Source organism: Rhodopseudomonas palustris (assembly GCF_007005445.1).
In the GTDB taxonomy this organism is placed as follows: Bacteria; Pseudomonadota; Alphaproteobacteria; order Rhizobiales; family Xanthobacteraceae; genus Rhodopseudomonas; species Rhodopseudomonas palustris_G.
In genome coordinates this window covers 2,396,383-2,509,550 of the sequence record NZ_CP041387.1, presented here as the reverse complement: position 1 = coordinate 2,509,550, position 113,168 = coordinate 2,396,383, and the positions used below count along the sequence as shown (strand labels likewise).

Annotated in this window: 106 protein-coding genes and 2 tRNA genes (2 of these 108 only partly in view); 66 read left to right on the top strand and 42 right to left on the bottom strand. The window is 66.2% G+C overall.

The genetic code is table 11. From position 1 onward, the window contains the following. The 7 genes from FLL57_RS11435 to FLL57_RS11405 all read left to right on the top strand — a co-directional run. Positions 1-811, top strand: the 3' portion of a protein-coding gene (locus tag FLL57_RS11435; protein ID WP_013501952.1) for an acyl-CoA carboxylase subunit beta. The gene continues 722 nt to the left of window position 1, outside the view; only the last 811 of its 1,533 coding nucleotides appear in the window; its start codon lies beyond the left edge, outside the window; the stop codon is at positions 809-811. Between the two features lie 197 nt (positions 812-1,008). Further along, positions 1,009-1,866, top strand: a complete 858-nt coding sequence (locus FLL57_RS11430) for an SDR family oxidoreductase (RefSeq protein ID WP_047308686.1) — start codon at positions 1,009-1,011, stop codon at positions 1,864-1,866. Positions 1,867-2,299: 433 nt separating this feature from the next. Next, positions 2,300-3,358: a lipase gene (locus FLL57_RS11425; protein WP_047309205.1), complete on the top strand. Its 1,059-nt coding sequence runs from the start codon at positions 2,300-2,302 to the stop codon at positions 3,356-3,358. Positions 3,359-3,748: 390 nt separating this feature from the next. Continuing rightward, a complete protein-coding gene (locus tag FLL57_RS11420) occupies positions 3,749-4,588 on the top strand; it encodes a formate/nitrite transporter family protein (RefSeq protein ID WP_013501955.1) in 840 nt (279 codons plus the stop codon). Positions 4,589-4,655: 67 nt separating this feature from the next. Further along, on the top strand, positions 4,656-6,389 hold the full coding sequence (locus FLL57_RS11415; protein WP_142882944.1) for a bifunctional protein-serine/threonine kinase/phosphatase: 1,734 nt from the start codon (positions 4,656-4,658) through the stop codon (positions 6,387-6,389). A gap of 89 nt (positions 6,390-6,478) precedes the next feature. Continuing rightward, on the top strand, positions 6,479-7,027 hold the full coding sequence (locus tag FLL57_RS11410) for a hypothetical protein (RefSeq protein ID WP_142882943.1): 549 nt from the start codon (positions 6,479-6,481) through the stop codon (positions 7,025-7,027). A 103-nt stretch (positions 7,028-7,130) separates the two neighbouring features. Continuing rightward, a complete protein-coding gene (locus FLL57_RS11405; RefSeq protein ID WP_142882942.1) occupies positions 7,131-7,940 on the top strand; it encodes a DUF1295 domain-containing protein in 810 nt (269 codons plus the stop codon). Positions 7,941-8,003: 63 nt separating this feature from the next. Here FLL57_RS11405 and FLL57_RS11400 read toward each other — a convergent pair whose 3' ends face one another. Both FLL57_RS11400 and FLL57_RS11395 read right to left on the bottom strand, forming a co-directional pair. Next, complete coding sequence (locus tag FLL57_RS11400) at positions 8,004-8,294, bottom strand: GCG_CRPN prefix-to-repeats domain-containing protein (RefSeq protein WP_013501959.1); 291 nt, start codon at positions 8,292-8,294, stop codon at positions 8,004-8,006. 224 nt (positions 8,295-8,518) lie between these two features. Further along, on the bottom strand, positions 8,519-8,920 hold the full coding sequence (locus tag FLL57_RS11395; RefSeq protein ID WP_013501960.1) for a hypothetical protein: 402 nt from the start codon (positions 8,918-8,920) through the stop codon (positions 8,519-8,521). A gap of 330 nt (positions 8,921-9,250) precedes the next feature. Here FLL57_RS11395 and FLL57_RS11390 point away from each other — a divergent pair, with 330 nt between their 5' ends. From FLL57_RS11390 to FLL57_RS11350, 8 genes are all read left to right on the top strand, one after another. After that, positions 9,251-12,736, top strand: coding sequence for an indolepyruvate ferredoxin oxidoreductase family protein (locus tag FLL57_RS11390; RefSeq protein WP_142882941.1), 3,486 nt, complete (start codon positions 9,251-9,253; stop codon positions 12,734-12,736). Positions 12,737-12,988: 252 nt separating this feature from the next. Beyond that, positions 12,989-14,137 carry a thiolase domain-containing protein gene (locus tag FLL57_RS11380; protein WP_142882940.1) on the top strand — a complete coding sequence of 383 codons (1,149 nt, stop codon included), beginning with the start codon at positions 12,989-12,991 and terminating at the stop codon, positions 14,135-14,137. Next, positions 14,137-14,529 carry a Zn-ribbon domain-containing OB-fold protein gene (locus tag FLL57_RS11375; protein WP_013501963.1) on the top strand — a complete coding sequence of 131 codons (393 nt, stop codon included), beginning with the start codon at positions 14,137-14,139 and terminating at the stop codon, positions 14,527-14,529. The genes FLL57_RS11380 and FLL57_RS11375 overlap by 1 nt, the downstream gene beginning before the upstream one ends. A gap of 148 nt (positions 14,530-14,677) precedes the next feature. Continuing rightward, positions 14,678-15,538 carry a MaoC family dehydratase gene (locus FLL57_RS11370; protein WP_142882939.1) on the top strand — a complete coding sequence of 287 codons (861 nt, stop codon included), beginning with the start codon at positions 14,678-14,680 and terminating at the stop codon, positions 15,536-15,538. A gap of 84 nt (positions 15,539-15,622) precedes the next feature. Further along, on the top strand, positions 15,623-16,576 hold the full coding sequence (locus FLL57_RS11365; RefSeq protein ID WP_142882938.1) for a dihydrodipicolinate synthase family protein: 954 nt from the start codon (positions 15,623-15,625) through the stop codon (positions 16,574-16,576). A 4-nt stretch (positions 16,577-16,580) separates the two neighbouring features. After that, positions 16,581-17,372 carry an NUDIX hydrolase gene (locus FLL57_RS11360; RefSeq protein ID WP_142882937.1) on the top strand — a complete coding sequence of 264 codons (792 nt, stop codon included), beginning with the start codon at positions 16,581-16,583 and terminating at the stop codon, positions 17,370-17,372. 151 nt (positions 17,373-17,523) lie between these two features. After that, positions 17,524-19,698, top strand: a complete 2,175-nt coding sequence (locus tag FLL57_RS11355; protein WP_142882936.1) for a PQQ-dependent dehydrogenase, methanol/ethanol family — start codon at positions 17,524-17,526, stop codon at positions 19,696-19,698. A gap of 183 nt (positions 19,699-19,881) precedes the next feature. After that, on the top strand, positions 19,882-22,584 hold the full coding sequence (locus FLL57_RS11350; RefSeq protein ID WP_142882935.1) for a PAS domain S-box protein: 2,703 nt from the start codon (positions 19,882-19,884) through the stop codon (positions 22,582-22,584). A gap of 116 nt (positions 22,585-22,700) precedes the next feature. Here the strand turns inward: FLL57_RS11350 and FLL57_RS11345 are convergent, their stop codons facing one another. The 3 genes from FLL57_RS11345 to FLL57_RS11335 all read right to left on the bottom strand — a co-directional run bounded on the left by FLL57_RS11345 (position 22,701) and on the right by FLL57_RS11335 (position 25,849). Further along, positions 22,701-23,051 carry a GrlR family regulatory protein gene (locus FLL57_RS11345; protein WP_047309194.1) on the bottom strand — a complete coding sequence of 117 codons (351 nt, stop codon included), beginning with the start codon at positions 23,049-23,051 and terminating at the stop codon, positions 22,701-22,703. Between the two features lie 194 nt (positions 23,052-23,245). Then, on the bottom strand, positions 23,246-25,264 hold the full coding sequence (locus tag FLL57_RS11340) for a methyl-accepting chemotaxis protein (RefSeq protein ID WP_142882934.1): 2,019 nt from the start codon (positions 25,262-25,264) through the stop codon (positions 23,246-23,248). A 508-nt stretch (positions 25,265-25,772) separates the two neighbouring features. Next, a tRNA-Arg gene (locus FLL57_RS11335) sits at positions 25,773-25,849 on the bottom strand. A 192-nt stretch (positions 25,850-26,041) separates the two neighbouring features. Between FLL57_RS11335 and FLL57_RS11330 the strand changes: the two genes are divergently transcribed. Next, on the top strand, positions 26,042-26,485 hold the full coding sequence (locus FLL57_RS11330; protein WP_013501971.1) for a hypothetical protein: 444 nt from the start codon (positions 26,042-26,044) through the stop codon (positions 26,483-26,485). Positions 26,486-26,716: 231 nt separating this feature from the next. After that, complete coding sequence (locus FLL57_RS11325; protein ID WP_013501972.1) at positions 26,717-27,592, top strand: DMT family transporter; 876 nt, start codon at positions 26,717-26,719, stop codon at positions 27,590-27,592. A gap of 96 nt (positions 27,593-27,688) precedes the next feature. Here the strand turns inward: FLL57_RS11325 and FLL57_RS11320 are convergent, their stop codons facing one another. Both FLL57_RS11320 and FLL57_RS11315 read right to left on the bottom strand, forming a co-directional pair. After that, positions 27,689-28,039, bottom strand: coding sequence for a hypothetical protein (locus FLL57_RS11320; protein ID WP_047309192.1), 351 nt, complete (start codon positions 28,037-28,039; stop codon positions 27,689-27,691). Between the two features lie 79 nt (positions 28,040-28,118). Next, on the bottom strand, positions 28,119-29,570 hold the full coding sequence (locus FLL57_RS11315; protein ID WP_142882933.1) for a cryptochrome/photolyase family protein: 1,452 nt from the start codon (positions 29,568-29,570) through the stop codon (positions 28,119-28,121). Positions 29,571-29,688: 118 nt separating this feature from the next. Here FLL57_RS11315 and FLL57_RS11310 point away from each other — a divergent pair, with 118 nt between their 5' ends. The 5 genes from FLL57_RS11310 (at position 29,689) to FLL57_RS11290 (ending at position 34,505) form a co-directional block, all read left to right on the top strand. Beyond that, entirely contained in the window at positions 29,689-30,087 is a 399-nt protein-coding gene (locus FLL57_RS11310) for a DUF2177 family protein (RefSeq protein ID WP_013501975.1), read from the top strand. A 291-nt stretch (positions 30,088-30,378) separates the two neighbouring features. Further along, positions 30,379-30,954 (top strand): hypothetical protein, encoded by a 576-nt coding sequence (locus FLL57_RS11305; RefSeq protein WP_013501976.1) that lies wholly within the window; start codon positions 30,379-30,381, stop codon positions 30,952-30,954. 365 nt (positions 30,955-31,319) lie between these two features. Continuing rightward, complete coding sequence (locus tag FLL57_RS11300) at positions 31,320-33,335, top strand: acetyl-CoA carboxylase biotin carboxylase subunit (protein WP_142882932.1); 2,016 nt, start codon at positions 31,320-31,322, stop codon at positions 33,333-33,335. A 4-nt stretch (positions 33,336-33,339) separates the two neighbouring features. After that, on the top strand, positions 33,340-34,206 hold the full coding sequence (locus tag FLL57_RS11295) for an isocitrate lyase/PEP mutase family protein (protein ID WP_142882931.1): 867 nt from the start codon (positions 33,340-33,342) through the stop codon (positions 34,204-34,206). Next, entirely contained in the window at positions 34,206-34,505 is a 300-nt protein-coding gene (locus FLL57_RS11290) for an acylphosphatase (RefSeq protein ID WP_047309188.1), read from the top strand. Before FLL57_RS11295 ends, FLL57_RS11290 begins: the two co-directional genes overlap by 1 nt. A gap of 92 nt (positions 34,506-34,597) precedes the next feature. Here FLL57_RS11290 and FLL57_RS11285 read toward each other — a convergent pair whose 3' ends face one another. After that, the gene (locus tag FLL57_RS11285; RefSeq protein WP_433962620.1) at positions 34,598-37,138 is read right to left on the bottom strand and encodes an EAL domain-containing protein; all 2,541 of its coding nucleotides are present in this window, start codon (positions 37,136-37,138) and stop codon (positions 34,598-34,600) included. Between FLL57_RS11285 and FLL57_RS23700 the strand changes: the two genes are divergently transcribed. Next, positions 37,049-37,282 (top strand): hypothetical protein, encoded by a 234-nt coding sequence (locus FLL57_RS23700; protein ID WP_433962626.1) that lies wholly within the window; start codon positions 37,049-37,051, stop codon positions 37,280-37,282. The two genes, FLL57_RS11285 and FLL57_RS23700, sit on opposite strands and share 90 nt — an antisense overlap. A gap of 206 nt (positions 37,283-37,488) precedes the next feature. Here the strand turns inward: FLL57_RS23700 and lipB are convergent, their stop codons facing one another. Next, positions 37,489-38,226, bottom strand: coding sequence for a lipoyl(octanoyl) transferase LipB (lipB, locus tag FLL57_RS11280; protein ID WP_142882929.1), 738 nt, complete (start codon positions 38,224-38,226; stop codon positions 37,489-37,491). 66 nt (positions 38,227-38,292) lie between these two features. Here lipB and FLL57_RS11275 point away from each other — a divergent pair, with 66 nt between their 5' ends. Beyond that, positions 38,293-38,535, top strand: coding sequence for a FliM/FliN family flagellar motor switch protein (locus tag FLL57_RS11275; RefSeq protein ID WP_011158713.1), 243 nt, complete (start codon positions 38,293-38,295; stop codon positions 38,533-38,535). 78 nt (positions 38,536-38,613) lie between these two features. Continuing rightward, a tRNA-Leu gene (locus tag FLL57_RS11270) sits at positions 38,614-38,698 on the top strand. A gap of 111 nt (positions 38,699-38,809) precedes the next feature. Here the strand turns inward: FLL57_RS11270 and FLL57_RS11265 are convergent. The 4 genes from FLL57_RS11265 to FLL57_RS11250 form a co-directional block, all read right to left on the bottom strand. Next, on the bottom strand, positions 38,810-39,271 hold the full coding sequence (locus FLL57_RS11265) for an RES family NAD+ phosphorylase (protein WP_142882928.1): 462 nt from the start codon (positions 39,269-39,271) through the stop codon (positions 38,810-38,812). Then, positions 39,271-39,699 carry an antitoxin Xre-like helix-turn-helix domain-containing protein gene (locus FLL57_RS11260; protein ID WP_142882927.1) on the bottom strand — a complete coding sequence of 143 codons (429 nt, stop codon included), beginning with the start codon at positions 39,697-39,699 and terminating at the stop codon, positions 39,271-39,273. Before FLL57_RS11260 ends, FLL57_RS11265 begins: the two co-directional genes overlap by 1 nt. A 76-nt stretch (positions 39,700-39,775) precedes the next feature. Further along, positions 39,776-41,095, bottom strand: a complete 1,320-nt coding sequence (locus FLL57_RS11255; RefSeq protein ID WP_142882926.1) for a polysaccharide deacetylase family protein — start codon at positions 41,093-41,095, stop codon at positions 39,776-39,778. A 136-nt stretch (positions 41,096-41,231) separates the two neighbouring features. Then, positions 41,232-42,035, bottom strand: a complete 804-nt coding sequence (locus FLL57_RS11250; RefSeq protein ID WP_013501985.1) for a polysaccharide deacetylase family protein — start codon at positions 42,033-42,035, stop codon at positions 41,232-41,234. A gap of 161 nt (positions 42,036-42,196) precedes the next feature. Here FLL57_RS11250 and mgtE point away from each other — a divergent pair, with 161 nt between their 5' ends. The 3 genes from mgtE (at position 42,197) to FLL57_RS11235 (ending at position 45,552) form a co-directional block, all read left to right on the top strand. Continuing rightward, complete coding sequence (mgtE, locus tag FLL57_RS11245) at positions 42,197-43,618, top strand: magnesium transporter (protein WP_013501986.1); 1,422 nt, start codon at positions 42,197-42,199, stop codon at positions 43,616-43,618. A gap of 229 nt (positions 43,619-43,847) precedes the next feature. Then, positions 43,848-44,681, top strand: a complete 834-nt coding sequence (locus FLL57_RS11240) for an aldo/keto reductase (protein WP_013501987.1) — start codon at positions 43,848-43,850, stop codon at positions 44,679-44,681. A gap of 76 nt (positions 44,682-44,757) precedes the next feature. After that, the gene (locus tag FLL57_RS11235; protein ID WP_142882925.1) at positions 44,758-45,552 is read left to right on the top strand and encodes a YdcF family protein; all 795 of its coding nucleotides are present in this window, start codon (positions 44,758-44,760) and stop codon (positions 45,550-45,552) included. 8 nt (positions 45,553-45,560) lie between these two features. On the opposite strand, the gene FLL57_RS11230 is transcribed toward FLL57_RS11235, so the two are convergent. Further along, a complete protein-coding gene (locus tag FLL57_RS11230; RefSeq protein ID WP_013501989.1) occupies positions 45,561-45,851 on the bottom strand; it encodes a DUF3253 domain-containing protein in 291 nt (96 codons plus the stop codon). A 119-nt stretch (positions 45,852-45,970) separates the two neighbouring features. Between FLL57_RS11230 and FLL57_RS11225 the strand changes: the two genes are divergently transcribed. From FLL57_RS11225 to FLL57_RS11210, 4 genes are all read left to right on the top strand, one after another. After that, entirely contained in the window at positions 45,971-46,627 is a 657-nt protein-coding gene (locus FLL57_RS11225; protein ID WP_013501990.1) for a glutathione S-transferase family protein, read from the top strand. A 209-nt stretch (positions 46,628-46,836) separates the two neighbouring features. Beyond that, entirely contained in the window at positions 46,837-47,028 is a 192-nt protein-coding gene (locus FLL57_RS11220; protein WP_013501991.1) for a hypothetical protein, read from the top strand. Positions 47,029-47,338: 310 nt separating this feature from the next. Then, positions 47,339-48,409: a hypothetical protein gene (locus tag FLL57_RS11215; protein WP_047309182.1), complete on the top strand. Its 1,071-nt coding sequence runs from the start codon at positions 47,339-47,341 to the stop codon at positions 48,407-48,409. A gap of 36 nt (positions 48,410-48,445) precedes the next feature. Next, complete coding sequence (locus FLL57_RS11210; RefSeq protein WP_013501993.1) at positions 48,446-48,865, top strand: DUF1489 family protein; 420 nt, start codon at positions 48,446-48,448, stop codon at positions 48,863-48,865. Between the two features lie 39 nt (positions 48,866-48,904). Here the strand turns inward: FLL57_RS11210 and panC are convergent, their stop codons facing one another. Beyond that, entirely contained in the window at positions 48,905-49,756 is an 852-nt protein-coding gene (panC, locus tag FLL57_RS11205; RefSeq protein WP_047309209.1) for a pantoate--beta-alanine ligase, read from the bottom strand. 254 nt (positions 49,757-50,010) lie between these two features. Here panC and FLL57_RS11200 point away from each other — a divergent pair, with 254 nt between their 5' ends. From FLL57_RS11200 to FLL57_RS11185, 4 genes are all read left to right on the top strand, one after another. Beyond that, entirely contained in the window at positions 50,011-50,934 is a 924-nt protein-coding gene (locus FLL57_RS11200; protein ID WP_047309181.1) for a division plane positioning ATPase MipZ, read from the top strand. Positions 50,935-51,202: 268 nt separating this feature from the next. Further along, positions 51,203-52,030 carry an alpha/beta fold hydrolase gene (locus tag FLL57_RS11195; protein ID WP_013501996.1) on the top strand — a complete coding sequence of 276 codons (828 nt, stop codon included), beginning with the start codon at positions 51,203-51,205 and terminating at the stop codon, positions 52,028-52,030. A gap of 74 nt (positions 52,031-52,104) precedes the next feature. Next, positions 52,105-52,839 carry a hypothetical protein gene (locus tag FLL57_RS11190; RefSeq protein ID WP_047309180.1) on the top strand — a complete coding sequence of 245 codons (735 nt, stop codon included), beginning with the start codon at positions 52,105-52,107 and terminating at the stop codon, positions 52,837-52,839. 55 nt (positions 52,840-52,894) lie between these two features. Continuing rightward, on the top strand, positions 52,895-53,620 hold the full coding sequence (locus tag FLL57_RS11185; protein WP_013501998.1) for a DnaJ domain-containing protein: 726 nt from the start codon (positions 52,895-52,897) through the stop codon (positions 53,618-53,620). Positions 53,621-53,870: 250 nt separating this feature from the next. Here the strand turns inward: FLL57_RS11185 and FLL57_RS11180 are convergent, their stop codons facing one another. Next, a complete protein-coding gene (locus FLL57_RS11180) occupies positions 53,871-55,601 on the bottom strand; it encodes a serine hydrolase (protein ID WP_013501999.1) in 1,731 nt (576 codons plus the stop codon). A gap of 384 nt (positions 55,602-55,985) precedes the next feature. After that, positions 55,986-57,437 carry a pilus assembly protein gene (locus FLL57_RS11175; protein ID WP_142882924.1) on the bottom strand — a complete coding sequence of 484 codons (1,452 nt, stop codon included), beginning with the start codon at positions 57,435-57,437 and terminating at the stop codon, positions 55,986-55,988. A 472-nt stretch (positions 57,438-57,909) separates the two neighbouring features. Here FLL57_RS11175 and clpS point away from each other — a divergent pair, with 472 nt between their 5' ends. Both clpS and clpA read left to right on the top strand, forming a co-directional pair. Then, the gene (gene clpS, locus FLL57_RS11170; RefSeq protein WP_041807799.1) at positions 57,910-58,239 is read left to right on the top strand and encodes an ATP-dependent Clp protease adapter ClpS; all 330 of its coding nucleotides are present in this window, start codon (positions 57,910-57,912) and stop codon (positions 58,237-58,239) included. A gap of 191 nt (positions 58,240-58,430) precedes the next feature. Next, positions 58,431-60,818, top strand: a complete 2,388-nt coding sequence (gene clpA / locus FLL57_RS11165; protein WP_013502002.1) for an ATP-dependent Clp protease ATP-binding subunit ClpA — start codon at positions 58,431-58,433, stop codon at positions 60,816-60,818. 94 nt (positions 60,819-60,912) lie between these two features. Here the strand turns inward: clpA and FLL57_RS23610 are convergent, their stop codons facing one another. After that, positions 60,913-62,685 (bottom strand): ArnT family glycosyltransferase, encoded by a 1,773-nt coding sequence (locus FLL57_RS23610; protein WP_142882923.1) that lies wholly within the window; start codon positions 62,683-62,685, stop codon positions 60,913-60,915. Between the two features lie 525 nt (positions 62,686-63,210). After that, the gene (locus tag FLL57_RS11155; protein WP_142882922.1) at positions 63,211-64,140 is read right to left on the bottom strand and encodes a glycine reductase; all 930 of its coding nucleotides are present in this window, start codon (positions 64,138-64,140) and stop codon (positions 63,211-63,213) included. Positions 64,141-64,226: 86 nt separating this feature from the next. On the opposite strand from FLL57_RS11155, the gene FLL57_RS11150 reads away from it, so the two are divergent. The 4 genes from FLL57_RS11150 to FLL57_RS11135 all read left to right on the top strand — a co-directional run bounded on the left by FLL57_RS11150 (position 64,227) and on the right by FLL57_RS11135 (position 66,957). Continuing rightward, the gene (locus tag FLL57_RS11150; RefSeq protein WP_142882921.1) at positions 64,227-65,267 is read left to right on the top strand and encodes a lytic transglycosylase domain-containing protein; all 1,041 of its coding nucleotides are present in this window, start codon (positions 64,227-64,229) and stop codon (positions 65,265-65,267) included. 94 nt (positions 65,268-65,361) lie between these two features. Continuing rightward, positions 65,362-66,102, top strand: a complete 741-nt coding sequence (locus FLL57_RS11145; RefSeq protein WP_047309176.1) for an AzlC family ABC transporter permease — start codon at positions 65,362-65,364, stop codon at positions 66,100-66,102. Continuing rightward, on the top strand, positions 66,099-66,443 hold the full coding sequence (locus FLL57_RS11140; protein ID WP_142882920.1) for an AzlD domain-containing protein: 345 nt from the start codon (positions 66,099-66,101) through the stop codon (positions 66,441-66,443). The genes FLL57_RS11145 and FLL57_RS11140 overlap by 4 nt, the downstream gene beginning before the upstream one ends. A gap of 52 nt (positions 66,444-66,495) precedes the next feature. After that, positions 66,496-66,957, top strand: a complete 462-nt coding sequence (locus FLL57_RS11135; RefSeq protein ID WP_142882919.1) for an SAM-dependent methyltransferase — start codon at positions 66,496-66,498, stop codon at positions 66,955-66,957. Between the two features lie 50 nt (positions 66,958-67,007). Here the strand turns inward: FLL57_RS11135 and FLL57_RS11130 are convergent, their stop codons facing one another. The 5 genes from FLL57_RS11130 to FLL57_RS11110 all read right to left on the bottom strand — a co-directional run bounded on the left by FLL57_RS11130 (position 67,008) and on the right by FLL57_RS11110 (position 71,255). After that, positions 67,008-68,090, bottom strand: coding sequence for a calcium/sodium antiporter (locus FLL57_RS11130; protein WP_047309174.1), 1,083 nt, complete (start codon positions 68,088-68,090; stop codon positions 67,008-67,010). 129 nt (positions 68,091-68,219) lie between these two features. Next, entirely contained in the window at positions 68,220-68,648 is a 429-nt protein-coding gene (locus FLL57_RS11125) for an HIT family protein (RefSeq protein ID WP_013502010.1), read from the bottom strand. Between the two features lie 50 nt (positions 68,649-68,698). After that, a complete protein-coding gene (locus FLL57_RS11120; protein WP_142882918.1) occupies positions 68,699-69,937 on the bottom strand; it encodes a GNAT family N-acetyltransferase in 1,239 nt (412 codons plus the stop codon). Between the two features lie 82 nt (positions 69,938-70,019). Continuing rightward, a complete protein-coding gene (locus tag FLL57_RS11115; protein WP_142882917.1) occupies positions 70,020-70,772 on the bottom strand; it encodes a glycerophosphodiester phosphodiesterase in 753 nt (250 codons plus the stop codon). 15 nt (positions 70,773-70,787) lie between these two features. Next, entirely contained in the window at positions 70,788-71,255 is a 468-nt protein-coding gene (locus FLL57_RS11110) for a RidA family protein (protein ID WP_013502013.1), read from the bottom strand. Positions 71,256-71,520: 265 nt separating this feature from the next. Between FLL57_RS11110 and FLL57_RS11105 the strand changes: the two genes are divergently transcribed. Then, positions 71,521-72,387, top strand: coding sequence for a cell envelope integrity EipB family protein (locus FLL57_RS11105; protein WP_013502014.1), 867 nt, complete (start codon positions 71,521-71,523; stop codon positions 72,385-72,387). A gap of 158 nt (positions 72,388-72,545) precedes the next feature. Here FLL57_RS11105 and FLL57_RS11100 read toward each other — a convergent pair whose 3' ends face one another. Next, positions 72,546-73,841, bottom strand: a complete 1,296-nt coding sequence (locus tag FLL57_RS11100; RefSeq protein ID WP_142882916.1) for a DNA polymerase IV — start codon at positions 73,839-73,841, stop codon at positions 72,546-72,548. Then, a complete protein-coding gene (locus FLL57_RS11095) occupies positions 73,838-74,137 on the bottom strand; it encodes a DUF3572 domain-containing protein (RefSeq protein ID WP_142882915.1) in 300 nt (99 codons plus the stop codon). The genes FLL57_RS11100 and FLL57_RS11095 overlap by 4 nt, the downstream gene beginning before the upstream one ends. A gap of 125 nt (positions 74,138-74,262) precedes the next feature. On the opposite strand from FLL57_RS11095, the gene FLL57_RS11090 reads away from it, so the two are divergent. From FLL57_RS11090 to FLL57_RS11075, 4 genes are all read left to right on the top strand, one after another. Next, on the top strand, positions 74,263-74,628 hold the full coding sequence (locus tag FLL57_RS11090; RefSeq protein WP_011158678.1) for a response regulator: 366 nt from the start codon (positions 74,263-74,265) through the stop codon (positions 74,626-74,628). A 10-nt stretch (positions 74,629-74,638) separates the two neighbouring features. After that, positions 74,639-76,012 carry a PleD family two-component system response regulator gene (locus FLL57_RS11085; RefSeq protein WP_013502017.1) on the top strand — a complete coding sequence of 458 codons (1,374 nt, stop codon included), beginning with the start codon at positions 74,639-74,641 and terminating at the stop codon, positions 76,010-76,012. A gap of 126 nt (positions 76,013-76,138) precedes the next feature. Beyond that, entirely contained in the window at positions 76,139-76,258 is a 120-nt protein-coding gene (locus FLL57_RS23545) for a type II toxin-antitoxin system HigB family toxin (protein ID WP_235677274.1), read from the top strand. A 186-nt stretch (positions 76,259-76,444) separates the two neighbouring features. After that, positions 76,445-76,714, top strand: coding sequence for a helix-turn-helix domain-containing protein (locus tag FLL57_RS11075; protein ID WP_349627480.1), 270 nt, complete (start codon positions 76,445-76,447; stop codon positions 76,712-76,714). Positions 76,715-76,979: 265 nt separating this feature from the next. Here the strand turns inward: FLL57_RS11075 and rpmG are convergent, their stop codons facing one another. Next, positions 76,980-77,147 carry a 50S ribosomal protein L33 gene (gene rpmG, locus FLL57_RS11070; protein WP_011158674.1) on the bottom strand — a complete coding sequence of 56 codons (168 nt, stop codon included), beginning with the start codon at positions 77,145-77,147 and terminating at the stop codon, positions 76,980-76,982. A gap of 398 nt (positions 77,148-77,545) precedes the next feature. On the opposite strand from rpmG, the gene FLL57_RS11065 reads away from it, so the two are divergent. Continuing rightward, positions 77,546-78,694, top strand: a complete 1,149-nt coding sequence (locus FLL57_RS11065) for an MFS transporter (RefSeq protein WP_142884202.1) — start codon at positions 77,546-77,548, stop codon at positions 78,692-78,694. A gap of 33 nt (positions 78,695-78,727) precedes the next feature. Here the strand turns inward: FLL57_RS11065 and FLL57_RS11060 are convergent, their stop codons facing one another. The 4 genes from FLL57_RS11060 to topA form a co-directional block, all read right to left on the bottom strand. Further along, positions 78,728-79,483 (bottom strand): NUDIX hydrolase, encoded by a 756-nt coding sequence (locus FLL57_RS11060; RefSeq protein WP_142882913.1) that lies wholly within the window; start codon positions 79,481-79,483, stop codon positions 78,728-78,730. Positions 79,484-79,552: 69 nt separating this feature from the next. Then, the gene (locus FLL57_RS11055) at positions 79,553-79,981 is read right to left on the bottom strand and encodes a DUF983 domain-containing protein (RefSeq protein WP_047309163.1); all 429 of its coding nucleotides are present in this window, start codon (positions 79,979-79,981) and stop codon (positions 79,553-79,555) included. Beyond that, the gene (rnr, locus tag FLL57_RS11050; protein WP_142882912.1) at positions 79,981-82,326 is read right to left on the bottom strand and encodes a ribonuclease R; all 2,346 of its coding nucleotides are present in this window, start codon (positions 82,324-82,326) and stop codon (positions 79,981-79,983) included. Before rnr ends, FLL57_RS11055 begins: the two co-directional genes overlap by 1 nt. 2 nt (positions 82,327-82,328) lie before the next feature. Beyond that, on the bottom strand, positions 82,329-85,061 hold the full coding sequence (gene topA / locus FLL57_RS11045) for a type I DNA topoisomerase (protein ID WP_047309161.1): 2,733 nt from the start codon (positions 85,059-85,061) through the stop codon (positions 82,329-82,331). 245 nt (positions 85,062-85,306) lie between these two features. On the opposite strand from topA, the gene FLL57_RS11040 reads away from it, so the two are divergent. Further along, entirely contained in the window at positions 85,307-85,522 is a 216-nt protein-coding gene (locus FLL57_RS11040) for a hypothetical protein (RefSeq protein ID WP_047309160.1), read from the top strand. Positions 85,523-85,778: 256 nt separating this feature from the next. Here FLL57_RS11040 and dprA read toward each other — a convergent pair whose 3' ends face one another. The 4 genes from dprA to FLL57_RS11020 all read right to left on the bottom strand — a co-directional run bounded on the left by dprA (position 85,779) and on the right by FLL57_RS11020 (position 90,105). Then, the gene (gene dprA, locus FLL57_RS11035; RefSeq protein WP_142882911.1) at positions 85,779-86,915 is read right to left on the bottom strand and encodes a DNA-processing protein DprA; all 1,137 of its coding nucleotides are present in this window, start codon (positions 86,913-86,915) and stop codon (positions 85,779-85,781) included. 129 nt (positions 86,916-87,044) lie between these two features. Further along, a complete protein-coding gene (gene plsY / locus FLL57_RS11030; protein ID WP_041807236.1) occupies positions 87,045-87,656 on the bottom strand; it encodes a glycerol-3-phosphate 1-O-acyltransferase PlsY in 612 nt (203 codons plus the stop codon). A 174-nt stretch (positions 87,657-87,830) separates the two neighbouring features. Continuing rightward, positions 87,831-89,132 carry a dihydroorotase gene (locus FLL57_RS11025; RefSeq protein WP_047309158.1) on the bottom strand — a complete coding sequence of 434 codons (1,302 nt, stop codon included), beginning with the start codon at positions 89,130-89,132 and terminating at the stop codon, positions 87,831-87,833. 19 nt (positions 89,133-89,151) lie between these two features. Then, positions 89,152-90,105, bottom strand: coding sequence for an aspartate carbamoyltransferase catalytic subunit (locus FLL57_RS11020; RefSeq protein WP_013502029.1), 954 nt, complete (start codon positions 90,103-90,105; stop codon positions 89,152-89,154). A gap of 192 nt (positions 90,106-90,297) precedes the next feature. Here FLL57_RS11020 and ipdC point away from each other — a divergent pair, with 192 nt between their 5' ends. Together ipdC and FLL57_RS11010 are read left to right on the top strand one after the other, a co-directional pair. Beyond that, positions 90,298-91,929, top strand: a complete 1,632-nt coding sequence (ipdC, locus tag FLL57_RS11015; RefSeq protein ID WP_142882910.1) for an indolepyruvate/phenylpyruvate decarboxylase — start codon at positions 90,298-90,300, stop codon at positions 91,927-91,929. A 79-nt stretch (positions 91,930-92,008) separates the two neighbouring features. Beyond that, complete coding sequence (locus tag FLL57_RS11010) at positions 92,009-93,658, top strand: acyl-CoA dehydrogenase family protein (RefSeq protein ID WP_013502031.1); 1,650 nt, start codon at positions 92,009-92,011, stop codon at positions 93,656-93,658. A gap of 121 nt (positions 93,659-93,779) precedes the next feature. Here the strand turns inward: FLL57_RS11010 and FLL57_RS11005 are convergent, their stop codons facing one another. From FLL57_RS11005 to FLL57_RS10995, 3 genes are all read right to left on the bottom strand, one after another. After that, on the bottom strand, positions 93,780-94,166 hold the full coding sequence (locus FLL57_RS11005) for a YchJ family protein (protein WP_142882909.1): 387 nt from the start codon (positions 94,164-94,166) through the stop codon (positions 93,780-93,782). 20 nt (positions 94,167-94,186) lie between these two features. Beyond that, positions 94,187-94,669 carry a Holliday junction resolvase RuvX gene (gene ruvX, locus FLL57_RS11000; protein ID WP_142882908.1) on the bottom strand — a complete coding sequence of 161 codons (483 nt, stop codon included), beginning with the start codon at positions 94,667-94,669 and terminating at the stop codon, positions 94,187-94,189. An 85-nt stretch (positions 94,670-94,754) separates the two neighbouring features. After that, on the bottom strand, positions 94,755-95,690 hold the full coding sequence (locus FLL57_RS10995; protein ID WP_013502034.1) for a cyclase family protein: 936 nt from the start codon (positions 95,688-95,690) through the stop codon (positions 94,755-94,757). A gap of 315 nt (positions 95,691-96,005) precedes the next feature. On the opposite strand from FLL57_RS10995, the gene FLL57_RS10990 reads away from it, so the two are divergent. The 3 genes from FLL57_RS10990 to FLL57_RS10980 all read left to right on the top strand — a co-directional run bounded on the left by FLL57_RS10990 (position 96,006) and on the right by FLL57_RS10980 (position 97,675). After that, complete coding sequence (locus FLL57_RS10990) at positions 96,006-97,082, top strand: NAD(P)H-dependent flavin oxidoreductase (RefSeq protein ID WP_013502035.1); 1,077 nt, start codon at positions 96,006-96,008, stop codon at positions 97,080-97,082. An 87-nt stretch (positions 97,083-97,169) separates the two neighbouring features. Further along, positions 97,170-97,457, top strand: coding sequence for an Asp-tRNA(Asn)/Glu-tRNA(Gln) amidotransferase subunit GatC (gatC, locus tag FLL57_RS10985; RefSeq protein ID WP_013502036.1), 288 nt, complete (start codon positions 97,170-97,172; stop codon positions 97,455-97,457). Between the two features lie 11 nt (positions 97,458-97,468). Continuing rightward, positions 97,469-97,675 carry a hypothetical protein gene (locus FLL57_RS10980; RefSeq protein WP_013502037.1) on the top strand — a complete coding sequence of 69 codons (207 nt, stop codon included), beginning with the start codon at positions 97,469-97,471 and terminating at the stop codon, positions 97,673-97,675. Between the two features lie 3 nt (positions 97,676-97,678). On the opposite strand, the gene FLL57_RS10975 is transcribed toward FLL57_RS10980, so the two are convergent. Continuing rightward, positions 97,679-97,966: a BrnA antitoxin family protein gene (locus tag FLL57_RS10975; protein ID WP_013502038.1), complete on the bottom strand. Its 288-nt coding sequence runs from the start codon at positions 97,964-97,966 to the stop codon at positions 97,679-97,681. Next, a complete protein-coding gene (locus FLL57_RS10970; protein ID WP_349627481.1) occupies positions 97,920-98,120 on the bottom strand; it encodes a BrnT family toxin in 201 nt (66 codons plus the stop codon). Before FLL57_RS10970 ends, FLL57_RS10975 begins: the two co-directional genes overlap by 47 nt. 261 nt (positions 98,121-98,381) lie before the next feature. Between FLL57_RS10970 and gatA the strand changes: the two genes are divergently transcribed. The 6 genes from gatA to FLL57_RS10940 all read left to right on the top strand — a co-directional run bounded on the left by gatA (position 98,382) and on the right by FLL57_RS10940 (position 105,762). Further along, positions 98,382-99,860, top strand: a complete 1,479-nt coding sequence (gene gatA / locus FLL57_RS10965) for an Asp-tRNA(Asn)/Glu-tRNA(Gln) amidotransferase subunit GatA (protein ID WP_013502039.1) — start codon at positions 98,382-98,384, stop codon at positions 99,858-99,860. A 77-nt stretch (positions 99,861-99,937) separates the two neighbouring features. Further along, on the top strand, positions 99,938-101,044 hold the full coding sequence (locus FLL57_RS10960; protein WP_013502040.1) for a sensor histidine kinase: 1,107 nt from the start codon (positions 99,938-99,940) through the stop codon (positions 101,042-101,044). A 141-nt stretch (positions 101,045-101,185) separates the two neighbouring features. Beyond that, entirely contained in the window at positions 101,186-102,568 is a 1,383-nt protein-coding gene (locus FLL57_RS10955; RefSeq protein ID WP_142882907.1) for a patatin-like phospholipase family protein, read from the top strand. Between the two features lie 92 nt (positions 102,569-102,660). Then, complete coding sequence (gene gatB, locus FLL57_RS10950; RefSeq protein WP_047309150.1) at positions 102,661-104,145, top strand: Asp-tRNA(Asn)/Glu-tRNA(Gln) amidotransferase subunit GatB; 1,485 nt, start codon at positions 102,661-102,663, stop codon at positions 104,143-104,145. Positions 104,146-104,668: 523 nt separating this feature from the next. After that, a complete protein-coding gene (locus FLL57_RS10945; RefSeq protein ID WP_013502043.1) occupies positions 104,669-104,806 on the top strand; it encodes a hypothetical protein in 138 nt (45 codons plus the stop codon). A gap of 689 nt (positions 104,807-105,495) precedes the next feature. Then, positions 105,496-105,762: a sel1 repeat family protein gene (locus tag FLL57_RS10940; RefSeq protein ID WP_142882906.1), complete on the top strand. Its 267-nt coding sequence runs from the start codon at positions 105,496-105,498 to the stop codon at positions 105,760-105,762. A 45-nt stretch (positions 105,763-105,807) separates the two neighbouring features. Here the strand turns inward: FLL57_RS10940 and FLL57_RS10935 are convergent, their stop codons facing one another. After that, positions 105,808-106,806: a Bug family tripartite tricarboxylate transporter substrate binding protein gene (locus FLL57_RS10935; protein ID WP_142882905.1), complete on the bottom strand. Its 999-nt coding sequence runs from the start codon at positions 106,804-106,806 to the stop codon at positions 105,808-105,810. Between the two features lie 141 nt (positions 106,807-106,947). On the opposite strand from FLL57_RS10935, the gene FLL57_RS10930 reads away from it, so the two are divergent. From FLL57_RS10930 to FLL57_RS10905, 6 genes are all read left to right on the top strand, one after another. Next, the gene (locus FLL57_RS10930; RefSeq protein WP_142882904.1) at positions 106,948-107,532 is read left to right on the top strand and encodes an NnrU family protein; all 585 of its coding nucleotides are present in this window, start codon (positions 106,948-106,950) and stop codon (positions 107,530-107,532) included. A 6-nt stretch (positions 107,533-107,538) separates the two neighbouring features. Further along, the gene (panB, locus tag FLL57_RS10925; protein WP_013502047.1) at positions 107,539-108,363 is read left to right on the top strand and encodes a 3-methyl-2-oxobutanoate hydroxymethyltransferase; all 825 of its coding nucleotides are present in this window, start codon (positions 107,539-107,541) and stop codon (positions 108,361-108,363) included. Positions 108,364-108,526: 163 nt separating this feature from the next. Then, positions 108,527-109,183: a tetratricopeptide repeat protein gene (locus tag FLL57_RS10920; protein WP_142882903.1), complete on the top strand. Its 657-nt coding sequence runs from the start codon at positions 108,527-108,529 to the stop codon at positions 109,181-109,183. A 45-nt stretch (positions 109,184-109,228) separates the two neighbouring features. Next, positions 109,229-109,753: a hypothetical protein gene (locus tag FLL57_RS10915; protein WP_142882902.1), complete on the top strand. Its 525-nt coding sequence runs from the start codon at positions 109,229-109,231 to the stop codon at positions 109,751-109,753. Between the two features lie 72 nt (positions 109,754-109,825). Next, positions 109,826-111,202: a ribosome biogenesis GTPase Der gene (gene der, locus FLL57_RS10910; RefSeq protein ID WP_142882901.1), complete on the top strand. Its 1,377-nt coding sequence runs from the start codon at positions 109,826-109,828 to the stop codon at positions 111,200-111,202. Continuing rightward, positions 111,199-112,464 (top strand): TCR/Tet family MFS transporter, encoded by a 1,266-nt coding sequence (locus FLL57_RS10905; protein ID WP_013502051.1) that lies wholly within the window; start codon positions 111,199-111,201, stop codon positions 112,462-112,464. Before der ends, FLL57_RS10905 begins: the two co-directional genes overlap by 4 nt. Before the next feature lie 145 nt (positions 112,465-112,609). Here FLL57_RS10905 and FLL57_RS10900 read toward each other — a convergent pair whose 3' ends face one another. Continuing rightward, positions 112,610-113,168: the end of a beta strand repeat-containing protein gene (locus FLL57_RS10900; RefSeq protein ID WP_235677273.1), read on the bottom strand. The gene runs 4,298 nt beyond the window's last position; 559 of the gene's 4,857 nt are visible here — the last part of the coding sequence; its start codon lies beyond the right edge, outside the window — the gene reads right to left on this strand; the stop codon is at positions 112,610-112,612.

Genomic DNA, 113,168 nt, shown 5'->3' with positions numbered 1-113,168 from the left:
GCTCGACTTCCTGCCGGCGAGCTCGTCCGAAGGCGTACCGGAATGGCCGAGCTTCGACGATATCGAGCGTGAGGACTTTTCGCTCGATACGCTGATCCCCGACAATCCTAACAAGCCCTACGACATGAAGGAGCTGATCCTCAAAGTCGTGGACGAGGGCGACTTCTTCGAGCTGCAGGACACCTTCGCCAAGAACATCATCACCGGTTTCGGCCGCATCGCCGGTCGCACGGTGGGCTTCGTCGCCAACCAGCCGATGGTGCTCGCCGGCGTGCTCGACTCTGACGCGTCGCGAAAAGCGGCGCGGTTCGTGCGGTTCTGCGACAGCTTCAACATTCCGATCGTCACCTTCGTCGACGTGCCGGGCTTCCTGCCGGGCACCGCGCAGGAATACGGCGGCCTGATCAAGCACGGCGCCAAGCTGCTGTTTGCGTTCTCGCAGTGCACCGTGCCGCTGGTCACCGTGATCACCCGCAAGGCCTATGGCGGCGCCTTCGACGTGATGGCGTCGAAGGAAATCGGCGCCGACATCAACTACGCCTGGCCGAGCGCGCAGATCGCCGTGATGGGCGCCAAGGGCGCAGTCGAGATCATCTTCCGCCAGGACATGAACGACCCGGACAAGATCGCGGCGCGCACCAAGGAATACGAGGACCGCTTCCTGTCGCCGTTCATCGCAGCCGAGCGCGGCTATATCGACGACGTGATCATGCCCCACGCCACCCGCCGCCGCATCGCCCGCGCGCTGGCGATGCTGCGCGACAAGAAGATGGAAATCCCGGCGAAGAAGCACGACAACATGCCGCTGTAACGGCATCGACTCATTTGGTCGAAAAGGGCGGTGATCGCGACACGATCACCGCCCTTTGTGTTTTTGAGCTGACGCGAAGCTCCTGGCCTGGCCTATTTTGATGGCCCAACCAGGACGCGGACTCATAAGGACGCAGCCATCGGCCCGGATGTTTGGTATCCTGCGCATCGTCATTCCCAGATGAAAATGATGTCCGGATGAGAATTCTGATTTTCGGCTTGGGCTATTCGGCCAGCTATATCGCGCAGCATTTGCAGGGCGCCGGGATCGAGGTCGCTGCAACCGTCAGAACAAGCGCAAAGGCCGAAGAGTTGGGCCGGCGCGGGATCACGGCACGGGTGTTTTCATCCTCTCATGTCGACCCACTGATCGCTGATGATATCAAGTCGAGCGACGCCATTCTGTCGTCGGTGCCTCCGAATGAATCCGGCGATCCGGTTCTGGCGTCCTTCACTGGCGCGATCACCAGTGATTCCAGGCCGCGGTGGATCGGCTATCTTTCGACGATCGGCGTGTACGGTGATCACCTCGGCAATTGGGTCGACGAAACAACGCCTGCGACCTCCGAAAAACCCCGCTCGCAGCTCCGGATCGCTGCCGAGCAGCGCTGGCTGGCATTAGGAGCGCAAGTTTTTCGTCTGTCAGGGATCTACGGCCCGGGCCGAAACCAACTGGAGAAGCTCGCAGCCGGAACGGCGACGCGTATCATCAAGCCCGGCCAGGTCTTCAATCGAATTCACGTTGCCGATATCGCCGCGGTGGTCGCTGCGTCACTTTCGCGACCGCGCCCCGGTGCCATTTACAATGTGACCGACAACGAGCCGGCGCCGCCGCAGCAGGTCGTCGAATTCGCAGCGGACCTCTGCGGACGAACACCGCCTCCTGAAATTGCTTTCGAGCACGCCGAGCTGTCTCCGATGGCGCGCAGCTTCTATCTGGAGAATTGCCGGGTCCGGAACGACCTGATCCGCACAGAATTGGGGGTTACATTAGCCTATCCATCCTATCGTGAAGGACTCTCGGCCTTGCGAGCGCTCGGCGAGGGGCCAGCTTAGCGGTGCGGAGAGCTATGATGCCGCGACGGTATCTAGGTCGATCGTTTGATCGTTAGTTGTAGCGATCCGCGTGCATGCGCGGCTGGCGGTCGGCTGCAAATCAGGACATATTGATTTGATCGCGGGTTGCGCCTTGTCGCCAGAATTGCGGCGATCGGCACGCTGCCAGAGCTGGTCTTCTTTGATGGAAATGGGACTACGTACGCTTTTCCGAATGCTGACGGTAGGCAGGGCCTCATGGTGAGGAGGCGCGTAGCGCCGTCTCGAACCATGTGCCGCGGGTTCATGCGTGGCCTCATCTTTCGAGACGGCCGGCTTTGCCGGGCTCCTTAGGATGAGAAGTCAGTATTCCCCTTGGGAAGGGCCAGATTCGCTTCAATCGATGAAGCGCTACTCGTAGTCCATAGATCGATACCAAGTCCAGGAGAGCTCGATGCGTGCCCTGGTGATTGTTGGATTGGTTGCTGCGGCCGCGCTGGCCGGATGGTTGTGGTGGCACGGCTCGTTCGACAGCTATCGCCAGAACAGTGGCGAGATGTTCGTCCGGGTCGGCGATTATCGCGAGGCGCACCTGCCGTCGTCGGCCTATGCCGGTCATTACCTGCCCTATGCGCTGTTCGCGCTGTGGGCCTATGACCGCGACGGCGGCGAGGGGCCGCCGAAGCTGCAGGAACTACTGAGGCGCCCGGCGCCGAACGATCCGGCGCTGGCGCGGGTCACCGCCGAGTTGCTGGGCGGCTGGTCCGCCGGTTGGGCGCTGATTGAGCAGGGCGAGGGGCCGCTGCCGTGTCCGGAGGGCGAGGGCGGGTGCGGCGGCAAGGCCCTCGGCGGGCTCGGCTACAAGGTGTTCGGCCACCAGGACCGCAACGAGATCGTCGTCGCATTTCGCGGCACCGATTTTCGTGAGGCCGACGACTGGATGGCGAACTTCCGCTGGGTGACGCGTTTCCTGCCGTATGATGATCAATATCGGCAGGTGCAGCGGCACATCGGACCGATCCTCGATCGGGCGCTGGTTGTCCACGGCCGGCCGGCGCCGCGGATCGTCGCGGTCGGGCATTCGCTCGGCGGCGGGCTGGCGCAGCAGGCCGCCTACAGGGACGGCCGCATCCGCGAAGTCTACGCATTCGATCCCTCGACCGTGACCGGATACTACGATCCGGGCGTCAACGGCCCGCAGAACGCGATCGGGCTCGTGATCGATCGGGTGTATCAGCGCGGCGAGATCCTCGCGTATTTGCGGTTTCTGATGACCCAGCTCTATCCGGTCGACGCCTTCAACCCGCAGATCCGGACGGTTCGGTTCAGCTTCGGCGCCGGCGGGCACGGCGTCGCCAAACACAGCATGGCGGATCTCGCCGCGGGGCTGCTCGAAGCGGCCGGGCCGGCTGTCGAATGGCCGAGCCGGGCGCGTCCGCTGCCGCTGCCGCCCGGCACCGACCCCGGCGACAGTTGGATCGAGCGGGTGCTGGCCCGGATCCTTCCGAAGTAACTCCCGGCGAACTGACGATAGCTCGGGCAGCATCGGGCCGCCGTGGTCGGATTGAGAGGTGCCTCAAATGCGAGCTATGCGCAGGCCGGTTGCGCAGACTCTGGGCATCGGCGCAGCCCAGCGGCGGGGCCGGTGCAGCGTGATCTGAGGAATTTCTCGGGGAAATACGCGTAGCCAGAGCCGTCAGCCGCTGGCACGGCGATTGCTTAGTAAGTTCCGGTCAACGACGACCGCCGTCCGAGAATTGCCCAAGCCGGTGTCCGGCAGACAGCAATGGGACAGCTCTCCATCAGGAGAGCCGCGGCGTCGCCCAGACTCCGCTCCCATGTTGCTCCCGTCGCTTGTGCGTTCCGACGCGGCCTTTTCAGCAGCAAACGGAGCACGGAGCAGATGTCCTACCTCGCGCCTTCTGAATTCGTCACCAAGATGGTCGACGCCGGCGAGTCCAAGATCTTGATGTCCACCCGCGACACGGTGATCCGCGCCTACATGGCCGGCGCCATCCTGGCGCTCGCCGCTTGGTTCGCGGTGACCATCAACGTCAACACCGGCCAGCCGCTGATCGGCGCGCTGCTGTTCCCGGTCGGCTTTACGATGTTGTATCTGCTCGGCTTCGACCTGCTTACCGGCGTGTTTGTGCTGGCGCCGCTGGCCTGGCTGGACAAACGCCCGGGCTGCACGATCGGCGGCGTGCTGCGCAACTGGGGCCTGGTATTCATCGGCAATTTCGCCGGAGCGGTGACGGTGGCGTTCCTGATGGCGTTCGTGACGACCTTCGGCTTCAGCCAGGCGCCCGACAAGGTCGGCACCGCGCTCGGCAATATCGGCGAGGGCCGCACGCTCGGCTACGCGGCGCACGGCGCCGCCGGCATGGCGACGCTGTTCTTCCGCGGCGTGCTGTGCAACTGGATGGTCTCCACCGGCGTGGTGATGGCGATGATCTCGACCACGGTGCCGGGCAAGGTGCTGGCGATGTGGATGCCGATCCTGGTGTTCTTCTACATGGTGTTCGAGCATTCGGTGGTGAACATGTTCCTGTTCCCGTCGGGCCTGATGCTGCACGCCAAGTTCTCGATCCTCGACTATCTGATCTGGAACGAAATCCCGACCGTGCTCGGCAATCTGGTCGGCGGGCTCGCCTTCACCGGGCTGACGCTCTACACCACCCACGTCCGCACCGCGGCGAAGCGCAGCATCGCGCCGGTCTCGTCGCCGCGCATTGCGGCGTAAACCGCTCGGGTTCGGGAGCTTCGCCGGCCGGGGTGAAGCTCCCGTTACTCGTTTCGCAGCAGGGCGCATGGCGCAGCAGCTCACAGTGTCGATCGGGCAGGCTTCGTCGCCGGGACGCAAGCCCGTCAACCAGGATTTCTACGGCGCGCTGATCCCGGCCGAGCCGCTGCTCACCACCAAGGGCATCGCGATCGCGCTCGCCGACGGCATCTCGTCGAGCGACGTCAGTCAGGTCGCCAGCGAGTCCGCGGTGAAGAGCTTCCTGACCGATTACTACTGCACGTCCGAGGCGTGGTCGGTGAAATCCTCGGCGCAGCGGGTGATCGCCGCGACCAATTCATGGCTGCACTCCGAGACCCGGCGCAGCGATTATCGCTACGACCGCGACAAGGGCTACGTCTGCACGCTGAGCGCGCTGGTGATCAAAGGAGCGGCAGCGCATCTTTTTCACATCGGCGACAGCCGGATCTATCGGCTGGCCGGCGCCGCGCTGGAGCAGCTCACCGAGGATCATCGGGTGCGGCTGTCCGCCGAGCAGAGCTATCTCGGCCGTGCGCTCGGCGTCAATCCGCAGGTCGAGATCGACTACCGGTCGGTGGCGATCGGGCCCGGCGACGTGTTCGTGCTGGCGACCGACGGCGTGTACGAGCACGTCGCACAGCGCTTCGTGGTGCGGGCGCTGCGCGAGCACGGCGACGACCTCGACGCCGCGGCGCGGGCGATCGTCGGCGAGGCGTTCGCCAACGGCAGTGACGACAATCTCACCGTTCAGGTGGTTCGGATCGATGCGGTTCCGGATGCGGAGGCCGCCGATCTGTTCGGCCGCGCCGCTGAATTGCCGTTGCCGCCGCAGCTCGAACCGCGCGCCGAGTTCGACGGCTACCGCATCCTCCGCGAGCTTCACGCCTCGAGCCGGAGCCACATCTATCTGGCGGCCGATATCGCGACCGGCGAACTGGTGGCGCTGAAGACGCCGTCCGTGGATCTGCGAGACGATGCCGACTTTCGCAGGCGCTTCATGCTGGAGGAGTGGATCGCGCGGCGGATCGACAGCCCGCATGTGCTGAAGCCGCGCGCCGTGCAGCGGCCGCGCAGCTATCTTTACGTCGCCTTCGAATACATCGAAGGCCAGACCCTGGCGCAGTGGATGATCGACCATCCGCGCGCGGAGCTCGAAACCGTCCGCAGCCTGATCGAGCAGATCGCGAGGGGGCTCTACGCGTTCCACCGCAAGGAGATGGTGCATCAGGATCTGCGGCCGGCCAACGTGATGATCGATCGCAGCGGCACGGTGAAGATCATCGACTTCGGCTCGGTGCGCGTCTCCGGCGTCGCCGAACTCGGGCCGGCCGGTGGCGACGAACTGCTCGGCACCGTGCAGTACATGGCACCGGAATATTTCGCCGGGCAGGGCGGCTCGGTGCTGTCGGATCAGTTCTCGCTCGGCGTGATCGCCTATCAGATGCTGACCGGTCGGCTGCCCTACGGCGCCGAGCTGGCACGCGCCAACCAGGCGTTGAAATCCCGCAAGCTGCGTTATAGCCCGGCCGCCGACCACAATGCGAAGGTGCCGGTCTGGATCGATCGCGCGCTGCAACGCGCGGTCAGTCTCGATCCGGCCAAGCGCTATCCGGCGCTGTCGGAATTTGTGCACGATCTGCGGCATCCGCGGGCTGACTATCTCGCCGCCCGGCCGCAGCCGCTCGCCGCGCGCAATCCCTTGCTGTTCTGGCAGCTTCTGTCGGCGTTGCTGGCATTGATCATCGTGGGGCTGCTGGCGCGGCTGCACGGCGGGATCTGACTGAGCGCGCCTGCTGTCACCGGTGATATTGAATAGGGCACGGTTCTCGGGCAAGCTTCGCCGCCTCAATCCATCCGGGCTCACCGTTCATGCTCCGCGTTGCCGTTCTGTGCCTGATCGCGTCCCTCGTCACCGCCGGCAGCTCGCGCGCCGCGGACACCGAGAAACTGCTGCTGCAATCACCGAAGGGCTTCAAGGTGGTCGCCGAGGCGAGCAACGACAGCGAGCGCACCACGGTGCTGGTGCCGGGCAGCGAGAACATCGCCAGCGCGACGACGCGGATAACCGCGCAGACGCTGTTCAGGCAGACCGAACAGTCTCCCGAGGCCTATCGCGCCGCGCGGCAGAAGGCGGCGACGGCGGACTGTCCCGGCGCCCGGTTCGAAGAGCTCCGGCACGGCAACGAAAACCTGTATCCGATGGTGATGTGGAGCGAGAGCTGCCCGAGCGCCAAGGACGACGGCAAGCCGTCGCTGAGCTGGTGGAAGGCGGTGCAGGGCCGCGAGAATTTCTACGCGCTGCGATTGACGGCCGATGCCGAGCCGAACGCCAAACAGCGCAAGCTGTGGACGCGGTTCTTCGAGGTCTCGCGCGTCTGCGACAGCCGCGTTCCCGGGCAGCGTTGTACGGCGAAATAGCCGGGCGACGTCTCGGCGGCCGGCGCTGGCTTTGATGCCGGACATAGCTCCGAACGTCCGGGCGGCCTATAAGGACGCTCACCGGACAAGGACGTGCACCGACATGACGATTCCGTGGCATCTCGTAGCGCTGGCGTTCGCTGTCTGCCTCGTCGTTGCGGCACCCGGCTTCCGGCGGGTCTATTACTTCGTCAGCCTGTGCTATGCTGGCGCGATCGCGTCCCAGAGCGTGGTGTTCGTGCTGCTGTTTTCCGGCACCATGTCGGGCTGGGTGACGCTGCAGCTCGTGCTGCTGCTGGCCTACGGCCTCCGGCTCGGCCTGTTCCTGGCGATCCGCGAGCGCAATCCGATCTATGCGGCCGAGCTGGCGCGTGCCGAGCGACGCACCGCTGAGCTGAAGCTGTGGCACAAGATCGCGATCTGGCTCGGCGTCAGCCTGCTGTTCACGCTGCTGTTCTTGCCGGCGTTGTTGACGCTGTCGCTGCAGGCCGAGGGCGTGTGGCCGGTGTCGGTGCCGCTCGGAGTGATGATCATGGTCGCCGGGCTATGGATCGAGAGCCTCGCCGACTGGCAGAAGTATCGCTACAAGGCCGTGCATCCGTCGCATTATTGCGACACCGGGCTGTATCGCACGATGCGCTGCCCGAATTACTTCGGCGAGATGTTGTTCTGGTTCGGGGTGTGGTTCTCCGGTCTGTCGGCCTACGGCTCCGGCTGGGCCTGGGCGCTGACGCTGCTCGGGCTGATCTACATCGAAGCGCTGATGACCGCCGCGGCCGCCGGGCTGGAGCGCAAGCAGGACGAACGCTACAGCGACCGCTCCGACTATCAGGACTACGTCCGCCGCGTCCCGATCCTGTTGCCGTGGGTGCCGCTCTACAGCCTGCGCAAATTGCTTTTCAGCTTCCGCTGATCGGGCTGAATGAAAAAAAGCCCCGCGCGAAGCGGGGCTTTTCGAGACCAGTTTGCTGACCGATCAGAACCGGCGGAAGCAGCGGCCCTGACGCCAGGCGTAGCCGGGCGGGCAGGCGCGCGGCGCGACCACGCGCGGCGGAACGACCACCGGCGGGCGGACGTAGGCGGGACGGCGATACATCGGACGGCAGCGACCGCCGGGACCACGAGCCCAACCCGGGCCGCAGCCCTGAGCGACCTGGATCACGTCGCCGGTAGCGGCCGATCCGAGCGGCGCCAGCGGCATGGCGTTGGCTGCGCCGGCTCCGACCAGCGTCGCGGCGAATAAAGCGGCGGCAAAGATCTTCTTCATCTAATCTTGTTCCTTCCAGTCCGATGCACGGCTTGCGTTGGTGGCGCGGTCCTCGAATCGAGGCCGCATCCGTTCATTCGTCCCCGGATGATCGTCTAGCCGATTCGGACTGAACGAGGCATGAATGCGCCAGTGGTGCTTGGTACGGCAGAAGGCACAATGCGGCGAACAGCTTTGGTGCTGTCGCCGCATTGCGAGTGACCTCTGTTGAGGATGTGGTCGCTTTAGTTACCGCGGCCGGTGGGTGTGCTCGGCGGCGCGGTCGGGGCCGGCGCCGCACCGGTGGTGATGCCGGAGTCTCCCTCGGCGTTGCGCGGCGTCACGTCGCGAACGCCCGGCGGCACCGGCGGCGCATTGCTCACGCCGGTCTGGCTCGGCGGCGGCGGCGAGGTCTGGGTCGCGACCCCCGGATTGGTGGCCGGATCGGTCGACGATCCGCTCATGCCATAGATCACCGCGCCGAACACCAGCACGATCGCCACGGCGGCCAGCGCCAGCCGCCCCGCCGTCACCGGGCCTTCGCGCATCTCGGGGTCGGCCTGCAAATCGCTGTCGAGCTGTGACGGGGTGCGGGGATCGTCGCCTGCGGTACCGCTGCGGTACGGGTCATCGGGGTGGCGTGCCATATCGGTCCTCCTTTCGGCTTCGTTGCAACAATCCATCGTCAAACCTTCCGTTCCCAGCGTAGTCCGCGGTTCCCGGTCGAATCGCCTTCGTCAGGCATGGAACGTGTTGCGGTGCACCGGACATGATCGTTCGCCGAGCCGCGACGTGGCGGCACTTCATGCAAGCGGGATGCGGCTTTTGAGACATCAAAATGCGAACAGGCGGAATGCCTTGAACGCGCGGCTTTTTGTGGTGCGCGAGGCGGAAAAACCAGCTTAGACTGTTTCGAAACAGAGACCGCTTCAGCGGCCGAATGGCCCTTGCGGTCCAATGCCTTTCGCGAGGGCCGGATGGGAATCGACCAGGGACCGATCAGTCTCGATCAGAAATACACGCAGCACTCAGGACACGTCTTCCTCACCGGCATCCAGGCGCTGGTGCGGCTGCCGATGGCGCAGGTCCGGCGCGACCGCGCGGCCGGCCTCAACACCGCCGGCTTCGTCACCGGCTATCGCGGCTCGCCGCTCGGCGGCTACGATCAGCAGCTCGTCGCCGCCCGCCATCATCTCGAACAGTACAACGTCAAATTCCAGCCCGGCGTGAACGAAGATCTCGCCGCGACCGCGATCTGGGGCACGCAGCAGCTCAATTTGTCGCCCGGCGCGAAGTACGACGGCGTCACCGGCATCTGGTACGGCAAGGGCCCGGGCGTCGACCGCTGCGGCGACGTGTTCCGCCACGCCAACGCCGCTGGCTCGGCCAAGCACGGCGGCGTGCTGTGCCTCGCCGGCGACGATCACGGCGCTAAGTCGTCGACCGTGCCGCATCAGTCCGACCACGCCTTCATCGCGGCGTTGATGCCGTACCTCTATCCGTCGTCGATCCACGAGATGATCGAGATGGGGCTGCTCGGGATCGCGATGTCGCGTTACTCCGGCTGCTGGGTCGGCATGAAGGTGATCACCGAGACGGTGGAGACCACCGCGGAGATCAATCTCGCCGACGAGATGAAGCCGTTCGTGATTCCGACCGACTTCGAGATGCCGCCGGGCGGGCTGAATCTGCGCTGGCCGGATGATCGCTACGATCAGGACCGCCGGCTGCAGGACTACAAGGGCTTCGCCGCGATCGCCTTCGCCCGCGCCAACAAGGTCAACCGCATCACCATGGATTCGCCGAACGCGCGGTTCGGCATCATGGCCTCGGGCAAGAGCTACGAGGACGTGCGCCAGGCGCTGCGCGAGCTCGGTGTCGACGAGCAGGTTGCCGCCCGGATCGGGCTGCGGCTGTACAAGATCGGCATGCCGTGGCCGCTGGAGCCGGAAGGCGTGCAGGAATTCGCCCGCGGGCTCGAAGAGATCTTTGTGGTCGAAGAGCGGCGCGAGATCGTCGAGAACCAGGTCAAGCAGCTCCTGTTCGGGATGCGCGATCGGCCACGCGTGATCGGCAAGATGGACGACCGCAACCATCGCTTCCTGCCGTTTGCCGAGGAGCTGAGCGTCGCCAAGGTCGCGACCTCGATGGTCGACCGGCTCTTGGCGATGGAGATCGATCCGACGATCGCCGAGATGCTGCGCGCCAAGGCCGACTGGTTCCATGGCCGCGACGCCTCGCAGGTCCAGGCGGTGGTGCCGATCGCCCGCACGCCTTACTTCTGCTCGGGCTGTCCGCACAACACCTCGACCAAGGTGCCCGAAGGCAGCCGCGCGCTCGCCGGCATCGGCTGTCACTTCATGTCGCTTTGGATGGATCGCTCGACCGAGACCTTCACCCACATGGGCGGCGAGGGCGTTCCGTGGGTCGGCATCGCCCCGTTCACCGACGAGAAGCACATCTTCGCCAATCTCGGCGACGGCACCTATTTCCATTCCGGCAGCCTTGCGATCCGGCAGTCGATCGCCTCGAAGGCGAACATCACCTACAAGATCCTCTACAACGACGCGGTGGCGATGACCGGCGGTCAGCGCCACGACGGCGATCTGTCGCCGCAGCAGATCACTTACCAGCTCCACGCCGAAGGCATCCGCGAGATCTATCTGGTCTCCGAAAATCCCGACGCCTATCCGGCCGACACCATCGCGCCGGGCGTGCATCTGCGCCACCGCGACGAGCTCGATGCGGTGATGAAGGAGTGCCGCGAAATCAAGGGCGCGTCCGCGATCGTGTTCGTGCAGACCTGCGCGGCCGAGAAACGCCGGCGCCGCAAGCGCGGCCTGATGGAAGATCCGGCGCGCCGGGTGATGATCAATGCCGCGGTATGCGAAGGCTGCGGCGATTGCTCGGTGCAGTCGAACTGCATCTCGGTCGAGCCGCTGGAGACCGAGCTGGGCCGCAAGCGCGCCATCAACCAGTCGACCTGCAACAAGGACTATTCCTGCCTCAAGGGCTTCTGCCCGTCCTTCATCACCATCGACGGCGGCAAGCTGCGTAAGCGCGGGGCGGTCGATCTCGGCGATCTCGGTTCGTTGCCGGAGCCGGCGACGCGGCCGGGGCTGGATAAGCCTTACAACGTCGCAGTCGGCGGCGTCGGCGGCACCGGCGTGCTGACGATCGGCGCGCTGCTCGGCATGGCGGCGCATATCGAAGGCAAGGCGTCGATGATCCTCGACATGTCGGGCCTGGCGCAGAAGGGCGGCGCGGTGCTCAGCCACGTCCGGCTGTCGGACAAGCCGGAGGACGTCACCTGTTCGCGGATCGTCACGGGCACCGCCGACGTGCTGATCGTCGCCGACGAGGTGATGGCGATCTCCAAGGAGACGCTGTCGCTGTGTGAAGCCGGCCGCACTCATGGCGTCGTCAACACCCATCTGATCCCGATCGCCGACTTCATCCGCAACCGCGACTTCGACTTCCAGACCCGCAAGGTCAACAGCGTACTGGAAGCCGCGCTGCGTAAGGATTCCGCGTTCCTGGATTTCACCAAGGCAGCCGAGACGCTGCTCGGCGACTCGATCGCCACCAACATGATGATGATGGGTTTTGCCTATCAGCATGGGCTGCTGCCGCTGTCGGCGACAGCGATCGAGCAGGCGATCGAACTCAACGGCGTGTCGATCAAGATGAACACCCAGGCGTTCCGGCTCGGCCGGCTCGCCGCCGCCGATCCGGCGCGGCTGGCCTCGCTGCTGCAGGGCGCGGACCATACAACGACTGGCAAGACTCAGGGCGAGATGTCGCTGGACGAGATCATCGCGCATCGCAGCGCTCTGCTCACCTCGTATCAGGGCAAGCGGCTCGCCAAGCGCTACGCTGATCTGGTCGCCACGGTGCGCAGCGCCGCGGAGGCCGGCGGCTACGGCGAGGCGCTGCCACGTGCGGTGGCGCTGAACTACGCCAAGCTGCTCGCCTACAAGGACGAGTACGAAGTGGCGCGGCTGCTGACCGAGCCGGGCTTCGAACAGCAGATCCGCGACCAGTTCGAAGGCGACTACAAGATCAGCTTCAACCTCGCGCCGCCGATCCTGCCCGGCATCGATCTCACCGGCCGGCCGAAAAAGCGTCACTTCGGGGAGGGGATGCGCCCGGTTTTCCGGACGATGGCGAAGTTCAGCTTCCTGCGCGGCACGCCGCTCGATCCGTTCGGCTATCACCCCGAGCGCAAGCTGGAGCGGAAGTTGATCGCCGACTACGAGGCGGATGTCGCCAGCGTGCTGCAGCATCTGTCGCCGGCGACGATCGACACCGCGGTGGAGCTGCTCGCGATGCCGGACCGGATTCGCGGCTACGGCCCGATCAAGCAGAAGTCGGTGGACGACACCGCGCCGCGGTTCGCCGAACTCCGCGCCAACCTGCGCGACCCGCAACCCGCTCCGCCGCGGCAGATGGCGGCGGAGTAGGTCGGCCAACATCCTCTCCACGTCATTGCGAGGAGCGCAGCGACGAAGCAATCCAGGAGCCCGGTGCATTGGGCCTTGGATTGCTTCGCTTCGCTCGCAATGACGGAGAGCTCTTTCCCTCTGGCTCACTGTGACGATGCGGTCTCAGAACATTCCGTGACGTGGTAATTGAGGCTGCGCGCGAACACGCTTGCCAAGGTCGCGTGGAGCGGTCACAAAAACCGTCCGACCAAACGCCAGCGGAGAACTGCGTTGACAATAAGAGGCAAGGCTTACATTGCCGGCATCTACGAACATCCCACGCGCCACGCGCCCGATAAATCCATCGCCCAGCTCCACGCCGAAGTCGCCAAAGGTGCGCTCGACGACGCCGGCCTGACCAAGGCCGACATCGACGGCTACTTCTGCGCCGGCGACGCGCCCGGCGGCGTGATGGCGATGGTCGATTATCTCGGCCTCAAGGTTCGCCATTTCGATTCGACCGACACCGGCGGCTGCTCCTATCTGGTGCATCTCGGCCATGCCGCGGAGGCGATCGCCGCCGGCCGCTGCTCGGTCGCGCTCATCACGCTGGCCGGCAAGCCGCGGACCGGCGCGCTGCCGCCGCGCCCGGTCGGCGCCGAAGGCGACTTCGAACTGGCCTATGGCGCCACCACGCACAACGTCTATGCGATGTGCGCCGCGCGTCACATGCATCAATACGGCACCACCTCCGAACAGCTCGCCTGGATCAAAGTCGCGGCCTCGCATCATGCGCAGTACAACGAGCACGCGATGCTCCGCGACGTCGTCACCGTCGAGGACGTGCTGAACTCGCCGCTGATCGCCGATCCGCTGCACCGGATGGATTGCTGCGTCGTCACCGATGGCGGCGGTGCGCTGATCGTCACCACCGAGGAGATCGCGCGCAGCCTGAAGAAGCCGCTGGTGCGGATGATCGGCGCCGGCGAGGCGATCAAGGGGCCGCGCGGCGGCCACAACCTCGATCTGACCCATTCGGCCGGCGTGTGGTCTGCGCCGCCGGCGTTCGAGATGGCCGGCGTCACGCCGAAGGACATCAAGTACGCTTCGATCTACGACAGCTTCACCATCACGGTGCTGATGCAGCTCGAAGATCTCGGCTTCTGCGAAAAGGGGCAGGGCGGCAAATTCGTCGCCGACGGCAACCTGATCTCGGGCGTCGGCAAGCTGCCGTTCAACACCGATGGCGGCGGTCTGTGCAGCAACCACCCGGTCAATCGCGGCGGCATGACCAAGCTGCTCGAAGCCGTGCGCCAGCTCCGCGGCGAGGCGCATCCCAAGGTGCAGGTGCCGAACTGCGACCTTGCGATCGCCCATGGCACCGGCGGCATGCTCGGCATCCGCCACGCCGCCTCGACCTGCATTCTGGAGCGCGTGTGATGAACAGCCCCGTGAAATATCCCGCGCCTCAGGGCAACGCCGAAACCAAGCCGTTCTGGGATGCGGCGACCGAAGGCAAGCTGCTGATCAAGCGGTGCACCGCTTGCGGCGAAGCGCATTACTTCCCGCGCGCGTTGTGCCCGTTCTGCTTCTCCGACCAGACGGTGTGGGAAGAGAGCAAGGGCGAAGGCGAGATCTACAGCTACAGCCTGATGCGCAAGTCGCCGACCGGTCCCTACGCGATCGGCTACGTCACGCTGAAGGAAGGTCCGTCGGTGCTGACCAACTTCGTCGACTGCGATTTCGCATCGCTGAAGATCGGCACCAAGGTCAAGGTGGTGTTCAAGCCCAGCGACGGCGGCGCGCCGTTGCCGTTCTTTACGGCTGTGTGAACCTCATCCTGAGGAGCGCGCGCAAGCGCGCGTCTCGAAGGATGTGACAATCGCACTGCGTTCCATCCTCATGGTTGGAGACGCGCGCGCAGCGCGCTCCTCACCATGAGGATCACGATACGAAAGACAAGAACAAGGGAAGAAGCCAATGTCGGCCCGCTACGATGAACTGATGGCCTTGAAGACGACGGGGCAGAAGTACAGCTACACCGATCGCGACGTGATGCTCTATGCCTACGGCATCGGCATGGGCGCCGATCCGATGGACGAGAAGGAGCTCGCCTTCGTCAACGAGGCGACCTACACCGAGCGTCCGTTGAAAGTGGTGCCGACCTTCGCGTCGGTCGCGGCGTGGGGCGCTGGTCCGGGCGAGATGAATCTCAACCGGCTGCTGGTGGTCGACGGCGAGCGCGACATCACCTTCCACAAGCCGATGCCGGTGGCGGCGAACATCACGGCGGATTCCAGCGTCGTCGAAGTGTACGACAAGGGCAAGGACAAGGGCGTGGTGATTCGTCACCAGACCATCCTGCGCGACGAGGCAGGCGAGGCCCTGGCGACCCTATTGGCATCGCGTTTCGCCCGCGGCGACGGCGGCTTCGGCGGCCCGGCGCTGGAGCAGCCCGAGCCGCACAAGATGCCCGACCGTGCGCCCGACCGCAGCGTCGACATCTCGACCCGGCCGGATCAGGCGCTGATCTATCGGCTGTGCGGCGACCGCAATCCGCTGCATTCCGATCCCGAGTTCGCGCAGAAGGCCGGCTTCCCACGCCCGATCCTGCACGGCATGTGCACCTACGGCCTGACCTGCCGCGGCGTGCTGCAGACCTATGCCGACTACGATACGTCGGCGTTCAAGCAGCACGCGGTGCGGTTCTCCTCGCCGGTGTATCCGGGCGAGACCGTCACCATGGAGATGTGGAAGGACGGCAATGTGATCTCGTTCGAAGCGCGGGTGAAGGCGCGTGGCGTCACGGTGATCAAGAGCGGCCGCTCCGTACTCGGCTGAGGGCGGATCTGCGCGGAAGGACGGCAGACTCGGGCCTTTCGGGGTGGTATCGGTGGTCGCGCTCTCTGAAGAAAGGCCGAGCCTATGAGACTGACCCCGGAAGCCGCAGGCACCTTCGCCATCGCGCCGACCCCGTTCCACGACGACGGCAAGATCGACGACGTGTCGATCGATCGTCTGACCGATTTCTACGCGGAGGTCGGCTGTGAGGGCGTCACCGTGCTCGGCATTCTCGGTGAGGCGCCGAAGCTCGATGCGGCCGAGGCCGAGGCGGTGGCGAGCCGCTTCATCAAGCGCGCCAAGTCGATGCAGACGATCGTCGGCGTCTCGGCGCCGGGCTTCGCCGCGATGCGCCGCCTTGCGCGGCTGTCGATGGATGCGGGCGCGGCCGGCGTCATGATCGCGCCGCCGCCATCGCTGCGCACCGACGAGCAGATCACCACCTATTTCCGCCAGGCTACCGAGGCGATCGGCGACGACGTGCCCTGGGTGCTGCAGGATTATCCGTTGACGCTGTCGGTGGTGATGACCCCGAAAGTGATCCGGCAGATCGTGATGGACAGCGCGTCCTGCGTGATGCTGAAGCACGAGGATTGGCCGGGGCTCGAGAAGATCACCACGCTGCGCGGTTTCCAGAAGGACGGATCGCTGCGGCCGCTGTCGATCCTGTGCGGCAATGGCGGCATGTTCCTGGACTTCGAGATGGAGCGCGGCGCCGACGGCGCCATGACCGGCTACTGCTTCCCGGACATGCTGGTGGACGTCGTCAAGCTGTCGAAGGCCGGCCAGCGCGATCTCGCCCACAACCTGTTCGACGCGCATCTGCCGCTGATCCGCTACGAGCATCAGCAGGGCGTCGGCCTGTCGGTCCGCAAATACGTGCTGAAGAAGCGTGGGCTGTTGTCGTCGAGCGCGCAGCGCAAGCCGGGCGCGAGCCTGACCGACACGGCACGCGAAGAAGTCGATTATCTGCTGTCGCGGCTGGCGCGGGTCGACAAACGCGCCGATCTCGAGCCGCGCAGCAAGGCTGCGGAGTAACACCATGACCGTTGAGGCTGCCGCGCGTCCCGCATCGACCATCGTGCTGCTGCGCCAAGCCGCGGCCGGCTTCGACGTGTTCATGATGGTCCGGAATTATCAGGTCGAGTTTGCCTCAGGGGCGCTGGTGTTTCCCGGCGGCAGCGTCGATGCCGGTGATCGCGACATCGTCGCCCGGCCGGAGCTCTATACAGGCATCGATGCCTCGGTCGGCCCGGCGCTGGAATTCCGGATCGCGGCGATCCGCGAGACCTTCGAGGAAAGCGGCATCCTGCTGGCGCGGCCGCGTGGCAGCGACGCTCTGGTAGCAGCGGCGCGCGCCGCCGAGATCGAGGCGGCGCACCGCAAGGCGCTGTGCGACGGCCATATCGCGTTCGCGCAGATCCTGGCCGACAACGGACTGATGCTGGCGCTCGATCTGCTGGTGCCCTACGCGCACTGGATCACGCCGGAGAAGCTGCCGAAGCGGTTCGACACCTGGTTCTTCCTGGCCGAGGCGCCACCCGAACAGCTCGGCATGCATGACGGCTGGGAGACCACCGATTCGATCTGGCTGTCGCCGCGCGAGGCGCTGGACGGCGGCGACAGCGGTCGCTTCACGCTGCCGTTTCCGACCACCCGCAATCTGATCCGGCTCGGCCAGCAGCCGAGCGTGGCGGCGGCGCTCGATCACGCCCGTGCGCAGAGCATCGTCACCGTGCTGCCGATCATGAGCAAGGACGGCGACAAGCGTTTGCTGCGGATTCCGGCTGAAGCCGGCTACGACGGCGAGCTGTTCGAATTCTCCGGCGCTTAGTTCGCAGCCGCGGCATCGCAATGCAGCGCGCCGCATTGCATTGCGAGATAGTAACTGCATCTGCATCTCGTCCGCATTCTGGTTGACGCTCCCCCGACTGCGCGCAACACTTCCGCTCGGCCCGGCAAGAGGCCGAGTAGGGAGCTAATGCATGAGGAAGCCTGCTGATGCGGTGCGGACTGCGATCCGACCTGTCCAACAACCCGCGATAGGATTAGTTGCGAGGCGGCTCGGCGCAGCGGCGCTGATGGCTGCGCTGCTGTCTCCGGCGGTCGCCGCCGCGCAAGACGCCAAGGGCTCCGCCGCGCACATCCGCGCGGTGACGGGCGCGGTCGACAGTGCGGCGATCGTCGCCAACGCCAAGACCACCAAGGACTGGCCGAGCTACGGCCTCGACTACGCCGAGACCCGCTTCAGCAAGCTCGACCAGATCAACACCGACAACGTCAAGCAGCTCGGCCTGCAATGGAGCTACAGCCTTGGCTCCGAGCGCGGCGTCGAAGCGACGCCGGTGGTGGTCGACGGCATCATGTACGTCACCGCGTCGTGGAGCGTGGTGCACGCGATCGACACCCGCACCGGCAAGAGGCTGTGGACGTTCGACCCCAAGGTCGATCGCGCGAAAGGTTACCGCGGCTGCTGCGACGTCGTGAACCGCGGCGTCGCACTGTACAAGGGCAAGGTGTTCGTCGGCGCCTATGACGGTCGGCTGATCGCGCTCGATGCCGCGACCGGCAGCAAGGCGTGGGAGATCGACACGCTGATCGACCATGAGCATTCCTACACCATCACGGGCGCGCCACGGGTGTTCAACGGCAAGGTGGTGATCGGCAACGGCGGCGCCGAATACGGCGCGCGCGGCTACGTCACCGCCTACGACGCCGAGACCGGCAAGCAGGCATGGCGCTGGTTCACGGTGCCGGGCGATCCGAGCAAGCCGTTCGAAGACGAGTCGATGGAGAAGGCGGCCAAGACCTGGGATCCGGCCGGCAAATGGTGGGTCAACGGCGGTGGCGGCACCGCGTGGGACACCATCACGTTCGATCCCGATCTCAACCTGATCTATGTCGGCACCGGCAACGGTTCGCCCTGGGCGCGTCACCTCCGAAGCCCGTCCGGCGGCGACAATCTGTACCTCGCCTCGATCGTGGCGCTGAATGCCGACACCGGAAAATACGTCTGGCACTATCAGGAGACGCCCGGCGACAATTGGGACTACACCTCGACCCAGCCGATGATCCTCGCCGACATCGCGATCGACGGCAAGCCGCGCAAGGTGATCCTGCACGCGCCGAAGAACGGCTTCTTCTTCGTGATCGACCGCACCGACGGGAAGTTCATTTCGGCGAAGAACTTCGTCGATGTGAACTGGGCGACCGGCTACGACACCAATGGACGCCCGATCGAAAATCCGGAGGCGCGCTCGCCGGACAAATCCTTCGACAGCATCCCGGGGCCTTACGGCGCGCACAATTGGCACCCGATGTCGTTCAATCCGCAGACCGGGTTGGTGTACCTGCCGGCGCAGGGCGTGCCGGTCAATCTCACCGGCGAGAAGGCGCTCACCCAGAACAAGATGGAGCCGTTCAAGTTCGGCTCGACCACCGGCTGGAATGTCGGTTTCACGCTGAACGCGGTGCCGCCCAAGAACCTGCCGTTCGGCCGGCTGGTGGCGTGGGATCCGGTGCAGCAGAAGGAAGCCTGGCGCGCCGAATACGTCTCGCCCTGGAATGGCGGCACGCTGACCACGGCGGGCAACCTCGTATTCCAGGGCACGGCTGACGGCCGCTTGGTGGCCTACAACGCCAAGTCCGGCGAGAAGCTGTGGGAGAGCCCGCTCGGCACCGGCGCGGTGGCGGCGCCTGCGACCTACATGGTCGACGGCGTGCAATACGTCTCGATCGCGGTCGGCTGGGGCGGTGTGTTCGGCATCAGCGCCCGCGCCACCGAGACCGAGGCGCCGGGCACGGTGTACACCTTCGCGGTCGGCGGCAAGGCCAAGATGCCGGAATTCGCCAAGTACCAGATGGGCAATCTGCTCACCGGGGTCGAATATGATCCGAAGGATGTCGCGGAGGGCACGGCGATCTACGTCGCGGCCTGCGCCACCTGCCACGGCGTGCCCGGCGTCGACCGCGGCGGCAACGTCAAGAACCTCGGCTACTCCACCACCGACCGGATCGTCCACCTGAAGGACATCGTGTTCAAGGGGCCGTTCCGCGACAAGGGCATGCCGGACTTCACCGGCAAGCTGACCGAGGCCGACGTGGTCAAGATCCAGGCCTTCATCCAGGGCACCGCGGACGCGATCCGGCCGAAGAAATAGCGGCCAGCGATCTCCGGCGCCGCCCGGCCTGTACCGGGCGGCGGCCGTCTCCGTCACAGCCGACCCGGCAGCCGCCGCTGCCGGCCCGCCTTCGGCGATTGTTGCCGGCGCACCGACGCGGTACTCTTGGCGGTACAAGTGTGGGAGGATCTTGCCCACACAGGGAGCGCCGGTCTCGTCCGCATGCCAAACGCCGTTTCATCGTTCATCCGGAGCCTGAGGACGCGCACGCTCTCGATCGGACAGATGACGTTCGGCAGCTTCCTGTTGCTGCTGACGATCATCGCCGCCACCTCGATCGGCAGTGTGGTGGCGATCCGGCACATCGACCGCACCTTCGGCGAGCTGCAGCGGCTGCAGAGCGTCGGCGACCTCGCCGAAGAGATCGAGCGGCGGATGAGCGATCTGCGCTTCGCCGCCCGTCAGGCGGTGACCGAGCCGGCCGCCCAGCCCGCCGGCAAGGTGTTCGCGGCGGCCTCGGCGCTCACCGAACTCCTCAAAAAGACCCGACTCGAACTCGGGCCGGATCAGCAGGAGATGCTCGACGGCGTCACCGAACGCCTGACCAATTATCGCGACGGCCTGCAGCGCATCACCGAGCTGATGCAGCGCCGCGGCGAACTGGTAGCGAAGATCCCGGCGCTGCGCGAGCGCTTCGAGGCCGCCGTCGCCGGGCTGTCTGACCGCAAGCTCGCCGGCGAGCTGCATTCGGCGCAGATCAAGGTCGCCGCGGCGCTGCTGTCGCGCGATCTGATGGGCGCCAGCGATGCGGCCCGTCGGATGCGCGCGCTGCCAATCGGCGAGGTCGGCGCGGCCGGTTCGGTTCGCGACTATGCCGGTGTGATCGCGGAGACTGCGGCGGCGGAGCAGGAGATCGCCGATCTCGAACGCGACGTGCTCGGCACCGAGGGCCGGCTGATCGGCAAGGTCACCGAACTGCTCCGCGACGCCGCCGCCCGCCGCGGCAAGGTGCTGTCGCGCGATCTCGCCCGCACCCTCACCGAGGACAAGTGGCAGAGTATCGTGCTCGGCATCTCCGGCGTTCTGGTCGGCTGGGTGGCGGCCGCCTTCGTGGTTCGCCGCACCGTCGGGCCGCTGACGGCGATCACCCGGGCGATCCGCTCGCTGGCGGCCGGCCAGCAATACACCGCGATCCCGGCCACCGACGTCAGGAACGAGATCGGCGACATCGCCCGCGCCGCCGAAGTGTTCCGCCGGACCCTGGTCGAAGCCGACAGCGCCCGCGAGGCGGCGGTGCGGGCGCTCGCCGAGCAGCGGCTCGCCGAAGAGAGCTATCGCAAGCTGTTCGAAGGCTCGATCGACGGCATCTACGTCACCACGCCGGACGGCGCGCTGCTCAACGCCAATCCGGCGCTGGCGCGGATGATGGGTTACGACGATCCCGCCGAGCTGATCCGCGCCACCGCCGACGTCACCACCACGATCTACATCGATCCGGCCAAGCGCGAGGAATATCGCGAGCTGATGCAGCGCGACGGCATGGTGCGCGAATTCGAGTATCAGGCGCGCAAACGCAATGGCGACGTGCTGTGGCTGTCGGACAGCGCAGGTGCGGTCCGCGACGAGGCCGGCAACGTCATCCGCTACGAAGGCGCGGTGCGCGACATCACCGACCAGAAGCGCGCCGAGCAGGCGGTGGCCGAGAGCCGGCTGCTGCTGCAGCAGGTGATCGACACGGTGCCGGCGGTGATCAACGTCAAGGACACCGAGCTGCGCTACGTGCTGATGAATCGCTACATGGCGGGCGTGTTCGGTATCGATCCGCAGGACGCGCTCGGCCGCACCACCGCCGAGCTGATGTCGCGGTTCGGCTCGCACAAGACCGACGCCAACGACAAGCGCGTGCTGGAAACCGGCGAGGGGCTCGGCTTCTACGAGGAGGAGTATCGCGACGCCACAGGCGCGACGCGGCAGTGGCTGGTCAACAAGATGCCGCTGAAGGATGCCGACGGCCGGATCGAGCGGATCGTCACGGTGGCGCTCGACATCGGCGAACGCAAGCGCGGCGAGCTCGAAATGCGCCAGGCCAAGGATGCGGCCGAAGCGGCGCTGCGGAATTTGCGCGAGACCCAGCAGTCGCTGATCGAAGCCGAAAAGCTCGCCGCGCTCGGCCGGCTGGTCGCCGGCGTCGCCCACGAGGTCAACAATCCGGTCGGCATCAGCCTGACGGTGGCCTCGGCGCTTGAGCGCAAGGCCGCGGTGTTCGCCACCGAAGTCGCGCGCGGCGAGCTGAAGCGCTCGCGTCTCAACGAATTTCTCGACACCACCCGCGACGCCTCGTCTCAGCTCGTCGCCAATCTCAACCGCGCCGCCGAATTGATCCAGTCGTTCAAGCAGGTCGCAGCCGACCGTAACTACTCCGATCAGCGCCTGTTCGATCTCGGCGATCTCACCGAGCAGGTGGTGATGAGCCTGCGGCCGGGCCTGCGCAAACACAATCTGACGCTGAACGTCGAGTGCCAGCCCGGATTGACGATGAACTCCTATCCCGGCCCCTACGGTCAGGTGCTGACCAATCTGTTCCTGAATTCGGTGGCGCACGCGTTTCCGAACGGCCGCGCCGGCACGGTCGAAATCGAGGTGCGGGCGGCCGGCAACGACCACGTCGTGGTGGCCTATGCGGACGACGGCTGCGGCATGAGCCTCGACGTTCGCCGCCGCGCCTTCGATCCGTTCTTCACCACCCGGCGCGACCAGGGCGGCACCGGGCTCGGCCTGCACATCGTCTACAACATCGTCACCAACCGGCTCGGCGGCCGGCTCGAACTCGACTCCGAGCCCGGCAACGGCACCCGCATCCTGATGACGCTGCCGCGGATAGCGCCGCAGGAACATGCCGAACGAGCAGCGGCGTCGGCGTCGTAGGGAAGCCGCAAGGAAGAGCGCAAGGAAACGCGCAAGGAACGCGAAAGAAAGCGCGCAAGGGCAGGTGGCTGCGGCGGCGGATACGGCCCAGGTCGGCGTGCCGCCGCTTGCCGCGGTCAGTCGGCGTCGGCCAGCCGGCGCAGCGTCGCGCGGAAAATCTGGCTGGATTTGCCGACCAGCGCGGTGCCGTTCATCACCGCCGCGTCGCCGGTCGAGGTGCCGGTGACGCCGATGCCAACCGGTTCCTTCTGGCCGCCGAACAGCGGATTGGCGTCCGGGCTCGGGGTGTGCTGGGTGACGGTGACTTCGCCCTTGAAGCTGTCGCCGGTGCTGACATAGCTGCCGACGTAGAACAGATAGGCGTCGCCGCCCAGGATCTTGCCGTCGCGGAACAGCACCACGCCGCTGCCCTTGCCGGAGCGGCCGTCGAGCAGATCGGCATGGATCGAATACAGCCCGTTCCTCATCGCGTCCCCCGCGCCGCCGCAACATCGCGAAGGCGCAAGCCTGTTATGCCAAAGCCGGCCGATCGCCGTCAACGTGACAGGAACGCGCGAAGCCGAGGGGCCGTTGGCGGCGGCGGGGCGCTGCGCCAAAGCGACGGGCCGCGGTCGATGCCTGAGCGGCAGGACGCGCGGCCCGTCGAGGTTTGCGTAGCGTGCTACGCGGCGCGGACCGTGGAGAGGAAGCGCCCGACCTCGCTGCGCAGCCGGTTGCTGTCGCTGGACAGCGTCCGGGCCGCGGACAGCACCTGCGCCGACGCCGAGCCGGTTTCGGTGGCGCCGCGCTGCACGTCGTTGATATTCGAGGAGACCTGCTGGGTGCCCTGCGCGGCCTGCTGCACGTTGCGGGAGATCTCCTGGGTCGCGGCGCCCTGTTCCTCGACAGCCGACGCGATGGTCGAGGCGATTTCCGACAGCTTCTCGATAGTGCCGCTGATGTCGCGGATCGCGCCGACCGATTCCTGGGTCGCGGCCTGGATGCCGGAGATCTGCTGACTGATGTCGCCGGTCGCCTTCGCGGTTTGCTCCGCCAGCGCTTTCACTTCCGACGCGACGACCGCGAAGCCCCGTCCGGCTTCGCCGGCGCGCGCCGCCTCGATGGTGGCGTTGAGCGCGAGCAGATTGGTCTGCCCCGCGATCTGGTTGATCAGTTCGACGACGTCGCCGATCCGGGACGCCGCCGTCGCCAGTTCGCCGACTCGATCGTTGGTCATGCGGGCCTGACTGACCGCTTCATTGGCCATCCGCGCGGAGTCCTGGACCTGACGGCTGATCTCGTTGACCGAGGACGACAGTTCCTCGGTGGCCGACGCTACCGACTGCACGTTGGTGGAGGCTTCTTCGGAGGCGGCCGCCACCATGGTGGTGAGCTCCTGCGAGCGGTCGGCGGTCGATGTCAGCGTCGAAGCGGAGGCTTCGAGTTCGGTCGAGGCCGACGACACCGTGTCGACGATCTCGCCGACGGCGGCTTCGAAACTGTCGGCGAGCTGGATCATCTCTGCCTTGCGGCGCTGCGCCGCGATCTGCTCCTGCTTGGCCTGTGCCTCGGCTTCCTCGCGTGCCTTCTGCTCGGCGTTCTTGCTGATCACCACCACGGTCTTGGCGATGTCGCCGACTTCGTCGCCGCGGGTCGCGCCGGGGATTTCGGCATTGAGTTCTCCGGCCGCGATGCGGCCGAGCGCGCCGTTCAGCCGCGTCAGCGGACGGGCGACGCCGAGGAAGGTGAAGATCACCGAGCCGATCAGCGCCAGCATCACGGCGCTCGCGGCGAGGAAGCTGACGCGGTTGGCCTGGGCGAGTTCGGCTTCGGCGCTATCCTTGGCGCCGCGGAAGCTCTTGCTCGACACGTCCACCGCTTCGCGCATCAATGGGCCCATCTGCCCGGCGGTCGTCAGCATCGCGGCGGACTGCTCGTTCCTGATGCCGTCCAGCTTCACCGCCTCATTGGCCATATCGACGAACGCCTTGGCGTCGGCCGAGAGCTGGTCCGCGGCTGTCGTGAGCGCCTTGTCGCCGGAGATATTGCGCAGCCGGACCAGAGCCTCGTTCAAGGCGGCGGCGCGTAGTTCGATGACTTTCCTCTGGCTGTCGTCGCCGCTCGCGGTGTACCGCCAGTTCGCCGCGCGGATCGCGTTGTAATGCGAATCGGCTTCGTACATCGCCCGCTCGATCTCGATACGGTTGGCGGCGACCACTGGAGAAGCCTTCAGGGCTTCGAACGACTTGCGCCATTCGCTCGACACCAGGTCTCGTTTGGCGGCCATTGCGAACGCCTGCTGGATGGTCTTGACCTGAGCACTGGCCTGGGTCTCGTACTCCTTCGCGAGCGCGCTGATCTTCTCGAGCCGCTGCCTGTTCTCCGGCTTCACGGCCCGCAAAGCCGCCGACTCGAGTTCTTTTTGGGTGCGAGTGCTCATCTCCGCCAGCGACGCGATCGGCTTCTCCATCTCGGCGGGAGTTTTCGCGAGCCGGATGTCGCGCACCGCGAGCTGCATCCGTCGCAGAGCTATATTCGCCTCCAGCGTGTGCTCGTTGATGAACTGCTGGCCGTCGGCGAGGTTGTTGGCGGCGGTGATATTGCGCTCGGCAATGATCTGGTTGATCAGCATGCCGCCCGCGAGCAGGACGCCGACGACACCGGCGAGCCCGAGCTTGTTTCCGATTCGGTCGAATTTCATGGTCGAGAACCCCAGAGGAAGGCGATCGCTGTCGCGACGTCGGTGCGGCCCAGACTTGGAAGAAATCGATTAGCAGTGTGTGAAACCAGCGCTTCGTATGAGTACCAGTGTTTGCTCGTGCTAATCAGTTGTCGCGGATAGGGCCGGTGCGCGGGTGGCTCTCGGTCCGTCGCGGCGGGCACTGTCTGGCGCTTGCAGGCGCTTTTCGAGTGAGCCCGCGAAGCCGGTCGGTTTGTTCGGCCGATTGCGCCCGCGGTGAATTCCCAACGGTACGATTCAATGTCGTCTATCCCGGTGCCCCGACGTCGGGCGCGGATGCGATGGGGGCGCCGTCGTCGTTCAGATCGTCGGGCGGGACCGGACGGATGGGGGAGCGGAGACGCCGAAGATCCTTGCCGCGACCGATGGCATGTCGACGGAGCAGCCGTCGCCCTGATCGCCGGAATATCCACGCGCCGAAGACCGCGCGGCGGATCGACGAGGTCGTGGAATGCGCTGTCGCGAAAAATGGCGCGCTCGGAAGGATTCGAACCTCCGACCCTCGGAATCGAAATCCGATGCTCTATCCAGCTGAGCTACGAGCGCGGGGCCGGGCGGGGCGTGCCGCCCGGCGGGGACTTTCGAATACCTCACTTTCGCAGGTGCTTACAAGGGGGAGGGGCTCCCATGATTTCGCCGGAATGTGCGCATTAACGTCGCGCAAACCAAACTGGGCCAAAGTGTCGCTCCCGGCCGTTGCCGGACCGCTCCCTTGTCGCCACGGGTTTCGACCGAACCATGCGTAAGCTGTTCTCGCTGCTGCTGCCGTTGATCCTGCTGGCGGCGCCGGCACACGCCGATCTTCGCATCACGCGGGATCACGGCGGTTACGTCGAGGAGTACAAGGCGAAGTACCAGCGCATCCGCGAGCGCCGCGAGCGGGTCATCATCGACGGCATCTGCAATTCGGCCTGCACCCTGGTGTTCGGAATCGTGCCGCCGAACAAGATCTGCGTCACCCCACGCGCCAGCCTCGGCTTTCACCAGGCCTATTACGACAAGGCGTTCACCTTCGGCATCAAGGTCACCAGCCTCGAAGGCACCTCGGAGCTGATGTCGTATTATCCGCAGCCGGTGAAGGACTGGCTCGCCCGCAACGGCGGCCTGACCACCGAGATGAAGAAGATCAAGAACGGCGTCGATCTGTGGAAGATCGTCGATCCCTGCCCGGAAGAGTATTGAGCACGCCGGCCGTCTGAGCCGGCCGCATCGGCGAAAGATCCCCTGAACCCGTGTCACCTCCCGGCGAGCCGATCGCGGCTCGGCCACCGGGATATCAACGCGCCGGCGCATGGAGCGAGGCGCCGTACCCGACGAGGACGATCTTCTCTGGCTGCAACGGCCGCGGCGTGGCATGGACGGGCGCGCGACCGCGCCGCGCCCGTCATCCACGATCGGGCTCTCGGGGAGACAATGAACCGCAACGCAGAGAACCTCGCCGCCCGTGCGGCGCCGGCCGTGTTCGTGGTGCTGTGGAGCACCGGTTTCGTCGGCACCAAATACGCGCTCACCGGAGCGGAGCCGCTGACCTATCTGTCGATCCGGATGGTGGCAGTGGTGGCGCTGATGGCGGTGATCGCCGCGATCGCCCGGCCGCAATGGCCGGGCCTCGCCGGCGTCGGCCACAGCGTCGTCGCCGGGCTTCTGGTGCACGGCGTCTATCTGGCCGGCACCTCGATCGCGATCGCGCATTCGGTGCCGGCGGGGCTGTCGGCGCTGATCCCAGGCCTGCAGCCGATCCTGACCTCGACGCTGGCCAACCGCTGGCTCGGCGAGCGCGTCACGCCGCTGCAATGGCTCGGGCTCGGGCTCGGTCTCGGCGGCACGCTGTTGATCCTGCACGGCCGCAGCCTGACCGGCGACGTCGGCTGGGGCTGGTTCGCCTCCGCCTGCGCGCTGATCGGCATCACCATCGGGACGCTGTACCAGAAGCGCTATTGCAGCGGCATCGACTGGCGCGCCGGCAATATCATCCAGTTTCTCGCCGCGCTGGCGCTGTTCGCCGTCGGCGCCGCGCTGTTCGAGACCCGTGTGGTCGATTGGACCACGGAGTTCGTGCTGGCGGTGGGATGGCTGGTTGTGGTGCTGTCGATCGGCTCGATCGGGCTGCTGTACTGGCTGATCCGGCATTCCGCCGCCACCTCGGTGGCGAGCCTGTTCTATCTGGTGCCGGCGGTGACAGCGCTGATGGCCTATGTGCTGTTCGGCGAGACACTCGACGCGGTGTCGATCGCCGGCATGGCGATCTGCGCGGCGGCGGTGTTCCTGGTCAATCGGGCGAAGGCATAGGCGGGCAGGCGGCGCGCGCGGCTGCTGCCGGAGAACAGCAAAAAGCCTCCGGCGAACTCTTCCGGAGGCTTTCGCTGGCCGACGCGGATGAAACGCTCAGCGCTTGGATTTCTTGGCCTTCTTGGCCTTCTTCGGCGCCGCCTTCTTGGCCTTTTTCACGGCTTTCTTGGCCGTCTTCTTGGCGGCTTTCTTCGCAGCTTTCTTGGCTTTCTTCGGCGCCGTTTTGGCGGCTTTCTTGGCCGGCTTGGCTTTCTTCGCCGCCTTCTTGGCGGCCTTCTTACCAGCCTTCTTGCCTGCCTTCTTGGTCGCCTTCGTGGTGGCCTTCTTGACGTCGGCCTTCACCTTCTTGGCGGCCTTGCGCGCCTTCTTGACTGCGGTCTTGGCTGCGTCGGTGACCTCGTTGATCACCTCGCCCACCTGCTCGATCATCGGCTTGTCGTCGTCCATGTTGATCCCCCAAAGGGTTTGCAGATAACCCCGACGATAGCCGATTCGCGAAATTAGTAACGCTGCCAACCGCAGTTGTTCAACGCTGCCGCTGCTCAGAATAGGCCGAAAGCGCGCGCTGGCGGGCCGCCTTGTGGTCGACGATCGGCCTCGGGTAGTTGCCGCCGAGCTCGACGCCGGCGGCGGCGAGTTCGAGCGGCGTCGCAGTCCACGGCTGGTGGATCAGGTTGTTCGGCAGGCCGGCGAGTTCGGGCAGCCAGCGGCGGATATAGGCGCCGTCCGCGTCGAACTTCTCGCTCTGCAGCACCGGGTTGAACACCCGGAAATACGGCGCCGCATCGGCGCCGCAGCCCGCCACCCACTGCCAGTTACCGGGATTGCTGCCGGGGTCGGCGTCGACCAGCGTGTCCCAGAACCACTGTTCGCCGAGCCGCCAGTCGATCAGCAAGTGCTTGACCAGGAACGAGCCGACGACCATGCGGACGCGATTGTGCATCACGCCGGAATGCCACAGCTCGTGCATCCCGGCGTCGACGATCGGATAGCCGGTGCGGCCGCGCTGCCAGGCGGTCAGCGCGCCATCGTCGCTGTGCCACGGGAAGGCGTCGAACGCCGGCTGTAGATTGCGGGCGGCAAGATCCGGATGGTCGGCGAGCAGATGCCGGCAGAACTCGCGCCAGCCGAGTTCGCTGAGGAATTTGTCGATGTCGGGCGCGATCGCCGGCCGCTCGGCGGCGGCGAAGCGCGCCGCGTACCAGACCTGGCGCGGACTGATTTCGCCGAACCGCAGATGCGGCGACAGCCCGGAGGTGACGTGCCGATCCGGATAGTCGCGGCCCTCGGCGTAGCCCGGCAGTCCGGCGAGGAAGTCGGCGAGCCGCGTCTGCGCGGCGGCTTCGCCCGGCCGCCAGGTGGCGCGCAGGCCGCCGGCCCAGTCCGGCGAGGTCGGCTCGAGTTGCCAGTCGCTGAGCTGATCGCCCGGCAGTGTCGGCGCCGGGCGTAGCGCGGCAGGACGGGGCAGGGGCTGCGGCGGATCGCCGAGGCTGAGCACGCGCCGCCAGAACGGGGTGAACACCCGCATGCCGCGGCCGTCCTTGCTGCGGATCGTGTTCGGCGCCACCAGCGTATCGCCAGGGTGGCGGTGATAGGCGATGCCGGCCACGGTCAGCGCGTCTGCCAGCGCGTCGGCGACGGCGCGATGCGGTGCGATCTCGATCTCGTTCCAATGCACCGCCGCTGCATCGCTTTGCTGCGCAAGCTCGGCCAGCACAGCGGCCGCCGGCCCCCGCCGCAGGATCAGCAATGCTCCCGCTGCACGAAGCTCAGCCTCCAGCGATCGAAGCGATTGCGCCAGCCACCATCGCGCCGCGCCACCAAGGGCGCGCACCTCATCGCTCACCTCGTCGAGCACATAGACGCACAGCACCGGTGCACCGGATTGCGCGGCGGCGTGCAACGCCGGATGATCGGCGAGACGGAGATCGTCGCGAAACCAGACGATGACGGGGCGGGAGCCGGCAGTTGTCAGCACGTGGGCTCATCCAGGATACGAGGCTGCGATTTTGCGCCGCTGTCCGGCTGCGTCTGCAACCATCGACGAGGCATTCCGTATTTGACAGGATGCATTCGGTTTTGTTCAGGAGGACGATTTGAAGCGATACGGTGTGCTCTATCTGGCGACATTCATTGTCCTGATTCCGCTCGACTTTCTGTTCCTCGGCACGATCGCCAAGAGCTTCTTCCAGTCGCAGGTCGGCGAGATGCTCGGCGAGGTGAGGCTGCTGCCGGCCGTGATGTTCTATCTGCTCTACGTCGTCGGCATCGTCATCTTCGTCAACGGCTCGGCGCAGGCGACCTGGCAATCCTCGTTGTTGTACGGGGCGCTGTTCGGCGTGTTCTGCTACGCCACCTTCGAGCTGACCTCGCTGGCGCTGCTGAAGCACTGGACCTGGCCGGTGGTCGCGGTCGACATCTCGTGGGGCGCTTTCGTCACCGCGGTGTCGGGGACGCTCGGCCTGCTGCTGGCGGATTGGTGGTCGCCGCGCTGAGCGCCGCTCGCCGCCGACGCTCGAAACGCTGAAGGACATCTGAACGACCGGTGCGGCCAAATGGCCGCCCGGCCGAAGCGCTTTGCCCCAACTTCGCCGCCACTGCGCCCAACCGCCGCCGGAGGCTCCTGCGAATTGAGCCGGCGAGACCGCTGTTGCGACAAATCGGCAACCCTGCTGGGAAAGATGCCGGTCAAGCCGAACCGAATCGACCGCAGGGGCGAAGTCTTAACCAAGCGTTTACGCCAGCGTGGAATTGCTGGCTCAGAGCCAGAAAAACGAGTGAAAGCAATGACTGCCGCCGCCACTGCCGAGCTGATCGGCATCGACCCTTCCAAGATTTCGAACCGCTACACCGCCGCGCAGGCGCTCGGAATTGTGCGCGACGGCATCATCACCGGCGAGGGGCCGACCACCGGTGGTCGGGTCCACTTCTCCCGTACCCTCGATGCTGCCGATGCGGCCTGGTGCATGCGCATCCTGACCGCGGCGACGGTCGATGATCAGCCGATCAGCCGGGCCGAGGCCGAGGCGCTGTTCGAGATCAACGATGCCGCAGCCGAACGCGTCGACGGCGGTCGGTTCGACGATCTGTTCGCCAAAGCGGTGGCCCACCATGCTGCGGCGGCCTCGGGTCTGCCGGTGCCGGCCCGCAGCGTCGCGCTGTCGCCCGACGTGGCGATCGAGTCCTGGGCGCCGACCCAGGCGGTCGGCGTCAACACCGAGGTGCTGGAATGGATTTCGCGCCAGATGCGCGGCACCCGGCGCAACAACCACACCTTGATGCGCCTGGTCGCCACCCTGGTCGGAGTCGCGACGCTGCCGTTGATCACCCAGTTGCCCCAGATTCTCGATCTCGGCGCCTAACGCCCAACCACATCGTGACAAATGCAACGGCGGGGATTGCCCCGCCGTTTGCTTTTTGGGCAGGCAACGGCGCCCGTGCGCGCGCCGCGGGTTCAACCCGGCCGACGGAATGTTCCGTCAGCCCGTTGGAAAACCACGAAATTTAGTTGCGGAGCGGGTGTTTTTGCGCGAAAGCGAGACGCTGTCTGCCGAGGTGGCGGCCGGCGCGTGCGGGCGGGCCATTGGTTTAATCGGTCGTAGCGCCGGCCCCCTGCGCAATATCTAGTTCTCCCCGCCGACAGAATTGTTACAAGCACATCCGCAATGCCGAATGCCGTCCCGGCCGGGAGGGCAGAACCACCCCCAAGGTTGCAAGCAAGAAGAGCATGTTCAAACGTATTCTGATCGCCAACCGCGGCGAGATCGCCTGCCGGGTCATCAAGACCGCGCGTCGTATGGGTATCGAGACGGTCGCCGTCTATTCCGAGGCGGACCGCGACGCGCTGCACGTCGAAATGGCCGACGAGGCGGTGCTGATCGGCCCGCCGGCGGCGGCCGAGAGCTATCTGGTGATCGAGAAGATCGTCGAAGCCTGCAAGAAGACCGGCGCCGAGGCGGTGCATCCCGGCTACGGCTTCCTGTCCGAGCGTGAAGCGTTCCCACGCGCGCTGGCCGATGCCGGCATCGTGTTTATCGGTCCGAACCCCGGCGCGATCGCCGCGATGGGCGACAAGATCGAGTCCAAAAAGGCCGCCGCGCAGGCCAAGGTCTCGACCGTTCCCGGCTTCCTCGGCGTGATCGAGGACGACAAGCACGCGGTCAAGATCGCCGACGAAATCGGCTACCCGGTGATGATCAAGGCCTCCGCCGGCGGCGGCGGCAAGGGCATGCGGATCGCGCACTCGCGGGCGGAAGTCGCCGAAGGCTTCAACCTCGCCAAGGCGGAGGCCAAGGCCTCGTTCGGCGACGACCGTGTCTTCATCGAGAAGTTCATCGTCGATCCGCGCCACATCGAGATCCAGGTGCTCGGCGACAAGCACGGCAACGTCATCTATCTCGGCGAGCGCGAATGCTCGATCCAGCGCCGCAATCAGAAGGTGATCGAAGAGGCGCCGTCGCCGCTGCTCGACGAGGTCACCCGCCGCAAGATGGGCGAGCAGGCGGTCGCGCTGGCCAAGGCCGTGAACTACGACAGCGCCGGCACCGTCGAGTTCGTTGCCGGCCAGGACAAGAGCTTCTACTTCCTCGAGATGAACACCCGCCTGCAGGTTGAGCATCCGGTCACCGAAATGGTCACCGGGATCGACCTGGTCGAGCAGATGATCCGCGTGGCGGCTGGCGAGAAGCTGGCGCTGGCGCAGAAGGACGTCACGCTGAAGGGCTGGGCGATCGAGTCCCGCGTCTATGCGGAAGATCCGTTCCGCAACTTCCTGCCGTCGATCGGCCGCCTGGTGAAGTACCGTCCGCCGGCCGAGAGCGCGGCTTCCGGCATCACGGTGCGCAACGACACCGGCGTGCAGGAGGGCGGCGAGATCTCGATGTTCTATGACCCGATGATCGCCAAGCTGGTGACCCACGGGCCGTCGCGCGCCGCGGCGATCGAGGCGCAGACCCACGCGCTCGACGCGTTCTACGTCGACGGCATCCGCCACAACATTCCGTTCCTGTCGGCGCTGATGACGCATCCGCGCTGGCGCGAGGGCAATCTGTCGACCGGCTTCATCGCCGAGGAATTCCCGCAAGGCTTCCATCCGCGGGTGCCGGAGGGTGAAGTCGCCCGCCGCATCGCCGCGGTCGGCGCGGCGATCGACCGGGTGATCGGCGAGCGCAAGCGCAAGATCTCGGGTCAGATGATCGGCCGCGCGGTGATCCGCGAGCGCCGCCGCTGCGTCTGGCTGGAGCGCAGCGAAGTGCCGCTCGACGTGATCCGCGAGGGCGAGGCGTTCGTGGTCCGCTTCGCCAATCCCGACGGATCGCTGGGGCAGCCGCATCAGTTGCTGTCGTCCTGGATGCCGGGCGACCCGGTGTGGGAAGGCACCATCGACGGCCATCCGGTCGCGGTGCAGGTTCGCGCGATCCCGAACGGCTTCAAGCTGGCGCATCACGGCTACGAAGTGTCGGTCAACGTCTTCACCGAGCGTGAAGCCGCGGCCGCGCGCTGGATGAAGGAAGCCGACAAGGCCGACACCGGCAAGAAGGTGCTGTGCCCGATGCCGGGTCTGGTGGTGTCGATCGCCGTCGCCGAAGGCCAGGAGATCAAGGCCGGCGAGACGCTCGCCGTGATCGAGGCGATGAAGATGCAGAACGTGCTGCGCGCCGAGCGCGACGGCCAGATCAAGAAGATCCATGCCGCCGCCGGCGCGACGCTCGCGGTCGACGCGGTGATCATGGAGTTCGCGTAAGACCATGGCCTGGCGTGACCGCCGCGGCGCATTGCGGGCGATCCTGACCGGATCGGCCTGCGTGCGCCCGGCGTCGGTGTACGACGCGATCTCGATCCGGATCGCCGACGATCTCGGCTTTCCGTTCGGGATGTTCGGTGGCTCGGTGGCGTCGCTGGCAATCCTCGGCGATCCCGACATCACGCTGATCACGCTGACCGAGCTTGCCGAGCAGGTGCGGCGGATGAGCCGCGCCGCGGCGCTGCCGGTGGTGGTGGATGCCGATCACGGCTACGGCAACGCGCTCAACGTCCGCCGCACCGTCGAAGAACTCGAAGCGGCGGGCGCCGCCGGTCTCACCATCGAAGACACGCTGCTGCCGCAGGCCTACGGCGAGGCCAAGCCGCAACTGGTGTCGCGCGAGGAGGGACTCGGCAAGATCAAGGCCGCGCTCGATGCGCGGCGCGATCCCAACCTGGTTATCTTCGGCCGCACCGGCGCCTGCTCGATCACCTCGCTCGACGATGCGATCGAACGCGCGCTGGCCTATGAGGCCGCGGGCGTCGATGCGCTGTTCTTCACCGGGGTGAAGACCCGCGCCCAGCTCGAAGCGATCAGCGCCGCGACCACGCTGCCGCTGGCGCTCGGCAGTCCGCCGGCCGAACTCGGCGACTTCGATCACCTCGCGGGCAGGCGCGTCCGCATCGCGGTGCAGGGCCACGCGCCGATCGCGGCTGCGACCGAGGCCGTATTCAAGACGCTGTCGGCGATCAAGGATGGCGCGACGCCGAAGCAACTGACCGGGCTCGCGGGCGCCGACCTGACGGACAAGGTCACGCGCGCCGACGTCGTCGCTGATCGGAACGAGCACTTCCTCGGTGTGAAACGCTGATGAGCGAGATCATCCGGCAGGTGACGATCAGCGGCCGGGTGCAGGGCGTCGGCTATCGGGCCTGGCTGGCCCATACTGCTGAAGCGATGGGGCTGCAGGGCTGGGTGCGCAATCGCCGCGACGGCAGCGTCGAGGCGGTGCTGGCCGGCAGCGAGCCGGTCGTCAGCGAGATGATCGCGCGATGCCAGCGTGGACCGTCGGCGGCGCGCGTCGATGCGGTGGTGGCAGAGGCCGCGCAGCCGGACGTTCTGAACCTGCGCCAGACGGGCGAGCGGGTTTCGATCCTGTCGACGCTGTAAGGCCGGCAATTCGGCTTCCTTGCGAGAACCACGTCGATGTCGGCGTCGGGAGGGCTGCCGCTCCCGCCGAGGCGGCGTCCGTGCGCCTGGAATTATCGTCGCCGTCGCGTGGTGACACGGGACGGCGGTCGGCCGTCCTCGGCGGTGGCGCCGATCCGGTCGCTCATGCGGCCGGCGCGGGTGGCGCTGTAGCCGAGAAGCCACTCCTCGAACCGCTCCGGCGCCAGCGCGGGCGCATACAGGAAGCCCTGGACGACGTCGCAGCCGAGCTCGCTCAGGAGTTGGAATTGCGCTTTCGTCTCGACGCCTTCGGCGACGACGCTGAGGGCGAGGCTCTGGCCGACCCGCACCACGGTGGTGACGACCGCGCAGGCGGTCGGGCTGATCTCCAGCTCGCTCATGAAGCCGCGATCGATCTTCAGCTCGCGGATCGGCAATTGCGCCAGCCGGTTGAGATTGGAATAGCCGGTGCCGAAATCGTCGAGTGACAGGCCGACTCCGATCCGGCGCAGCGCCACCATGGTTTCGTGCGCGGTCGAGCGGTTGTCTTGCGCGACGCCCTCGGTGACCTCGAGCATCAGCGCTTCGGGCGGCAGGTGATAAGTCGCGAGCGTGTCGGCAACGAGCGTCGGCAGCGCGGCATTCTCGAAGTTGATCGGCGACAGATTGACGGCGACGCTCGGCACCTCAAGCCCCTGGTCGCGCCATACGCGCATCTGCCGGCAGGCCTCGCGGATCGACCAGCAGGCGATCTGATCGATCAGGCCGCACTCTTCGGCCAGCGGAATGAATTTGGCCGGCGGCACCGGGCCGAGCACCGGATCGTGCCAGCGTGCCATCGCTTCGACGCCGTGCAGCGCGCCGTCAGCGGTTCTGATCTGCGGCTGATAATGCAGTTCGAGTCGGCTGTCGGCGAGAGCCGAGCGCAGCGCTGCCGCATAGGCCATTCGCTGCTCGGCTGCGCCGTGCATGTCGCAATTGAACAGTCGGTAGGTCGAGCGACCCGAACGCTTGGCGCGATACATCGCGGTGTCGGCCTGGTTGATCAGGGTGTCGATGTCGGTGGCGTTGTCGGGATACAGGCTGACCCCGATGCTGGCCGACATCGGCACCTGGCTGTTGCACAGCGCGAACGGCAGCATCAACGCGTCGCTGATCCGCGCCACCACCGGTTCGATTTCGGCCGGCTCGCGGTTCGGCAGCACGACGACGAATTCGTCGCCGCCGAGCCGGCCCACCACGTCGCCGGGCTGGATGTGATCGCGCAGCCTGCGCGCGAACTCGACCAGGAATTCGTCGCCGGCGGCATGGCCCAGCGTGTCGTTGATGTCCTTGAAATTGTCGACGTCCAGAAACGCCAGCGCAACGGAGCGGCCCTGTGGGCAGGCCGCGGTCGCTTCGCCGATCAGATCGCGCAGCCGCGCCCGGTTGGGCAGGCCGGTCAGCATGTCGAAATAAGCGAGCCTTGCGATCTGCGCGCGCGACTCCATGCGCTCGATCGCGAGCGCGCCGAGATGCAGGCAGGCATCGACAATGCGGTGATGCCAATGGCTCGGCGGCCGGCAGGCGTGGAAATAGAACGCGAAGGTGCCGATCACACGGCCGTCCTTGGCCTTGATCGGCGACGACCAGCAGGCGCGTAGCCCGATTTCCAATAGCCGCTTCTTGAACGGCTCCCAGCGCGGGTCGGTGTCGATGTCGAGCGCCAGCACCGGTTCGCCATAATACGCCGAGGCGCCGCACGCGCCGACCTGCGGGCCGATCGGCACGCCGTCGAGCGCCCGGGAGTAATCGTCGGGCAGGCTCGGGCCACCGAGCGGGTGCAACAGGCCCTGCGCGTCGACATGCAGCAGCGAGGACACCACGTCCGGCGCGATCTTCTCGACGAACCGACACATCCGATCGGCGACCTCGGTAGTCGGAATCTCGTCGGCGAGTGCCCCCAGCGTCAGTTGCTGCAGCATGCGCAACTGACGGGTTTCCGAGATATCGGTCAGCAGTGCGAAGACCTGTGTGATCCGGCCCTGCGGGTCACGCAGTGCCTTCACGTCCGCCGAGATCCAGACCTCTTCGCCGTTCTTGTCGTAGACCAGGATTTCCTCTTCGCCGCCTTCGTCGTCGGCCATCCATCGTTTCAGGCCTGCCATCATGCGGCGATTGGTGTGGTGACCGGCGAGCAGATCGATGATGTTACGGCCCTTGGCTTCATCGGCACCGTAGCCGAACAGGACGGCGAAGGCGGCGTTTGTGTAGAGAATCCTGAGCTCAGGATCGGTCAACAGCACAGCTCGCGTCGTGCGGTCCGCGATCGAGGTGAGGAGTTCGATCCCTTTGCGACGCTCCAGCTCGGGCGTGACGTCGCGCACCGTGAGCAGCGTGTAGTCGCAGCCATCGGCGCCGATCGTCGATCGCGTCAGCTCGGCGGTGATCGATCGGCCGTCGCGGCTTGTGATCTCGATCTCGACCGTGAGTTCGGATGCGGCGTTCGAGTGATGCGAGCCAGCGATAGGCTCCAGCATCGCGTTGATGCCGAGAAGGTCACAATGACAGCCGATCAGTTCCGCGCGACCGATCCCCCAAAATCGTTCTGCTGTCTGGCTGAAGAAGCAGATGTAACCGCCATCATCGATGATGATGGCGGCGTCCCGCGCGTGGTCGAGCGCGACCTGCCACAGCGACTGATCGTCAAGGGAACTGTTGTGTCGGCGCATCGCCCGGATCGAATACTGTGGAAACTACGAGGTTGGTCGGCCGCCACAGGCGGAGGCCGTTGCTGATCTATCCATGCTAACGTGACGAAAGCGTTGTCGGTGCCGCATCGGCGCAGACGCGCGGTTTCATCCTTAGAATTCCGTTGCCGGAACCGGTGACACAGTCGCGGTTGCGTTCGAACAACGATGATTGCGGCTGATTTTTTTTCAGGCGGTTCCGGCGCGGAAGTAATCGCCTCGCGTGCGTGAAGCTGACAGCAGATCGGGGAGACTCAGACGCCCGCAGGCGTCGAGGCGCGGGTTTCGCCGAAGATGTTTTCGAACGCGGCGCGCAAAGCGAGGTCGACGTCGCTCATCACCACCGGCAGGCCGAGATCGACCAGGCTGGTAACTCCGTAGCGCGGATCGCTGATCCCGCAGGGCACGATCGCCTTGAAATGCGACAGGTCGGGTTCGACGTTGATGGCGATGCCGTGCAACGACACCCAGCGTTTCAGCCGGACGCCGATCGCCGCGATCTTGTCCTCGTAGCCGTCGCCCTTGTCGGGGCGGCGGACCCAGACGCCGACCCGATCTTCCCGGCGCTCGCCGCGGATGTTTAAGGCATCGAGGGTGGCGATGATCCATTGTTCGAGCGCAGCCACATAGGCGCGCACGTCGGGGCGGCGGCGCTTCAGGTCGAGCATCACATAGGCCACCCGCTGGCCAGGGCCGTGATAGGTGAGCTGGCCGCCGCGGCCGGTGGTGAACAGCGGGAAACGCTCCTCCAGCAGGTCCGTGGCGTGACCGCTGGTGCCCGCGGTGTAGAGCGGCGGGTGCTCCAGCAGCCAGACCAGCTCGGGCGCAAGTCCGGCAGCGATCGCGGCGGCACGTGCCTCCATGGTCGCCACCGCCTCAGGATATGGCACGGGCGAATCGGAGATGCGCCATTCCACCGCTGGAGAGCCGTCGGCGGGCTTCAAGGCGGTCCAATCCAGTGTCTGGCGGGGGGAAGTCGAGACGTTAATCATTGGATAACCATAACGTGGTGTGGTCGACCACGTCTTCGTTCCTCAGGCAAGTCAGTCCGGGTTCCAGTGCCGACACTCGATAAAGTTTCCGTCGATCTGATGGTGGTTCTCGGGACCACCTCGATGCCGATCCACCAGGTGCTGCGGCTCAGCCGCGGCGCCATCATCGAACTGGACGCCACCGAAGCCGACGAGGTCAAGATCCTCGCCAACAACATGCCGATCGCGTCCGGCATGGTTTTGGTCGATCGCAACCGAATTGCGGTCGAGGTCAAACAGATGTTGCCGCGATCCCCAGATCGGCGCTGATCTGGCCTTGTGGCCTCATCATTGTTTTGTTAAATGGGCGCCGTCGATCCGGTCGGCGATGCCCGAAACCGGTCCCAAGCGCTCGTGGCGGAATTGGTAGACGCGCTGCCTTGAGGTGGCAGTGAGTAAAATCGTGGGGGTTCGAGTCCCTCCGAGCGCACCAATTTCGCTCCGGCCCGTGCTGTTCGGCGCAATCCTCCCAAACAACCTGACGATCTGGTCTCGCGCATAACAACTGCGAGAACGTTGGCATTCGGATGCCGAAGCCCGATCGTCAGAACAGGCGGGGATCGAGGGTAAACGGCTCGATGTCTGCGATTCTGATCCGGTCGGCGCCAGGATGCCGGTGGTTGATCAGCACGTTCAGATCCGGTGATCCGTCGATCGGGACGATCGCGGATGGCACCCGCAGCAGCGGGGCCGAGAGCGAGGCGTGCCACGCATTACCGCGCTGCTGCGTCCAGCTTTCTCGACGTCGCCAATCGGTCGGAAGGGCGGAAAGTGGCGCGTCGTCGACGGCCAAGTTGTCCGGTGCTTCGTAGCGCACCAGCATCAGCTCAGGCAGCAGCAGCGGGTCTTCGACGTGCACCAGCTTCTCCAGCACACAGAGAGCGGGTGATGTCGCGCAGTAGGTGATGGGCCGGCCGACAGTATTCCAGCGGCCGTCGAACAGCAGTCCATAACCGCCGTCGAACGCCCGAGCGTGACGGGCGAGAGACAGTCGCCACAGGCGCATCAGGCCGCTGCGCCCCAAGCGATCTTGCCGAGCACCATCTCGATCAGTCTGGCGCCAGCCTCGGTTTGTGCCACGGTTAGGGGTGTTTCGCCCGCCAGCTCAGCCAGAGGGCGGCGAAGCCAGAGGCTGGCCTTGTCCACGCCGAAGGTGTCCTCGGCGAGGCTCTGAATGCGCAGCAGGCGGACGGCCCGGTCGGATTCGTCGATCGTGAGCGGCTGATTGCGCTCGGCGCGGTGTCGGCGTGTCCGCTGCGGGATGACGAACTGCTCGATTTCCTGATCGCTCAGCCCGGCGCGGCTCAATCCCTGGAGGGCGGCGAGGGGAAGGCGGTTGCGGACCACCATGGCCAACTCAGCCTGCGACCGAACCGTCGTGCCGAGCACCGGCTTGCCGCCAAGCTTATCCGCGACCGTCTCAATGATGGACATCGTGGGCCCCCGAGTGACGGCAATATGCCGTCAATCTAATGGCAAATTGCCGGAGGGCAAGGGGGCGGGTACCGGATCAGTGATTGAGCGGGCGAGGGCGGCTGCCTGCGTCGAGCGGGCCGCGCTGCAGGCCTTCCGGGGCGATGCCGACGCTGCCGGAGATCGGGCGCGCTGCGGCGCCGATATCGATCGACAGCGTCCGGTCGTTGAAGCTGCGGACGAACTGCGGCGCTTCGCGGGCGGCGCGCTCCGCTTTCACCGGGACCATCGCCCGGATCGCCGGGGCGCTGCGTTCGGGAATCGCGAACAGGCTGGGCGACGGCACCGGCAGGGTGATCAGGCTGTCGGCCGATTCGACCAGGGTCTGCCGCGGCCACGGCGAGCGCTGTGGCGTCGGCACCTGGCCTCGCGCCAGACGATTCGACCGGATCGGTGCGCTGCCCGGGATCAGCCGCTGGCCATCAAGGCCGATATCGGCGATCGCCGGAGCCGGCAGCATTTGTGCGTTGGCGAATACGAAGCGCGGCACCTTGGGCCAGCGCGCGGTTGCTACGGTATTCGGCGCCGGATGCAGCCGCCATTCCTGTGGCATCGTGGGCGTCTTCGGCAGCTCCGGCGTTGCTGCGACCACGTGCACGATCTTGTAGCCGCCGGCCTTCAGCGCCTGCAGGATTTTCGGCAATGCCGCCACCGTACGAGGCTGGATGTCGTGCAGCAATAAGATACCTTTGCCTTTGGCGGCTAGCCGGCTCATCGCGAGCTGGAAGACGGTCTCGGGCGGAACGTGGCGCCAGTCGTCGGCCGGGAAGTCCGCGCTCCACGCCTGGATGCCGCGGGAGGCGAGGTATTCTTCGACTGCTTCGGCCCGCAGCAGACCTGGGATGCGGAAGAACGGCGACAGCGCCGCGCGGTCGCCGCCGAGCGCGGCGAGCGTCGAGGCAATCCCTTCGTCGACCTCCTGCTGGGCCTGCTCGACCGACATCCGGTTGAAGCTCAGCGGATGATTCTGGCTGTGGGTGCCGATGGTGTGGCCGGCAGCGCGCAGCTTGCGCACGCCTTCCGGAAACGTCTTCGCCATCCGCCCCACGACGAAGAACGTCGCCTTGACGCAGTCCCTGGCCAGAATGTCGAGCACCTGGTTGCTTTCGCGCGGCAGCGGGCCGTCGTCGAACGTCAGCACCACCTCGCGGTCGCGCAGCGGCAGGGTCTCGCCGTATTGCATCGTGCCGATTCGCGGATGCTCGCGCGGGTCGACGACCAGCGTGCGCGATGTGCCGAGCGCATCGGGATTGCCGGGGCAGCTTGCCGCGCGGGCCTGATGGGGCGGGAGGGTGAGTGCGGCGGCGACGCAAGCCGCGCCAATGAGAGAGGAAATCCGCAACGAACGTTCAGACAACAGTGCACCGCCTTCACGCGACCGACAGCGCGGTTCACGACGCCCGAATCCCACCTGGACCGAAAATAAAACCGCGTCATGAACGGCTGCTTAACCGTTCAAAGTTCCATGGCGATTCTGGGACCAGACGGCCGGCTCAGCGCGCAGTGCGGCCATGCGAATCCGACGCCACCGCGTGACCGGCTTCGTCCGAGGGCACCACGTGCACGACGCGGTAGTTGTTTTCGCGCAGCCAGCGCAGGAATGCCGGCATCATCTCGGCGGTCTGCTTGCGCGGATCGTGAAACAGGATGATGCCGCGGCCGGTCGCCGTCAGCCGCTCGGTGATCAGCTTGAGCTGTTCGTCCGGAGTCATCGGATTCCAGTCGCTGGCCCACAGATCGGCGCCGAACACCGGAATGCCGCGCGCCTGCAGATCATCGAGCAGCGCCGGGGTGGATTCGAAATACGGGAAGCGGAAGAACCGCGTGGTCGCCACCGGAATGCCCTTGGCGCGCATCACCGCTTCGTCGGCCGCGATGCCGCGATCGATCTCGGTGAGCGCATCGGCATGGCTGAGCGCCGACAGATGCTGATGGGTGTAGGTGTGATGACCGATGGTATGACCGCCGGCCGCGATCCGCCGCACCATCTCGCCCATCTCGGAGGCCGGCTTGCCGACCAGGAAGAATGTGGCGCGGACGCACTCGTCGGCGAGCGCCTTCAGCACGGTCGGGGTCGTCGCCGCCGGACCGTCGTCGAAGGTCAGCACGACCTCGCGGTCGGCGAGGGGCAGGGTCTGCGGAAAGCTCTTCAGGCCGACGCGCGGATACGTCGCCGGATCGACCGTCAACACCCGCGAGGTGCCCAGCGTCCCCGGACGGGGGCACTCAGCGGCCTGTGTGTTACCTGCGAGTGCGGCGAGTGCGACCAAGGCGGCCGCGGTGCGCGCGACGATCACGACACCCTCCCGACTGGCGGATTGCTGCAGGGTGTCATGATTATCATTGCGCTTTGCTTCACCGATTGGTTATTGCCACGGGCATTCGCGCCGCCGTTCGACAGTGCATCTTGCCCGATGGCGCCCGATTTCTGCAACCAGTAAAACCCGCGGGAGCTCCCATGACCGACGACGTGGATGCGGTCGTGCGGCCCGATCTGGCCGCCCTCGATCCTGCGGCAATGCGGGATGACGACGGTGACCTCCGGGCCGAGTTCGTCGAGGCGGTGTCTCGTGCGATCGCTGCCGAGGATGCCGGCTCGTTGCGGTCCCTGGTCTCCGAACTCCACGAGGCTGACCTCGGCGACCTGATCCGGGCGCTGGATTCCGACGAGCGGGTCCGGCTGGTGGAACTGACCGGCGCTGATTTCGACTTTTCGGCGCTCAACGAAGTCGACGAAACCGTCCGCGAGGAAATCCTCGAAGAGCTGGAGCCGGAGACCGTCGCCGAAGGCGTCCGCGAACTGGATTCCGACGACGCGGTCGAACTGCTCCAGGTGCTCGACGAGGAGGATCAGGAGGAGATCCTCGACAAACTTCCGCCGTCCGAACGCGATGCGCTGGAACGCAGTCTGGACTATCCGGAAAACTCCGCCGGCCGGCGGATGCAGACCGACTTCATCGCGGTGCCGCGCGACTGGACCGTGGGCGAGGCGATCGACTTCATGCGCGAGACCGCGGAACTGCCGGAGCGGTTCTACGAGATCTACGTCGTCGATGGGGTCAATCACTGGCAGGGGGCGGTCTCGCTCGACCGGCTGCTGCGCTCGCACCGTAACGTACCGCTGACCGATCTGGTCGACGAAGACCGACGCAAGGTCTCCGTCGACGAGGATCAGGAGGAGGTCGCGCGGTTGTTCGGGAAGTACAATCTCGTGGCCGCGCCCGTTATCGACGCCCACAACCGACTGGTCGGCGTGATCACCATCGACGACGTCGTCGACGTCATCGAGGAGGAGGCCGACGAAGACTTGAAGGCGCTCGGTGGCGTTTCCAGCGGCGAAGAACTGTCCGACCGGGTATGGACGATCGCGCGCGGCCGGTTCAACTGGCTGCTGGTTAACCTCGCTACCGCGTTCCTGGCATCCTCGGTGCTCGGGCTGTTCGAGGATCAGTTGCAGCAGATGGTGGCGCTGGCGGTGCTGGCGCCGATCGTTGCCAGCCAGGGGGGCAATGCCGCGACCCAGACGATGACGGTTGCGGTGCGGGCGCTGGCCACCCGCGAACTCGGCGCCTGGAACGCGGTTCGGGTGGTGATGCGCGAAGCGCTGGTCGGTTTGGTGAACGGCGTCGCGTTCGCGCTGATCACCGGGATCGCCGCCTATGCCTGGTTCAAGGTGCCGGGCCTCGGGATCGTCATCGCGCTGGCGATGATCTGCAATCTGGTGGCTGGGGCCCTTGGGGGCATTTTGATACCCATGGCGCTGGAGCGGATGCGTGCCGATCCGGCGGTGGCGTCGGGTACCTTCGTCACCACAGTGACCGATGTGGTCGGGTTCTTCGCTTTCCTTGGTATCGCGACTGCATGGTTCGGGTTGAAGTGAAGGCGACGGTGCGATGAGTTCCGTTGGGAGGCTGCCGCTTCGGCCCGGAACCTTGGCTTCGAGATGAGTTCCGATCGAGGAACACGCCGGGGCGCTGGCGGCGGGGCCGCGCTGCTTGGCACCGGGAACAAATCGGTAAGCTCGTCGCTCTGCAGCGATTGGCAGCCGGGGGCGATCGGTCCATACTACTAAAGATCAGTCTGCGTCATCGACATGCGGGACGATCACCATGCAGTCCGCGGAAACGCATTTCGTCGAAGCCCACGGGGCCAGGATTCCGACGCTCGGGCTCGGCACCTGGGAGCTCAGCAAACGCGTCTGCTCGCGTGCCGTCGAACAGGCGATCCGGCTGGGCTATCGCCACATCGACACCGCGCAGATCTACGGCAACGAACGCGACGTCGGCGAAGGCATCCGCAATTCTCACATCCGCCGCGACCAGATCTTCGTCACCACCAAGATCTGGACAACGCATTTCGCACCCAATGATCTCATTCGCTCGGCCAAGGAGAGCCTGGTCAAGCTGCGGCTGTCCGAGGTCGATCTGTTGCTGCTGCACTGGCCCAATTCGCACGTGCCGCTGTCCGAAACGCTCGGCGCGCTCGCCCAGGCTCGCGCGCTCGGCCTCACGCGACACGTCGGCGTATCGAATTTCACCGTCGCGCTGATCAACGAGGCGGTGACCGTCTGTCCGGCGCCGTTGGTGTGCAATCAGGTCGAGTACCATCCGTTTCTGGATCAGCAGAAGGTGCTAGCCGCCTGTGCCGCCCACGGCATGGCGCTGGTGGCCTACAGCCCGATCGCCCGTGGAAATGCCAAGTCGAGCGAGATACTGACCAGGATCGGTGCCGCGCACGGCAAGTCCGCGGCGCAGGTCTGCCTGCGCTGGCTGATCCAGCAGAACGTCGCCGCGATCCCGCGCAGTTCGCGGCTCGAGCGGCTGGAGCAGAACATCGACGTGTTCGATTTCGCGCTGTCGGAGGCCGAGATGCGAGAGATCTTCGCGCTCGGCAGTCCGACGGGACGACTGACCACCACCGCGACCGCTCCGGCGTGGGATTGACGACCACGCCGCCGTTGACCTCCTGGTCGGAATCCCGCACGTCGCGGACACGATCTTCAGCGTGCGCCGGTGACCGATGTTCTTCCTGCTCTCCAAGATCCTCGGCTTCTTCATTCATCCGTCCAACACGATAGCGATGATCTGCGTGGCTGGTCTGGTGCTGCTGCTGACGCGGTGGCGGCGGGCGGGGCGGGCGCTGCTGATCGGCGGCGTCGTGCTGCTGCTGATCGCCGGCTATTCGCCGCTCGGCAACGTGCTGTTGCTGTCGCTGTCCGAACGCTACCCGCCATGGCACGACGCCGGCCGCGCCCCGGACGGGATCATCGTGCTCGGCGGGGCGATCAATTCCGAGGTCAGCGCCGCGCGCAATACGGTCGAGCTCGATGCATCCGCCGAGCGCGTGCTCGCCACGCTCGATCTGGCGCGGCGTTATCCGCAGGCACGGATCGTCTACAGCGGGGGCAGCGGCAACTTGATCCAGCGCTCGGCTGCCGAAGCGCCGCTCGCCGGCGAGTTGCTGGAGCGGTTCGGGCTCGCTGCCGGCCGCGTGGTGCTGGAGGACCAATCGCGCACGACCGCCGAGAACGCCGCCAATACGCGCGCGCTGGTGTCGCCCAAGCCCGGCGAACTCTGGCTGCTGGTCACCTCGTCATTCCACATGCCGCGGTCGATCATGGCGTTTCAAGCCGCCGGCTTCGACGTGGTCGCCTATCCGGTGGATTGGCGGACACGTGGTCGCGAAGACGTGGCGCTCCCGTTCGCGACGCTGGCGGCGGGACTGGCGCGCACCGACGTCGCCGCGCACGAATGGGCAGGGCTGTTGGCCTACCGGCTCGGCGGCAAGATCCCGTCACTGCTGCCGTCGCCGTAGCGCGCCGCTCAATCGTGCCGGGGCAGGCCGAGCCGGTACACGCCGCGGAAATCGTTCGGATCGGCCGGCTTTCCCTTGCGATAGATCACCAGCCGTCCGGCCAGCGCCAGACCGACCGCCGCGCGGCGGATCGGCATCAGCAGCGCGTGCCAGTCACCCTCGGGGCGGAGCGCGTGGGCGATCTCCGGGGCGCTGAGCGTGCCGTGGCCGGCTTTGCTCAGCACGGCGAGAATGTCGTCGTCCAGGGCGGGGACAGGAGAGGCGGGGGCGGGCGCGGGCGCCGAATCGTCAGCAGTCATCTGCTAGGACGTGCCGCATTGGTCGGCGCGCCGCAACCTCGACAGATTGACAGCCGCATCGGCCGTGGATTGATTGCCGATCGATGCTTCGCTGCGGGAAATGAAGGGAGTTTTCGGCCATGGCGCGGACGCTGGTGATCGGCAACAAGAACTACTCGTCGTGGTCGATGCGGCCATGGATCGCGCTGCGGGCGACCGGGGTGGAGTTCGACGAGGTCGTGATCCCGCTCTACACCGGCGATGCCGACAAGCGGCGCATCCTCGCCTTCACGGCCGCCGGCAAAGTCCCGGTTCTGGTCGATGGCGACGTCACCATCTGGGATTCGCTGGCGATCATCGAATACGCCGCCGAGCGCTTTCCCAAGGCCCAGCTCTGGCCCGATGACGTCGCCGCGCGGGCTCACGCGCGGTCGGTATCGGCCGAGATGCACTCGGGCTTCGCCGCGCTTCGCAACGAGTGCGGCATGAACATCCACCGGCCGGTGGGCGCCAAGCCGCTGTCGGACGCAGCGCACGCCGATATCGCCCGGGTTCAGGAGATCTGGACCGACTGCCGGCACCGCTACGGCCGGTTCGGGCCGTATCTGTTCGGCCGCTTCACCGGCGTTGACGCGATGTTCGCCCCCGTCGTGCACCGGTTCCGGACTTACGCGGTCGAGGTCGATCCGATCGTCCAGGGCTACATGGAGGTGATGATGGCGTTGCCCGCGTTCCAGGAATGGACTCAGGCGGCCCTGGCCGAGACTTGGATCATCGACAAATTCGAAACCGCCTGACTCAAGGGGATTGATTCCCAGCGCCCCGTCGTTTCGGGCTTGTCACCGCCTAGATCGCTGAAAAACAAGCAAAATCGGGGCGCCAGCCATGCGTGAATCACTGGCCAGGAGACCTCCTCGCGTGCTATAAGCGCGCGGGGCTTGGGGGGAACCGATCACACCCGGCGACAAGGGGCGGATCGGTAATCAAGTGGCGCAGGAGTTGAGCGTTGAAGCACAAGTTCGTGGTAGGTGAATCGGTCTATTTTACCGCCAGCAACGTTGCCCGTCCGGCAGCCAGCGGGATTTATGAAATCGTCCGGCTGCTCCCGACCGATGGGTCTGACTGTCAGTATCGCATCAAGAATATGTCCGAGGCGTTCGAGCGAGTCGCCAAGGAAAGCCAGCTCAGCGTCTGCTGAGCCGCGCGTCGTCATCCACTCCAGGACTTAACTGCCTCTGAGATCATCATCGCTGTCCCGACTCCTCTTCACGGAGGCAGGGGCAGCGATCTCGGGGACTGTTTCGACGAGTCTTTCGCTCTTTGCTCTTCCGCGCGCCTTCCGGTGTTTCCCAAGTTTGGCGTTCTGTCGCCAAGTCTGGCGCTGTTTCTTTGACTCTCGCTTTGTCTTGCACCGTTTTTCCGTTGCTCTTGCGCATTTTCTCGTTGCGCCAATTTTGGTCGTAAAGCCGGTGTTCAGTCGCCGGATCGGCGCATAGGGGACAACGCGCATGGATTGGGCTGCTTGGTCGGCGTCGCTCGACCGAATTCTTCATTCACCGGCTTTTCCGATGTGGGCGATGGTGGCGGTTGCGGCCTTCGTGGCGCTCTTGGTGCTGATCACGCTGCTGCGCGCCGATAAGTCGTTCGCCAATGGCGCGCTGGTGGTAATCACGCTCGGCGCGATCGGTCTGGCCGGCTATGCCGGCGTTCGCGGTCTCGGCAATGCGGGCGCCACCGCACAGGCTCCAGGCGAGGCGCGTGACCCGGTCGCCAAGGCGATTCCGGCGCTTGCGTGCGTCGACGACCTCGCCGGCGACATGGTGCTTTCGGCCTGCGAAAAAGCGCTGTTCAGTTCGCCGGAGACCGTTGCGGCCGCTGTGTCCTATGCGTCGGCCCGGCTGGCCCGACTGACCGCGCTGGGGGATGCCGCCGCTGCGGACAAGCAGATGACGCCGGAGCTGGCACGCCTGCGCCGCGCGATCGAGCGCGACCGCTACGGCCTGATCGCTTACGTGTTGGCGTCGCAGGATCGCTGCCAGCCGACCGACTGCCCGGCGTTTCGATCGCTCACCGACACCAGCCGGATCGCAGCCAACATCGGCGAGCATCTCTATGAGACCACCTTGACCCGCTACGCCCCGAGCTGGGGCGGCCCAATGTCGGCAGGCTTCGGCGGCGCGCCCGCAAACGGTGCCACGACTCCTGCGCAGGCAGCCGTGCCGGCACCCGCGGAAGCCCCGAGCGGCAAACCCACCGATATCGATTTCCCGACGTCGGCCTCGATCCCGCCTGTCAGCATCATGGCGCCGGAGCCTGGGCAGGGCGCTGCGAGTGCCGGTTCGGCCCGACCGGCCACCGCGCCCGCAGCGCATGGTGCCGCAGCCAATGCCAAGGCCGCCCCCGCGGCGGCGGCCAAGAGGGCTTCCGCTCCCCCGGCCGCTGCCCAGGCGACGGCCAATCAGACCGCAAACGGTACTCCCGCGTCGACCCCGCCGGCCAAGAGGCCGCCCGCTCCTCCGAAGCCGAAGCCGCTCGCGCCGGTGCAGCTTGCGCCGGGAGCTCCGGCCTCGGATAACTGAGCGGCGGCGTCGGCCGGCGCAGGAAACCTGGACTCAATGGCACTGCATCTGATCAAGCTCGCCGTCGGCTGCGAGTCGGTGAAGGATTTGACCCAGCGGGTGACGGAACGCGCCAAGCAGGCCGGCCGGCACATCCACATCACCCGAATGGTCCCGAAGCGGGACGCCGAACTGCTCGATGGCGGATCGCTGTATTGGGTGATCCGGGGCGAGATCGCGGCGCGGCAAAAGCTGGCCGCGATCGAGCCATTTCGCGACGGTGAAGGAATCAGTCGCTGCCGGCTGGTGCTCGAACCGAAGGTGCACCCGGTCAGCCCGCGTCCGATGCGACCGTTCCAGGGCTGGCGCTATCTCACCGCGGCGGACGCGCCGCAGGACCTCGGCAACGCCGCCGAGGGGATCGCGGCGATGCCGGAGCCGATGCGCCGCGAATTGCGGGAGCTCGGGCTGCTGTAGGCGACGTCCGCCGCCGCGTCGTCGAGAACCTATGCGGTCTCAGACCGCGATGTTGTCGATCAGCCGGGTCTTGCCGAGCTTGGCGGCGACCAGCAGTCGGATCGGACCGTCCTTGCGCGATTTGATCGGAGCCAGCGATTCCGCATGGCGGGCTTCGAGATAGTCGAGCACGAAGCCTGCGCCAGCAATCAGTTCGGCGCCGGCCGCCAGGGAGGCGTCGATGCTCTTGCCGGCTTTGATGCGCCTGGCGACCTCTTTCATCGCCCGGTACAGCGTCGGCGCCAGCGCGCGCTCTTCGTCCGACAGATAGACGTTGCGCGACGACATCGCGAGGCCGTCGCGTTCGCGCATCGTCGGCGCGCCCACCACCTTCACGCCCATGTCGAGATCCGCGGCCATCCGCGTCACCACGCGAAGCTGCTGGAAATCTTTCGAGCCGAACACCGCGACGTCCGGCCGGCACTGGTTGAACAGTTTGCCGACCACGGTGGCGACGCCGCCGAAGAAATGCGGACGGAAGCGATCTTCAAGGCCGGCGACGGCCGGACCTTCGGTGATGATCCTGGAGGAGAAGCCTTCCGGGTACATCGCCTTGACGTCCGGATTCCAGATCAGGTCGACGTTCTCGGCGGCGAGCTTGGCGGCGTCGGCCTTGAAGGTCCGCGGGTACGAGCCGAAATCCTCGTGCGGGGCGAATTGGGTCGGATTGACGAACACCGAGACCACCACCTTGTCGGCGCGCCGCTTCGCCAGCCGCACCAGCGACAGGTGCCCGTCGTGCAGGGCGCCCATGGTCGGCACGAGCGCGACGCTGGCATTGCGCCGGCGCAGCTCGGCGAGTGCGCGGCGGAGAGCGGGGAGGGTGCGGGCGACGACGGGAGGACTGGACATCGAAAGCTCGATCGCGATCAGCGGGACCATGCCGCACGAGGCGGCTGCGGAAAGGAATCCGATCTTATCAAGCCGTGTTGCCGACCGCCACCGCGGCGACCGACCGGCGGCAGTGCGTTAAGCCTGACGGCGGGCTGACGACGCGTGCCGGATTCATCATGAAGCGCAAAGCCGCTTCCGTCCCGATCCAACTTCAGCAATTTGCTTGACCCTCGTCGTCACCGATTTGAAGATCAACGGCGAAGGGGAGATCGATGCTGATTGAGGCTTCCGAAAATCAGTCCGGCCCGGCGCGGGTCATCGTGCTCGGCAACGAGAAGGGCGGCTCCGGAAAATCGACGCTGGCGCTGCACATCGCGGTAGCGTTGCTGAAGGCCGGTCAGCGCGTGGCGACGATCGATCTCGATTGCCGGCAGCGGAGCTTCACCCGCTATGTCGCCAATCGCAGCGCCTGGTCGGAGCACGCCGGGCTCGATCTCGAATTGCCGCGGCACTGCTGCCTCAGCCTCGGCGAGACCATGCAGGTCGCCGACAACGAAGCTGCCGAATTTCAGCAATTCGCCGACGCGGTCGCTGCCGTCGAGCACGATCACGACTTCATCGTGATCGATACGCCGGGATCGGATAGTTATCTGATGCGACTGGCGCATTCGATGGCCGACACGCTGGTGACGCCGATCAACGACAGCTTTCTCGATTTCGACGTGCTCGGGACCGTCGACCCGACGACCTTCGAAGTAACGGGCGAAAGTCACTACGCTGCGATGGTGATCGATGCGCGGCGGCGGCGGCGCCAGCTCGACGGTTCCGACACCGACTGGATCGTCGTTCGCAATCGGCTGTCGACACTCGGATCGCGAAACAACCGGGTGGTCGCCGCCGGGTTGAAGGAACTCGCGATGCGGATCGGTTTCCGGCCGCTCGACGGGTTCGCCGAGCGCGTCGTGTACCGGGAGTTCTTTCCGCGCGGACTGACGGCGTTGGATCAGCTCGACGAGACGACCCTCGGCACCCGGCCGAGCATGGGGCACGTGACTGCGCGCGAGGAGGTCACTGATTTGCTGCGCAGGCTGAAGTTGCCGCTCGACGAGCGCGGTCGCCGCCGCGCCGCCAACCGCGCAGAGTGGTTCGCCCAGGCCGGCACGCCGCTGGAGCTGCACGACATCGTCGGCGCTTAGTTGCGCGACGTCCGGATCGGTCCGACCTTGCTGGTGATCCGGAAGCCCGAATGAGGACGGCATTGCGCGACACGGCTTCTTCTCGGGAGATTTCGATCGTCTGCAACCGCCGTGGAGAATGATGGCCGCGCGCTGGCGGGGCATTGTGCAGATGCCCAACGAGGTGGCGTCGATCTGCTAATCTTTGATCTTTCTGTCATACGACTGTGATTTATAGTCCCATTGTCGATCGTTTCGGGCAGGGCTTCCGATCGACGCGGGATGGATGATGGCACGTGGAATCACAGTTCTTCTGGCACTGTGCCTCGTTTCGGCGGTGGCTTACTTCACCGCCTCGAAATGGGCGATCCGGCATCAGACGCTGACCTTCTACGACGCCTCGCGTCAACGGCCGGTGGAAGTCGCCGTCGCCGTTCGACGCGACAAGGAAATGCAGGCCGACGCCGGCTTGGCCGAGCTTCCGGTCGTCGTTCTCAACCACGGCAACACGGTGAAGTTCACCGAGTACTCCTTCCTTGCCAACCTGTTCGCGGTGCGCGGCTATCTGGCCGTGAGTATTCAGCACGATCTGCCGACCGATGGTCCGCTGGTCACCAAGGTCGGCGAACCGTATGTCGGGCGACTGCCGGTGTACGAGAAGGGCGTTGCGAACATCGATTTCGCGATCGCACAGTTGAAGACGATCGTTCCCAATGCCGACTACCGTCGCCTCACCATGGTCGGACATTCCAACGGCGGCGACATTTCGATGTACTACGCGCAACTCAATCCCGAGCTGATCCGGCGTGTCGTGACGCTCGACAATCTGCGGGTGCCTTTCATGATCGACGGCAAGTTCAAAACTCTGACGTTCCGGTCGGAGGATCCGGTGTTCAAGGCCGATCCGGGCGTGGTGCCGGACCCCGATGTTTGCGATCAGGCCGGGATCACCGTGGTCAAGACCGGGTTTCAGCACACCGAGATGAGCGATCGAGGTCCGGAGCGCGTCAAGAACGCGATCGCGGCGTCGCTCGACAAGTTCCTGGACGATGGCGGCATCGCGATCGGACGAAGTCCGCGCCCCCACGGTCCCGGCACGGTGGCATCGGCGAAATAGCTCTTTGGCCGACCGCATTGACGCTCGATCCGGCCGTCGCCACATAGGTCTCGCAGAGCCTTTAGCGAGTGCCGATGTCCCGCGAGCCGACTCCAGTTTCGATCCAGCCTTCCGTCCGCGAGAACGAGACGGTGGCGCCTTCGTCGTCGGCGGAGATTGCCGCCTTCGTCGCCAGGGCGCGGGCGATGGCGCCCGATGCAGTGGGCGCGCGCGGCCGTCTGGTGTTCGCTCTCGACGCCACGATGAGCCGGCAGCCGACGTGGGACATGGCCTGCGCTCTGCAGGCCGACATGTTCCGCGAGGCTGAAGCGACCGGTCGTCTGGACATCCGCCTGGTGTACTATCGCGGCTTCAACGAATGCCGGGCCTCGGGCTGGATTTCGTCGAGCGCCGAGCTGGCGCGGCTGATGGGCAAGATCGACTGCCGTGGCGGTCACACCCAGATCGGTCGGGTGCTGTCGGACGCCCGCAAGGAGGCGATCGCCTCCGGGGTGCGCGCCATCGTGTTCGTCGGCGATGCTATGGAAGAGCAGGCCGATGAGCTTTGTGCCCGAGCGGGTGAGCTCGGCATGCTGAAAGTGCCGGTCTTCCTGTTCCAGGAAGGGGGCGACCCGGTCGCTGAGCAGACTTTCCGAGAGATTGCGCGACTGAGCGGTGGAGCATGGTGCAGGTTCGATCCTGGCGCCGCAGCGCAGCTCCGCGAACTGTTGCGCGCCGCCGCGGCCTATGCGGCAGGCGGCCGCGCGGCGCTGCAGCGGCTCGCCGGCAGTGGCGGCGGAGCTGCGCTGTTGCTCAGTCAGATGCGGTAGTCGAGCTGGACTGCGGCCCGGTGCTTTTTCCGATGCCTCGCCTTATATTGTCGCCATGCCTACGCTGATTGCCGGCGCTATCGCCGTTCTGGTGCTGTACACGCTGCTGCAAATGCTCCGGTCCGCCAACCCGGCGGTGCTGGCACGCGCGCTGAAGATCGCAGGCGGTGTGGTCGCGCTGGCCGCGGCCCTGTTCACAGGCGTCAGGGGCGAACTGGCGGTGGCGATACCGCTCGGTCTGTTCGGCGCCGGGCTGCTCGGCTGGACACCGCTCCAGAACGCCGGCTTCGGCAATCTCGGCGGCCTGTTCGGCGGCGGAGCGCGCTCGCGCGGCCAGGCCTCGACGGTTCGGTCGCACTATCTTGAAATGCTGCTGGATCACGACAGCGGCGCGATGACCGGACAGATCCTGAAAGGCCCCAATGCCGGCCGTTCGCTCGACGAGTTCGACCTCGGCGAGCTTGCGGCAATGCTTGCGGGCTTTGACGCGGAGAGCTGTGCGCTACTCGAAAGCTATCTGGACCGCCGGTTTCCCGCTTGGCGTCAAAACGCGCATGGAGACACGGCAGGGGGGCAGCGAAGCCAGCCGTCGGGCAGCAAAATGACGACCGAGGAAGCCTATCAGATCCTTGGCCTGCAGCCGGGCGCGGGGCCGGACGAGATCGGGCGCGCCCACCGCACCCTGATGAAGAAATTGCATCCCGACCAAGGGGGGTCGACGTACCTTGCCGCCCGGGTAAACGCGGCCAAGGATACCTTGCTTCGCACGCATCGCAGCTAACTCCAGCAACGCAACTTTACGCTACAGACTGCGAGTGTCCTGATCCCCGAATTGACGCCCCGGGTCGCCCGCCGTTTCGGCGTGGCTGTTGATTCAACTCTTATCGATCAATCATTGACGAGTGGTTTCGTCGCGGGATCCGCCCGCAGGATCGTTGCAGGACGATGTTCTGTAGCGCCCCCGGCTGCCACAAATGCGAACGCGACCGGACAGGTCCGGTCGCGTTCGGAAAACGGCCTTGCGGCGGCGATCAGTTCTTGATGGTGAAGCAGGAGATGTCGGAGCGCTTCAGCTTGCGGCACGCCGCCTCGGCTTCGTCGCGTTCCAGGCCGGCGAACCGGGCGCGATACAGCTTGCGATCGCCCTTGGTGGTGACGGTCTCGGTGAAAGGATCGGCCTTTCCGAGCAGACCGCTGGCTTGTTCCCGCGCCGCTTCCAGCCGCTTGCGCGCCTCGTTTTCGCTTTCCAGAGCGCCGACCTGGATGATCCAGCCGGTATGGGCAACCGTCTTGATCGCGCCTTGCTGTTGGACGGCGGGAGCCGGCGCGGCAGCGGTGTCGGCATAGGCCAGGGCTTGAGAATTTCGAGACGGCACACTGGAGGCCGGAAGCACGCCGAGGACGCCTTGGCCGGTGCCGTGACCGGCGGGCTGCGGGATCGTTTCCGGTCGGGTTTCGGCGCGGGCGATGGCGGTTCCGGAGGTTTCCGCCGGATCGCGACGCTGCGGCGGGATTGCACTGGTAACCGGCGGCGCGGCCACCGCGGAAGCGAGCTTGATCGGAGCAGACTTGACCTGAACCGTCTTGACCCGGACCGGCTTCATCGGTTCGGCGGAGCCGGGGACGATCACCAGCGGCTTGGTCTCGATGGTGCCGCTGTTGAACGGGCCGGGCTCGGGCTTTGGTTCTGGGGCGGCGGCGGAACGGGTGAGCGGAGCGGCGGGGCGGGGCGTTGGAAGCACCGTTTCGGGCGCGGCGGATGCGACCTGAACCGCACCTTGCACCTGGACCGGGGGAGCGCTGCGGCTGGTCTCCGCGACCTCGATGTCGTCGGAACCCGACGAGCGCTCGGTGATGGCGGCGACGGTCCGGCGGGTCGCGCCCTTTTCCAGATTCTCGGCGAGCAGATTGCGCATGATGGCGTCGCGCGAGCCGCCACTGCGACCGCCGAGCACCACGCCGACCAGGAAGCGGTTGCCGCGGTGCATCGAGGTGACAAGATTGAATCCGGAGGCCCGGGTGTAGCCGGTCTTGATGCCGTCGACGCCTTCGACGCTCCCGAGCAGCCGGTTGTGGTTCCGGATCGACTGGCCGCGGTAAGCGAATACGCTGGTCGAGAAGTAGCGATAATAGCGTGGGAAACGATCCTGAACGGCGCGGCCGAGGATCGACTGGTCCCGGGCGGTGGTGACCTGCTCGCTGTTGGGCAGGCCGGATGCATTGCGATACACGGTGCGCGACATGCCGAGGGCGCGCGCCTTGCGGGTCATCATCCTGGCGAATTCAGCCTCGCTGCCGCCGATCGTCTCGGCGATCACCACGGCGGCGTCGTTCGCCGAGCGGGTCACCAGTCCCTTGATCGCGTCCTCGACCCGCAGCTTCTGGCCCGGGCGCAGTCCGAGCTTGGTCGGGGCTTGTCCGGAGGCGAATTCGGACACTTCCATTTCGCTGTCGAGCGAAAGCTTGCCCTGTTCGAGTCGCTCGAACAGCAAATACAGCGTCATGATCTTGGTCAGCGATGCGGGGTGACGCTGGCTGTCCGGGTTGGTGGCGCTGAGCACCGCGCCCGAATTGCCATCGACGATGATCGAGGCGAAGGCGGGATTGTAGGCGTTGCGTTCGACGTGGTGGCGGGCGTGATTCTTGTGGCGCCGCCTCGCATCGGCGGTATCGGTTGTGAAGATCACCGCAGCGGAGATCGTGGCCAAGCCGAGCACGCAAACTCGCAGCGCGCGCGAGCGGAAAGAAATATTGCGGTGCATGAACGTCCCCGTCCGATCTTTCATCATTCACCGGACCGTGAGGCAGAATTAAGCCCGCGCAGCCCGGAAACGTCAGAATCCAGCGTTGGAATCACTCGCTAGCCCGGCACCAGCGGCTGCGCCCGAGAGGCGGATAAGCGGCTGAATTGACGCGGCTTTTCTCGGCGAGCGCGAATGTTTAGGGACTGAGGTTAGGAGCGGCCGGTTTCCAAAAGGTTAAGCAAGGGTTGCGTCAATGCCGAGGATTCGAAAGGATGAGGCCAATCCCGCGGTGCAGCATCTCAGCCCGGCGGCCGCCGTCGGAGATTGAACGGGCCGTTGTCGCAGGGCGCGGCCGGGGGCGGGGGCGCGGAAACCGAGACCTGTGGGCGCGCGCGGTGCGGCCTATTTTGCGATCCGCAGCTTGGTCAGCGAGGCTCCGACCTCTTGGAACGCGCTCTGGATGCCGGACGCGGTGGTGGTGGAGAAGAATCCGCCGGTCGAGCCGCAGTATTTCAGCACCGAGGATTCTGGATCGCCGCTGGTGTTGACCTGGATGGTGTAGATCGTAGTTTCCGGTACGCCGTTGACCTTGGTGGTAATGTTATCGCACAGGATCTTCTGCCGATCGTCGACCTGCGGCGACCAGTTCGAGCCATTGCCGTACCAACGGTTCTTTGTATTCATGCCGTCCGACAACAACACGATTGCGTCGGTATATTTGTATTCCGAATCCTTCGCCGGCGTATACAGCGGCGCCGTCGCCTGAAGCGTCATCCACGCCCAGAACATGCCGATCCCCTGGTTGGTGCCGCCCTGAGCGTCGAGGGTGTTGATCCGGCCCTTCAACGTGGTGGCGTCGGTCGAGCTATCGGACTCTGTTGCCTCGTAGGCCGACTTCATCGGCAGCAGCGACGCCATGCAGTCCGAATAGTTCTGTGCCAGGAACAGCGTGTCGGGTGTGGCGGAGGTCGGCTCAGTCTTGGTTGTGTCGTAGTTCTGCGTGCGATCAGTGACGCAGCCCTTCCAGGAGTTGACGTTGCTGGCAGTCCAGGTGTGACCGCCGGCTTGGCAGGCGCTCTTCAGAGTTTTCTGGGACTGGCATGTGTTGCTCCAGTAGTTCCAAGAGTCGCCGCCCGCTTGGCAGGCGTTCTTTGTGGTGTATTTCGACTTGCAGCTTCCGTAGTTCGTGTCCCAGTCGAGCCAGGTCGCGTTCTTGTTGCCGGGGCCGACATTGACCATGACGTTGAAGGGCACGATCGAGATGTAGACGTCTTCCTTGGTGGTTGAGGTCGCCTTGAGAGTGTCGATGAGCTGCTTAGCTGCGGTTTTCATCGCCGAGAGCTTGCCGGCGCTGTCCATCGAACCGGTGACGTCGAGCGCCAGCGCCACACGTAACCGTGTTCCGCCCCAGGTTGTGGTCGATGATGCGCCGAGAGACATCTGCGAGATATTCATCACCTTCATGAATTCGGTGTTGATTGAGCCGGTGCCGCCCACCGTGAGTCTGGCGTTTTCGGACGACGTTTTGGGGGTGTACGTCGCGGTGACGTCGATACTTGGTGCGTCGGTGTTCTTATAGAGGCTCGTGAAGTAAGTGTTGGCCGCGCTTTGAACGTTTTCTGCAGTGATCTTGCCGCTCGTGAGATCCTTTGCGACCATCAGGGCGGTGGAATCGAGTGCGCTCTGCATGGCGGTGCGGGCGCGAGACGCGCGGGAATAGTCCACCGCGGCGCCGACGAAACCCAGCAGCGGCAGCAGGGCGATCCCGAATATCACGGCGATGTTGCCCCCGCTCGCGGCCGGAAAGCGGCGCGCGGCGCGGTTCAGACGGGCGGCAAGAGAGGCAATGGACATGGCGGCACCGGAATCCTGGCTTTCGGCCGGAGGATCGGGCGCGATGGATAAACGCTCCGTAAAATGATTCTCATAAACTCGCTAAACTGCTGAACAAATACCGCGGAGCGGGTCAGCGTGCTTGACGGTGTCCGAACGAGGTGGCGCGGATTCGCCGCCATCGGGCAACCATTGGTTAACCGGGCCGCTGCGCCGACCGGTGCGTTGAGGACAATTCCCGCCGGGGATCGCCTCCGGCATTTCCGCGCTTGCAGCAAATCCGCACTCGACCCATATTTACCGTATTCCGCCGCTGCGTCGTGCCGGGAGCCGCTGCGCCGGGCGTCGTCGGCGCTTTGCGCGTTGAACGCACGTTGCGGTTCCGGCGTCTCGGAAGTTCCCTGGGATCTAAATACCGAAAGCCATGCTGCAATCTTCTCTGAGCCACCTCGCTGCCGGCACGGCCGGCGACCCGACGACCCGGCCGATGGCGATGGCGGGCGAGGGAGGCCGCTCCGGCCCGAACACGCCGTCGACCTCGGTCATCACCAAGACCAAGCCGCGCACCAAGCGGCCCAGCCTCTATCGGGTGCTGATCCTGAACGACGATTACACGCCGATGGAGTTCGTCGTCCACGTCCTGGAGAAGTTCTTCCAGATGGACGTCGAGGCGGCCACCCAGGTGATGCTGCATGTCCACCATCACGGCATCGGTGAGTGCGGCGTCTTCACTTACGAGATCGCCGAGACCAAAGTGACGCAGGTGATGGACTTCGCGCGCAAGCACCAGCATCCCCTGCAATGCGTGATGGAGAAGAAATAGCCGCCCGGGTGCGGTCGTTCGGAACGGGTTTTGCATTGACTCAAGCCGGCGGGTTTTCCCGGACTTGCTTGGTGGACGGACTGATACGGAACCAGTCTTTCGCGATCAGGTTTGGACACTATATCTGGAAAGGTTGTTGTTGCGTCACGGTGCAGCGGCGATCATGATCAGCGGGGGACACAGAGGACGCAATGCCGACATTTTCGCAAAGCCTTGAGCAATCCCTCCACCGCGCGCTCGCCATCGCCAACGAGCGTCATCACCAGTACGCAACCCTCGAACATCTGCTGCTGTCTCTGGTCGACGATTCCGACGCGGCCGCGGTGATGCGCGCCTGCAGCGTCGATCTCGACAAGCTGCGCGCCAGCCTGGTGAACTATCTCGAAACCGAATTCGAGAATCTGGTCACCGACGGCTCTGAAGACGCCAAGCCGACGGCGGGCTTCCAGCGTGTGATCCAGCGGGCGGTGATCCACGTACAATCCTCAGGGCGTGAAGAAGTGACCGGCGCCAACGTGCTGGTTGCGATCTTCGCCGAGCGCGAGAGCCACGCTGCGTACTTCCTGCAGGAGCAGGACATGACGCGCTACGACGCCGTCAACTACATCAGTCACGGCATCGCCAAGCGGCCCGGCGTGTCGGAAGCGCGGCCGGTGCGCGGCGTCGATGAAGACACCGAGACCAAGGCGGGCGACGACGGCAAGAAGAAGGGCGACGCGCTCGAGACCTATTGCGTCAATCTCAATAAGAAGGCCCGCGACGGCAAGATTGACCCGGTGATCGGACGCAATGCCGAGATCAGCCGTGCGATCCAGGTGCTGTGCCGCCGGCAGAAGAACAACCCGCTGTTCGTCGGCGAAGCCGGCGTCGGCAAGACCGCGATCGCCGAAGGGCTCGCCAAGCGAATCGTCGATGGCGAAGTGCCGGAGGTTTTGTCCGCCGCCACGGTGTTCTCGCTCGACATGGGCACGCTGCTCGCCGGCACCCGCTATCGCGGCGACTTCGAGGAGCGTCTCAAGCAGGTCTTGAAGGAGCTCGAAGCCCACCCCAACGCGATCCTGTTCATCGACGAGATCCACACCGTGATCGGCGCCGGCGCCACGTCCGGCGGCGCGATGGATGCCTCGAATTTGCTCAAGCCTGCCTTGGCTTCGGGCACCATCCGCTGCATGGGCTCGACCACCTATAAGGAATACCGACAGCACTTCGAGAAGGACCGCGCTCTGGTGCGGCGCTTCCAGAAGATCGACGTCAACGAGCCGACCGTCGAAGACGCGATCGCGATCCTGAAGGGGCTGAAGCCGTACTTCGAGGACTATCACAAGCTCAAGTACACCAACGAGGCAATCGAATCCGCGGTCCAACTGTCGTCGCGCTACATCCATGACCGGAAGCTGCCGGACAAGGCGATCGACGTCATCGACGAGTCGGGCGCGGCGCAGATGCTGCTGTCCGAGAACAAGCGCAAGAAGACGATCGGAATCAAGGAGATCGAAGCCACGGTTGCGACCATGGCGCGGATCCCGCCGAAGAGCGTGTCGAAGGACGACGCCGAGGTGCTGAAGCATCTCGAGCAGACCCTGAAGCGCGTGGTGTTCGGCCAGGACAAGGCGATCGAGGCGTTGTCGGCGTCGATCAAGCTGGCGCGCGCCGGCCTGCGCGAACCGGAGAAGCCGATCGGCTGCTATCTGTTCTCCGGTCCGACCGGCGTCGGCAAGACCGAGGTGGCCAAGCAGCTCGCGTCGTCGCTCGGCGTCGAACTGCTGCGCTTCGACATGTCGGAGTACATGGAGCGCCACACCGTGTCGCGTCTGATCGGCGCACCTCCCGGCTATGTCGGCTTCGACCAGGGCGGCCTCTTGACCGACGGCGTCGATCAGCATCCGCACTGCGTGGTGCTGCTCGATGAGATCGAGAAGGCGCACCCCGATCTGTACAACGTGCTGCTGCAGATCATGGATCACGGCCGGCTCACCGACCACAACGGCAAGCAGGTCAACTTCCGCAACGTGATCCTGATCATGACCACCAACGCGGGCGCGGCGGATCTGGCGCGCCAGGCGTTCGGCTTCACCCGCAGCAAGCGTGAAGGCGACGATCACGAGGCGATCAACCGGCAGTTCGCGCCGGAATTCCGCAACCGTCTCGACGCCATCGTGTCGTTCGCGCACCTCAATGCCGACGTCATCGGCATGGTGGTGGAGAAGTTCGTGCTGCAACTCGAGGCGCAGCTCGCCGACCGCGACGTCACCATCGAGCTGTCCGAGCCGGCCAAGGCCTGGCTGGTGCAGCACGGCTACGACGAGCAGATGGGCGCCCGGCCGATGTCCCGGGTGATCCAGGAGCACATCAAGAAGCCGCTGGCCGACGAGGTGCTGTTCGGCAGGCTCAAGGGCGGCGGCCACGTCAGGGTTGTGCTGGTCAAGGACGAAGGCGTCGCCGGGGTCGAGCTGGAGAAGATCGGCTTCGAATTCCTCGACGGCCCGGTCACGCCGAAGCCCGAGAATCTACCGGGCGGCGCCAAGAAGCGCGGCTCGTCGCGCAAGGCCAAGATCAAGGATCAGGTCGAGAAGGCCTGACCGGAAGCCAGACGATCAGAAACAGCGAGGCCGGCGAGCGATCGCCGGCCTCGTCGTTTGTGGAGCTGTGCCGTCAGGTGCAGCCGTTTGCCGATTATTGCGCGGGCGACCGGGCCGGTGCGGGGCCTGCGGGCGACGGCTGCTCGTCCGCCGGAACGGCGGCTGGATTCGTCGGGGCCGCCGGTTCATCGGCCGGGGCCGGGCGTGACTCAGGAGACGGACCGGGCGAAGCCGGTGTCGGAGGTGCAGTTTCCGGCGCAGCAGCGGGCGGCGAAGGCGGAGCGGCGGGAGCGGGGGCAGGCGGCAGTGGTGGCGCGACCTGCGCAGGCGGCGTGGCCGCGGGCGGAGGCGTCAGTGCGACGCCCTCCGGCGCAATCATCGCCCAGCCATAGGCCTTCAGCTTTCCACCGCCCAGCGGCAGCAGCATCGTGCCGAACAACGGCGAGGTGTTCGCAAGCGCCGCCCGATACGGCGGCGGCAGCACGTCGGTTCGGGCGAACTCGTCGGTGCTCCAGACCACCAGCGTTCCGGACTGCTTCAGCCGTTGCGGCGTGATCCACGGGCTCTTGGCTGGATCGGCGTCGATGAACACCGATGGCCGCGGGGACGCATAGGCAGCCACGAAACCGGCCTCGCTGGTGCTTCCGGTAACGATATCGAGGGGCCGCGTCGTCCGGCTCTTCCAGACCGACTGCATCGCGTTGGACAGGGCCTGGGCCGGGTACAGCTCGGTCGGCACCGGGCCGCTGCCGTAGGCGCGCGAATACGTCGAGGTCGCGTAGCCGATCGGCACCCCGAACAGCACCAGAAGCCAAGCCGCCACCGCCAGCCGCGGCGCCCCGATCGTGGCCCGCGCCGGCAGCAGCGCGACCAGCGCCACGCCGGAAAATGCCACCAGAGCACTGCCGGTATAGGCGCCGATGCTGAACCAGTCGAACACGCTGCCGATGGCGACCAGCAGCGACGGCAGGGTCGCGACCGACAGCAGCAGCGATCGATCGAAACGGCTCGGCGGGGTGATGTCGACAGTCGCGGGTTCGCCTTGCAGCGGCATCCGCGGGAGCAACGCCAGAGCCGCCACAGCGACCAGCCCGAGATTGAGGCCGACCTGACTGAACACGAAGGCGAAGGCGGCCCCGAGCCGAGGCCACAGCGGACCGTCGGGAGCTGCGACGGGCGGAGAGCCGTTGGGCTGCGCCAGCCAAATCAGATGCGGCAGCAGCACGATGAAGCAGGCGACTGCCGCGATTCCCGGCCCGGCCGACAACAGTCGGCGGCGGCCATCGGCGGTCAGCAGCAAATGTCCGATCAGGACCAGGATCAACGCCGCGCCTGCATGGTTGGCGGCGATCATCAACGCGGCGGCGACGCCGAGTCCGATCCAGCTCGAGCGGGCGTCCTCGAACACCGCCTTGCGATACAGCAAGACCACCGCGACCGCGAACGGAAGGCTTGCGATCGCGGGATCGAAGGCGGTGACCTGCGGCCCGAAACAGCCGATCAGGATCGTCAGCGCCACCGCGAGCGTGGCGCCGCTGTCGCCGAAGACCGCAGCGCCGAGCCGCCACAACAGCGCCAGCGTCATCAGCGCCGAGCCGAGCGCGAGCAGGAGCTGTGCGCCGTTCCATCGGCCGGTGGCGAGCGAGGCCAATTCGGTCAGCCACGGCGCCAGCGGCGGGTATTTCCAGTAGCCGCCCTGCAACTCGTTGCCGAACAGCGCCATTTCGTAGCCGACCGCCGGCAGCCCCGGGAAGCTGATCGCGCTGACGAACCACAGCGTTCCGTACAGGCCGAGGATCCACAACAGCAGCCGCTGCGGACGGTTGCGCAGCATCTCGAGCAGGCTGTCGCCGGCACCAAGCAGCATGGTCAGCGGTGAAAAACCGGAGCGTGCCGCAGCCGGACGTGGCGCAGCGGGCGCGGCTGCGGGGGCGGGCGCAGCTTGCCCGGCGCCGCGCGCCGGTTTCGCTGCCTTGACCTGGGGTGGTTTCGGTCTGGAGCCGTGCGGCGGCTTGGCCGCAGCCTGCGGCCTTGCGGGAGGTGAGGCCGGGCGCGCATCAGCCGCAGCCGGCGCCGGCACGGCCGCGGTCGAAACCGGCGCGTCCTCGGTACGTGGCGACGCGACCGCATCGTCGTCAGGCACCGTCGTCAGCGTCTCGGCGGACGGGCGCAGGCCGGCCTTGCCGCCGTAATGCTTCTTCTTCGGCCGACGCTGTTTGGGTTGCTTGCGCTTGATGGTCGTCGTCCTCTGGCGAAACGGAACCCGCGGTATCGATACCGCGGCCGCTCGTGGCGTTTCGAATCGACGTTTTAGTCCAACGGGTCGGCCAGGCAATTGCCGGAAAGACGAGGCTTAGCGCCGCACGGAGGCAATGAGGTAAGGGCGTGCGTTTCAGGCAACGCCGTCGCGCAGTCCGCGAGCACGTTGTTTCTCGGCGTCGAAATCGGCACGCCGCCGCGCCAGGTCCTCGGCGCTGAGATTGGCGACGTTGTTGTAGTCGCGCTTCCAGCGGTGATCATCGCTCCAGCGCAGCGGCGACTGCACCGTGGTTTGGGCCGCCGGCGCGGATTCCAGCAGTCGCAGCGCGAGATCGAGGGTGAAGGCCTGCGACGTTTCGTCGTGCGGCTTGCCGGCGGAGTTGCCGAGCGGAAAATCGCTGAACAGAAATCGCGGCACTGCGGCGTGCTCGACGATATCCTTGGCGCAGCCGATCACCACGGTGGAGATACCGGCGGCTTCGAGATGGCGCGCCACCAGCGATACGGTCTGATGGCAGACCGGGCAGTTCGGCACCAGCACAGCGGCGTCGACACCATCGGCCTTGCAGCGCGCCAGGATCTCCGGCGCGTCGGTCTCGATGGTGACGCGATGGCTGCGATTGGTCGGCGCGCCGAAGAAGCGCGGTGCCAGGACCAGCCGGCCTTCGTTCGCCAGCCGGCGAAGCTGCGGCAGCGGAAACCAGGTGCCGCTGTCGGTGGCGGTGGTGTGGGTGCGGTCGTAGGCGATGTGGGAGATGCGCAGGTCGTGATCGCGCGAGGTGTCGCCGTCATAGACCTGATAGAATTTTGCGCCGCCGTTATAGGCCGCGCCGGGGCCCTGATCGCCCTTGGCGGGATCGTAAGGCGCAGCGGTGGTGATCAGCGCGACACGGGATCGTGCCAATGGTCTTGCCAACGGGGCGAACGGCGAACCGGTGTGGTGCGCCCAGCGATACGGCACGTCGTAGCCGATCGCCTGATAATAAGCGCGGGTGCGCGCCATATACTGGATCGGTACGTCGTCGTCTGCCGCAAAGCCGGCAAGTGGATCGGTTTCGGCCATCCTGCGTTCCCGTTGCGCGAGGGTTTTTCGATTGCTAGCCCGTTGCCCGAGTGAGTCAAGGATGCGCCTGTGAAGGGAAGCCGCGGATGACCGGGAGGCGATGGAGCGACCATGTCGCAGTCGTCTGCGGCATCGCTCTGCTCGGGCTGGCAGCGGCGCGTGCCGAGGAGACGCCGGCGGTCCAGCCGGATCGATCCGCTCCGGCTGCATCCGCGCCCGCCGAGACCGGAGCTGCGACAGAGACGAAGATGCCCGCTCGCGCCGACGAAGCGAAGCCTGCCGGGCAGCCGCAGGACAAAGCGGACAAGCCGACCGATCCCGGCACCCGCGAGTCGATCTGCCTGATGATCGAGTCCGCCACCAAGGCGCACGACTTGCCGCTGGAGTTTTTCGCCCGGGTGATCTGGCAGGAGAGCCGGTTTCAGCCCGATGCCGTCGGACCCGTGACGCGGAGCGGCAAGCGCGCGCAAGGCATCGCGCAGTTCATGCCCGGCACCGCCAGCGAACGCCGGCTGCTCGATCCGTTCGATCCGGTGCAGGCGCTGCCGAAGTCGGCCGAATTCCTCAAGGAGCTCCGCGATCAGTTCGGCAATCTCGGCCTCGCTGCGGCCGCCTACAACGCCGGCCCGCGGCGGGTGCAGGAGTGGCTCGCCGGCACCGGCGGCATGCCGTTGCAGACGAGGGACTACGTGTTTGCGATCACCGGCAGTTCGGTCGAGGACTGGGCAAAGGCGGGACGGGCGGCGAAGCTGCCGGAGACCAAAACGGACGCCGACTGCCGCACCCTGATGGCGCTTCTGACACGGGCGCCGAATCCGTTCGTTGCCGAGCTCGAACAGCGCGTGAAGCTCGGCGCCGATCGGCCGTGGGGCGTGCAGCTTGCCGCCGGCTTCAATCGCAGCCGCGCGCTGGCGAGCTATGCGCGGGCGATGACGCGGCTGAGCGGTGTGATCGGTGAGCGCGACCCGACGTTGTTGAGCGCGGTGTTCCGCAGCCGCGGCACCCGGCCGTTCTATCAGGTGCGGATCGGCGCCGACACGCGCGCCGAGGCCGACGATCTGTGCAGGCAGATCCGGAGAGCGGGGCAGGCCTGTCTGGTGCTGCGCAATCGCGGCAGGCCCGGATAGCGTTCAGCAGAACAGAGCCGCGGCAACGGGCCTTGACCGTCTGGCGTTTCCCGCCCGTTATGCGCCGCCGCTTCACCCGTTCTGGAATCTGTTCGTGCCGCCGCCACTCGATTCTCCGCAATGGCAGACACCGCTGCGCGCGTTCCTGCGCGGCCTGATTGCCGCCGGCACCACGGTGCTGACGCTGGTGCTGTTCGCCACCTTCATCGGGATCGGCGCGCTCGCGCACGACAGCCAATTCAGCCTCGGCTGGGTGCTGCTCAGCACCGTGCTGGTGTGGGCCGGTCCGGCGCAGATCATCCTGATCTCCTCGCTCGGCTCGGGGGCGACACCGGTGCAGGCGGCGATTGCGGTGACGGTGAGCGCGATCCGGCTGTTTCCGATGGTGGTGTCGGTGCTGCCGATGCTGAAGACGCCGACAACCAAGTTGCGCCAGCTCGTGCTGCCGGCGCATTTCGTCGCGGTGACGATGTGGGTGGAATGTTTCCGTCTGCTGCCGCAGGTGCCGCGCGAGCGGCGGATTGCCTTCGCCAACGGGCTCGGCACCGGACTGATCGCGGTGTGCCTGATCGCCAATGTGATCGGTTTTCTGCTGGCGGCCAACCTGCCACGATCGTTCGGCGCCGCGATCCTGCTGCTGACGCCGCTGGCGTTTCTGTTGTCGACCGCGCGCAACTGCCGCGAACTCGCCGATGTCGTCGCGCTGGTACTCGGGCTCGCGCTGTTTCCGCTGGTGGCGCTGCTGCACACCGGCGTCGACGTGCTGATCAGCGGCGTCTCTGCCGGCACCATCGCCTACGGCGTCCACCGGCTGCGGCGGCGGAGGCGGGCATGAGCGATTTCATCGGCGATTGGCAGGCGCTGCTGGTGCTGGTGCTGGCCGGCGTGCTGCCGAACGAAGTCTGGCGGATGCTCGGACTGTGGCTCGGCGGCGGCATCGACGAAGGCTCCGAACTGCTGATCTGGGTCCGGGCGGTCGCCACCGCGATCCTCGCCGGCGTGATCGCCCAGATCCTGTTCGTGCCGCCTGGTGCGCTCGCCAGCGTGTCGCCACTGTTGCGCTACGGATCGGTTGCGGCCGGCTTCGCGGTGTTTCTGGTGGCGCGTCGCTCGATCTTCGCCGGCGTGGTGGCAGGCGAGGTGGTGCTGCTGCTTGGCCAACTTTGGTGGCGGTGAAACCGGACGGGTTTCGCGCTACACCGGGCCGTCAGGCAGAAGGCGAATGATGATGACCGACAGGGGCGAGATCCGTGAAGGCGAGGTTGTGGTCGAGGCGCCGCCGCCGACCGATGCCGGCCTGATCTTCATCGGCCGCATCCGCACGCCCTGGACCTCGCGCGGCGAGACGCCGCGGCAGGGTACTCCCGACGGGCCGGTGTGCCGGCTGGAGATCTTCGAGCCGTGGACCCAGGCGCTGCAGGGACTCGACAAGTTTGCTCAGGCGCAGGTGGTGTACTGGCTGCATCTGTCGCGCCGCGATCTGGTGATCCAGCGCGGTCACGGCATCGACGGCCCGCGCGGCACGTTCGCGCTGCGCTCGCCGCTGCGGCCGAATCCGATCGGAATTTCCTCGGTGGCCGTGGTCGGGATCGAGGGTGCGACCGTGCTGGTGCGCGGCCTCGACTGCCTCGACGGCACGCCGCTGATCGACCTGAAGCCCGACCGCTGCGTGCATTCGATGACGAAGTAACAGGACCGGCGGCGCAGCGTGAACGCTGCGATCCAGCTCTCCGGCGTTGGTCAACGCGTTTGCCGTCCGGCGTGCCACTCGCGCCAGGCGATGACTGCGACGGTCAGCGCGCAGAGTGGAAGAACGATGGTCCCGAGCACGAGGCTGTAGGTCGACAACGCATCGTGCTGCTGAGCGGCCATCACCAGATAGACGGTATAGCCGACATACAGCGCCAGAAACAGCGCGCCTTCCCACCGGGCGATCAGGTTGCCGGTGAAGAAGATCGGCAGGCAGGCGATCGCCACCGCGATCATCACCGGGATATCGAACGCCATCATCGCCGGCGCGATCGAGAGCCCGCCCGGCAGCACGGCGGCGGACACGCCGAGCACGCCGAGTAGATTGAAGATATTGCTGCCGACCACATTGCCGACGGCAATGTCGCGCTGGCCGCGGACCGCCGCCATGATCGAGGTCGCGACCTCCGGCAGCGAGGTGCCGGCCGCGACGATGGTCAGGCCGATCACCATCTCGCTGACGCCGAACAGCCTTGCGAACGTGATCGCCGCATCGACCAGCCAGGTCGCGCCGAAGACCAGCATGACTAAACCGACGACGATCAGCGCGATCTGCACCGGCAGCTTCGAATCCCAACCTGGCCCCGAGTCCTCCGTCGCCGGCTCGGGAGCATCAGAGCCGGCCTCCTGGCGCCGGCTCTGCACGATCAGAAAGCCCGTATAGACCGCCAGCAGGCAGACCAGGATCAATCCGTCGAGGCGGGACATCGTGCCGTCCCAGGCCAGCGCGGCGACCAGCAGGGACGTCCCGACCATGATCGGGACTTCCTGGCGGATCAACTGCCGATTGATGATCAGCGGCGTGATCAGCGCCGACAGGCCGAGAATGAACAGCACATTGAAGATGTTGCTGCCGACCACGTTGCCGACGGTAATATCGGCCTGGTTGGCCATCGCCGCTTGAATCGCGACCGCCAGTTCCGGCGATCCCGTGCCGAACGCCACCACGGTCAGCCCGACCACCAGCGGCGAGATCCCGAACGACAGCGCCAGTTTCGAGGCGCCGCGAACCAGGAGTTCAGCGCCGACGACGAGGGCGACCAGTCCCGACACAAAACTGACCAGCGCGATCATCTCTGTTGCCTCGTTCGCGGATGGCGCCGTCGCGGCGGCCGATCTCCGTCGTCAGCTTCCAGCCTGCAACGGACGTCGGGCGTTCCGGTTGCTCAGGCATCACAGGCAGGTCGGAGGGATGGCCGGAGCCTAGCCCTGGGCGAGCGCCGCCTTCAGTTGTGCGGCATGTTGCTCGAGTACGGCGGGTTCTTCCTTGCGCGAGGCCGGCGGCAGCAGCGGCACGCCGTCGTGGCGCGGCATCACATGCATGTGCAGATGATAGACGACCTGGCCGGCGGCCGGCTCGCTGAACTGCTGCACCACGATGCCGTCGGCCTTGAACGCCTTCATCGCCGCGTGGGCGATCTTGTGGGCGCCGCGCGCCACATGGGCGAAATCTTCGGACGTGATATCGAGAATATTGCGAGCCGGTGCCTTCGGAATCACCAGCGTGTGGCCGGTCGAACGCGGCATGATGTCGAGGAATGCGAAGACATGATCGTCTTCGTAGATTTTGTGACACGGGATTTCGCCGCGCAGGATCTTGGCGAAAATATTCTCTGAATCGTAAGCGGTCATGGTTGCTCCGGACTTGGCGGCGCGATTGTCGTCCGCCGTGCACGGGCCGGTCAAGCTGGATCGGTGAGGTTACCTTTTTTGAACGGAGCGGCTTCGGCCAGTTCGCGTCCCATCTCGTCGACGACCATCCGCTCACGTCTCAGATAGTCGGCGATCGCCCGGCGCAGCGCCGGGTCTGCGATGAAATGCGCCGAGTAGGTGGTCTGCGGCAGATAGCCACGCGCGATCTTGTGTTCGCCCTGCGCGCCGGCCTCGACCACGGCGAGGCCGCGGGTGATCGCGAAATCGATCGCCTGATAGTAGCAGACCTCGAAATGCAGAAACGGGTGATGCTCGATCGCGCCCCAGTGCCGACCGAACAGCGTGTCGCCGCCGATGAAGTTGATCGCGCCGGCGATCCAGCGGCCGTTGCGCTTGGCCATTACCAGCAGCACGTCCTGGCTCATGCTCTGGCCGATCAGGGAATAGAACTCCCTATTCAGGTACGGCCGACCCCATTTCCGCGAGCCGGTCTCCATGTAGAAGGAGAAGAACGCGTCCCAGGCGTCTTCGGTGATGTCGGCGCCGGTGAGGTGGTGGATGGTGATGCCGCTTCCCACCGCGTCGCGCCGTTCTCGTTTGATCGCCTTGCGATGCCGTGAGTTCAGCGTCGTCAGGAAATCGTCGAAGCCGGCATAGCCGGCATTGTGCCAGTGAAATTGCTGATCGGTGCGTTGCAGGAAGCCGCGTTCGGCGAGGAAGCGCCATTCGCTTTCGCGCGCGAAGGTGACGTGCACCGACGACGCTTGGCTGAGATCGCACAGCGCCATCAGCCCGTTCGCCAGCGCGCCTCCGATGCGCGCCGGATCGGTGCCGCCGCGGATCAGCAGCCGCGGCCCGGTCGCGGGGGTGAACGGCACCGAGACCTGCAGCTTCGGATAGTAGCTGCCGCCAGCGCGCTCATAGGCGTCGGCCCAGCCGCGGTCGAACACGTACTCGCCCTGCGAGTGCGCTTTCAGATAGCACGGCACGATGCCGACGATTTCACCATCCTGCCGGGCGATCAGATGCCGTGGTCCCCAGCCGGTGCGGGCACTCGCCGACCGCGATTGTTCGAGCGCGGCGAAGAACGCATGGCTGAGGAAGGGATTGTACGCGGCTCTCGCGGCGGTGCAGTCGCTGCCGAGAGCGCCGGCCGGGGTCGGATCAGGGACGAGGACGCCGGAACGCGCGCAGGCGTCCCATTCGGCGGCGGCGACTGCATCCACCGACGGCACGGCTTCGAGCGTGATGTCCGACGAGCCCGTCAAACGGCCGAACCAACAATGCAAGCGCAGGCGATCATGGCAACAGATTGGGCATTTCCCGATCGCGCTTCAAGACCGGCCGCGGTCACGTTTGCGGAACAAAGCCCTCGAAGATCATCTGGTCGGCGTGGCGAGCGGCGCGCGCGCGCTGCTCCGGCGTACGCACCGTCCAGCTCAGCAGCGTGCAGCCGAACAGATTGCGCGCGATCCACGGCGCCGGAGCAGGGAGGTCGTCGACCCGATAGGCGACGAAATGCGGCTGGGTTTTGAGCCCATGCTTCAGAGCCACCATGGAGTCGCGCTGCGCCTCGCCGAGCCCGGCCCAATAGGCGTCGTCGTAGCTGCGCTCGGCGGTGATGCCGCGCGTCAGCTTGGGCGCGAGTTGGCGCAGCGCCAGCACCTGGTCGGGATCGAACGACATCGCCGCGACCGGTCCGTTGTAGCTGTCCAGCACCTGAAGCAGCCGGCGCACGAGCTTGCGGTCGCCGTCGAAATGGCTCTTCAGCTCGATCACCAGCGCCACGCGGCCGGCGACGAGATCGCACAGCTCGCCGACCGACATCATCCGCTCGGGCGTGTCCTTGAACGGCACCTGCCGGAGCTGCGCGGCGGTCATCCGGAGCAGGGCGCCGTCGCCGTCGGTCAGCCGGCCGAGATCGTCGTCGTGGTGGACCATCGCTTCACCGTCTGCGGTGAGTTGAATGTCCACCTCGATGCTGAAGTTTGCGGCGATCGCCGCGTCGATCGCACCGGGCATGTTCTCGACGATGCCGCGGGCACGGTCGTGCAGGCCGCGATGCGCGACCGGTCGGGCGGTCAGCCAGTCGGGCGCGCGCATCGCAGTGCTTCCTGATCAGGCGACTTCGAACAGGCCCTCGACCTCGACCGCCGCATCGGCCGGCAGCGAAGCGACGCCGACCGTGGTGCGGGCGTGGCGGCCCTTGTCGCCGAAGGCGGCGACCATCAGGTCGGAGGCGCCGTTCATCACCTTGGGTCCGTCGACGAAATCCGGCGTCGAGTTGATGAAGCCGCCGAGCCGCACCACGCGCACCACCTTGTCGAGATCGCCGAGCGCGGCCTTGAGCTGCGCCAGCAGATTGATCGCGCAGGCCCGCGCGGCAGCGTTGCCCTGTTCGATCGAGACGTCGGCACCGAGTTTGCCCTTGGCGACCAGCTTGCCTTCGGCGTCGAAGCAGACCTGCCCCGATACCACCAGCAGATTGCCGGTGCGGACGAAGCCGACGTAGTTGGCGACCGGGCTCGCCGGCTCGTGCAACACGATGCCCTGCGCGGTCAGTTTCTGCTCGATCACCCCGGTCATGCCGATCCCCATTGCTTTTCGCGTTTCGCCGGCGCGTGCCGCCGGGCGGTCCTGTTTGGCCGATTGCGGCCCCTGTTGCAAGTAAGCCGCGACGCCGGCTGGCGCCGTCCGGCCTTGCGAGACCTGCAGGGGCCGGTTCCGTTCGATCGCGCATCACGGCAATCGCTCCGTTATTTCACCGCAATCCGATGGTCCAGAAAGTCGCAGACGTTGCGGCCACTTCGGCCGCCACCTATTCTAATCGGACCGCTCTCAGGGAGACGACATGCCCGTGTCACGACAGACGACGCGATCGAGCCGGGGACTGCTCGCAATCGTGGCAGCGCTCGCCATCTCCACCGGATCGGCGGCGGTTGCCGGTCCGGCGATCAACTTTCTGCCGCATCAGGCGCTGTACGATCTCAGCCTTCTGAAAACCCGCAACAACGCCTCGGTCAGTACGGTACGCGGTCGCATCCTGTACAACTTCTCGGGCAATGCCTGCGAAGGCTACACCTCGGATTTTCGCCAGGTGTCGGAGATCGAAAGCGGCGAGGGCAAGAACACGCTGAGCGACCTGCGTTCGTCGAGCTGGGAGGACGCCGCCGGCAAGAGCTATCGGTTCAAGATCGGCACCCGGATGGACGACTCCAAGGAGAGCGACGTCGACGGCATCGCCGAGCGCACCGGTGACCACATTACGGTGAAGCTGAAGCAGCCGGTGCAGAAGACATTCCAGCTCGACGGCGCCACGGTTTTTCCGACCGAGCAGATCGAACGCATCATCGAAGCCGCGCGCGCCGGCAAGTCGCTGCTGAACCTGTCGGTCTACGACGGCTCGGACAACGGCGAGAAGGTGTACAACACCTTGACGGTGATCGGACAGCCGATCAAAGGCGACGGCGCAGCCGCTTCGCCCGACCCGTCGATCAACGACGAGGCGATGAAGGCGATGACCCGCTGGCCGGTGACGGTGAGCTATTACGATCGCGACGCCAAGGCCAATGCCGGCGAACAGACGCCGGTGTACGCGATGTCGTTCGAACTCTACGAGAACGGCGTGTCGCGCTCGCTGGTGCTCGACTACAACGACTTTGTGCTCGCCGGCGCGATGGGCAAGCTCGAGGTCAAGGCGAGCAAGCCGTGTAAGTAGCAAGGCCTCGCGGTTCGTCATGGCGAGGAGCACCCGGATCGGCGCTTTGCGCCGTCCGGGCAAAGGCTCCGCGACGAAGCAATTCGTTGATGAGCACGCAGCGCTCCTGGATTTGCTTCGCTGCGCGCGCAACAATGAGCCGGTCGGATTGACCGCTGTCAGCCCTGCGGCTTCTGCACCCGATCGAACGCGATGCCGCGGATCACGGCGGCGTCGCCGAATTTCTTGCGCAGATCATCGATCGCGCGTTCGGCGTGAGCGGAGCGGCGATCGAGCATGTCGTCCTCAATCGGCCCGGTCTGTTCGGTGAGGGCGCTGACCCCGGTTCCGATCAGCCGGAACGCGGTGCCGTCGATTTCCTTGCTCAGCATCTCGCGCGACACCGAGAAGATCCGGTTCGCCATCTGGGTCGGGGCATGGATCGTCTGCGCCCGAGTGCGCTGGCGGAAGTCGGCGGTCTTCAGCTTCAATGTGATGGTCGAGCCCGAGAGGGCGGCGCTCTTCAGCCGGGCCGACACCTTTTCCGACAGCCGCCACAGGATCTTCTCCAGCGTCGCCTGGTCACGAATGTCGTCCTCGAAGGTGGTCTCGTTGGAAATCGATTTGGCGCCGCGATCGGGCACCACCTTGCGTTCGTCGATGCCGCGCGCCAGCCGCCACAGCCGCCGGCCTTCGTCGCCGAACTGCCGCATCATCTCGATCTCGTCGGCGCGCTGCAGGTCGGCGATGATTCGGAATCCGCGGCTTGCCAGCCGCGATGCCGTCGCCGGGCCGACGCCGAAGATGAAGCCGACCGGCCGCGGCGCCAGCATCTCGCGGGCCTCGTCCTGATCGAGTGCGGCGAAGCCGCGCGGCTTGTCGAGATCGGAGGCGATCTTGGCCAGGAACTTGTTGCACGACAGTCCGACCGACACCGTGACGCCGATGTCGCGCTCGACCTCGCGAGCGAATTTCGCCAGCACCTTGGCGGGGATCATGCCGTGCATCCGCTCGGTGCCGGCCAGATCGAGGAACGCCTCGTCGATCGACAGCGGCTCGACCAGCGGCGTCAGCGCCCGCATCGCCTGCCGCACCTCGCGTCCGACCCGGACATACTTCGCCATGTCGGGTCGCACCACCGCCGCCGATGGGCACAGCGCCAGCGCCTTGAACATCGGCATCGCCGAGCGCACCCCGAAGGTGCGGGCGATGTAGCAGGCGGCCGACACCACGCCGCGCTTGCCGCCGCCGACGATCACCGGCTTGTCGGCCAGCTCCGGATTGTCGCGCTTCTCCACCGTCGCGTAGAACGCGTCGCAATCGATGTGGGCGAGCGACAACGCCCCCAGCGACCGGTGCCGGACGAGGCGCGGCGACCCGCAGGCCGTGCAGCGTCGTGCCTCGGCGCGCTGGTCGGCGAGGCAATCCCGGCAGAAGCCGGGCGTGTTCCGCGTGCCCGGTTCGCCGCCGCTCACGGCGTGTCGCGCTCCCACGGCTTGTCCTCGAGGACCTGGAGCGCTGCTGCGACGTTGGTGGGGTGGAGGTGGACCGAGTCGGCGAAGGCTTTGGCAGTGGCATCCTCGCGCAGCACGAAGTTCAGCACGCTGATCAGGAACTGCGGATCGGCGGCGGAACTGCGCAGCGTCTCCGGGCCGATCCCGGTCTCGGCCAGAAACAGGCCGAGTCGCTCGGGATCTCCGGCAATGAAGGACAGCGCTTGAATCGCCACGATTTCAGCCGCTTGGCGGGGATCTTGAAGACGCTTTCGCATCGGTTGTGTTTGCCTTTCCGTAACTTCTCGTCTCTATTTTATTCAATCATGCCCGAGTCTTGCGGCTTGTCGAACGATCGCGGGCCGCCGGCCCGGGCATTTTAGTGTGAGTAGTGGAGGGCGGGATGGCGAAAACCGTCCTGATCGTCGAAGACAACGAGCTCAATATGAAGCTCTTTCGCGACCTGCTGGAGGCCCATGGCTACCAGACGGCGGGAACGAGCAACGGATACGAAGCCCTCGACCTGGTTCGTAAGCTGCGCCCCGACCTGATCCTGATGGACATCCAGTTGCCCCAGGTGTCCGGGCTGGAAGTCACCCGCTGGATCAAGGACGATGCCGAACTCCGTCACATTCCGGTGGTAGCCGTCACGGCCTTCGCGATGAAGGGCGACGAGGAGCGAATCCGCGAAGGCGGTTGCGAAGCCTATTTGTCCAAGCCGATCTCGGTCGGCAAGTTCATCGAGACCGTCCGGCGGTTCATCGGCTAGGAGTAGCATCGTGTCAGCGCGTATCTTGGTGGTCGACGACATTCCGGCGAACGTCAAGCTGCTCGAAGACCGGCTGTCGGCGGAATATTTCGACGTCATCACCGCGTCGAACGGCGTCGAGGCGCTGGAGATCTGCCAGCGCGCCGAATGCGACATCGTGCTGCTCGACGTGATGATGCCGGACATGGACGGCTTCGAAGTCTGTCGCCGGCTGAAGGCGAACCCCAAGACGCATTTCATCCCGGTGGTAATGGTGACGGCGCTCGACAGCCCGGCCGATCGGGTGCGCGGCCTCGAGGCCGGCGCCGACGATTTCCTCACCAAGCCGGTGTCCGACGTCGTGCTGATCGCGCGGGTGCGATCGCTGACCCGGCTGAAGATGATGACCGACGAACTGCGGATGCGGGCGATCACCTCGCTCGAAATCGGCATGCAGGCGCCTGAGCGTGAAGCGGTCGCGGATCAAGGGAAGGGCGGCCGCATCCTGCTGGTCGACGACCGGCCGTCGTCCTACGAACGGCTTGCGCCGCTGCTCAGCGCCGAGCACGACGTCGACGTCGAGACCAATCCGTCGGAGGCGCTGTTCCACGCTGCAGAAGGCAATTACGACCTGCTGATCGTGTCGCTCGGGCTGGAGAATTTCGACGGGCTCCGGCTGTGCAGCCAGGCGCGCTCGCTGGAGCGCACCCGGCACGTGCCGATCCTCGCCATCGCCGATGCCGAAAACAACGCGCGGCTGCTGCGCGGGCTCGAAATCGGCGTCAATGATTATCTGCTGCGGCCGGTCGACAAGAACGAATTGATGGCGCGGGCGCGGACCCAGATCCGGCGCCGCCGTTACACCGATCATCTGCGCGACAACGTGCAGCATTCGATCGAGATGGCGATCACCGACGGCCTCACCGGGCTGCACAACCGGCGCTACATGGAAAGCCATCTGGCGACACTGGCGGAGCAGGCGAGCGCGCGCGGCAAGCCGCTGGCGCTGATGATCCTCGACATCGACTTTTTCAAGTCGATCAACGACAGCTACGGCCACGATGCCGGCGACGACGTGCTGCGCGAGTTCGCGCTGAGGATCAAGAAGTCGATCCGCGGCATCGATCTCGCTTGCCGTTACGGCGGCGAGGAGTTCGTGATCGTGATGCCGGAGACCGATCTGCACGTCGCCCAGATGGTGGCCGAGCGGCTGCGCCGCGCCATCGCCGGCGAGCCGTTCGCGGTCGAGAAGGGCACCCGACGCATCGAAGTCACGATTTCGATCGGGCTGTCGACGCTGGAGCGCAAGGGCGAGCCGATCCCCGACCTGCTGAAACGCGCCGACACCGCGCTGTATCGCGCCAAGCACGATGGCCGCAACCGCGTGGTCGCGGCGGCCGCGTAAGTAGCGCTTCCTGTTGTTCCCGAATTGGGAACATGCTGTCTACGATCATGCGTCCGATCGCTCGCACCGTCCGTCGAGCGTTGGTACGCCTTGGTCAAGGCTGCGAACTGGACCTCGACCGGCGATGTGCAAAAGGCAGCACCGAGGGCGAAGGTGCTCAATAGCGAGCGCGTCAGATTCGAGATCGCTGGCGGCAATTTTCGATTGGTGGCCGCGTTCGATTTTCGTCGTCAGTCGCGTTTGTGAAGTTCATCGGGACGCACGCCGAATTCGATCGGATCGATGCGTTGACTGTGTCGAAATTCTGAGGAGATCGCTGTGGACCTTCGCCCGATCCGGACTGACGAGGATCACCGCGCCGCACTGGCTGCGATCGAGGCTTGCTGGGGGGCGCCGGAAGGGTCGGAAGAGGGCGACAGGCTCGACGTCCTGTTGGCGCTGGTCGAGCTTTATGAAGCGAAACGGTGGCCGATCGCGATTGGCGAAGATCAGGACCCGGTCGATGTATTGCAATACGCCATCGACGAACTCGGACATACGCAGACTGAGTTGGCCGAACTTCTCGGCTCGCGGTCGCGAGCGTCCGAGGTGCTGTCGCGTCGTCGCGCGCTCACCGTCGAGATGATCCGCAAGATCGCAGAGGCGTGGAAGATCCCTGCCGACCTGCTGGTGCGACCATACAAGACCGAACGTGCCGCCTGAGCAGCGATCGGCATGGTCGCGGCGGCGGCGTAGCCGAGGCAATTTGCACGACCTCACGATCCGCACGGTCGTCATCCCCGCGCAGGCGGGGATCCAGTACGCCGCGGCTTCTGTGTTTGATCCCGGGCGCTCTGGGATACTGGGGCGCCCGCCTGCGCGGGCGATGACGTCTGTGGGCGGAGCGAAGGCTGCCGATCATCGCCCAAAATAGAAACGGGGCCCGAAGGCCCCGCGGAAGGAATGCCGTGAGTAGGCCGCGAGCGGCTTACTTGATCTTGGCTTCCTTGAACTCGACGTGCTTGCGCGCGACCGGATCGTACTTCTTCTTGACCATCTTGTCGGTCATGGTGCGCGAGTTCTTCTTCGTCACGTAATAGAACCCGGTGTCGGCCGTCGACACGAGCTTGATCTTGATGGTGACCGCCTTGGCCATGGTCTCAAACCTCGAAATTTGGGAATAAACAGGCGAGGTCGAACGTCAGGACCCGCGTTTGGCCGGCAAACTAGCCGCGAATGCCTGAAAGTCAAGGTTCTCGGCCGGTATTGCCGCGCGGGAGAGGCGAAATCGCTGTCGAGCCCGGAAATTGGCACCCAAACCAGCCAAAATCCACGCCAATCCGACAAGACGGCGATCTGCGCATCGCAGATCTTCCCGAGCGCGACCTCGATTTCGGGTCGTTGCGACCCATGTTCGGAAGCCCGCTCCCGATTCTGTCACGAAAGGCCCCAGATGACCGCCAGCGAGCCGGCCCTGCGCGTTGCGGAGATTCTCGACCCGAACCACCGCCGAAGCCCGGCCCCGGCGGGGGGGCGGCGGTGCCGGCCCCAGCAATGAGCGCCGGGTTGACGCTGGCGATGGCCGCGGCCGCCGGCATCGGCGTCGCCAACATCTATTACAACCAGCCGATGCTCGGGGTGATCGAGCGCGATCTCGGCAGCCCGGCGCTGACCGGGATGATTCCGACCGCAACCCAGCTCGGCTATGCGGTCGGCCTGTTCCTGCTGGTGCCGCTCGGCGATCTGACCGACCGGCGGCGGCTGATCGCCGGCCAGTTCGTGCTGCTGGCTGTCGCGGCCGCGCTGGTGGCGCTGGCGCCGTCGGCCTGGCTGATCATCGCCGCGTCGCTGGCGCTCGGCGCCTGCGCCACCGTGGCGCAGCAGGTGGTGCCGTTCGCCGCCGCGCTGGCGGCGCCGGAGCGGCGTGGCAAGACGATCGGGTTGGTGATGGCGGGGCTGTTGTGCGGCATCCTGCTGAGCCGGACCGTGGCAGGCTTCGTCGCCGGTCATCTCGGTTGGCGCGAGATGTTCTGGCTGGCGGTCCCGGCGGCGCTCGCCGCCGCGGCGCTGATGGCGTGGCTGCTGCCTCGCCATCACGGCCACCTCGATATCGGCTATGGCGCCGCGTTGAAATCGCTGGCGTCGCTGTGGCGCCAGCAGCCGGATCTGCGGCGCGCAACCGCGGTGCAGGCCGCACTGTTCGCCTCCTTCAGCGTGTTCTGGACCGTGCTGGCGCTGCATCTGCAGGAGCCGCACTTCGGACTCGGCGCTGAAGCCGCGGGCCTGTTCGGCCTGGTCGGTGTGGTCGGCGTACTGGCGGCGCCGATCTCCGGCCGGATCGCCGATCGACGCGGACCTGGACCGGTGATCGCGATCGGCGCAGCGCTGGTGCTGGCGTCGTGGGGGCTGTTCGGACTTTCGGGAAGCATCGCCGGACTGCTGATCGGCGTGGTGGTGCTGGATTTCGGCCTGCAGGGCGCGCTGATCTCCAACCAGCACATCGTCTACGCGCTGGCGCCGGAGGCGCGAAACCGGCTCAACACCGTGTTCATGACCGGAGTGTTCATCGGCGGATCGATCGGCTCGGCCGGTGCCGCCTTCGCCTGGGCGCACGGCGGCTGGACGGTGGTGAGCCTCTACGGCGGCGGGTTGGCGGCGATTGCCTTGCTGCTGGAACTAACGGCACGGTGGTCGCGCCGTTAGTGCGAGTGTGCTGGTGAGATGCAGGCCGGGCGCTCAGCCGCCCGGCAGCATGTCCTTCTGCATCTTGCCGCCGTAGAAGTGGAAGAACGGCAGCGCGGCATCGTGGCGCAGCGGACCGGTGGCAAGCCGGCGATCGAGTTCGCCGAGCACGTTCTTGGTCATCGGATGCAGATCGGCGAGCGGCTTGGAGCCGAGCTCGACCCACACCAACTCGACCAGCTCGGCATCGGCATGCACCACACCGTCGACGCGGTGCGCGATCGCCGAGGCATCGGCGGTGAAGAACCGGGTGTCGAACCGCTTGATCCGGCCGGGCGGGGTGATGGCGCGCGCGATCAGGAACAGGCCGGAGGGATCGGGCAGCAGGCCGGCTTCGGCGAACGGCTGCCACGGGCCGGCCAGTGTCGCTTTGGCCTCGGTCCTGCAGCCGAGGCACAGTCCGGTCTCCTCGCAGGCTTCGCGGATCGCCGCGATCGCAAGGGCGCGGGCGCGAGAAGGCGTAGTCTTCGGGCTGCCCTTCAGCAGATTGGCTTCCAGCTCGGGCGGGATCGGCGCCGCGACCGGGACGCGGACGTCGCTCTTGTCGACGCGGCCGCCGGGAAACACGAACTTGCCGGGCATGAACACCACGTTGTCGTGGCGCTTGCCGACCAGCACTTTCGGCGTCGAGGCGCTGCGATCGACCAGGATCAGCGTCGCTGCGTCCTTGGGGCGGAAATACGGGTGGTGGCTGGCTTCCTGGTGATCCTGCTCGACCTTCGGCTCGGTCCGTGTGGCGGATTCGGTCATGTCGCTCCCGTTGTCGTTTCTTGTTGATGTTGTTGTTTGTCGTTGTGCCGCCGCGTGGCAATCGCGCCGTCAGTGATCGGGGTTGGTTTCGTCGAAGCCGTGCATCCGGAATGCCCATTGCAATCCGACGACGGCGCCTTTGACCGGTTGCAGCAATAGCAGCGAAGCCAGCAGGGTGAAAGGCAGGTAGATCGCGAGCTGAAGCATCACCGGCGGCGCGTAATGGGTCTCGATCGACAGCGCGAGCGGCACCACGACATGGCCGACGATAACGATCACCAGATAAGCGGGGAGGTCGTCGGCGCGGTGCCCGGTGAAATCCTGGCCGCATTGGTCGCAGCGGTCGGCGGTCTTGAGGAACGCGCGGAACATCCGGCCTTCGCCGCAGTTCGGGCAGCGGCCGCGGAAACCGCGCCACATCGCCTGCCAGACGTTGCGCTGCTGCGACGGCGCAGATTGCGGAGGCCAGACGATCGGCTCGCGTGACAGCGTGGTCATCAGCGTTTTCCTCTCCCGGACTTGGTTTTTTGTTTCGGCTTGGCTGCTTTCCGCGCTTTCGCCCGTCCGGGCTTGGCGCGGGCCGGCTTGCCGCTCTCGGTTTTCAGCTTGGCCTTGCTTGTCCCCTTGGTCTTGCGTCCAGTCTTGCGGTGCGTGAATTCGACGTTGGCATTGCTCACCAGCTCGAACCGCAGCGCGCCGGCCACCGGCGCAGCTTCCACCAGCTTGACGTCGACCACATCCCCCAGCCGGTGCATGGCCCCGCTGCGCGAGCCGATGAGCGCGTGGCGGGTTTCGTCGTAGTTGAAATACTCGTCGCCGAGCGAGCGGATCGGAATCAGCCCGTCGGCGCCGGTGTCGCTCAGCTTGACGAACAGCCCGGCCTTGGTGACGCCGGAGACGCGGCCCTGGAACGTGGCGCCGATCCGGTCGGCGAGGTGATGCGCGATCAGCCGGTCGACGGTCTCGCGCTCGGCTTTCATCGCGCGGCGCTCGGTGAGCGAGATTTGCGCGGCGACTTCCGCCAGCGTCTCGGTGGTCTCGCTCGGCGGCAGCGCGCCGTCGCCGAGATCGAGCGCGCGGATCAGCGCGCGGTGCACGACGAGGTCGGCGTAGCGCCGGATCGGCGAGGTGAAATGCGCGTAGCGGCGCAAGTTCAGGCCGAAATGGCCGTAGTTTTCGGCCGCATATTCGGCCTGCGCCTGCGAGCGCAGCACCACCTCGTTGACCAGCGGCTCGGAGTCCTCGCCTTTGACCATCGCCAGGATGCGGTTGAACTGCGCCGGCCGCAGCGCGCCGCCTTTGGCGAACGACATATCCAGCGTCTTCAAGAAGTCGACGAGGTTGTGGACCTTCTCGACGCTGGGTTCGTCGTGCACCCGGTAGATCAGCGGCAGCGCCTTCTTCTCCAGCATCTCGGCGGCTGCGACGTTGGCGAGGATCATGAACTCCTCGATCAGCCGGTGCGCATCGAGCCGCTCCGGCACGATCACGCGGTCGACGGTGCCGTCCGGCTTCAGGATGATCTTGCGCTCGGGCAGATCGAGGTCGAGCGGATCGCGCTCGTCGCGGCCGCGCTTGACCACCGCATAGGCGTCGTACAACGGCTTCAGGATGGTTTCGAGCAGCGGGCCGGTGACGTCGTCGGGCTTGCCGTCGATCGCCGCCTGCGCCTGCGCGTAGCTCAGCTTCGCGGCCGAGCGCATCAGCATGCGGTGGAACGAATGCGAGCGCTTGCGCCCCTGCGCGTCGATCACCATGCGGACCGCGAGGGCGCCGCGGGGCTCACCCGGTTTCAGCGAGCACAGGTCGTTGGAGATCCGCTCCGGCAGCATCGGCACGACGCGATCGGGAAAGTACACCGAATTGCCGCGGCGCAGCGCATCGCGATCGAGCGCCGAGCCGGGCCGCACGTAGTAGGCGACGTCTGCGATCGCGACATGCAGGATAACGCCGCCTTTGTTGTTGGGGTCGGGGTCCGGCTCGGCATGGACCGCGTCGTCGTGATCCTTGGCGTCCGGCGGATCGATCGTCACCAGCGGCAGGTCGCGCCAGTCTTCGCGGCCCTTCAGCGTCGCCGGCTCCGCGGCTTCGGACTCGCGGATCGCGGAGGTGGAGAATTCCTGCGGGATATCGTGGGTGTGGATCGCGATCAGGCTGATCGCTTTTTCGCTGGCGAGCGAGCCGAGCCGTTCCTTGACGCGGCCGGAGGCGAGGCCATAGCCGCGGGTGCGGATCAGATCGACACTGACGAGATCGCCATCCTGCGCGCCGCCGGCATCGTGCGCCGCGATGTTGAGTTCGCGGCCGGCCTGTTTCTTGTCGACCGGCACCATCCGGCCGCCGCCCTGCGGCAGCGCGCGGAAGATGCCGAGGATCCGCGCCTTGCCGCGCTCCAGCACACGGATGACGCGGCCGACATAAGCGGGACCACCCTCGCGCGGATCGGCAGTCTCGACATGCAGCAGTGCGCGATCACCGACGCCGGCCGCGGTGCCCGGCTTGATCCGGCGCGGCGTGTGGATGCGGATCTTCGGCGCGTCGCCGTCCTGCTCGTCCCATTCGGACGGCGTGGCGATCAGTTCGCCGTCGGCGTCGCGCGAGACGATGTCGGCCAGCAAGGTCGGGGGCAGCGTCGCCGGCTCCGAGACCTTGCGGCGGCCGCTCTTGCGGATGCTGCCGCCGTCGGCGAGCTCGCGCAGCATTCGCTTCAGTTCGGCGCGATCGGCGTTCTTCAGGCCGTATTCGCGCGCGATCTCCCGGGTGCCGATCTTGCCGGGGTGGGCGCGGATGAAGGCGAGGAGGGTGGCCTTGTCCGGAAACTTCGCGTCGCGCGGTTTGCTCACATCTATCCGTTCTTGGCGGCGCTGCTCTTGACCGCGTCTTTGGGCTTGGCGGCCTTCTTCGCCGCCGTCTTGGCCGCGACCGGTGCGCGCGCCTTGCTGGCGGCGGCGCTCTCAGCCTTCGGCTTGGCCTTCTTGGCGGCGGCCTTCTTGGCCGGCTTGGCGTCGCCGTCGGCTTTCTTGGTCGCCGCCTTCTTGGCGGGGGCCTTCTTCTTGGCCTTGCCGCCGCCCTTGGCGGCGCGCTCGTCGAGCAGCGCGATCGCTTCGGGCAGGGTGATGGTGTCTTCGGTCTTGTCGTTCGGGATCGTGGCGTTGACGCCGCCGGCGGTGACGTAGGCACCGTAGCGGCCCTTCTTCACCGCGACCGCGCCGAGGCTCGGATGGTCGCCGAGCGCCTTGCCGGGATCGGAACCGAACCGGCCCTTGCTCGGGCCCTTGGCCACCTTCTCGGCGATCAGCGTCACCGCGCGGTTGAGACCGATGGTGTGGACGTCGTCGCCGGCTTCGAGGCTGGCATAGGTCTTCTCGTGCTGGACATAGGGGCCGAACCGGCCGATGCCGGCCTTGATCGGCTGCCCGGTCTCCGGATGCTTGCCGACTTCGCGCGGCAGCGCCAGCAGCTTGAGCGCCATTTCGAGATCGACATCGGACGGCGAGGTGCCCTTCGGAATGCCGGCCCGCTTCGGCTTTTCGCCTTCGCCGTAATCCTTGGCCTCGCCGAGCTGGATGTAGGGGCCGAACCTGCCGGACTTCACCGCGACCTCGAGGCCGCTGTCGGGATCGGTGCCGAGCACGCGGTCGGCATCGCCGGCGCTGTCGGAGGCGAGCGGCCGGGTGTAGCGGCATTCCGGATAGTTCGAGCAGCCGACGAAGGCGCCGAACTTGCCGGCCTTCAGGTTGAGCTTGCCGGTGCCGCAGCTCGGGCACTGCCGCGGATCGCCGCCGTCCTCGCGCGCCGGATAGATGTGCGGCCCGAGCATCTCGTCGAGCACGTCGAGCACCTGGGCGACGCGCAGATCCTTGATCTCGTCGACCGCGCCGATGAAGTCGCGCCAGAAGTCGCTCAGCACCTGTTTCCAGGACACTTCATTGTTGGAGATGCGGTCGAGGTCTTCCTCGAGGCCGGCGGTGAAGTCGTATTCGACGTAGCGGGTGAAGAAGCTCTCCAGGAACGCGACCACGACGCGGCCCTTGTCCTCGCCGTGCAGCCGCTTCTTCTCCAGCCGGACGTAGCCGCGATCTTTCAGCACCTGCAGAATCGAGGCGTAGGTCGAGGGCCGGCCGATGCCGAGCTCTTCCATCCGCTTCACCAGCGAGGCTTCGGAGAACCGCGGCGGCGGCTCGGTGAAATGCTGGGTGACGGCGAGCGCCTCGCGCTTCAGCGCCTCGTTCTCGCTCATCGGCGGCAGCCGGCGGGAATCCTCGTCCTCGGAGTCGTCGTCGCGGCCTTCCTGATAGGCGGCGAGGAAGCCGTCGAACTTCACCACCTGGCCGGTGGCGCGCAGTTCCAGCACGCGCGGCCCGGCTTTCGCCTCGATATCGACGGTGGTGCGCTCCAGCTCGGCGGATTCCATCTGGCTGGCGACGGTGCGGATCCAGATCAGCTCGTACAGCCGGGCCTGGTCGGAATCGAGGTTGCGGCTGACGTCGGACGGCCGCCGCGACAGGTCGGTCGGGCGGATCGCTTCGTGGGCTTCCTGCGCGTTCTTGGCCTTGGCGGTGTATTGCCGCGGCGCCTCCGGCACATAGGCGTTGCCGAAATCCTCGGCGATCACCTTGCGCGCCTGGGTGATGGCGGACGGATCGATCTGCACGCCGTCGGTACGCATATAAGTGATGAGACCGACCGTCTCGCCGCCGATGTCGACGCCTTCGTACAGCCGCTGCGCCACCCGCATGGTGTGGGCCGGGGCGAAGCCGAGCTTGCGGCTGGCTTCCTGCTGCAGCGTCGAGGTGGTGAAGGGCGCGTAGGGGTTGCGGCGTGCCGGCTTGGCTTCGACGGTGGCGACGCGGAAATTCGCCGCCTCGATTGCCTTCTTGAAGTCCTCGGCCTCGGCGCCGGTGCCGATGTCGAGCCGCTGGATCTTCTTGCCATCGGCGCCGACCAGCCGCGCCTCGAAGGTATCGCCCCGCGGCGTCGCCAGAGTGGCGATCAGCGACCAGTACTCGCGGGGGACGAATTTCTCAATTTCCGTCTCGCGGTCGCACACTAGCCGCAGCGCCACCGATTGCACCCGGCCGGCGGAGCGGGCGCCGGGAAGCTTGCGCCACAGCACCGGGGAGAGGGTAAAGCCGACCAGATAGTCGAGCGCCCGGCGCGCCATATAGGCGTCGACCAGGGCGCCGTCGATCTGGCGCGGGTGCTTCATCGCATCCGTGACCGACTGCTTGGTGATGGCGTTGAACACCACGCGCTCGACCTGTTGGTCCTTCAGCGCACGTTTCTGCTTCATCACCTCCAGCACGTGCCAGGAGATCGCCTCGCCCTCGCGATCAGGGTCGGTGGCGAGGATCAGCTTGTCCGCATTCTTCAGAGCCTTGGCGATGTCGTTGAGACGGCTCGCGGCTTTCGGGTCGACCTCCCAGATCATCTGGAAGTCGGCATCCGGGTCGACCGATCCGTTCTTCGCCGGCAAGTCGCGCACGTGCCCGAACGAGGCCAGAACCTCATAGGACGAGCCGAGATATTTGTTGATCGTCTTGGCCTTCGCGGGCGACTCGACAATGACGAGGTTCATCGCATCCAAGCATCATAATGAAGAGAAAAAGGCCGGTCTGCGAGACTCGCGCCGGCCGGATTGCCCGGAACATGGGTGGTGACAGGGGCGCTGTCAAATCGCCGATCGGGCAACTAGGCCGAAATCAGACCCACTCAGAACTGAAATTCACGAAACATAAACCTAGAGCTGCACAACCTATACGTGTATATGATTGAGTCTCTCTCCTTATCGGAGAGTTCCAATCTGTCTAGGAATGGTGCCCGATGTCGCCGCCGTCCGAGAGCCACGGAAACTCCCGCTACGCCCGCCCGGGAGATGGCGGGCCGGTCGAAGCGGCCCAATACCTGTCGGAGGCGACCGGGCAACTGATTCAGGTCGCCCGAGCGCACCGTCTCGATGTACTTTGTTACCTTCTCGATATGGCGCGGATGGAAGCCAAGGACATCGTGCGCCGCCGGCGCAATTCCACCAGCGAGTGAACAGGTTCCTTCAAGGCTCTCATCCGATTGGATTCCTCTCGATATCCTCATGTTCTGGGTGAGCTGCAGGCAGCGGCAAGGACGGCCGGCACTGACAGGCGGCTGCCGTTGTCATGAGGTGGTGACGATTAACGTCTAATTAACCGAACCAGTTCACGATTCGAACGTCGGGGCGGGCCGGATGTACGTCCGCTCCTGGACAATGGCTCGAAGTGTCATCGCTTCGGGCCGTTGGCTTTTTTGGGCGCGGTCGCGCTCAGCTCAGCGACACCAGGGAGCCGCCGTGGCGTTCGAGGCGGCCGGCGAGTTCGAGCTCCAGCAGCACGGTGCGCACCACGGCGGGTGAAATGCCCGACAGGCGGATCAGATCGTCGATTCCGACGGGGCTCGGTCCGAGCAGGCCGAGAATCCGGCTGCGGTCGCTTGCCTCCGGCTCCCCGGTCGGCGGCGCGTGCTCCGGCTCCCGGTTCGGCATCTCGACCGGCCGCTCCAGGATCGACGCAACCGCGTCGACAATGTCGGACGCCGATGTGATCAGGGTCGCGCCCTGCTTGATCAGGTCGTTGGTTCCGGCGGCACGCGGGTCGAGCGGCGATCCCGGGACGGCGAACACCTCGCGGCCCTGATCGGCGGCGCGGCGGGCGGTGATCAGCGAGCCGGAGCGATAGGCGGCCTCGATCACCACGACGCCGACCGCGGCGCCGGAGATCAGCCGGTTGCGGCGCGGAAAATCCTTGGCCCGGGGGATGTGACCGAGCGGCATCTCGGAGATCGCGGCGCCGCGCGCCTGAATGATGTCCAGCAGCAGATCCTCGTGCTCGGCCGGGTAGATCTTGTCATGGCCGCCGGCCAGCACCGCAACGGTGCCGCCGGCAAGGCTGGCGCGATGCGCCGCCTGGTCGATGCCGCGGGCCAGGCCGGAGATCACCACGAAGCCGCTTGCGCCAAGATCGGCGGCGAGTTGGCCGGCGAATTTCAGTCCGGCGCCCGAGGCGTTGCGCGAGCCGACGATTCCGATCATCGGCCGCGCCATCACGGCGAGCGCATCGGGCAGGGCGTGGACTCCGAGCAGCGGCGGCGCATCGTCGATCGTGGCCAGCCGCGGCGGGTAGCCGGTCTCGCCCGGCGCCACCAGCTCGACGCCGATCCGGCGCCCGCTCTCGATCTCGCGCCGCGCTTCGTCCTCGGATGGGATGCGTCCAGCCCGCGCGGCGCCGCCGCGCCGCGCCAACTCCGGCAACCGCTCCAGCGCCACGCGCGCCGAGCCGAAATGATTGATCAGCGAACGAAACGTCCGCGGCCCGACATTGTCGGCCCGGATCAGCCGCAGCCAATCGATCCGCTGCGCCTCGGTGAGGACGGTCGTCCCTGGATCACTGCCGCGCTCGCCCACATCCGCCCCCGCGAGCGGGAGTGTGACGTAACTTTAGCGTGTGAACAAGGCCGACCAAGGCGGTGGGCCGCGGCGCACGAACGGGTCGTGTCGGCGGGGTGCGATCAGGCTGCTCGCAAGGACGTGCGGTTACTTCTTCTCGCCGATCTTGCCTTCGGTGCCGGCCTGCAGCCGCTTGATGTTCTCGCGGTGCATCCAGAACAGCAGCAGGGTCAGCACCGCGAAGAGTGAGGCGAGGGCGGCGTGGCCGAACCACCACAGGAAGATCGGGGTGACGAAGCTCGCGACCAGCGCCGACAATGACGAGTAGCGCGAGGTGAAGGCGGTCGCCAGCCACATCAGGCAGAACACCACCGCGGCCGGCCAGAACAGGCCGATCAGCACGCCGATATACACGGCGACGCCCTTGCCGCCCTTGAACTTCAGCCACACCGGAAACAGATGGCCGAGGAAGGCGCCGAGGGCCGCCAGCATCGCGGCGTTGGCGGCGATCGCGTCGGTCCCGGCGGCGAGATAGGCGGCGAGGATCACCGCCGCGGTGCCCTTCAGCGCATCGAGCAGCAATGTTGCGGCGGCGAGGCCCTTGCGGCCGGTGCGCAGCACGTTGGTGGCGCCGATATTGCCGGAGCCGATCGAGCGCAGATCCTGGGTGCCGGCGACCTTGGTGAGGATCAGGCCGAACGGGATCGAGCCGAACAGATAACCGATCACCAGTGCGCCAAGGTAGATCCCGATCATCACAACTCTCCAAACACTCTAGCGCGGCAATAAAGTCAGACTCTCCCCGTCATTGCGAGGAGCGAAGCGACGAAGCAATCCAGTTCCGTGCTCGGCATTTCTGGATTGCTTCGCTGCGCTCGCAATGACGGATCGAAAGGCCTGGTTCAAGCGGCTGACTCAACCAGCCTTCAAATCTCACACATGCTCATAGACGGTCCGGCCGCCGACGATGGTGCGGGTCACCCGGCCGGAGAACCGCGCTTCGTCGAACGGCGTATTCTTGCACTTCGATTTCAGTTCGTCCGGATCGACCAGCCACGGCACGTCCGGGTCGATCACGATCAGGTCGGCCGGGCTGCCGGCGCGCAGCGTGCCGCCGGGCAGGCCGAGCAGTTCGGCGGGTCGGGTCGACATCGCGCGGATCAGGCTCAGCAGATCGAGTTCGCCGGCGTGGACCAGCCGCAGACCGGCCGGCAGCATGGTTTCCAGCCCGATCGCGCCGGCGGCTGCCTCGGCGAACGGCAGGCGTTTGACCTCGACGTCCTGCGGATTGTGGTCCGACATCACCACGTCGATCAGCCCGGAGGCCAGCGCTGCGATCAGCGCCTTGCGGTCGGCCTCGGTACGTAGCGGCGGCGCCAGCTTCAGGAAGGTGCGATACGGCCCGATGTCGTTCTCGTTCAGTGCGACATGGTTGATCGAGACCGATGCCGACACCGGCAGGCCGAGGTCACGGGCGCGCTGCATGATCTCCAGAGACTCGATGCAGCTCAGCGACGCGGCGTGGTAGCGTCCTCCGGTCAGCATCACCAGACGGATGTCGCGCTCCAGCATCACCGTTTCGGCGGCGTTGGGAATCCCGGCGAGGCCGAGCCTTGTGGCGAACTCGCCCTCGTTCATCACGCCTTCGCCGACGAGGTCGGGATCCTCGGTGTGATGCACGATCAGCGCGTCGAAATCGCGCGCGTAGGTCAGCGCCCGGCGCATCACCTGGGCGTTGGTGATGCTGAGGTCGCCGTCGCTGAACGCCACCGCGCCGGCGGCCTTCAACAGGCCGATCTCGGTCATTTCGGCGCCGGCGAGGCCCTTGGTGATCGCGGCCATCGGGTGGATGTTGACGATCGCGGTGTCGCGGGCGCGGCGCATCACGAAGTCGACCGTCGCCGAATTGTCGATCACCGGGCTGGTGTTCGGCTGGCAGACGATGGTGGTGATGCCGCCGGCGGCCGCGGCTTGGCTGGCGGACGCAAAGGTCTCGCGGTGGCTGGCGCCGGGCTCGCCGACGAAGGCGCGCATGTCGATCAGGCCGGGGGCGACCACCATGCCGGCGCAGTTGACGATGTCGGTGCCTTCGGGGACGCCGGCGGCGCCGATGCCGCGACGGGCATCGCGGATCACGCCGTCGGCGATCAGCACGTCACCGATGCCGTCGAAGTCGCGCGAGGGATCGATCAGGCGGGCGTTGGCGAGCAGGATCGGGCGGCGGTCGGTCAGCATGTTGTTTCCCGTTCCGGCATCAGGCGTTCGGCAGGTTGCGGGCGAGCGCTTCGAGCACCGCCATCCGCACCGCCACGCCCATTTCGACTTGTTCGCGGATCACCGACTGGGCGCCGTCGGCGACGATCGAGTCGATCTCGACGCCGCGGTTCATCGGGCCCGGATGCATCACCAACGCGTCCGGCTTGGCGTAGGCCAGCTTCTTCTGGTCGAGCCCGAAATAGTTGAAGTACTCGGCCGAGGACGGCACGAACGAGCCGTTCATGCGCTCGCGCTGCAGCCGCAGCATCATCACGATGTCGGCGCCGTCGAGCCCTTCGCGCATGTCGCGTGCGACCTCGACGCCGAGCCGCTCGATTCCGGCCGGCAGCAGCGTGGAGGGGGCGACGACGCGGACGCGGGCGCCCATCGTGTTCAGCAGCAGAATGTTGGAGCGGGCGACGCGCGAATGCATCACGTCACCGCAGATCGCCACCACCAGCCCTTCGAGCCGGCCCTTGTTGCGGCGGATCGTCAGCGCGTCGAGCAGCGCCTGGGTCGGATGCTCGTGGGCGCCGTCGCCGGCGTTGATCACCGAGCCGTCGACCTTGCGGGCCAGCAGTTCCACCGCGCCGGAGGCGTGATGCCGGACCACCAGGATGTCCGGGTGCATCGCGTTCAGCGTCACCGCGGTGTCCATCAGGGTCTCGCCCTTGCGCATCGACGACGACGACACGCTCATGTTCATCACGTCGGCGCCGAGGCGTTTGCCGGCGATCTCGAATGACGATTGCGTCCGGGTCGAGGCCTCGAAGAACAGATTGACCTGGGTGCGGCCGCGCAAAGAGGTGCGCTTCTTGTCGACCTGCCGGTTGAGCTCGACATACTCCTCGGAGAGGTCGAGCAGGCCGGTGATGTCGGCGGCGGAAAGCCCTTCGATTCCCAGCAGATGCCGGTGACCGAGGACGAAAGTCGATTTTGGGGCGGGGGTCATTAAAGCAAGAGCTATAGGGAGAGTTGGATAGCCGGGCAAGCGGCATCGGGGCACGGCGCGGAATAATCCCCCGGCGTTGTGGAGCAGCCGGCCTTTCGGCCGTGCGGCGTGTCACACGGGCGTGCGGTTGGTCGAAAGTCGTAAGCTCTGGTAAAGCGGTCCGGTGCCCTTCGTGCCCAGTCAGGAGCTCTCATGCCGACGCTTGCGACCGCGCTGCTCGACGCCCTCAAGGATCACGGTGCCCGGGAGATTTTCGGCATCCCCGGCGACTTCGTGCTGCCGTTCTTCAAGGTGATCGAGGAGAGCGGCACGCTGCCGTATTTCACGCTGAGCCACGAGCCGGCGGTCGGCTTTGCGGCCGACGCGGCGTCGCGCTATCGCGGCAGCATCGGCGTCGCGGTCGTGACCTACGGAGCCGGCGCGTTCAACCTCGTCAACTCGGTCGCCGGCGCCTATGCGGAGCGCTCGCCGGTGGTGGTGATCGCAGGCGCGCCCGGCGCGCGCGAGCGCACCAGCGGCTATCTGCTGCATCATCAGGTGCGGACCGTCGACACCCAGCTTGCGGTATTCAAGGAAGTCACCTGCGATCAGGCGGTGCTGACCGATCCGGCGACCGCACCGGCCGAGATCGCGCGAGTGCTGCGCAGCGCGCTCGAACTGTCGCTGCCGGTTTATATCGAGTTCCCGCGCGACATGGTCGACGCCAAGGTCGACCCGGTGCCGAAGCTGCCGCGGCGCGAGGCCGATGCCGGGGCGCGCGACGAATGCGCCGAGGAAATTCTGGCGCGGATCGCCAACGCGAAGTCGCCGGTGATGGTGGTGGACGTCGAGATCCGCCGCTACGGCGTCGAGCAGCAGGTGGGGGCGCTCGCCCGCAAGCTCGGCCTGCCGGTGGTGACGACATTCATGGGCCGCGGCCTGCTCGAAGGCGACGACGATGTGGTGGCCGGCACCTATCTCGGCGCCGCCGGCGATCCCGACCTGTCGGCGCTGGTCGAGGGGGCCGACCTGGTGCTGATGTTCGGCGTGATCCTGTCCGATACCAACTTCGCGCTGTCGTCGAACATGACCGATCCGCGCCGGACCGTGCTGGCGACCGGGCGCGAGGTGCAGATCGGCCACCACGTCTATCGCGACCTGCCGCTGGCCGATCTGATCGCCGGTCTCGATGCCAACGCCGCGCAGCATCCGCCGCGGCCGCGCAACGCCGGCAAGGGGATGGCCTATCCACGTGGGCTGGCCCTCGACCCTTCGCCGATCGCGCCGTCGGACATCGCCACCGCGATCAACGATCTGTTCGACCGCCACGGCAAGATGCCGATGACCGCCGACATCGGCGACTGCCTGTTCACCGCGATGGAGATCGACAACACTGCCCTGGCGGCCCCGGGATACTACGCGGGCATGGGGTTCGGCGTGCCCGCCGGCATCGGCGTCGCCGCGACCGGCTTGCGGCCGCTGATCCTGGTCGGCGACGGCGCGTTCCAGATGACCGGCTGGGAGCTCGGCAACTGCAAGCGCTACGGGCTCGATCCGATCGTGGTGTTGTTCAACAATTGCAGTTGGGAAATGCTGCGGGTGTTCCAGCCGGAGTCGAAGTTCAACGATCTCGACGACTGGCATTTCGCCGATATCGCCAAATCGATCGGCGGGGTCGGCGAGCGGGTGGCGACGCGGGCTGAACTCGCGGCGGCGCTGCAGCGCGCGGTCGAGCGGCGAGGGGTATTTTCGCTGATCGAAGTGATGCTGCCGCGCGGCGCCACCTCCCATACGCTGGCGCGGTTCGTCACCGGCTTCAAGGCGGCGCGCGAACGGATGAAGTGAGCGGGGCGGCGATCCGGCGTGTCCTCGCGGCGGTTTTCTGCGTAACATGCGCGCGAATCCGCACCGCTCCAGGACCGACATGACGCAGCCTTCCTTCGCCACCCACGAGGTGTTCAACCAGTCGCCGCCGCTCCCGGACCTCGACTTGTTCGGCGCCGACCGGCCGCTGCTCGAGGCGGTTACCTTCAACCAGGGCGCCAATGCTCATGTCGAGCTCGAAGCCTTCGGCAAGGCGTGGGGCACCACCGAGATGGCCGAGCGCGGCCGGCTCGCCAACGAATACACCCCGAAGCTGAAGACCTTCGACGCCAAGGGGGTGCGCCGCGATCAGGTCGAATTCCATCCGTCCTATCACGAACTGATGGCCGAGAGCTTCAAGGCCGGCCTGCACAACTCGACCTGGGACGCGCACGGCAAGCCCGCCGGCCATGCGTCGGAAGTGGTGCGTGCCGCGAAGTTCTACATGGCCGCTCAGGTCGAGACCGGCCATCTCTGTCCGGTGACGATGACACGCGCGTCGGTGGCAGCGCTGGGTGCGCAGCCGGACCTGCTGGCGCAGGTGATGCCGGTGCTCGGCACCCGTCAGTACGATCAGAGCTTCGCGCCATGGACCGCCAAGCGCGGCATGAGCATCGGTATGGGGATGACCGAGAAGCAGGGCGGCACCGACGTGCGCACCAATGCGACGCGCGCGTTTCGGGATGGCGACGCGTACCGCATCGTCGGCCACAAATGGTTCATGTCGGCGCCGATGTGCGACGCCTTTCTGGTGTTGGCGCAGGCCGACGAGGGGCTGAGCTGTTTCTTCATGCCGCGCTTTGCGCCCGACGGCTCGGTCAACGAGATTCGCTTCCAGCGGCTCAAGGACAAGCTCGGCAACCGCTCCAACGCGTCGTCGGAAGTCGAGTTCACCGGCGCCTATGCGCTGCCGGTCGGTGAGCCCGGCCGAGGCGTGCGCACCATCATCCAGATGGTGCAGCTCACGCGGCAGGATTGCGCGATTGCGTCCGCCGGCCTGATGCGGTCGTCGCTCGCCCATGCGTTGCATCACACCCGCCATCGCACCGTGTTCCAGAAGCGTCTCGCCGATCATTCGCTGATGGTCTCGGTGCTCGCCGACATGGCGCTGCAGGTCGAGGCTTCGGTGGCGCTGGTGATGCGGCTGTGCCGCGCATTCGACGAGGCGCCGAACGATCCGCTCGAAGCCGCCTATATGCGGCTGCTGACCCCGGCGGTGAAATACTGGATCTGCAAGTCAGCGCCGCCGTTTGTCTACGAAGCGATGGAGTGCCTCGGCGGCAACGGCTATGTCGAGGACGGCATCCTGGCGCGGCACTATCGCGAGGCGCCGGTCAATGCGATCTGGGAAGGCTCGGGCAATGTGATGTGCCTCGACGTGCTGCGGGCGATGTCGCGCGAGAGCGATGCCGGCACCGAGGTGTTGCAGGCGCTGATCCAGGACACCTCGGCGCTCACCGGAGGGCCGGCGGCGGCCGGCCTGATCGCCCGCGCGCTGCTGCAGGTCGACAACGAGCGCACCGCGCGGCTCGCCGTGGAAATGCTGGCCAAGCTCGCCGCCGCCGCCGCGCTGAACGAAATCCACCCGCCGCACGCCGAACTGTTCGCCCGCACCCGCCTGGTGCCGGAGCCGGCGAGCCTTTACGGCGCCGCCGATATCCCGACCGAGATAGCCAAGGGATTGTTGGGGCGCGTGCTGCCGGAGATGTGAGGCGGCTGGCGCATCAATCCCGTCATTGTGAGCGAAGCGAAGAAATCCAGAGACACGGTGCACTGAGTTTCTGGATCGCTTCGTCGCTTCGCTCGTCGCGATGACGGAGTTCGACGCTCGCTCAACCGACCGCTTCGCCTTCCGAGAAGTACCAGCGGCCTCGAACCTTGCGGAATTGCGAGCGCTCGTGATGGCTCTGCTCGGGGCCGCCGCCGCGGCGGAAGCGGGCGATGAACTCGACGGTGCCGCGGCTGCCTTTCTCGCTGCTACCGAGTACCCGTAGTTCGAGGAAGTCCGACTCTTCCATCCAGGCGCGGTTGACGTCGTGGTCGAACAGATCGCGCCGCTCCGGATCGGTGGTCTCGATGATGTAGTCGAAGTCTTTCAGCGCGTAGGCCGCGTAGCGCGACCGCATCAGCGCTTCCGGCGAGGCCGCAGGCCGGGTCCGGGCGAGCAGGGGACCGCAGCACTCATCGTAAGTCTTTCCCGAGCCGCAGACGCAATTCATTGGATCGTTCCCGTCGCTGGTCACTCGGCGCGGCGCAGCGCCGCGAGCCGGTCGAGCGCGCCCTGCAGGATGAAGATCGCCGCGTGCTCGTCAATGACCTTGGCGCGTTTCGCCCGGCTGACGTCATTGGCGATCAGCTCGCGCTCGACCGCGGCGGTCGACAGTCGTTCGTCCCACAGTCCGATCGGCAGTTCGGTGAGCTTGGCGAGGTTGCGGGCGAAGGCGCGGGTCGACTGCGCCCGTGGTCCCTCGCTGCCGTCCATGTTGAGCGGCAGGCCGAGCACGAAGCCGCAGGCGGTGCGCTCGGCCGCCAGCGCCAGCAGCCGGGCCGCATCCGCGGTGAAAGCCTTGCGGGCGATGGTCTCGACGCCGGTGGCGAGCTTGCGGTCGGGATCGGACGCGGCGACGCCGATCGTCTTGGTGCCGAGGTCGAGCCCGAGCAGGGCACCGCGCGCCGGCCAATGCGCGGCGGCTTCGATCAGGGGAAGGATCAGGGCAGGCATGATGCCCGCATAGCACGCGGGATCGATGCCGCGCAAAGCCGGTTGCGGCGCGGCTTTGGTCTAAGTCCGCGCCGCTCTCTTCAGTTCACCGGATCGCGACCGGGTTGATCATGCTCTGTACCGCGCCCTTGAAGCGGGGCTGGCCGAGCACGAACATGAACTCGTAGGCCTTGTCGCGGGCGAGATCGGCCGTGTTCATGTTTTCCAGAATGTAGGTGCCGTTCATCGGCAGCAGGATCTGGTGCACCTCGAACACGTTCTTGCTCTCGAACGGAATGACCTCGAGGCCCCAGGTGTCGGCGCCGACCGCGACCACGCCCTTCGAGGCCAGATACTTCGCGCCCTCGACCCCGAGACCGGGCTCGCCGCTGTTGTAGCGCTTGTCGTCCTTGCCGATCAGGCTGACCCAGCCGGTGTGAAACAGCACGACGTCGCCCTGACGGATCTCGACGCCCTGCTTCTTGGCGACCTCCTCGATCTCCTTGACGTTGAAGGCGGTGCCTTCCTTGACCACGTCGGTGCCGAAATGCGCCGCCATGTCGAGCAGCACGCCGCGCGTCACCATCGGCGGGACTTTGTCGATGCCGAGCTTCTTCAGGCCCGTGGCATCGCCGAAATCCGCGATCTTGTTGCCGTTGTAGTAGACGTGCTCGACGCCGATATGCCCCAGCCCGTCGATCTGGCTGCCGACCCCGACCCAGCCCTCGATGATGTCGTCGTTGTAGGTGGTCTTGCTCGGGCCCATGCCGGAATTGCCGGCCTGACCGGGCTGCACCACGGTGATCTTGAAACCTCGCGGCGGATAGGCGGGCGTCTTGGTGTCGACCGGAATGCCGAGGGCATAGACCTTGCCGGTCTTCACCAGTTGCGACGCCTTCAGCGCCAATTCGGGTGTCAGGTAGTTGGCCGCCCCGATCTCGTCGTCGGGGCCCCATTTCGATTTGGTCCAATCCTGGGCGAAAGCGGGTGACGCAGCAGTAACGGCTGCGACCGCGCAGCCGAGTAGCATGGCTTTCAGCATGGCGAGTTCTCCCTATGTTTTTTTGTGTCGTGCTGGTCGCGACCGCGGATAGTTCCTGCGCCCGCGACCGACGCGATCATCCGTCCGAAACCGGGCCGGCGCCATCGCCGCGGTGAGGCGCGGCCAACGGCGATGGCGCTACAAAACGCCGCAGAGCAGACCGGGCCGCCGGGGCATCCGTGTCGGCGAAATCCGGTTCCGACGGGCGGGGGCGGACGGCGGAACGGCCATGGAAGCGGGCCCGACTGCATGCTAAAGGGCCACTGGCGGGCAACGAGGCAGCGCCAATCCCCCTCCCATCGCGAGAGCCTGATCATGTGGCCGGATCGCCGTCTCCTCGACCTGTTCGGTATTGAATTTCCAATTTTGCTCGCTCCGATGGCTGGCGCGATGGATGCGGAGCTCGCCGTTGCGGCGGCGCGAGGCGGGGCGCTGGCGTCGCTGCCGTGCGCGATGCTGACGCCGGAGAAGACACGCGAGCAGGTCGGGATCTTCCGGCAGCAAATCGCCGCGCCGATCAATCTGAACTTCTTCTGCCATCAGCAGGTGACGCCGGATGCGGCGCGCGAGCAGGTCTGGCGGCAGCGGTTGACGCGATACTTCGCCGAACTCGGGCTCGATCCGGCGATGCCGGCGCCGGCAGCGAGCCGGGCGCCGTTCGACGCGGCTATGTGCGCGCTGGTCGAGGAACTGAAGCCCGAGATCGTCAGCTTCCATTTCGGTCTTCCTGAGAATGCGCTGCTCGATCGGGTCAAGGCGGCCGGCGCCAAGGTGATCGCCTCGGCCACGATTGTGCGCGAGGCGATCTGGCTGGAGGAGCACGGCGTCGATGCGGTGATCGTGCAGGGCGCCGAAGCCGGCGGCCATCGCGGCATGTTCATGACCGACGATATCGCGCGGCAGCCGGGACTGTTCGCGCTGCTGCCGCAGGTGGCCGATGCGGTGCGGGTGCCGGTGATCGCGGCCGGCGGCATCGCCGATGGTCGCGGCATCGCGGCGGCGTTCGCGCTCGGCGCCGCCGGCGTGCAGGTCGGCACCGCGTATCTGCGTTGCCCGGAAGCGCGGACCAGCGCGCTGGTGCGGATGCAACTGGCGCAGGGCACCGACGAGGCGACGATGATCACAAATGTGATGACCGGGCGTCCGGCGCGCGGCGTCGCCAATCGTCTGATGCGCGAGGTCGGTCCGGTGTCGCCGGATGCACCGGCGTTCCCGCACGCAGCTTCCGCGCTCGGCCCGCTGAAGGCGGCGGCGGAGCAGCACGGCAAAACCGACTTCACCAATCTGTGGGCCGGGCAGGCGGTGCGGCTCGGCCGCGACATGCCGGCAGCAGAACTCACCCGGGCGCTGGCCGGCTCGGCGGTGGCACAGCTCGGCCGGCTCGTCGGCTGAGATCGGTCTCGCCGCTCCGAGGTTGCGGGCTAAAACCCGGCTCTGCTATACGGCGGAGGTCGCCACCTCGCAGAAAGGCCCTATATAATGTCGGTCGATGCCGCCACCGTTCGCCGCATCGCGCATTTGGCGCGGATCGCCGTGACCGACGACGAGGTGCCGCATCTGCAAGGCGAACTCAACGCGATGCTGGCGTTCGTCGAACAGCTTTCGGAAGTCGATGTCGAAGGCGTCGAGCCGATGACCTCGGTGACGCCGATGCAGATGAAGAAGCGCGCCGACGTGGTCGATGACGGCGAGATCACCGATCAGGTGGTCGCGAACGCCCCATCGACCGAGGATCACTTCTTCCTGGTGCCGAAGGTGGTCGAATAAAGGACGCGCCGATGTGCCTGCTGTGCGACGACGAGAAGGCCTACCAGGCCTATTTGGACTACCTCGACGCAATGGGGCGGCAGGGCAAGGTCGTCGACGCCGACAAGGCGATGGAGGCCGTGCTCGACCAGTTGCAGGCCGCCGACAAGGCCCGGCGCGATGCGCCCGAGAACGACAAGACGCTGTCGCCGTTCTTCTGCAGCCCGGTCAATAAGTGAGGCTCAGGCCTTCTTGAGCTTCCGCACCCGACGCAGGTCGGCATTGATCTGCGACTGCCAGCCGCGGCCGAGGGCGCGATAGGCGTCCAGCACGTCGGCATCCAGCCGCAGCGTCACCGAATTTTTCGGCTGTGCTCCCAGCGGCGGACGGCCCCGGCGGACGATCTTGCCACCGACGCGATACACCGCACGATCAAGCATCTCATCGGTCAGTTCCGGCGCATCGTCGGGGTCGACCCACGGCTTACGTTTGCCTGAATCGCTCGCGGAGCTTTTTCGCTTCTCCGGCATGGCAGTACCTCATTGAAATGATGTGGCGGTCTTCGCCACGCGCCGTCCAAACCATCATCACCGGTCGGCCATTCAGCCATCCTGCGGTGATCTGCCTGAGTTCGCCGTGCCCCGTCTGCTCGCTGTCGAATGTGGCCGAATCTCCGGCGAACACCTTCTCCGCGTCGGTGGCGAAGTCGATCCCGCGCTCCCGCAGGGTCACCTCGCGTTTAGCCGATCAAACGTGATCGCCATTGAATTATGTAACTACAATAATCTTGCCGTCAATGGCCCGACTGTAGCCGTGGCGTCGAGATCGGCGCAATCGCTTCATTTCCCGGAGGCGCTGTGCTAGCCAGCGCTGCAACAGAGCCGCACGATCCGCGGCGCCCGTGACCGGCCTGTCGCCGGCTTTTATCCAGGCGTGCCCTGAACCATGACCGACCTGACATCGCTGACGCTGGCCGAGGCCCGCGATGGCCTCGCAAACAAGTCCTTCACCGCGCTCGAGCTGACCGACGCCCACCTTGCCGCGATCGAGGCGGCGCGCGCACTCAATGCCTATGTGCTGGAGACGCCGGATCAGGCGCGACAGATGGCGCAGGCCGCGGACGCGCAGATCGCCAAGGGCGAGGGCGGTCCGCTGGCCGGCATCCCGCTCGGCATCAAGGATCTGTTCGCCACCAGGGGCGAACGCACCACCGCTTGCTCGAAGATCCTCGGCGATTTCAAGCCGACCTACGAGTCGACGGTGACGTCGCAGCTCTGGCGCGATGGCGCGGTGCTGCTCGGCAAGCTCAACAACGACGAGTTCGCGATGGGCTCGTCGAACGAGACCTCGTGCTTCGGTCCCGTCGTCAATCCGTGGCGGCGCGCGGGCTCGGAAGCCAAGCTGGTGCCGGGCGGCTCGTCGGGCGGTTCTGCGGCGGCGGTCGCAGCCGGCCTTTGCCTCGGTGCCACGGCCACCGACACCGGTGGTTCCATCCGCCAGCCTGCGGCGTTCACCGGCACGGTCGGCATCAAGCCGACCTACGGCCGCTGCTCGCGCTGGGGCATCGTCGCGTTCGCGTCCTCGCTCGACCAGGCCGGACCGATCGCCCGCACGGTGCGCGACAGCGCGATCCTGCTGCGCTCGATGGCCGGCCATGATCCGAAGGACACCACCTCGGTCGATCGCCCGGTGCCGAACTACGAGGCTGCCGTCGGCGGCTCGGTGAAGGGCATGAAGATCGGCATTCCGAAGGAGTATCGGCTCGACGGCATGCCGGCCGAGATCGAGAAGCTGTGGAGCCAGGGCGCCGAGTGGCTGAAGGCCGCGGGCGCCGAGCTGGTCGAGGTGTCGCTGCCGCACACCAAATACGCGCTGCCGGCTTACTACATCGTGGCGCCGGCCGAGGCCTCGTCCAACCTCGCCCGTTACGACGGCGTCCGTTACGGCGCCCGCGTCGGCGGCCGCAACATCGTCGAGATGTACGAGAACACCCGCGCCGCCGGCTTCGGCGCCGAGGTCAAGCGCCGCATCATGATCGGCACTTACGTGCTTTCGGCGGGCTATTACGACGCCTATTATCTCCGTGCCCAAAAAGTCCGCACGCTGATCAAGCGCGACTTCGAGCAATGCTTCGATCAAGGCGTCTCCGCGATCCTGACCCCGGCGACGCCGTCGGCGGCGTTCGGCATCGGCGAGAAAGGCGGCGCCGATCCGGTCGAGATGTATCTCAACGACATCTTCACCGTGACGGTGAACATGGCGGGCCTTCCCGGCATCGCGGTTCCGGCGGGCAGCGACTCGCAAGGATTGCCGCTCGGCCTGCAACTGATCGGCCGGCCGTTCGACGAGGACACCTTGTTCTCGCTCGGCGAGGTGATCGAGCAGTCGGCCGGACGGTTCACGCCGACGAAATGGTGGGCATGAGCCCGGCGTCGCGGGGCGGGTTTCGGATTGCGTTTGTGGGCTCCGTTAGCCATTCTCGGCCGGGGTAGGGTTGTTGAATGAGCGCTGACGACGGCGAACTTCCACCGCAAGGTGTCGATCAGATCCTCGGGTCGCCAAAGATCGCCGCGGCGATCGAGAACGATCGCTACAAGCACCTGCTCGACAACGTACCGGTGGCGATCGCGGTGTCGCAGGGCTGCGGTGCGGACCAACGGGTCGTCTATATCAATCAAGCCTTCGAGCTGCTCACCTCGCTGTCGACAGCGGACGTCAACGGCAATGGCTGGTCGTGCCTCGACGGCTTCACAGACCAGGACAATGCCGGCCGCTCGCTCGGCGACGCGATCCGAGACAGCGAGGATTTCCTCGGTGTCTTCCGCAAGATCGCGCCTTCCGATCGTTTGCTGATCGTCCAGGCCTATGCGGCCGTGATCGAGAGCGAAGACGGCGTCGAAAGCTATCGGATTGCGGCGCTGGTCGACGTCGGCGGACGCGAGCGGGCCCAGATCGAGCGGTTCGAAAGTCAGATCCGCGAGCGCGACACCCTGATGCGCGAATTGCAGCATCGGGTGAAGAATAATCTGCAACTGATCACTGCGCTGGTCCGGCTCGAGGCGCGCTCGGCCGCGGAAGGCGAGACCGTCGCGCTGGCGCGGCTCGCCAGCCGGATCGATGCGCTGACGGCGCTGTACCGGGTGTTGTCGGACGAGACCCCGAGCGCCGACGGCGGTCAGATCGATCTCGGGCAGTATCTGTCCGACATCGCCAATGCGGTGATCCGCGCCAATGCCGCCGGCGGGATCAATTGCGAGGTCAATGCCGGCTATTGCCCGCTGTCGGTCAACATCGCGATGCCGGCCGGGCTACTGGTCAACGAGATGCTGACCAACGCGCTGAAATACGCCTTCGTCGGCCGCGACGGCGGACGGATCAAGGTGATCTGCGGCGTCGATAAGGGCCGTGTGACGATCGTGGTGTCCGACGACGGCGTCGGCCTGCCCGAAGGGCAGCATTGGCCGTCGCCGCGCAAGCTGGGTGCGCTGATCCTGCAGACGCTGAAGGAGAACGCCCGCAACGTCAGTTTCGAGGCTCGCAGCATTCGCGGCCAGGGCGCGTTCTTCACCATCGGCTTCGACGCCCCGGTGCCGCCTGCTGCGAACTGACCGCGCCGACGGCGGCTGCCTTGCTCGCGCCATAAGCCCGGCACCAGCTTCCGCCAGGCCGACATCGTTAAGCGCGCCTGAACTATTGCAGCCGATGGTTCAGGCAATGTCACTGCCGTCCATTCAACCGGTACCCCTGCGATGATGTCGTGGCGCGATCGTCTCCTGTCCGCTGCGGCGGCCTGCGTTCTGCTCGCCGGCTGCGCCTCGGTCCACAACCTTCCGGTCAACCTGCCGCTCGACGGCGCGGTTGCCGACAGGGTCGTGTCCGATGTCGGGATGCGTAGCGAAGACGCGATGATCGGCCTGTCGTTCTCGGGCGGCGGGACCCGGGCGGCTGCGTTTTCGTTCGGCGTGCTGTCTGAAATGGAGCGCGTACCGCTGCACGGGGCGCGCTCGGCGATGCTGGATCGCGTCGCCTTCGTGTCGGGCGTGTCCGGCGGCTCGGTCACTGCGGCGTATTTCGGCCTGAAGGGGCGCGACGCGCTGAGCGATTTCCGGGAGCGCTTCCTGCTGCGGAATGCCGAGGAGGGGCTCGAAACCACGCTGTCGCTCGGCACGATCGGCAAGGCGTTTACCGGCGGTATCAACGACTCCGTCGGCTTCACCCGCTGGCTCGATGCGCATCTGTTCGAGGGCGCGACCTTCGCAAGGCTGCGCGCCGGCGACCGGCCGATGGTGTGGATCAATGCTTCCGACATCTACAATCGCGTGCCGTTCGTATTCAACAGCACTGCGTTCTCGGCGATCTGCAGCGACCTCGACGCCTATCCGCTGTCCAGCGCAGTCGCGGCCTCGGCGGCGGTGCCGCTCGCCTTTGCGCCCGCCGTGATGCAGGCGTTCCCCGGCGCGTGTAACACCCCGTTGCCGCGCTGGGTTCGCCGCGCCGCGACCGAAGGCAATTCCTCGCCGATGCTGAGTTCCTACGCCAAGGCGGTACTGCGCTATCGTGAGGGCGCTGTGCCGTTCATCAAGCTGCTCGACGGCGGACTGATCGACAATTACGGCGTCTCGGCGCTGACGATCGCGCGCGAGTCGTCGGAGACGCCTTACGGTCCCTTGACGCCGCAGCAGGCGGTCAAGCTGCGGCGGCTGATGATGCTGGTGGTCGACGCCAAGACCGGCGTGTCCGGCAACTGGGTCGACACCGTCGAAGGTCCGAGCGGCGTCGAACTGATCAAAGCGGCGGTCGACACCACGATGGATGCCAGTGTCGGCGCCAGCTACACGGCGTTCGATCGGACCATGTCGGACTGGCGCGACAAGCTGGTGCGATGGCGCTGCGGCCTGTCGGCGGCGGATCGCGCCCGCTACGGCGCCGGCCCCGGATGGGATTGTCGCGATCTGCGGTTCTTCGTCGGCCGGCTGGCGTTCGATCAGCTCGAGCCGGGGCGTGCCGCTACGCTGGAGCGGATCGCCACCCGGTTCGTGCTGCCGCCGCAGCAGGTCGACGAGCTGATCTCGGCCGGCCGCGACGTGCTGCGGCAGAGCCCGGTCTTCCGCGCCTTCGCCGCCAGCCTTTAGCCCGCCGCTACGATCGGTCGGTCGCGACGGCGCGTGCCTTGCGCCGGTTGCAGGGGTTTTCTCCGCGCCCGGAGCGGAGTAGAAACCGGCTTATGAACGCACCTGTCAAACTTTCGAAGCTCATCAAGGGCGCCACCGGCGATTGGGAAGTCGTGATCGGGCTGGAGATCCACGCCCAGGTCTCATCCCACGCCAAGCTGTTTTCCGGCGCGGCTACCGCGTTCGGCGGCGAGCAGAACAGCCACGTCTCGCTGGTCGACGCCGCGATGCCGGGCATGCTGCCGGTGATCAACGAGGAATGCGTCCGTCAGGCGATCCGCTCCGGCCTCGGCCTGAACGCGAAGATCAACCTGCGCTCGGTGTTCGACCGCAAGAACTATTTCTATCCGGACCTGCCGCAGGGCTACCAGATCAGCCAGTACAAATCGCCGATCGTCGGCGAGGGCGAGGTCGTGGTCGACCTGCCGGACGGCGACAGCATCACGGTCGGCATCGAGCGGCTGCATCTGGAACAGGACGCCGGCAAGTTGCTGCACGACCAGCATCCGACATCGACGTTCGTCGATCTCAACCGGTCGGGCGTCGCGCTGATGGAGATCGTCTCCAAGCCGGACATCCGTTCGTCCGAGCAGGCCAAGGCCTACGTGTCGAAGCTGCGCACCATCCTCCGCTATCTCGGAACCTGCGACGGCGACATGGAGAAGGGCAGCCTGCGCGCCGACGTCAACGTCTCGGTGCGCCGGCCCGGCGAGCCCTACGGCACCCGCTGCGAGATCAAGAACGTCAACTCGATCCGGTTCATCGGTCAGGCGATCGAATACGAAGCGCGCCGCCAGATCGGCATTCTGGAAGACGGCGGAACGATCGATCAGGAAACCCGGCTGTTCGACGCCAACAAGGGCGAGACCCGGTCGATGCGGTCGAAGGAAGAGGCGCACGACTATCGCTACTTCCCCGATCCGGATCTGCTGCCGCTGGAGTTCTCGCAAGCCTATGTCGACGAGTTGAAGTCCGGCCTGCCGGAATTGCCCGACGCGAAGAAGGCCCGGTTTATCCGCGATTTCGGGCTGTCGGCCGAGGACGCCGGCGTGCTGGTCAGCGAGCGCGAGAGCGCCGAGTTCTACGAGGCGGTGCTGGCGCAGCTCGGGGATCAGGCTCGCGACGGCAAGCTCGCCGCCAACTGGGTGATCAACGAGCTGTTCGGCCGCCTTAACAAGGACGGTCAGTCGATTGAGTCCTCGCCGGTGTCGGCAGCGCAACTCGCCGCGATCGTCGAGCTGATCGGCGAGGGCACCATTTCGGGCAAGATCGCCAAGGAGCTGTTCGAGATCGTCTGGACCGAAGGCGGCGATCCGCGCACGCTGGTGGAACAGCGCGGCATGAAGCAGGTCACCGATTTGTCGGCGATCGAGAAGGTCGTTGACGACATCGTGGCGGCTAATCCCGACAAGGTGGCACAGGTCGCCGCCAAGCCGGCGATGCTCGGCTGGTTCGTCGGCCAGGTGATGAAATCATCCGGCGGCAAGGCCAATCCGCAGGCCGTCAACGATCTGCTGAAGCGCAAGCTCGGCCTCTGAGCCACGGCTTTCGTCGTCTCGCGCCGGCGGAAGCGACCACGCTTCGTGCATGCGCAGCCACGTCGGCGATCGCGAATCAGCCGCACCCCCTCGCGCAGAAACCCCTGTGCCGGAGCGTCCGAACGCTCCGGCACGCCATTGCGCGCGAAAATTTTTTCGTTGCCAAAGATCGCGACTCAGAGTCCTCCGACGACCGCGCTCGTTCGACTCGGCGCTCCGCGCGCTTCGGCAAAGTAGTTAGTTAGCTCGATCGGTGATTTGCAAAAAATGCTGCGGCACAGTCGTTTTCTGCGATCTTGACAAATGCCGATGCAGATTTTCCGCGCATTACTCGGCTCGTCCGATCGATCCGAGGGCGCCTCCTTCGCCGAGACCGCCTGTGCGCGAGGGACAACTCCCATCAACTCTTCCTTAAGCGGGACACTGTTTTTTTCAAAGCGTTGGTGTATTCGGGAATTAGTGCATCTCGATTCCCGAGTGCACGCAGCAGCAATCGAGCGATCTGATTTGATCGGAGGGCACCATGGCCAAGAAAGCAGTGAAGAAGGCGGCGACGAAGAAAGCGGCGCCGAAGAAGGCGAAGGCCGCGAAGAGCGCGGTGAAGAAGACCGCGAAGAAGACCACCAAGAAGGTCGCCAAGAAGGCCGCCAAGAAGAAGTAAGCTCGCTTCCGAGCGAGTGCCGGCGGGAGACTGCCGGCTGCGTCACAGGACGGGCTGTTCGCCGAGCGACACGAGCCTGGACCTAGTCGACGAGAGGGTGTCGGCGAGACATCAGGTCAGACGGCCGGATCCGGCAGCGGCGGGGATCACCCAGCCGGCGATGGACCCGGTAGAAGAAACGGTTTTTCTTCGAACGGTGCGGATGCAAAGGTCCGCAGTTTCATGGGCGGCGAGCCGCGTGTGAGATCTGATCCTGACGTGTTCGCCGACGCCCTCGTTGTTTGTGGGGCTATCGCCCCTGTGCCGGCCGGGTCCGGCTTTCCCTTAGTTCCTCACATCCGGTCTCGATGTCGTCGGAGTTCCGATCGGCGTCGCGGTTGCCGCTCCGCGACAGCGGCCGGGCGCGCCGGTTTCCCCAGGCGGTTGGGGCGATGGTTATCGGTTCGCCAAGCCGGACGGTAAACCGTCCCTCACCGAATTCTGAAAACCGCTGCGGCACAGTCGTTTTTTGAATCGGCTGGAATCGGGCGTCGAAGCGCGTTCAGAATTCGTTCAGCGCGACGCTTAAACTGCTCTTCAAATTTGATCGGTCATCATCGCTCCATAACGCGCCGGGTCACGGCGGTGGGGACGACGAACAGAGGACAGGAGCCGCCCTCGAACTCGGCGGCGAACGATGGAGAGCAAAGATGCTGCAGGGACATCTGAATATCGAAACCGCGATGCCGATCGAAGCCGTCGAGAATCCGGACGTGCTGTTCGATCTCGGCCTGCTGTTCGCCTCGGGCCGCGGCGCGCCGGTCGACCTGGTGGCGGCGCACAAATGGTTCAATCTGGCTGCGCTCAAGGGGCGGACCGACGCGATCGCCTATCGCCGTGAACTCGCCGAACTGATGTCGTCGGACGAGATCGCCGTCGCCCAGCGCGAGGCCCGCGCCTGGATCGCCTCGCACTAACCGCTCGGCTTTCGGCTTCGCGCGGTCACGCAGGACCGCGCTGGTTCACCGAACCTCGATGCCGGCGGCGCGGATCACCTCCGCCCACGTTCGTTTCTCGTCGGTGATGTTCTGTCGCAGTGCCTCGGGCGTCGAGGAGGCCGGCTGCATCATCTGGGTGTTCAGCTTCGTGATCACCGCAGGGTCGGCGAGCGCGTCGGCCACCTCCCGGTTGATCACGGCGATCAGTGCGGGCGCAGTGCCGCCCGGCGCGATCAGCGCATTCCAGGCGTCGGATTGCACGTCGATGCCGCTTTCCTTCAGGGTGGGAATTTCGGGCAGGAACGGCGACCGTTCCGGCGTCGTCACCGCCAGGATTTTCGCCGCACCTGACGCCTGCTGCGGCGCCACCGATATCGCCGGCAGGCACGCCGCCTGCACGTCGCCGCGGATCAGTGCAGTCACTGCGTTCGGCGAGCCGGCGTAGGGGATGTGCAGCATCTTCACGCCTGCCTTCTGGGCGATCGCTTCCATGCAGAGCTGCGACAGCGAGCCGGCGCCGATCGAGGCGTAGGCGAAGCCGCCTTTGTCGCTCTTCACCTTGGCGAGAAACTCGCCGACGCTGCCGATGCCCGCCGTCGCCGGCACCGCAAGCACACTCGGCATTCGGGTCAGCATCGTCACCGGGGCGAGGTCGCGCTCCGGATCGTAGGGCAGCTTCGGAAACAGCAGCGTGTTGATCGCGAGCGGCCCGGCGATCGAGATCCCGAGCGTGGCACCGTCGGCAGGAGCCTTTGCGACGGCATCTGTGCCGAGGTTGCCGGAGGCGCCCGGCTTGTTCTCGACCACGAAGGCGGAGCCGGGATGGCGCGCATGAAGCTGGTCGGCGAGCACGCGGCCGACCAGATCCGGCGTCGACCCAGCGGCGAACGGCACTACGATCCGCACCGTCTTCGGCGGCCACGTCGGCCCCTGCGGATCAGCCCGGGCGGGCGCAGCCGATCCTGCCAGCGCCAGCCACGCCAGCGCGTAGATCCAGCTTCGTCCGGGTTTCGTTCGCGTCATTTGCATCCGTCCCAAAAACAATGATACCCGAACAGGTCAGCGCGCGTGCCGACGGCATCCGTCCGACGCGACGGCGCGGACCATAGTGGGATCCGAAGGCTGCGGAAACCGCCGCGTGCGTGCGGGCGAGGGGGTGGCGTGATGGGACTTGCGTTGATGATCGTCGGCTTGGTGCTGTTCATCGGCACCCATGTCGTCACTACCCAGCGTGACCTGCGCGGCCGTTTGATCGGAATCGGCGGCGAGGCGGTCTACAAGATCGCCTACGCGATCCTCGCGATCGTGGGCATCGGCCTGATCGCTTACGGCTTCGGCGCGTATCGGTCGGACGGCATGATCGACGTCTGGCATCCGCCGCATTGGACCCGGCACCTCACCGCGCTGCTGATGCTGCCGGTGGCGATCCTGCTGGTGGCGGCCTATGCCCGCGGCCGGATCTATCGCGTCGTCAAGCATCCGATGATCACCGCGGTCAAGCTCTGGGCGGTCGCGCATCTGATCAGCAACGGCGACCTCGGCTCGATCATCCTGTTCGGCTCGTTGCTCGGCTGGGCCGTGTATGATCGCATCTCGCTCAAGCACCGCAGCGATCCCGGTGGTCCGCCGATTCCGGTCGGCGGTCCGAAGAACGACGCGATCGCGATCGGCGTCGGCGCCGTCGTCTACGCAGCGCTCGCATTTCTGTTCCACCCTTACGTGATCGGCGTCCCGGTCTTCGGAGCCTGACCCTCAATGTCTGTCCAATCGCAAATCCGGCGGAAGACCGCCCCGGACATTCGTGCCCGGAAGGGCGGCGACCCGATCGTGATGCTGACCTCGTATCACGCCCATACCGCATCGCTGGTCGATCGCTATTGCGACGCCATTCTGGTCGGCGACTCGCTCGGCAACGTCATGCATGGGTTCGAGACCACCGTGCCGGTCACCCTCGAGATGATGATCCTGCAGGGCCATGCGGTGATGCGCGGCTCCCAGCATGCGCTGGTCGTGGTCGACATGCCGTTCGGCTCGTATGAAGCGTCGAAGGAGCAGGCCTTCCACTCCGCCGCGCGCATCCTGAAAGAGACGCATTGCGGCGCCGTGAAACTCGAAGGCGGGGTGCGGATGGCCGAGACGATCGCGTTCCTCACCGAGCGCGGCATCCCGGTGATGGGCCACATCGGCCTGACGCCGCAGTCGATCAACACCCTCGGATCGTTCCGCGCGCAGGGGCGCGAGGAGGGGAGCTGGGCACCGATCGAGGCCGACGCCAGGGCGGTCGCCGACGCCGGCGCATTCTCGGTCGTGGTCGAGGCGGTCGCCGAACCGCTCGGCCGCAAGATCACCGAGACGATTTCGATCCCGACCATCGGCATCGGCGCCAGCCCGGCCTGCGATGGTCAGGTGCTGGTGCTCGAAGACATGCTCGGCCTGTCGCCGAAGCCGCCGAAATTCGTCAAGCGCTATGGCGAGCTTGGCCCCGGCATCGAGGCGGCGATCAAGGGCTATGCCGAGGAGGTGCGGTCGCGGGCCTTCCCCGGACCGGAGCACGTCTACGGAATGAAATCGAAGGCGTGACGAAATCGGCTGGGCGGGCAGGTCTCTCAGGGGTATCCCCTTGAGAGGGCTCGCTTTGCCTTGCCAGCGCCATAACGCTAGGGTATCGCCCGCGCGACTGCGAGGGACGGGCGAGCGGCGCATCGGTCGAGATGTTGCGCCGTTGGGACAGGAAAATTTCCAAGTGTCTGAAATATTTAACGAAGTCGACGAAGAGCTGCGTCGCGAGCGGCTCAGGAAGCTGTGGGACAAGTATTCCATCTATATCGTCGGCGCCGCGATCCTGATCGTGGTCGGCGTCGGCGCCTGGCGCGGCTATGAGTATTACGAGGCCAAGCAGGCCGCCGAGGCCAGCACGGCATTCGCTGCCGCCGCCGAGCTTGCCGAGCAGAACAAGCACGCCGAGGCGGAGGCCGCGTTCGACAAGATCGCCGCATCGGCGCCGTCGGGCTATCGGATGCTGGCGCGGCTGCGCGCCGCTGCCGAAATCGCGGTGCGCGACCCGGCGCTTGCGGTGAAGCGCTATGACGAGATTGCTGCCGATCGGCGCCTTCCGGCGCCCTATCGTGACCTTGCCGGGATTCGCGCCGCCGGGCTGGTGATGGATACCGCGAACTACAACGATCTGGTGCAGCGGCTCGAGCCGATCGCCACTGCCGACAGTGCATTCCGGCACACTGCGCGGGAATTGCTGGCGCTGTCGGCCTGGCGCGCCAATAACGTTGCCGCGACCCGGCAGTGGATCGACAAGATCACCACGGATGCGGAAACCCCGGGCAGCCTGCGCAGCCGCGCCGACGTGCTGCAGGCCCTGTTGCCGCCGACCGCCAGCAAGAGCTGAGATGATCCGAGCGACCGCGACACCTGAGATTGTGAGAGTTGATCCATGCGCCTGTCGCACCGCCTGATCCCCGTCGTCGTTCTGGTCGCGCTGTCCGGAGGACTGTCCGGCTGCGGCAGCATGAGCGGATTCGATCCGACCGATATGTTCGACTTCCTCGACCAGAAGAAGAAGCTGCAGGGCGAGCGCAGGCCGGTGTTCCCGGAGGGTGTCCCCGGGCTGGAGCAGGGCGTGCCGAGGAGCCTGTACAAGGATCAGGTCGAGCAGCAGCAGCGCGAGCAGGCTGCGGCTGTGGCAGCGCCGGTCGAGGGCAGGCCGCCGCCGGCCGCGCGGACGCGGACGCGGCAGACTACAGCGACCCGGCGCCCCGCCGCCGCCGAACCGGCAGCAGAGGAGGAGGGCGGAGCCGCTGCGGTGCCGCCGGCACCTCCGCCCGCCAAGCAATCGCGCCGCCGCATCACGACGCCGCCACCGGACGATCAGCCGGCCGCGTCCTCGGCACCGGCGCAGCAATCCGGAACGGCTCCGGCATTCCCGGCGCCCCTGCCCAGCGGCAGCTTCCAGCGCTGATCGCAGGGGGCGGTTTCGAAGGTCTGACCCGAGCGACATTGACAGGCCGCCGCTTCTCGGCGACGGATCAGCATGTCTTTCATCCTCGCTATCATCGGCCGGCCCAACGTCGGCAAATCGACGCTGTTCAATCGCCTCGTCGGCCAAAAGCTGGCGCTGGTCGACGATGCTCCCGGCGTCACCCGTGATCGCCGCGAAGGCGAAGGCCGGCTCGGCGATCTGTCGTTCACGCTGATCGATACCGCCGGCCTCGACGAGGGGCCGAAGGGGTCGCTGACCGCGCGGATGCAGGAGCAGACCGAGACCGCGATCGAGCACGCCGACGCGCTGCTGTTCGTGATCGACGCCCGCGCCGGCCTGACGCCCAACGACCGTGCCTTCGCCGACTTCGCCCGCCGCGCCAACAAGCCGGTGGTGCTGGTCGCCAACAAAAGCGAGGGCAAGCACGGCGAGATTGGCGCGATGGAATCCTACGCGCTGGGACTTGGCGATCCGGTGCAGATTTCCGCCGAGCACGGCGAAGGCCTGGGCGAACTTTACGACGCGCTGCGTCCCTTGATGCCCGAGCCGGTCGACGAAGAGGACGACGACGATGCGGACCACAGCGAGGAGGCGATCGCGACGCGCCCGATCCGGGTGGCGATCGTCGGACGTCCCAACGCCGGCAAGTCGACCTTCATCAACCGCCTGCTCGGCGAGGAGCGGCTGCTGACCAGCCCTGAAGCCGGCACGACGCGCGACTCGATCGCCGTCGAGGTCCAGTGGAAGGGGCGTGAATTCCGGGTGTTCGATACCGCCGGTTTGAGGCGCCGATCCCGGATCGAAGAGAAGCTGGAGAAGCTGTCGGTCGCCGACGCGCTGCGCGCGGTGCGTTTCGCCGAAGTCGTCGTGCTGATGATGGATGCGCAGAACCGCTTCGAGGAGCAGGATCTGCGGATCGCCGATCTGGTCGAGCGCGAGGGCCGGGCGCTGGTGATCGCGGTCAACAAGTGGGATCTGATGGAGCGTCAGGGCGGGCAGATCGCGCAGCTCCGCGCCGATGCCGATCACTGGCTGCCGCAGATCAAGGGCGTGCCGATCGTCGCCACCGCCGGCATGCTGGGAGAGGGCGTCGACCGTCTGATGCAAGCGGTCCAGGACGCCTACGCCGTCTGGAACAGGCGGGTGCCGACGGCGGCGCTGAACCGCTGGTTCGAGCAGGCGACGGCGCAGAATCCGCCGCCGGCCGTTTCGGGCCGCCGCCTGAAGCTGAACTACGTCACCCAGACCAAGGCACGGCCACCGAGCTTCGTGGTGTTCTGCTCCCGCGCCGATGCGGTGCCGGAGTCGTATCTGCGCTATCTGGTCAACAGCCTGCGCGGCGCGTTCGAGCTGCCGGGCACGCCGGTGCGGATCACGCTGCGTGAGAAGGCCAACCCGTTCGCCCACAAGCGTAAACGCAAGTCATGACCGAGGAAGCCACAGCGCAGCAAACGCCGGTCGCCGGAACGACCGGGCCGCGCCGCGCCGCTGTCGGCTTCATCTTCATCACCATCGCGCTCGACATGTTGAGCCTGGGCATGATCCTGCCGATCCTGCCCAAGCTGATCGAGAGCTTCTCCGACGACAACACCGCGAATGCGGCGCGGATCTACGGGCTGTTCGGCACCGCCTGGGCGCTGATGCAGTTGTTCGCGTCGCCGATCCTCGGCGGGCTGTCGGACCGGTTCGGACGGCGGCCGGTGATTTTGCTGTCCAATCTCGGCCTCGGTCTCGACTACGTCCTGATGGCGCTGGCGCCGTCGCTGTGGTGGCTGTTCGTCGGCCGGGTGCTGTCGGGGATCACTTCGGCGAGCATCTCGACGTCGTTCGCCTACATTGCCGACGTCACGCCCGCGGAGAAGCGCGCCGCGGTGTTCGGCATGGTCGGCGCTGCGTTCGGGCTCGGCTTCACCTTCGGTCCGGCGATCGGCGGCCTGCTCGGCGGTGTCGATCCGCGGCTGCCGTTCTGGGTGGCGGCGGCGCTGAGCTTCGCCAATACGCTGTACGGCCTGTTCGTGCTGCCGGAGTCGTTGCCGCGTGAACGGCGGTCGCCGTTCCGCTGGAAATCCGCCAACCCGATCGGAGCGGTGCGGCTGCTCACCTCCAACGCCACGCTCGCTGCGCTGGCGGTGGTCGAGTTCTGTGCCGAGGTCGCCCATGTCGCGCTGCCGGCGATCTTCGTGCTGTACACCGGCTATCGCTACGGTTGGGATCAGACCACGGTCGGTCTGGCGCTGGCGTTCGTCGGCGTCTGCACCACGATCGTGCAGGGCTTTCTGGTCGGTCCCGCGGTGAAGCGGCTCGGCGAACGTCGGGCTCAGATTTTCGGCTATGGCGGCGGCGCGCTCGGCTTTCTGATCTATGCGCTGGCGCCGAGCGGCACGCTGTTCTGGATCGGCATTCCGGTGATGACGCTGTGGGGCATTGCCGGGCCAGCGACCTCCGGGATGATGACCCGGCTGGTGTCGCCGGAGCAGCAGGGGCAGTTGCAAGGCGCCACCACCAGCGTGAAGAGCGTTGCCGAGCTGATCGGCCCATTCTTCTTCACGATGATCTTCGCTTATTTCATCGACGGCGGTACGCCGCTGCATCTGCCCGGTGCGCCGTTTCTGGTCGCCGGCGCCTTGCTGATGGTGTCGGTGGCGATCGTGGTGGTTGCAGGCGGCCGCACCAAGCGAGCTTTGCCCTGATAGAGAGCCTTCCTCGACAAAGAGCCTTGCCTCAATCGAGAACTCGCCTCGACGAAGCGAGGCTCGCCAGACGAAGATGCAGGACACCGGCCCCGCCTTGCACGTTCTCTTCCGCATTGGGCTTGCGTCTGCGGAGCCGCCTTGTTCAGAACGGCACCGAGGCCCTGCCGCGCAGCGTCCAGATCTGAACGGTGCCGCCCAGTCCACCCATTTCGCCCCCGAACGCAATCGCCGCGCCGTTGCCGAACCGAGCGGCGAGGCCGCCAGTCACTCGCGCGGACCATCCGTCGAGCAGCGGCACCGACGCCAGCGGCGTCGCGCCTGCGAGCGTGATCGTCTCGGCATTGTCGCCGAGGAAGTAATAGTCGGCGTTGACGCCCGCATAAGGCGACAGCGTCAGCGTCGCGCTGTACAGCCAGGGGTAGCTCACCTTGAGTCCGGCCGAGGCCCGCCCGGTGAAGAACTCGCGTTGCGCTTGCGGCGTCCCAAGGGAGTCGACGTAGGCGTTCTGGCGTTCCCACAACGCATAGACCTTCGCCGAGGGCTCGATCGCAAAGCCGAACGCTTCGGTGGTTCCGGTCAGTCCTCCGGACAGCAGCCAGCGCTGCCCCTGGAACTTGCCCGCGGCGCTGCCTGCCGAGCCGTTGTAGTCGATCCCCGAATACGCCCCCGCGATGTCGACGCGCAGCCCGGCGGCCGATCGC

Coding starts and splice junctions, on each gene's coding strand:
- FLL57_RS11060 (WP_142882913.1), bottom strand. CDS start 79,483: ATGACCGAATCCGCCACACGGACCGAGCCGAAGGTCGAGCAGGATCAC.
- FLL57_RS11065 (WP_142884202.1), top strand. CDS start 77,546: ATGAGCGCCGGGTTGACGCTGGCGATGGCCGCGGCCGCCGGCATCGGC.
- FLL57_RS11370 (WP_142882939.1), top strand. CDS start 14,678: ATGTCGGCCCGCTACGATGAACTGATGGCCTTGAAGACGACGGGGCAG.
- FLL57_RS23700 (WP_433962626.1), top strand. CDS start 37,049: ATGACAGCCGATCAGTTCCGCGCGACCGATCCCCCAAAATCGTTCTGC.
- FLL57_RS11150 (WP_142882921.1), top strand. CDS start 64,227: ATGACCGGGAGGCGATGGAGCGACCATGTCGCAGTCGTCTGCGGCATC.
- FLL57_RS11180 (WP_013501999.1), bottom strand. CDS start 55,601: ATGCACCGCAATATTTCTTTCCGCTCGCGCGCGCTGCGAGTTTGCGTG.
- FLL57_RS11265 (WP_142882928.1), bottom strand. CDS start 39,271: ATGCGCCTGTGGCGACTGTCTCTCGCCCGTCACGCTCGGGCGTTCGAC.
- FLL57_RS11375 (WP_013501963.1), top strand. CDS start 14,137: ATGAACAGCCCCGTGAAATATCCCGCGCCTCAGGGCAACGCCGAAACC.
- clpA (WP_013502002.1), top strand. CDS start 58,431: ATGCCGACATTTTCGCAAAGCCTTGAGCAATCCCTCCACCGCGCGCTC.
- FLL57_RS11390 (WP_142882941.1), top strand. CDS start 9,251: ATGGGAATCGACCAGGGACCGATCAGTCTCGATCAGAAATACACGCAG.
- FLL57_RS11355 (WP_142882936.1), top strand. CDS start 17,524: ATGAGGAAGCCTGCTGATGCGGTGCGGACTGCGATCCGACCTGTCCAA.
- topA (WP_047309161.1), bottom strand. CDS start 85,061: ATGAACCTCGTCATTGTCGAGTCGCCCGCGAAGGCCAAGACGATCAAC.
- FLL57_RS11330 (WP_013501971.1), top strand. CDS start 26,042: ATGCGTAAGCTGTTCTCGCTGCTGCTGCCGTTGATCCTGCTGGCGGCG.
- der (WP_142882901.1), top strand. CDS start 109,826: ATGTCTTTCATCCTCGCTATCATCGGCCGGCCCAACGTCGGCAAATCG.
- panC (WP_047309209.1), bottom strand. CDS start 49,756: ATGTCCAGTCCTCCCGTCGTCGCCCGCACCCTCCCCGCTCTCCGCCGC.
- FLL57_RS11340 (WP_142882934.1), bottom strand. CDS start 25,264: ATGAAATTCGACCGAATCGGAAACAAGCTCGGGCTCGCCGGTGTCGTC.
- rpmG (WP_011158674.1), bottom strand. CDS start 77,147: ATGGCCAAGGCGGTCACCATCAAGATCAAGCTCGTGTCGACGGCCGAC.
- FLL57_RS11240 (WP_013501987.1), top strand. CDS start 43,848: ATGCAGTCCGCGGAAACGCATTTCGTCGAAGCCCACGGGGCCAGGATT.
- FLL57_RS10995 (WP_013502034.1), bottom strand. CDS start 95,690: ATGCTGAAAGCCATGCTACTCGGCTGCGCGGTCGCAGCCGTTACTGCT.
- FLL57_RS11290 (WP_047309188.1), top strand. CDS start 34,206: ATGAGCGAGATCATCCGGCAGGTGACGATCAGCGGCCGGGTGCAGGGC.
- FLL57_RS11005 (WP_142882909.1), bottom strand. CDS start 94,166: ATGAATTGCGTCTGCGGCTCGGGAAAGACTTACGATGAGTGCTGCGGT.
- FLL57_RS10905 (WP_013502051.1), top strand. CDS start 111,199: ATGACCGAGGAAGCCACAGCGCAGCAAACGCCGGTCGCCGGAACGACC.
- FLL57_RS11365 (WP_142882938.1), top strand. CDS start 15,623: ATGAGACTGACCCCGGAAGCCGCAGGCACCTTCGCCATCGCGCCGACC.
- FLL57_RS11230 (WP_013501989.1), bottom strand. CDS start 45,851: ATGACTGCTGACGATTCGGCGCCCGCGCCCGCCCCCGCCTCTCCTGTC.
- FLL57_RS10980 (WP_013502037.1), top strand. CDS start 97,469: ATGTGCCTGCTGTGCGACGACGAGAAGGCCTACCAGGCCTATTTGGAC.
- ruvX (WP_142882908.1), bottom strand. CDS start 94,669: ATGCCTGCCCTGATCCTTCCCCTGATCGAAGCCGCCGCGCATTGGCCG.
- FLL57_RS11040 (WP_047309160.1), top strand. CDS start 85,307: ATGTCGCCGCCGTCCGAGAGCCACGGAAACTCCCGCTACGCCCGCCCG.
- FLL57_RS11055 (WP_047309163.1), bottom strand. CDS start 79,981: ATGACCACGCTGTCACGCGAGCCGATCGTCTGGCCTCCGCAATCTGCG.
- FLL57_RS11420 (WP_013501955.1), top strand. CDS start 3,749: ATGTCCTACCTCGCGCCTTCTGAATTCGTCACCAAGATGGTCGACGCC.
- FLL57_RS10975 (WP_013502038.1), bottom strand. CDS start 97,966: ATGCCGGAGAAGCGAAAAAGCTCCGCGAGCGATTCAGGCAAACGTAAG.
- lipB (WP_142882929.1), bottom strand. CDS start 38,226: ATGATTAACGTCTCGACTTCCCCCCGCCAGACACTGGATTGGACCGCC.
- FLL57_RS11155 (WP_142882922.1), bottom strand. CDS start 64,140: ATGGCCGAAACCGATCCACTTGCCGGCTTTGCGGCAGACGACGACGTA.
- FLL57_RS11175 (WP_142882924.1), bottom strand. CDS start 57,437: ATGTCCATTGCCTCTCTTGCCGCCCGTCTGAACCGCGCCGCGCGCCGC.
- FLL57_RS11360 (WP_142882937.1), top strand. CDS start 16,581: ATGACCGTTGAGGCTGCCGCGCGTCCCGCATCGACCATCGTGCTGCTG.
- clpS (WP_041807799.1), top strand. CDS start 57,910: ATGGCGGGCGAGGGAGGCCGCTCCGGCCCGAACACGCCGTCGACCTCG.
- FLL57_RS11090 (WP_011158678.1), top strand. CDS start 74,263: ATGGCGAAAACCGTCCTGATCGTCGAAGACAACGAGCTCAATATGAAG.
- FLL57_RS11300 (WP_142882932.1), top strand. CDS start 31,320: ATGTTCAAACGTATTCTGATCGCCAACCGCGGCGAGATCGCCTGCCGG.
- FLL57_RS11135 (WP_142882919.1), top strand. CDS start 66,496: ATGACCGACAGGGGCGAGATCCGTGAAGGCGAGGTTGTGGTCGAGGCG.
- FLL57_RS11320 (WP_047309192.1), bottom strand. CDS start 28,039: ATGGACGACGACAAGCCGATGATCGAGCAGGTGGGCGAGGTGATCAAC.
- FLL57_RS11305 (WP_013501976.1), top strand. CDS start 30,379: ATGACTGCCGCCGCCACTGCCGAGCTGATCGGCATCGACCCTTCCAAG.
- FLL57_RS11185 (WP_013501998.1), top strand. CDS start 52,895: ATGCCTACGCTGATTGCCGGCGCTATCGCCGTTCTGGTGCTGTACACG.
- FLL57_RS11105 (WP_013502014.1), top strand. CDS start 71,521: ATGCCCGTGTCACGACAGACGACGCGATCGAGCCGGGGACTGCTCGCA.
- FLL57_RS10940 (WP_142882906.1), top strand. CDS start 105,496: ATGCTGCAGGGACATCTGAATATCGAAACCGCGATGCCGATCGAAGCC.
- FLL57_RS11425 (WP_047309205.1), top strand. CDS start 2,300: ATGCGTGCCCTGGTGATTGTTGGATTGGTTGCTGCGGCCGCGCTGGCC.
- FLL57_RS11325 (WP_013501972.1), top strand. CDS start 26,717: ATGAACCGCAACGCAGAGAACCTCGCCGCCCGTGCGGCGCCGGCCGTG.
- FLL57_RS11235 (WP_142882925.1), top strand. CDS start 44,758: ATGTTCTTCCTGCTCTCCAAGATCCTCGGCTTCTTCATTCATCCGTCC.
- FLL57_RS23610 (WP_142882923.1), bottom strand. CDS start 62,685: ATGCTGCTTGGTGCCGGCGACAGCCTGCTCGAGATGCTGCGCAACCGT.
- FLL57_RS11190 (WP_047309180.1), top strand. CDS start 52,105: ATGTCCCGCGAGCCGACTCCAGTTTCGATCCAGCCTTCCGTCCGCGAG.
- FLL57_RS11025 (WP_047309158.1), bottom strand. CDS start 89,132: ATGCTGACCGACCGCCGCCCGATCCTGCTCGCCAACGCCCGCCTGATC.
- FLL57_RS10945 (WP_013502043.1), top strand. CDS start 104,669: ATGGCCAAGAAAGCAGTGAAGAAGGCGGCGACGAAGAAAGCGGCGCCG.
- FLL57_RS11125 (WP_013502010.1), bottom strand. CDS start 68,648: ATGACCGCTTACGATTCAGAGAATATTTTCGCCAAGATCCTGCGCGGC.
- FLL57_RS11345 (WP_047309194.1), bottom strand. CDS start 23,051: ATGAGGAACGGGCTGTATTCGATCCATGCCGATCTGCTCGACGGCCGC.
- FLL57_RS11215 (WP_047309182.1), top strand. CDS start 47,339: ATGGATTGGGCTGCTTGGTCGGCGTCGCTCGACCGAATTCTTCATTCA.
- FLL57_RS11195 (WP_013501996.1), top strand. CDS start 51,203: ATGGCACGTGGAATCACAGTTCTTCTGGCACTGTGCCTCGTTTCGGCG.
- FLL57_RS11020 (WP_013502029.1), bottom strand. CDS start 90,105: ATGACCCCCGCCCCAAAATCGACTTTCGTCCTCGGTCACCGGCATCTG.
- FLL57_RS10930 (WP_142882904.1), top strand. CDS start 106,948: ATGGGACTTGCGTTGATGATCGTCGGCTTGGTGCTGTTCATCGGCACC.
- FLL57_RS11225 (WP_013501990.1), top strand. CDS start 45,971: ATGGCGCGGACGCTGGTGATCGGCAACAAGAACTACTCGTCGTGGTCG.
- FLL57_RS11130 (WP_047309174.1), bottom strand. CDS start 68,090: ATGATCGCGCTGGTCAGTTTTGTGTCGGGACTGGTCGCCCTCGTCGTC.
- FLL57_RS11405 (WP_142882942.1), top strand. CDS start 7,131: ATGACGATTCCGTGGCATCTCGTAGCGCTGGCGTTCGCTGTCTGCCTC.
- FLL57_RS11260 (WP_142882927.1), bottom strand. CDS start 39,699: ATGTCCATCATTGAGACGGTCGCGGATAAGCTTGGCGGCAAGCCGGTG.
- FLL57_RS10935 (WP_142882905.1), bottom strand. CDS start 106,806: ATGACGCGAACGAAACCCGGACGAAGCTGGATCTACGCGCTGGCGTGG.
- FLL57_RS11010 (WP_013502031.1), top strand. CDS start 92,009: ATGACGCAGCCTTCCTTCGCCACCCACGAGGTGTTCAACCAGTCGCCG.
- FLL57_RS11210 (WP_013501993.1), top strand. CDS start 48,446: ATGGCACTGCATCTGATCAAGCTCGCCGTCGGCTGCGAGTCGGTGAAG.
- panB (WP_013502047.1), top strand. CDS start 107,539: ATGTCTGTCCAATCGCAAATCCGGCGGAAGACCGCCCCGGACATTCGT.
- FLL57_RS11415 (WP_142882944.1), top strand. CDS start 4,656: ATGGCGCAGCAGCTCACAGTGTCGATCGGGCAGGCTTCGTCGCCGGGA.
- FLL57_RS11110 (WP_013502013.1), bottom strand. CDS start 71,255: ATGACCGGGGTGATCGAGCAGAAACTGACCGCGCAGGGCATCGTGTTG.
- FLL57_RS11400 (WP_013501959.1), bottom strand. CDS start 8,294: ATGAAGAAGATCTTTGCCGCCGCTTTATTCGCCGCGACGCTGGTCGGA.
- mgtE (WP_013501986.1), top strand. CDS start 42,197: ATGACCGACGACGTGGATGCGGTCGTGCGGCCCGATCTGGCCGCCCTC.
- FLL57_RS10990 (WP_013502035.1), top strand. CDS start 96,006: ATGTGGCCGGATCGCCGTCTCCTCGACCTGTTCGGTATTGAATTTCCA.
- FLL57_RS10915 (WP_142882902.1), top strand. CDS start 109,229: ATGCGCCTGTCGCACCGCCTGATCCCCGTCGTCGTTCTGGTCGCGCTG.
- FLL57_RS11200 (WP_047309181.1), top strand. CDS start 50,011: ATGCTGATTGAGGCTTCCGAAAATCAGTCCGGCCCGGCGCGGGTCATC.
- FLL57_RS11430 (WP_047308686.1), top strand. CDS start 1,009: ATGAGAATTCTGATTTTCGGCTTGGGCTATTCGGCCAGCTATATCGCG.
- FLL57_RS11350 (WP_142882935.1), top strand. CDS start 19,882: ATGCCAAACGCCGTTTCATCGTTCATCCGGAGCCTGAGGACGCGCACG.
- gatC (WP_013502036.1), top strand. CDS start 97,170: ATGTCGGTCGATGCCGCCACCGTTCGCCGCATCGCGCATTTGGCGCGG.
- gatA (WP_013502039.1), top strand. CDS start 98,382: ATGACCGACCTGACATCGCTGACGCTGGCCGAGGCCCGCGATGGCCTC.
- FLL57_RS11395 (WP_013501960.1), bottom strand. CDS start 8,920: ATGGCACGCCACCCCGATGACCCGTACCGCAGCGGTACCGCAGGCGAC.
- FLL57_RS10955 (WP_142882907.1), top strand. CDS start 101,186: ATGATGTCGTGGCGCGATCGTCTCCTGTCCGCTGCGGCGGCCTGCGTT.
- FLL57_RS10960 (WP_013502040.1), top strand. CDS start 99,938: ATGAGCGCTGACGACGGCGAACTTCCACCGCAAGGTGTCGATCAGATC.
- FLL57_RS11140 (WP_142882920.1), top strand. CDS start 66,099: ATGAGCGATTTCATCGGCGATTGGCAGGCGCTGCTGGTGCTGGTGCTG.
- FLL57_RS11115 (WP_142882917.1), bottom strand. CDS start 70,772: ATGCGCGCGCCCGACTGGCTGACCGCCCGACCGGTCGCGCATCGCGGC.
- FLL57_RS11295 (WP_142882931.1), top strand. CDS start 33,340: ATGGCCTGGCGTGACCGCCGCGGCGCATTGCGGGCGATCCTGACCGGA.
- FLL57_RS11095 (WP_142882915.1), bottom strand. CDS start 74,137: ATGCGAAAGCGTCTTCAAGATCCCCGCCAAGCGGCTGAAATCGTGGCG.
- FLL57_RS11410 (WP_142882943.1), top strand. CDS start 6,479: ATGCTCCGCGTTGCCGTTCTGTGCCTGATCGCGTCCCTCGTCACCGCC.
- gatB (WP_047309150.1), top strand. CDS start 102,661: ATGAACGCACCTGTCAAACTTTCGAAGCTCATCAAGGGCGCCACCGGC.
- ipdC (WP_142882910.1), top strand. CDS start 90,298: ATGCCGACGCTTGCGACCGCGCTGCTCGACGCCCTCAAGGATCACGGT.